This is a genomic window from Streptomyces sp. NPDC094147 (genome assembly GCF_044764265.1).
Lineage (GTDB): Bacteria > Actinomycetota > Actinomycetes > Streptomycetales > Streptomycetaceae > Streptomyces.
Window position 1 is genome coordinate 110,400 of sequence record NZ_JBIWHT010000002.1, and the last position, 113,207, is coordinate 223,606.

Genomic DNA, 113,207 nt, shown 5'->3' on the forward strand with positions numbered 1-113,207 from the left:
CCGAGATGCGCTTCGGCGCGGGCCGGGGCCGCAAGGGCTCCGTCGTCCTGCTCACCTTCGGTACGGGCATCGGCAGCGCCCTGTTCATCGACGGCCGCCTCGTCCCCAACACCGAGCTCGGCCACCTGGAACTGCACGGCCACGATGCGGAGAAGCACGCCTCGACCAAGGCCAAGGAGGACGAGGACCTGAGCTGGCCGCAATGGGCACACCGGGTCCAGAAGTACCTGGCCCATGTGGAGATGCTGTTCTCGCCCGAGCTGTTCATCATCGGCGGCGGAGTCAGCCGCAAGGCCGACAAGTTCCTGCCGCTGATCAAGGGCATCAAGGCCGAGATCGTCCCGGCGCAGCTCCAGAACAACGCCGGGATCGTGGGCGCGGCGATGGTGGCGGCGGGGGTCGACGGCGCTGCGCCGGTGGCCGCGGGGAGCTGAGCGGGTGGGAGCGGGGCGCTGCCCTGAAGGGGAGCGGGGCTGTGACATCGGCCCGCAGCCACGAAGGCCGCTTCCCGCGGAGCACTCAGCGCCGGCCGGGGCTGCGCCGGCGCCCGATCAGCCGTACTTTCCGTACGGTGGCGATGACCCCGGCGACGAGTGTTCCGGCGTACAGCCAGCCCGCGTGCAGGGCGAGCGCGGTGACGACGGCCATCGCCTGGCCGCCGAAGCCGCCGACGCCGCCCGAGATCGGGACGATGCCGATCGCGAAGGCGATGGGTACGCAGATCGGTGCCGTCACCAGGTCGGCGGGCCGCACCCACAGCGCTGTCACCGCGCTGACCGGCAGGAACAGCACCCCGTAGACCACGGGTGAGCTGTCGAGGAGCAGCGAGTCCAGGAAGGCGAGCGCGAACATCAGCGCGGCCGCGAAGAGCCCGCCGCCGAGCCCGGTGAGCCGGGGGGAGGGCAGCCTGCGCAGGGCGAGCACCACGGGCGGCACCCGCCGGCTGCGCCCGGCCACCCGGTAGACGGTGGCCCTGTCCCCACTCGCCGCGGCCCCGGCGGGTACGCCGAGTGGCGCCCGGGAAGGCCCCGGCGCCGATGTCCGTGCTCGCTGTCCGTGCTGCGGGGTGCGCGTCCTGTATTGCTCCACCGCACCAACGTAGGTCGCGACAGGGGAGGAACCGCCCATTGGACACGCGCTTTGGGCGAGCTTGGCGCAGCGTTCGACGGTCCGGGACCGGTTTACGGGCGGTACCGGGCCCGTCGACCGGGCCCGTCACGGTCGGTACCGCGCGCCCGTAAACTGGTGGACGGTCCACTCTCAGGACCGTCCACCGCCCTCGTACCGGGAAGTCGCCACGTGTCGCTCACGATCGGAATCGTCGGTCTGCCGAATGTCGGCAAGTCGACCCTGTTCAACGCCCTGACCAAGAACGACGTACTGGCGGCCAACTACCCGTTCGCCACCATCGAGCCGAACGTCGGCGTCGTCGGCGTCCCCGACGCCCGGCTCGCCAAGCTCGCCGAGGTCTTCGGCTCCCAGCGGATCCTCCCCGCCACGGTCGACTTCGTCGACATCGCCGGCATCGTGCGCGGCGCCAGCGAGGGCGAGGGCCTGGGCAACAAGTTCCTCGCGAACATCCGCGAGTCGGACGCGATCTGCCAGGTCATCCGTGCCTTCAAGGACGAGAACGTCGTGCACGTCGACGGCAAGGTGTCCCCGAAGGACGACATCGAGACGATCAACACCGAGCTGATCCTCGCCGACCTCCAGTCCGTCGAGAAGGCGGTCCCGCGCCTGACGAAGGAGTCCCGTCTCCAGAAGGACAAGATCGCGGTGCTGGCGGCGGTGGAGAAGGCCCAGAAGATCCTCGAAGCGGGCGAGACCCTCTTCTCGGCGGGCATCACCAAGGGCACGGAGCAGGGCGACCTCCTCCACGAGCTGCACCTGCTGACCACGAAGCCCTTCCTGTACGTCTTCAACGTCGACGAGGACGAGCTGGTCGACGAGGACTTCAAGAACGAGCAGCGCGCGCTGGTGGCCCCGGCCGAGGCGATCTTCCTCAACGCGAAGATCGAGTCCGAGCTCATCGAGCTGGACGACGAGGAGGCCCTGGAACTCCTCCAGTCCATGGGCCAGGACGAGCCCGGCCTCGCCACCCTGGGCCGCGTCGGCTTCGACACCCTGGGCCTGCAGACCTACCTGACGGCAGGCCCCAAGGAGACCCGCGCCTGGACCATCCCCAAGGGCGCGACGGCCCCCGAGGCGGCCGGAGTCATCCACACGGACTTCCAGAAGGGCTTCATCAAGGCCGAGGTCATCTCCTTCACCGACCTGACCGACGCGGGCTCCGTCGCGGAGGCCCGGTCCCGGGGGAAGGCGCGTATGGAGGGCAAGGACTATGTGATGCAGGACGGGGACGTGGTGGAATTCCGCTTCAACGTGTAGTCGCCGCCACAGCATTGGCGTAGCTGTCTGGCGAACATGCAGGTGAAATGGGGTCGGCCCGATCGGGGGCCGACCCCGTTCGCGTCCCCCCCCGTGCTGGATCGGCGCTGGACCGGGCTGACTGTTTGGCCGTGGGGTGGGGCTGCGCCTGGCTACGGATTCCGTTGTCTGCGGGCTGGTTGGGGGCGGCCCGGGGCCCTGGGCCGGGCGTTGCACCCGCCTGTCCCGGACTTCTGGAAAGTCCGGATCGGCGAAGGCAGCGATCTCTACCCTTGTCTCCTTGACAGGTGCGGGCCATCGCTGCCGATCCTTGCTTCCGCGCGGGCGTCGGACTGTGCTCGATTTCGTCGACACGAGCGCTGCCACTTCCGGCCATGACCCAACCGGACACCCCCCTAGGGCGTGTCCGGCGGATCATGTCTGGGGCGCGGGGGTCTGGCACGCCCATCTGCCGCGTTGTCGTCAGTTGCCGACTCCCCCAAGCTCTTGACGAGCAGGGGGGACCCCCATCGCGTCGCCGCCTTCCTCCGCCTTGCAGCTGCACGCACCAGACCCCCGCTCACCAGCACCCAAAGAGCACCGCCCGCTGTGGGCGACCAGATCCGCCGGACACGCCCTAGGGCTCTTGGCTTGTCTCCCGGGATTTCGGTTCGCCCGTGCCGCTCCCTTCGATTGCGTTCAGGACTTCACGCAGTACGCGCTGCTCGATGTCGCGCTCCTCCAAGAGCTGCCCGATACGCGCGGCGGCCGCCGCGGTGTCGGTCGGCAGTGCGGCGCGCACCAGCTGGCGCATCTCGCGGAGGCAATCCCCTTGCACAGAGTCCCTCGGCACGCGAGCAATCACTGTGGCGGGCGAGACATGAGTGACGGACCAGCATCCGGGCGTCTCTTCCGCCGCCCATACGACGGTGTGTTTGTCGGGCGCGAGGGTGAGCTGGGCATGGGGGCCGAGGACCTTGCTGATGGCCGGCATCGGGACGCCGTTCTTCCCGGCTTGTTCTGCCGCTTCCTCCGGGGTGGACACGATCATGCGGGAAGCGAGCGTCGCTGCCTCCCGCCGCCGGCGAGTGGCGGCGTCCTCGGCGACGCGATTCTGCGTGTGCCGCTGCGCTGTCTCCACATCATCCTGGTTTGCCGTTGTGGCGGCCCAGGCGTTCCGGATGCCTCCTAGCGCGTCGTGCTCCTCGTCTTCCCCTCCCTCGACCCAGGTGATCACGACGAACCGGCACTCCGGCATCGACGCCGGGTAGAGGACATGGCTGGCCACTTCAACCGTTTCCCAGTCGAGTGTTGGCACGTTCATGCGGAAGACGTGGCCGTCACGTGTCTCGCCCATGTCGTGCTCGGTCTCCCAGATGTGTCGGACATCGGGATTCCTCTTGACTTTGTCGATCAGCTCGCGCAGTTCGGCGTCATCCTGCTTGGTGGCCTGGGCGAACTTGAGCATCTTCACGTAGGCCGAGACGTGCTTGTCCCAGTCCTGGTACTGGAGGCGTGCCTCTGGAGCGGTCAGGGCCCACAGGATGAGGTTCGCGCCCGGCTCCACCACCCAGGGCCACCATTCGGCCATGGCGGTGTTGAAGGCGAGGATGTTCCAGTGCTGGTCGCACAGATAGGCGGGGCTGGGCGTCTGCCGGTCGATGAGCAGGCGCAGCGCCTGCTGGAGTTCCGGTTGCGCTACACCGTCTGGCGGGATCAGGCCGGAGCCGATGTTGCACAGCATGAGCGCATGCCGCTCGTCGCGGTCCAGACGGAGCAGGGCTGCCACGGACTCGCACTGCACGCGGGTTAGCCGCGGCGGTGTCGCGCCATGCTCGATCTTGCGATAGGTGCGCTCTCCCATGCCCAGAGCTTTGGCCGTCCTGGCCTGCGTGACGCGCGCGTTCCTGCGCCATCCGCGCAGCAGTGCGCCGAACCCTATGTACTGGCCGGCTGGTCGCTGTTCGCCGATATCCCTTCCGGAAGTGACCTCGTCCGCATCACCATTGCTGCCGAGGCTGCGTCCGTCTGAATTCACGAAAAACCCGCCTTACGCCTCCGAGGAGGCTCCCTTTTCCCGGGCACGCAAAGAGGTCCACCACCGATGCGCCGAACCTTCATCCGACCCTTCCCCTTAGGGCAGAGCATACGTAATTTTTGAGCAATCTTGACCATGGTGTGGGGTGGGCCATAAGGACACCTTGTCGCCCTCGCGCAATGTCGGCCGAAGTGCTTCCGAGGTAACGGTACATTCATGTCCGAACCGGACATTTGGCTGACCTTCGACTGGCGCAGCCTTGAAAACCGGCAAAACGTTGCCGGTTTTCGTTGCGATGCACTTCGGGCGATCCAGGCCTTCTTGTGCAGCTCGCCTTTGAGGCGCCCCTCAAGTGCCATTCCCCTTGCGTGGCAAGCGACTTGCAAGCCATGGGTTCGGAGAGAGTCGCATTTCGCCGGGATGCTCCATTCGGGCAAATGGGGCAAACGGGTCACGTTGACGCTCCCTGTGAGGCTTGGTTTAAATCACTCGACGAGAAGTCCGCCGCTGATCCTTGCCCACGGCTTCGTGGTCGGCAGGGTCATGACGGGATCTGTAGCGGACTTCGTCAGGGTCCGCTTGGATCGCCAAGCGCCGCCGGGAAGCCACCCGGGCGACGGCTTCTCGGCGCGGGCCCTCCGCTGCACCCAGCCCCCCCCCGCACAGAAAGACCGCTCGTGACCAAGTACACCTATCCGCTCCCGCTGCGCTGGGCCGATGCGGACGCATACGGGCACGTCAACAACGCGCTGTTCCTCCAGTACATGGAGGAGGCGCGGACGCGGATGGTTCAGGACATGCTGCCCGCTGACGAGGCCGGCCGCCGCCAGTGCGCCTTCGTGGTCAGCCAGTCCCTCGTCGACTACCGCGCTCCGCTGCAGTACCGCGAGGGGCCCGTAGACGTAGACGTCTGGGTAATCAGCTGCCGCGGGGCGAGGCTCGAACTCGGATACACCATCCGAGATGCCGAGCGCACCTATGCCGAGGCCACTACCAAGATGGCCGCGTACAACCTGGATACCGGCAGCCCGCGGCGTATCACTGACGCCGAGGTGGAATTCTTCGCTCGCTACACCGAATCCTGATGGCATCAACAGTAGGGGCGCCAAGGGGCTAGCCGAATCAGAAGTCAAGCTGCCGGCGACGTAGGCATGGGCCGAGTGCTGTCAAATTGTCGGCGTGGCTGGCGAGTTGAGGCGCGCGGAGGTGTGGTCGGGTCGGTGGCGGCTCTGGACGCACGCGCTGGTGGCTGTTCTCGGCCCGGTAGTTCAAGTACCTGGAGGAGTGGTGTTCCGCCGATGGCATGACCTCACGGTGAGCGGCACTGCAACTGTACTTGACAGCGCTCGTCACGCGACTGCGCCGGAGCCCTGCCTCGACCCCATTCGGTATTCGATCCAGAAAAAAGTAGGGATACTTCTTAAATTCAGGGAGGTCCTGAGTCCAGGCAGGTGAATGTCGGTCAAAGCGGCTGCCGGTGTGAGCATCCACGGCATGAGCAGCGTCGATGCGCTGACGTATCGAATGCCGCGTGCTGACCGTTCCCCGCGAGCGTGTTCCGTGACCGTGTTCCGCGAGATTGGTTCGTGAGGCACGGATCGCATAACGCTGACCTTCATCACGATTTAATATTCAAACTTGTTTATTTTGCGTGCGCTCCACTAAAGTCTGGTCGCATGTCAGAAGGACTATCCAAGATGAACCTCAAATCACGTGAGCTCGGGCAATTCCTCGCGGCGCGGCGATCTGAGATCACGCCCGAGCAGGTCGGTCTGCCCGCTGGAGCGCGCCGCCGTCCCGGCCTGCGTCGCGAAGAAGTGGCCCTGCTCGCCGGCGTGGGCGCCTCCTGGTACCAGTGGATCGAACAGGGGCGGGCCAAGAACGTCTCCCGCGAGATCCTTGAGGCGATTTCCGGCGTGCTCCGCCTGGATCCGGTTGAGCACCGCTACGTGATGAACCTGGCCGGGGTCGCCGATTTCGAGCGCGCCGAACCCGGGCACGACGAGCTGCTGATGTCCCAGGTGGTCGGGGCGTATCTACCGAACCCCGCATACGTGGTGGACCGGTACTGGAACGTCCTGTCCGCCAATGCTGCGATGGTGCGGCTCCTGGGCCTGAGTCCGGAGCGGAAGAACTATCTGCGCATGATGTGCGCCGAGCCGTCGTTCAAAGAACTGTTTGTCGACTGGGAGCAGGCGGCCGCTGATGCGATCGCCCGATTCAGGGCACACACGGGAAACTTCCTGGGAGACCCCGAGCTGTCCGATCTGATTGCCGACTTGCGTACCCGGAGCGAGGTGTTCGCACGGCTTTGGGAGGACCGCAGCGTCTCTGACGGATCCTGCACCGTACAGGAAATGCGGCACGCGGAACTGGGGTCGCTGAATTTCACCCGCGTCAGTCTCGACTTCACATGCCAGAGCGGATTTCGGCTGGTGCTGCTCACTTCGGACGAAGCCACTCGGTCGAAGATCGCGGTCTGGGGCCAGGCCGCCACGCCGCGGGAATACGGGCCCGCTGTGAAAGCCGCCGCGTAACAAGGGGATTGGGGACCATGACCACTTTGACCCGCTGGAACACTCCCGCCCACCGCATACGGTCGGTACGCATCGGTGAGCACACGCTCACGTATCTCCCGGACGGGGACGTCCAGTTGAGCCCGCGCGGCTGGTTGCCCGAGTCGGTCTCCGAGGACTGGACGGCGTCACGGTGCGGGGCGCTCCTTGATGGGGAAGGGTTTCTCGCGGCATCCATCGGCGGACTCCTCATCGAGCACGATGGAAGGTCGATGCTGATCGACGCGGGGTTCGGGCCGCGCAGATGGGGCGCCGCGCAAACCCATCCGGTACTCGGCGTACTCCAGGGAGGCAGCCTGGCCGACTCCCTCCGGCGGGTGGGGAAGGACCCCTCGGACCTGGAGCTGATTGCCTTCACGCACCTGCACGACGACCACTTCGGATGGGTGTTCAGCGCCCCGGGCAGCCCCTTCCAGGAGGCCAGGCTCGTTGCCTCGGAGCGGGAGTGGGCCTGGTGGCACGCCAGTTCGTCCGTACGCCGGCGGGGCGCGGCGAAGGATGGCGACGAGATCTTCCCCGGCGTCACCGCGTGGGTCACCCCCGGCCACACACCGGGGCACACCTCGTATGTGATCTCGTCCGGGAGCCGACGGCTGATCGCGTTCGGCGATGTCTTCCACAGCGCCGCCCAGCTGGACCGACCCGAGTGGCGAGTCTCGATGGACATGATCCCCGACGAGGCAGTCCACACCCGCAAGGCCGTGCTCGACGAATTGTCCCGGACCCACACCCTCGCATTCGGCAACCACTTCTCCGACGTACAGTTCGGCCGCGTACCGTCCAGGAGCGAGGGGCTTCTGTGGGAATCCATAGGCTCCGCCGAGGACGCGTGACCGCGGTGCGAACGCGTGGCAGCGGCGTGCACGCCTAGGGTGTCACGCGTACGAGCAACTGCTTTTTGCACAGGGCCTGTTCACTCCATATCCGGGGAGAGCAGGCCCTCTCTCTTGCCTTGTCCGTTCTTCCTTTCTCCCCTCTCCTTGTCCTGGACTCCCGCCTGGTGGTGGTGACGCCACCAGTGGTGTCACTGGTGGTTCCACTGAAGGCTGTCAACCTCCGTGTGCGAACACCATCATCGTGAGTGTGAGTTCGAGATTTGCAGTGGTCGGAGCGTATGGCTCCGGCAAGACCGTCCTGACCGAAGCCCTGGAATACCTGACCGGTTTGCCGCGGACCCAGGGCCCTCCCATGCGTGAGCCGATCGGCAGCGAGAACGCCTCCATCCACAACTGGACCGACGCGCAGGTGCTCCAGCTGACCGTCAACCGGTACGCGGAGCGCATCGCCGGCGAGGCCGCCCAGTCGAAGGGGTTCTTCTCCGATGGCTCCGTCCTGCACGAGTGGATCTACGCCAAGCTGCGCCTGGCGGTTGGCTCCTACCCGAGCACCGCATACCCGCTGGCCTCGCGCTATCGCGATCCGGTAACCCGGGCGTACGAACAAGTCGCCGACGAGATCGGCCTGTTGGCCAAGCGCCATGTGGTCCGAGGCGCGTACGAGGCGTTCTTCCACGTGCCGATCGAGTTCGATCTCGCCGAGAACAACCGGCCGATCAACGAGACGTTCCGCAAGCTTTCCGATGATCTGCTGCTGCCCGCGCTCCAGGAGTCCGGCATCCCTGTGCACAGGGTGACCGGACCGCTGGAGCAGCGCCTGGAGCAGGTCCTGAAGGTCACCGGTGTGAAGCCGGTGAGCACGGTGGCCGAGGCCGTCAAGAAGACCCAGAACGCCTGACCGGGCACCAGTGCAAGGACAACGACAACGCATGAGCAGCCACCTGAAGACCCCGAAGTTCAGCGAGAACCCAAACCTTCATCTCGCCATCTCCGGTACTTACTCCACCGGCAAGTCGACCACCACCGAGGCCCTGTCGATCGCCACCGGCATCCCCCGCACCCACGCCAAGACCTCGCGCGAACTGCTGGTCGACCTCGTCCCGGGCAAGACCGTCATGGAACTGAACGCGATGGAGCTGGTCAAGCTCGGTCTGCGCCGGTTCGAGGAGCGCGTCCACAACGAGGCCCGCGAGTCCGCGTTCATCTCGGACGGCGGCGTCTTCCACGAGTGGGTGTACTTCGAGGCCCGCATGCGCGTCGGCATCAACCCCGGCGCCACCTGGGGGTTCCGGGCCCTCAAGAAAGTCGCGGGGGTGCCGGTCAAGCACTTCTACCAGCGGTACACCGACACGCTCGGCGACATCACGCGTGCGCGCGCACAGCGCATCTACGACGCCTACGTGCACCTGCCCGTCGAGTTCGACATGGAACCCGACGGCCACCGGCCGGTGTCGGAGAAGTTCCGCCGCCTCTCCGACGACCTGCTCATCGAGTCCCTTGAGCGCATGGGCATCCCCTACCACGTCGTCGGCGGGCCGATCCCCGAGCGCATCGAGAAGATCGTGGAAATCTTCGACCTGCCGGTGGTCGTGCCCATCGAAGAGGCCATCGAGGAAGCCAAGCGCCGAGTGAAGGCCGACATCGAAGACCTCAAGGCTGACGCCCGCTTCCACGAACAGCAGCGCCAGAAGTCGCTGGCACGTCGCGTCGCCTGGGCCCTGCGCTACTGACGCTTCGCGCGCGCAGTAGGCCCCCCGCGGGCTCATCACGGCCGGTCGCGCCCACGCCGTGGAGCCTCACTCGACACGGTCCCGTGCCTCGCCCGGGGCGCGCCCCGGCGCCGTACCTCCCCAAATCCGCCGCATCGCGCCCTGAGTCCCCACAAATCCCACCACCGGAAGGAAGTTCCGACGTGACCGGCACCAAGCCGCGCCACCTCGGGGCGGTGCTAGCACTGCTGGCATTCGCCCAGATGATCATCGCGATCGACTACAACATCGTGTTCGTGTCCCTGCCGGAGATCGGCACGGCGCTCGGATTCAGCGCACAGAACCTCCAGTGGGTCGTCTCCGCCTACGCGGTCGCCTTCGGTGGATTCCTGCTCCTCGGCGGCCGCGCCACCGACCTCTTCGGCCGCAAGAACATGTTCGTCCTCGGCATGTTCCTGTACGCCGTGTCCTCCCTGGCCGGAGCTCTCGCCGCCGACCAGTGGCTGCTCATCGCCGCCCGCGCGGTACAGGGCCTCGGCGGCGCGTTCCTCGCCCCCGCGACCCTGTCCCTGGTCACCACGCTCTTCGCGGAGGGCGCGGAGCGCAACCGGGCCCTGTCGATCTGGGGCGGCGCCGGTGGTTCCGGCATGGTCCTCGGCTCCATCCTCGGCGGTCTGCTCACCGACGCCTTCGGCTGGTCCGCCGTGTTCTACGTGAACGTGCTGATGGCCGGTGCCGGCCTCGTCGCCGCTCTCGTGCTGCTGCCCAAGACCGAACGCAGCAGCACCAGCGGATTCGACCTGCCCGGCGCGGTCCTCGCCACCGTCGCCTCCACGCTGTTCGTCTTCGGCCTCGTCCAGGGGCCGGAGAAGGGCTGGAGCGCGCCCGTCGTCGTCTGGTCCCTGGTGGTCTCCGTCGTCCTCTTCGCGCTGTTCCTGATCGTGGAGTCGAAGACCGCCTCGCCGCTCGTGCCGCTGCGCCTGTTCCGCAACCGGAACCTGTCCACCGGCACCGTCATCACGTTCCTGTTCATGGCCACGTTCGGCGCGCTCGCGTACTTCCTGACCCAGCTGTGGCAGACCGTCCAGGGCTATAGCGCGTGGGCCACCGGCTTCGCTTTCGTCGTCCCGTCCGGCCTCGTGCTCATCGGAACCATCGTGGGCGGCAAGGCGGCGACCAAGCTCGGCGCCCGCAAGACCCTGCTGCTGTCCCTCGCCCTTGGCATCGTCGGCACCGCCGCGCTCGCTCTGGTCGTCGGCACCGACCGACCGTACGCGGCGCTCGTCGCCCCGCTCGCCGTGCTCTCGCTCGGCCAGGGCATGGTCTTCACCACCATGTTCGCCGCCGCCTCCACCGGCGTCGCGGCCGAGGACCAGGGCATCGGTGGCGGCATCGCCACCACGGGCCAGCAGATCGGCGGAGCCGTCGGCCTCGCCGTCCTGATCGCGCTCGCCGCCTCCTTCAACGGCCCGGACGCCGCGCACGACCCGGCGCAGCTCGTCGACGGCATCAAGGCCGCCACCTGGGCCATCGCTGCGGGCATCGGGCTGACCGTCCTCGCCGCGCTGAACCTGCGATCGGCCCCCGCCACCGCCGACACCACGGGCACCGCGGAGCGGGAGATGGCCGGTAGCCGCGCCTGACCGGCGCCCACCGCACGGGGTGGCGCCCGGCGGCATCCGCCACGAGCAGCCACGGCGCCACCCCGCCATCCCACACCCGCACTTCACGCCCCGAACGGGGGAGTAACCCATGACCACCCAGGCTTCCACCCTGGTCCATCCGTCCGTCGACGACGCGCTCGGAGATCGCACCGGCCGGTTCTTCGGCGAGGGTTTCAAGCGCGTCACCCATGCCCTGACCGCCATCGACGTCGCTCCGGCCACCGGCCGCATCGAGGCCACCGCCGGGCTGCACGTCCCCGGAACCTGGTCGCGGAAGGGAGAGATCCAGCAGCGTCCCCACCTGTCGACGATCGACGCGATGCTGTTCGCCGCGCAGCTCACCGGCCTGTACACCAGGCACACCTTCGAGCACGATCCCACCCGGTTCGCCGTCCGTGGCGTGCGGATCCGAGCCGGGGCCCGGCCCGACGAGGACGGTCTCGACCGGTTCGCCGCCTCCGCCGTCCACGTGTCCACCCACGACGGGCCCGGCGGCGAGCAGATCACCGTGACGGACTGCCGAGTCGGCTCCATGAACGTCACCGTCACTGCCGCCCACCCAGCCGGAACCCCGGTCGCCACGCCCGGCTGCTACGCCTCGGCCGACCAGCTGCCCGGCGTGTGGAACCAGACTCCCTACGGCGTCGACCACCACGCCCAGTCGCAACTGCTCACCGACGTACGCGTCGACATGGAGACCCTGCGCGCCGACGCCCTCCTGGAGCTGACCGGGCCCGGCGTGTTCACGCCGATCGACCTGTTCGTCTGCGCGCTCCAGCTCGGCCAGGTGCTGCTGTACGAGCTCGACGGCGTCGACCGGGGCACGTCCAACACGCTGTGGATGCGCAGGACCGACATCACGGTCGTCCCGGCGCCCGTACCCGCCGAGGACAGGTTCTCCGCCCGTGTGGAGCGGGCCCAGGAACTGCGCACGCGACAGGGCACCTGGCGCACCGGGCGGATCCGCGCCGAGCACGCCGGCCTCTCCCTGGCCTGCGACGTCACCCACCTCCTTCCCTGAAGCACCGCAAGGAGAACAGGCATGTCTTCTGCCCTGATTGGCCTCGGCACCTACCTTCCCCCGCGCCGTGTCACGAACGAAGAACTCGCCGACCGGTTCGACACCAGTGACGAGTGGATCACCACCCGCACCGGCATCCGCACCCGCCGATGGGCCGACACCGGCGTCTCGACCAGCGACCTCGCCGTCGCCGCGGGCGAGCGGGCGCTGAAGTCCGCCGGCATCGCTCCCGGCGACGTGGACGCTGTCGTGCTGGCCACCACCACCCCCGACCATCCATGCCCCGCGACGGCGCCCGACGTCGCCGCACGCCTGGGTGTCGGCAACGTCGCCGCGTACGACATAGCAGCCGTGTGCTCCGGCTTCCTGTACGCACTGGCGCTCGGGCACGGGCAGATCTCCTGCGGGCAGGCCCAGCGCGTCTTGGTGATCGGAGCGGAGACGTACTCGTCGATCCTCAACCCGGCAGACCGCACCACCAGTGTCATCTTCGGCGACGGGGCCGGCGCGGTCGTCCTCGCCGCCCGAGACGGCGCGGACGACGCCGCCACAGGCGGGCCCGGCGCGGTCCTCGGCGTGGACCTCGGCTCGGACGGCGCCCACAAGGAGCTCATCCGCATTCCCGCGGGCGGCTCCCGCCAGCGCACCACCCCCGGCGAAGTCCCGGAAGCCGACCACTACTTCACGATGGAGGGCAAGGCCGTCTTCCGCCAGGCCGTCACCCGCATGGGAGGCTCCGCCACGGCGCTGCTCGACCGTGTCGGGTGGAGCCACGACAGCGTGGACCACCTCGTCGGCCACCAGGCCAACGTGCGGATCCTCAAGGCGCTGGCCGACTACCTGGAAATCCCCGTCGAGCGGGCCGTCATCAACATCGACCGGGTCGGCAACACCTCTGCCGCCTCCATTCCGCTGGCCCTCGCCGACGCCGCGGCACAAGGCCGCCTCAAGCCCGGCGACCGCACCCTCCTCACCGCGTTCGGCGGCGGCCTCACCTGGGCCTCGGCGGCGATCACGTGGCCCGACATCACACCTGTGTGACAACTCCGCCTGCGGCGGCCGCCGTTCGGCGACCCCGCGCGACAACGATTAAGGACACCACCATGAGCACGGCCATCACCCCCACGATCTCCGGCCTCGAACGCCAGGTCCTGGACCTCCTCATCAGCGAGTACGAAGCTCCCGCCGAGACCACCGGACAGACGGACTTCGAACTCCTCGGCTTCGACTCTCTCGTCCTGGTCGAAGTCGGTGTCGCCCTGACGAAGAGGTACGGCGTCGAGGTCGGCGACGACGAGCTCAAGAGTGCGGGCAACGCGGCCCGGACTGCTCAACTCCTCGTCTCCAAAGGCGTCATCGCCTGATCCTGTTCACCAGCCCTCGGGGCGGTCCAGGTACCGCCCCCACCTCCCGCCCCGAGGGCTGTTCCTCGTACCCGAAGGAACTTGTCATGGGACGCACCCGGATCGCGTACTTCGACGTCGACGGCACCCTCACCACCGGCACCAGCCTCTTCCAATTCCTTGATTACTACTTGACGGCCACGGGGCAACCGCCGCAGACCTACCAACAGGCGCGGCAGAAGCTGAAGGCCATGACCGCTATGGGAGTCTCCCGAGAGGAGACGAACCGGTCCTACTTCGACAACCTCGCCGGCGCGCACGCAGCCGACGTCGCAGACCTGGCACGGGAATGGTTCCAGGCCGAGCTCTCCCAGAGCGGATACTTCAACCCGTACACCGTCAAAGCCCTGTTCGAGCACCAGGCAGCTGGGCACATGACGGTCCTCGTATCCGGCTCGTTCCCCGCGCTCCTCAAGCCGATCGCCACCCATCTGGGCATCGACGAGACCTGGTGCACGGCCCCAGAGATCAGTCAGGGCCGCTACACGGGGCGGCTCGCCGCACCGCCGATGATCGGTCGGCGCAAGGCTGATGCCGTCCGCACCTCCGCCTCCGTCCATCAGGCCGACCTCGGCGAGTGCACCGCATACGGCGACCACGTCTCCGATCTGCCCATGCTGGAGACGACCGGACACGCCGTGGTGGTTGGGGGAGACGACGACCTGCGCAAGACCGCCCAGGCCCGCGGTTGGCTGCTGCTGCCCTTCGCAACCCTTGAAACCGCGCCCCTCCAGAAGTGAGCCGTGATCGGTCCGGACCGCCCCCCCCGCATGTCCGGCCTGGACCCGTTCGCACGCCATGAAGAGCCGCCACGGATCCCGAACCCCGCCCCCCACACCTTTGCGCCACCACTACCGAGCAGAACGAAGGTCCCCGCATGCGTGCCGTTGCTATCCCCGCCTTCGGGGAACCCGGCGTCCTGACCGTCGCCGAACTCCCGGTCCCCGATCCGGGCCCCGGCCAGATCCGCGTGCGCACCGCCGCCGCTGCCGTCAACCCCACCGACCTGATGCTGCGCTCCGGCGCCGTCGCCGCCTACGTCGAGCACCTGACCGCTCCCTACGTCCCCGGCATGGATGTGTCAGGCGTCGTCGATGCCGTCGGAGTCGCCACCGATGCCGGTCAAGTCTTCCAAGTCGGCGAGCAAGTCATGGCGTTCGTCAATCCCTTCGCCGAAGGGCGCGGTGCGCAGGCCGAGTTCGTCATCGTCGACGCCGCCGACGCGATTGCGGTCCCACCCACCGTGGACCTGCACGCTGCCGCGACGCTTCCGATGAACGGCCTCACCGCACACGAGGCGGTCACCGTCCTCAGCCTGCCCAAGGGTTCCACGGTCGTTGTCACGGGCGCCACCGGTGCCGTCGGTGGCTACGCCGTCCAGCTCGCGAAGCACCACGGACACAAGGTCATAGCGGCCGCATACGAGCGGGACCGGGACCTGGTCACTGCACTGGGCGCCGACCACGTCGTCGACCGGTCCGCGGGGATCGCCGGCTACCGCGAGGTGCTCCCGCACGGTGCGGACGCGGTGATCGACGCTGCCGTCACCGGCACCACTGCCCTCGGGCTCGTGCGCGACGGCGGTCAACTCGTCAAGGTCCGCCCCTACGACCTCGACACCGAGCGGGACATCACCATCCACCGCGTCTATGTCGTCGACTACCAGCCCAAGCGACAGGCCCTCGCCGAGATGGCGGACCTCGCGGCGCGCGGGCTGCTCACTCCGAGGGTGGCCGGCCTGTTCGAGCCGGTGGACGCCCACCTTGCCCACCGGGCCTTGGAGAACGGCGGAGTACGAGGGCGCCAGCTCATCACCTTCTGACGCCGCGTCAGTCACTCCCAGCGCCTGGGAAGTTTGGCGCCAGGAGGTGTACCGCGACGGACGGTCGACGCAGGTCACAGCCGAGAGGTGTACCGCTTCAACGTCCAACTGTTCCCACACACGCCCCCTGGCCCGCACCAGTGCAGGTCAGGGGGCGTTTCCATGTCTTCTCGCGGTGTCGGCCGGCGGTGGGGCCGGGTCCGTGGTGCGAGCAGGGTGTGTCAGCCGTCGGAGTCAGGTGACGGGATGTAGGCGCCGGGTACGTCGTTCGGTGCGTAGATCGTGTTCTCGCCGGGGTACGGCTTCGACCAGTTGTGGGTCTGGTACCAGGTGAAGTGGTTCATCTGCGCGGGGTTCGCGAAGTCGGGCACGGCATGGGGGCCGGTCAGCCGCTGCTTCGACTTCCAGGTGTTCCACTCCGCCGCGAGCGACTGCTTGTCGGCAGGCACCTTGGTCGCCGGTACGGCAACCGCCTTGGGGTCCTGCGGCGCCGGGGTGTCCACACCGCAGGGGGGCGGGGTGCTCAGACCGTCGGTCAGCGAGGTCCGGTTGGGCAGCGCCTTGAACGGGGTGGAGTCCGGGTGACGGGTGAACGCCCCGCGCATCGGGCTGGCCGCGCTGTCCTTCTGGTTCATCGGGCGGATTCCGAGGATCTGCTCGATCGTCCGGATCATCGTGATCTGCGAGTAGTAGTGGCTGTCGACGGTGCCGTGCTGGGCCCAGGGGCTGATGATCTGGATCGGCGCACGGTGGCCGTCGACGTGGTCGAGGCCGGCCTGGGAGTCGTCCTCGACAACGAAGATCGCCGAGTCCTTCCAGTACTTGCTGTGGGAGATCTCGTCGACGATCCTGCCGGTCGCGAGGTCGTTGTCCGCGACCTGGGCGGCGGGGCCCGCCGGACCGCCGGTGTGGTCGCTGGAGAGCCAGAGCATGTTCAGGTTCGACGGACCGTTCTTCTCGAAGTCCTGCTTCCAGATCTGCTCCCGGTAGATGTCCGGGACGCTGGTGTCGAACTTCGGGAAACCGGGCACCGACACGCTGTTGAGTGACGGGATCGGCGAGGACGAGTTCAGGGCGTAGGCGGTGCCCTGCCCGGTCGTGCCCATGTTCTTGGCGTCGCAGTACAGGTTCTGCCAACTCGCGGCCGCCGGCTTGGTCAGGAACTGCTGGAACTCGCCGAAGTCCCGCACGGACTTCCCCGCCGCCTGCGCACCGGTCCACAGGAAGCCGGTCCGCTGGTGGCCCAGAGCGTCGTCCTCGGTGTCGTAACTGCGCGCGTACTCACCGGCCGAGGACTCGGTGTACTCCGGATTGTCGGCCTGCATGAGCCAGTTGTGGCCCTCGGCGGAGTTGGTGCCGATGTCGTACGTGTTGTCGTACAGCCCGAACTGCTCGGCAAGCGCGTGCTGGTTGGGCGTCACGTTCTCGCCGAACTGTGTCAGCGACGGGTTGCCGTTGCCCTTCGCGATGTCGCCGTAGACCTGGTCGTAGGTCCGGTTCTCCTTGACGATGAGGAAGACGTGCTTGATCGTCGAGGGGTCGCCGATCCGCGCCGGGACCGGCACCGGCTTCGCCCTGCTGCTCTTGTCGGCCAGCGCGACCGCGTCCTCGCTCCAGCCGTTCTGCCGGAAGACCTTGGCGGTCTCGGACCTGATGACACGGTCGCTGGGCAGCGTGAACTGCGTCAGGCTCGACGTCGTGTCGTGGGTGCCGTGGCCGGCGCTGTCGGGGCGGCGGGCGTCGATGCCACGGGTGTTGGAGACCACCACCTTGTTGCCGGCCGTGGCGATCTCCGCCGGGAAGTAGTCCGTCGGGAGCAGGCCGACGTAACTGACCGGCTCCTGCGGGGTCGCGTACCGGTAGACGGCGACGGCGTTGGCGCGGCCGAGCGTCACCAGCAGGTGACCGTCGTCGGTGAGTGTCACCGCGTTGGGCTCGTAGCCGACCGACGCCTGCGGCCACGGCTGGGTGGAGATGGTCTGCACGACCTTGTCGTTGGCGGTGTTGATGACCGACACGGTGTTGTCGGCGGTGTTGGTGACGAACACCGCCCCGCGCTTGGCGTACACGGCGGTCGGGTGCAGACCGACGCCGACGGTCCCGACGGCGGCGGACGGGTTCGCCAGGTTGATGACGCTGACCGTGCCGGTGGTGGTGGCACCGGTCACCGGGCTGGCCGGCACCTGGGTGCCGTAGGAGTTGAGCGTGGAGTCGCCGGGCTTCGCCGGTCGTCCGCCCTCGTTGCTGACGTAGATCTTGTTGCCGACCCGGACCATGTCGCGCGGGGCGTTGCCCACGGCCCAGCTGTGCTTGACGGTCCCGGTGGCCGTGTCGATGGCGACCGCGCGGTTCTGGCCGTTGACGGCGGCGTACACGGTGGAGCCGTCGGCCGAGAACACCGCCGCACCCACCAGGGCGTGCTGGGTGCCCTGGACCGGGATCGGGACGGCCGTCGGGTGGGAGAGGGTGCCGTCCGGGTTCACGGTGAACCTGGTGTAGCCGTCGGCCTGGCCCAGCCACAGCTGCGAGCCGTCGGGCGAGTATGTCGGGCCTTCCTGGCCGACGGCGCCGCTGGTGATGCGCAGGTCGTCCGCCGAGGAGCTGCCGACGCGCTGCTTCACCTGCCCGGTCTTGAGGTCCACGACGACCAGCGCCGCATCACCGTCGGTGACCGCGGCCGCGAGGTGGCGGCCGTCCGGGCTGACCGTCGACGACATGATCTTGCCGTCGTTGAGGACGGTGCGGCTGCCGTACGGGGCGATGTACTGGTCGCTGGAGATGACCTGGCCCTTGGCGGTGACCTGGCCGACCTGCTCGGTGCCGAACTGGCGCGTTTCGGCGACGGCGGTGCCGGCGGCCAGGGCGGCCGTGGTGATGCATGCCGTGACCAGCGTTGCCCGGCGGCCGACCCGTCTGCCGAGCAGGACGAAGTACTCGTTCTCGACTTGTCGACGGCGGCGCGTTATCTGCATGGCGTCATCCCTTCGGGGTGGTGGAGAGCAGTTCGACGTTGGCGTCGAACTGCCAGAGCGGGTTCGGTGCGTCCCCGGCCGGGGTCCGTACCAGGAAGAAGCCGTTCACCTCCTTCGGTCCGTCGCCATCGGCCACGAACCGCCCGTCTGCGGCGACATCGAGCTGGTAGATGGCCGTGCCCGTGGTCTCGACGCCGGGCAGATGCCAGGAGACGACGCAACGCCAGTCGTTGCCCGGCCCCTCGGCCGCGACCTGGCCGGCGCCCTTGTTGCACGCCGCCGTGGCCCGCAGCTGCGCCTCGGTGACGTCGGGGCGGTTGAGCTGCTTGGTCTGCATGCGGTAGAGGTGGGCGAATGCCGTGGCGACCGACCGCTGCACCTTGTCCTGCTCGATTCCGGAACCCGTCAACGGGGTCGGGGACGCCACGGCGACGGCCGTGACCGTGAGGGCGCCCAGTGCGACCAGCGGCAGCAGCGCGGTGGTGAGCGCGCGGCGCCCGGAGCCGTCGTAGGCCAGGTCGGTGAAGTCGCGCCGCAGGAACAGCAGATAGGCCAGCGCGGTCGCGAGCACGGCCCACACCAGGTCGACGGCGATGCCGATCAGCAGCGGGCCGACCTGCGCCGGATCGGCGAACAGACCGTTCCAGGCGATGAAGGCGTAGCTGGGCAGCGCGAGTCGTACGGCGACGGGCAGCGGCAGCATCTGGGCGAGCTGCATCGTGAGCGCGACGACCGCGGGCAGCAGCAGCCCCATCGGGGACCGTCCCAGCGCGACCGACCCGAGCAGTCCGATCGCGGCGAGGGCCAACGTCGGGGCGAGCGCGCACATCCAGGCGAGGAGGACCTTCCCGGCGGCGTCCGAAGGCGCCAGCAGGTGCCCGTCGAGGCCGACCAGCGGCTGGTTGCCGACCGCCAGGACCCCGCCGACCGCGCCGGAACAGGCCAGCCCGGCCACGAGCAGCAGGATGACGGTGAGGCTGGCCAGCGACTTCGCCACGAAGATCCGTCGGGGCGACCGGACCACCACGAGCAGGTGGCGCCAGGTGCCGAGCCGGTCCTCGGAGGCGAACACGTCGCCGGCGACCAGCGAGGTCAGCAGCGGGAGCGCCCAGGTGCCCGAGAAGCCGAGCAGCACCAGCGGTCCGGCCCACCCCGTGGCGTGCATCCAGCGACCGAACAGGGTGTCCGAGGGGAGCGTGCTCTGCTGGCCCACCGCCGCGACGAACAGCGCCGGTGCGATCCAGCAGGCCAGGACCAGCAGCCGGATCCGCCACTGCGAAACCAGTTTGACCAGCTCGAAGCGGTAGCAGCGCGGCACCGAGACGCGACTGGCAACGGCGGCAGGGGCGTTGACTGTGGCCGAGATCATCTGCCCTCCTCCTGCGGCTCGGTGAGGGCGAGGAACGCGGCTTCGAGCGGGGACACCACGGGGGTGAGCTCGCGCACCGCGATGCCCGCGTGCACGAGCCCCGCCACCAGTTCGTCGAGGGCGGGCACCAGCGCGCGCACGACGAGCCGCTCGGCGTCGTGCCGGGCCCCCGCGTCTTCGAGGACGTGCACCCCGGCGGTGCTGACAGCCACCCGGCGGGCGGCCTGCCGGTCGGAGGCGAGGAGCCGGTAGTCGAGTTCACGGTTCTCGGTGGCCAGCTTGCTCAGCGGGCCGGAGAAGACGACCCGTCCGGTGGCGAGGATGGTGACCTCGGAGCACAGCGCTTCGAGGTCGTCCATGCGGTGGCTCGAAAGCACCACGGTGGTTCCGTTCGCCGCGAGCCGGGTGAGGACACCGTGGACGTGTTTCTGGCCGGCCGGGTCGAGGCCGTTGGACGGCTCGTCCAGCACGAGCAGCCGGGGCTTGGTGAGCAGGGCGGCGGCGAGCCCGAGCCGCTGACGCATGCCGAGGGAGAAACCGCGGGTCCGGTCGTCGGCGACGTCGGTGAGCCCGACCTGGTCGAGCACGTCGTCGATTCCCGCTGTCCGCGCGTCGCTGCCGCGGAGCGCGGCCATCGCGGCGAGGTTCTGCCGGGCGGTGAGCGAGGGGTAGAGACCGGGCCCGTCCACGAAGCCGGCGACACCGTCAGGGGCGGCCGGCTTCCGCCCCACCGGCGTACCCAGGATCTCCAGACGGCCGCTGTCGGCGACGGCCAGACCCAGCAGGAGGCCGAGCAGCGTGGTCTTGCCGGCGCCGTTCGGCCCGACCAGACCGTGTATCTGCCCCTGTGCCACATCCAGATCGATGCCGTCGAGTGCGACGACGTCGCCGAAGCATTTGGTGATCCCGTGTGCCCGGATGGAAAGGAGTGCGTCCATGGGTCCCTTCTTTCGAAGCCTCCAGGGAACTTAGGGACGCCACAAAGCGCAAGCAGGAACAGCGAGTTGAACGTTCCGGGAACGCGAGACGGCCGACATTCGCCGCGCCGATGGACCGGGCGGCGCCTTCTCATCCGGCGCCTGGTGCGTCCGGTGTCCGCGTCGGCGGGGAGGCGGGCAGCCTCGGGGAACCGGCGGGCCTCGGGCCGGAAGTCATCGGGTACGCCTTGCAGATCCCGGAGATCCGGTACACCTCGCACGTCAGTGTGATCGTCTAGGATCGCCGGGACTCCTCGGCCCCGAGGGGTGACGAGCGCCGGACCCGTACGGCCAACATCGCGGCCCACTGGACCACTTGGCGCCGAAAGTCCCACACCGCTCGACGGTCCCCAGGCGGATCGCCCCTAGCAGAGGATCGGTCGTGCAGGGCCCCATACGTTCCTTCTGGGTGGTAACTCCCGGACACGGTGAGATCGTTACCTCTGCCTGCCTGCCTGCCTGCCTGCCTGCCTGCCTGCCTGCCTGCCCGCCCGCCCGCCCGCCCGCCTGCCTGCCTGCCCGCCCACGGCGAGGGCGCTGACGGCGAGGCCGTAGTCCGGACCTTGTACTCCGCCGTGAGCCGCGGCACGGAATCGCTGGTCTTCAACGGTCGCGTTCCCGCCAGCCAGTACGGGGCCATGCGGGCTCCCTTTCAGGAAGGCGACTTCCCCGGGCCCGTCAAGTACGGCTACCTCAACGTCGGCCACGTCGAGGCGGGGCCCGCCCGGCTGCTGGGCCGGACCGTCTTCTGCCTGTACCCCCACCAGAATCGTTTCACCGTCCCGGCCGAAGCCCTCGCGCCGGTTCCCGAAGCCGTGCCGCCGGAGCGCGCCGTGCTGGCCGGCATCGTCGAGACGGCACTCAACGCGTTGTGGGACGCGCCACCGCGTATCGGAGACCGCGTCGCGGTGGTGGGCGCGGGCCTGGTCGGCTCCTGCGTGGCGGCCCTGCTGGCCCGGTTCCCCGGCCTCCACGTGCAACTCGTGGACGTCGATCCGGCCCGCGCGGAGTTCGCCGCCGCGCTCGGAGTGGCCTTCGCCCACCCCGCGCAGGCGGCGGACGACTGCGATCTCGTCTTCCACGCCAGCGCCACCCAGGCCGGACTCGTACGTTCCCTGGAACTCCTCGCCCCCGAGGGCTCCGTGGTGGATCTCAGCTGGTACGGCGACCAGCCGATAGCCCTTCCGCTCGGCGAGTTCTTCCACTCCCGGCGCCTGGTGCTCCGCAGCAGTCAGGTGGGCGCCATCCCGCCGCAGCGGCGTGGGCGCCACACCCCCGCCGACCGCCTGGGCCTGGCGCTCGATCTCCTGACGGACCCGCTCTTCGACGTACTGATCACCGGCGAATCCGACTTCGACGAACTCCCGCAGGTGATGGCCGAGATCGCCACGGGCCGACTGCCCGGACTCTGCCACCGCATCCGCTACGACTCCCCCTGATCGATCCCGCTGACCGGTCCGTACCGACCGACCCACTCCCACTGACCGGAACCGCCGCCCCGCATCCGCCGACCCCACCCGACACCGATCTCCCGGAGAAGTCTTGTTCACCGTCACGGTTCGCGAGCACCTCATGATCGCTCACAGTCTTCACGGCGAGGTCTTCGGCCCCGCGCAGCGCCTGCACGGGGCGACCTATCTGGTCGACGCCACGTTTCAGCGTGCGGAGTTGGACGCCGACAACATAGTCGTGGACATGGGGCTTGCCGCCACCGAGCTGCGTGGGATCGTCGGTGCGCTCTCCTACCGGAATCTGGACGAAGACCCCGCCTTCGCCGGGACCAACACCACCACGGAGTTCCTGGCCAAGGTCATAGCGGACCGCCTCGCCGGCCGTGTCCATGAGGGTGCTCTGGGCGAGGGCGCCCGTGCGCTGGCCGGTATCACGGTGCAGCTCCACGAGTCGCACATCGCGTGGGCGAGCCACCACCGCGCGCTCTGATCGCCCCCGCCATGGCCATACGCCCGTACGTGCTGCTGTCGGCGGCCGTCTCCGTGGACTTCCGCCTGGACGACACCGCCCGCGAGCGGCTCGTACTCTCCAACGACCTGGACCTCGACCGTGTCGATCGTGAACGCGCCGCGGCCGACGCCGTCCTCATCGGCGCCACCACCCTGCGCAAGGACAACCCGCGCCTGCTGGTGAAGAGCGCCGAAGGGCGGGCACGGCGGATCGCCGCCGGCAGGCCGGAGCATCCGCTGAAGGTCACCGTCACCGCGTCCGGTGAACTCGACGCCGTTCTGCCGTTCTGGCACTGCGGAGGTGGGAAGCTGGTCTTCACGGTGGACGGCGCGGTGGACAAGGCCCGTCGCTCCCTGGGGGCGCTTGCCGAGGTCGTCAGCACCGGCCCCGTCCTCGACTGGCCCCTGGTCCTGGACGAGCTCGGCCGGCGGGGGGTGCGCAGGCTCCTCGTGGAGGGGGGTGGCACGATCCACACCCAGTTCCTGGCGGGGAATCTGGCCGACGAGCTCCACCTGGTCATCGCCCCACTGCTGGTGGGCGAGGCCGCCGCACCGAAATTCCTGGCCCCGGCCTCGTATCCCGGTGGCCCCACGGCCCGTATGAAACTCCTGGAGGCGCGCCCGATCGGCGACGTGGTGCTGCTGCGCTACGCCCCCAAGTCCCGGGAGTGACAACGCACTTCGGGTGGAAGCTGCCGAAGTCGGCCTATCTGGAGTGTAGTTGAACCGGCCTGGGTATGATCGGCGCGGCACTTGCCGGGCGGCGCGGGGTGGGACGGGGGATCCGCAGGTGGACGACGCGGTGGAACTGGCGGACATGATCGCCCAGTTGCGGAGCGAGCTGAGTCGGGCGATGGCGGCCGGGGACGGCGAGGGGCTGCGCTTCCGGGCGGAGCGGCTCGAACTCGAACTCACGGTAGGGGTGGAGCGGAGCCGCGAACCGGGGGCCAAGGTGCGGTTCTGGGTGTTCGACGTCGGCGCCAGCGCGCGCAGCGCGAACACCGCCTTGCAGCGGATCACGCTCACCCTCCAGCCGGTGAGCGGCGACGCGTCCGACAGACCCGCGCTGATCTCGGGCGCCGAACTGCCCGATGAGGACTGACCCGCCGGCTGACGGACCCGGGCTCGACCCGCACCGGATCGCCGAGATCATCGTCGGAACGCACGGCGGCAAGCGGCGCGGTTCCGGCTACCGGATCTCCGGCAGCGCCGTCCTCACCGCCGCCCATGTGGTCGCCGACGCCACCGACGTGCGCGTACGGTGCGACGCCGACCGGACCGGAGAGTGGTCGGCTCCCGCCGCCGTAGCCTGGGCGGACGAGGAGAACGACCTGGCGGTGCTGACCGTCGTGCCACCGGCGACGACCCCGGCGGCCGTTGAACCGGCACGGTTCGGGCGCATCGCCGACGACCGCCACGGCGTGATCGACGTGCACGCGGCGGGGTTCCCGCTGTGGAAACGGCGCCGCCGCCCCGACGGAGGGTCCTTCCGCGAACTGCACCAGGCGGACGGGACCGTGGCGGCGCTCTCCAACCTCCGCACCGGCACGCTGGAGATGACCGTGGCACCGGCCGGTGCCGACCCGGACCCGGACACCTCACCGTGGGCGGGGATGTCCGGCGCCGCGGTGTGGGCCGGCGGCCGCATCGTCGGCGTGGTCGCCGAACATCACCGTCCGGAGGGGGCGGGCCGGCTCACCGCCGTCCGTCTCGACCACGCCCTGCGCCGGCTCGGCGCCGAGCCCCGCGCCGAACTCGCGCGGCTGCTCGCGATCCCCGACCCGGCGGCCCTGCCGCTCGCCGAGCCGACGGCGTCGCACGAGGTGCGGGCCGGCGGGGTGCGGGTGGTCGGGGTCCCCGTCGCGTACGGCATCGAGCTGTTCAAGAACCGCACCGGCGAACGCGACGCGATCGCCCGGCACTTGAGCGATCCCGCCGTCCGCATGGTGACCGTGACCGGGCGCCGCGGCATCGGAAAGAGCGCGCTCGCCGCGAAGGTCATGGACCTGCTCGACCGCGGCGAGTGGCCCGGCCCGGACCGGGGGCCGGTCCCGTACGGCCTGGTCAACCTCTCCACCCGCACGTCGGGGATCTCCCTGGAGCGGCTCTACTTCGACTGCGCCCGCCTGCTCGACCCCGACCAGGAGGCGCGTCTGCGCGAGATGTGGACCGCCGACACCACGGTGCGCGACCGGCTGGCCGAACTGTTCGAGGCCATGGGCGACCGGCTCGTCGTCATCCTCCTGGACAACTTGGAGGACCTGCTCCACGACGACGGCAGCATCGCCGACCAGGGCCTCGCGATGTTCCTCGACTGCCTCTTCCGGGTCCGCGGCACCCCGCGTCTCCTCGTCACCAGTCAGGTCCCGGTGCGCCTCGCGCCCGAACTGCGGCGCTTCGCCGCCCACGTGGAGCTCTCCGAGGGACTGCGACCGGCCGAGGCGGCCGCGCTGCTGCGCGAACTCGACCGGGACGGCAGCCTCGGCATAGCGGACCTGTCCGACGAGGAACTGCTCGATGCGGCGGTCCGCGTCCACGGCGTTCCCCGTGCGCTGGAACTCCTCGTCGGCGCGGTCGCCGACGACTCGGTGCTCCTGCCCAGCCTCAGGGACGTACTGAAGGACTTCACCCGTCGCGGCGCGGTCGTCGCCGACCTCGCCGCGGGCCGCTACGAGCGGCTGGACCAGCCGGCACGTGACGTCCTCGGCGTCCTTGCCGCCCTGCGCACCCCCGTCGAGCAGCAGGTGGTCGAAGAGATCGTGGACGGGCTCGACCCGAGTCTGAGCGTGGCCCCCATCCTCATGTCCCTGGTCCGCATGCACCTGGTCTCGGTGGACCGGGCGCGCCGTACGCTGGCCCTGCATCCCTTGGACGCGGACATCGCCCGCGAACAGTTCCCCGAGGACGGCCCCTTCCGGAGGCAGGCAGTGGAGCGGCAGATCGCATCCTGGTACGCGCGCCGGACGCTGCCGAGCGGCAGTTGGCGGACGCCGACCGACCTGGAGCCGCAGCAGCGGCGCTTCGACCACCTGGTGCGCGCCGGCGACCACGACGGCGCCGCGCTGGTGCTGAACGAGATCAGCGAATGGCTCGTCTGGCACGGCTCGGTGCTCGCCGCGGTCTCGATGCACCTCGCCGTCGAGGGGCACATCGGTGACGAGCGGGTACGCCTCGCCCACACCGTCGCGTACGGGCACGCCCGGCTCAGCGCCGGCCCGATGGAGCAGGCCGTCGAGCTCTTCACCGAAGCGGCGGCCCTCGCCGAGCGCCTGGGTGACCGGCCCGCGCTGCGCAGCGCGCTGTTCGGCCTCGGCGACGCCCAGCGACAGCTGGGCCGACTGGACGACGCCGTCGGCCCGCTCGCCCGCGCCGCCGACCTCGCGCACGAGCTCGGCGACAACGAGCACGAGGTGCACGCGCTGCTCTCCCTCAGCCTCGCCCACAGCTACCGCCGCGACGGCGCGAGCGCACTGACCGGCGCCGACCGTCTCACCGAACTCGCCCGCGCCGGCGGCGACCCGCTCACCATCGCGCGCGCGGGCAACGCCCGCACCATCGCCCTGCTCACGCTCGAACGCTGGGAGGAAACCGTGGACGCGGGCGTCGAGACGGCCCGTGCCTACCGCGCCGCCGGCAGCCGGGAGGCGATCGCGTACGCACTGAACGCGCAGGGCGTCGCGCTCCTGGCGCTCGACGACCCGGCTCGGGCCGCTGCGATCCTGGAAGAAGCCCTCCGTGAGGCCTCGCTGATGGAGAACCCCCGCGCCGAGGGCGTCTGCCTGCTCAACCTGTCCTGGGCGTACTGGTGCGACGGCCGCCGCGAGCAGGCCGCCACCACCGCCGAACGCGCCTCGGCCGCCCTCCGGATCGCCGGAGCGTCCCAGGAGGCAGCGGCCCACTCCCTGGCCGAGGCGGCCCGCGCCCTCCCCGACGCCCCGCTGGCCGCCGCCGACGCGCTGACCCGGGCGGCCGTCGCACTCGACGGCAACGCCGAAGTCATCGCCCCCGCCTGGCTCACCGCCCACGCCCGGCAGCTGCGCGAGGGCTGAATCACCTGGCGCTTGGCGTGCCCCGAGGGGCAACGACTGGTGCGACCGGACACGCGAAAGCGGCGCACCCGGTGTCGCGGGTGCGCCACTTGGACTCGCCGGCTGGAGCGCGTCGCGTCAGACGTCGTAGTCCTGGTCGAAGCGGTCCTGCGCTTCCTGCTGGGCGCGCAGGGTCTCCTCCTGGTTCTTCTCCTTGGACTGGCGCGCCCGCTCCTGTGCCTCGTCCTTCTTCGAGCCCACCGCCTGCTTGGCGTTTTCCTTGAGGTTCTGCGCCTTGTCGTTGAACTGGTCCTTGATGCCCATCGAGGTTCACTCCTAGAGGGGGTGTGAGGGGGCGGAAGCCGGGGCTCTTCCCGCGGCTCCTCGGGCCTCGACCAGCGTGGCACGGCGGGACATTACCTGCATTTCCGACGGTTACGGACAGTTCTCGGGGCCCGGGACCCCGGTGGGGGCGGAAGGGTAGGGTCGAGGTCCGTGATCGAATTCGAGCTTCCCTCCCAGCCCCTCCGTATCGCCGCGGCTCAGGCGCAGGCCGTGTCGGGGGAGGTCGAGGTCAACGCGGCTGTTGTGGCGCGGATGGTTCGGGCGGCCGGAGACGGTGGGGCGCGGGTCGTCGTGTTTCCCGAGAAGTTCCTCAGCGGGTACGAGCCCGAGCTCATCCGGGCCGATCCCGAGCGGTGTGCCGTGCGGCCGGACGACCCCCGGCTCGCCCCCATGACCGAGGCCTGTCGGGCGAGCGGGGTCACCGCCGTGGTGGGGGCCGCCGTACAGGACGGTGGAGAGCTGCTCGTCTCGGCCCTCGTCATCGACGGCACCGGGGTCGTCGGGCGCTACGACAAGCAGGCCCTGTTCAAGGCCGAGCGCGCGTTCTACCGGCAGGGCCGCGCCGGGGCCACGCTCGAAGTGGGCGGCTGGCGGCTGGGGTTGGGGGTCTGCTACGACTCCGGATTCCCCGAGCACGCCCGCGCGGCGGCGCTCGACGGCTGCCACGCGTACGTCGTCGGCGCGCTCTTCAGCGAGGGCAACGGGTATCACGAGTCGCGGATCTGGTTCCCGGCGCGGGCTTTCGACAACACCGTGTACGCCGTCCTCTCCAACCACATCGGGATCACCGGGGGTTGGCGCACCTGCGGCAGCAGCGCGGTGTGGGGGCCGGACGGGCGCGTCGTCGCCGAGGCCGGTCTCACGGACGAGGAGCTCGTCTTCGCCGACCTGCTCCCGGAACGGCTGCGCGCGGCGCGGGAGGCGGAGCCCATGCTGCGGGACCTGCACGACACCGCGACCGCGCCGCGCTCGCTGGTACGGACGCGGGCCGTTCTGATGTGACCGGTTCCGGCCTCACGCGCATCCGGCTGCCCTCGCGCCGCCCGGCTCCCGGACTCCCGTACGCGCATCAAATGCGCCACAGTGGGCGCGGAAACCCGACCCAGAGGAGCCGCACATGTCGTACCCCGAGCCCAGGTACTTCGGTGAGAAGGGCGAGATCAACGCCGTGTTCCGCCCGGTGGACACCCCTGCCGAGCTGAGCGCGCCGAACGGCAGCCGTACGCACTACCTGGCCACCACCGAGTCCACCCAGGGCGAGTTCGGGCTCTACCGGCTCGACATGGCGCCGCGTGCCGGTGGCCCGAGCACCCACTTCCACCGCACGATCTCCGAGACCTTCTTCATCCTCGACGGCACGGTCCGCCTCTACAACGGCGAGCAGTGGATCGAGGCCGAGAAGGGCGACTTCCTGTACGTCCCGACCGGCGGCCTGCACGGCTTCCGCAACGACTCGGACGCCGCCGCCTCCATGCTGCTCCTGTTCGCGCCGGGCGCCCCGCGCGAGGAGTACTTCGAGAAGGTCGGGACGATCGCGCAGATGAGCGCGGAGGAACGCACCGAGTTCTTCATCCGGCACGACACGTACTGGACTGACTGACGGACGGACGGAAGGACGGGCTTGAGGGGCTGAACGCGCCCGGCCCGCCCGCCCCGTACCGCCCCCCGGTGCCCCCTCGTCGCCCGCGTACGATGCGCATTCGCGCAGCAGTTCGCCGTTCGACCGGCCCGATGAGGAGCACCGTACCCGTGGAGATACCGCCGCCGCCCGCGCCTGGGCAGCCCCCGCAGCCGCAGCCGGGGCCGGGGTACGGCTGGCCTCAGCAGAACCAGGTGCCGGGGGGTTATCCGGGCGCGTACCCGGGGCAGCCGATGAACGGCGGGCCCTGGTATCCGTATCCGGCGGCGCCGCAGCAGCCGCCCGTCAGCGGTCTGGCCATCGGCTCCCTCATCGCCGGCGTCCTGTGCTGCATACCCCCGCTCGGTCTGGTCCTGGGCGCGGTCGCCCTCGGGCAGATCAAGAAGAAGGGGCAGCGCGGCAAGGGCATGGCCATCGCCGGGGTCGTCCTGTCGGCGATCAGCACGCTTCTGCTGGTCGTCTCGATCGCGACCGGCGGACTCACCAGCGGCTGGCGGGACTTCAAGTCGGGCTGGAACGGCTCCGCTTCAGGCGTCGGCTCGAAGTCCCGCAGCACGCTCGACCTGCGCTCGGGCGACTGCTTCGACGTGCCGGGCGGCAAGCTGGAGCGCGAGGTCGTCTCCGTACGGATCGTGCCGTGCGGCGGCAGGCACGACGCCGAGGTGTCCGGCTCGTTCCGGCTCACCGCCACCGGCAGCTACCCGGGCGAGAGCGCGATCTCGGCCGAGGCCGACTCGAAGTGCTGGGACCTTGAGCAGACGTACGCCATGGACCGGTGGAAGATCCCCGCCACGGCCGGGCCGTACTACTACACGCCGAGCAAGCAGAGCTGGGGGCTCGGCGACCACAGCGTGACCTGCGCGTTCGCCGCGCACGGCGGCAAGCTCGAAGGGTCGGTGCGCAACGACTCCTCGACGCTCGACGGCGATCAGATCGCCTTCCTGAAGGCGGCCAACGCCTTCGACCGTGCGATGGCGAAGGCCCCCGACCAGGACCGGGTCGAGAACGACCTCCCCGGGTTCAAGGCCTGGGCCGGGCGGACGTCCGGCGTACTGGCCGAGCAGACGCGGCAGTTGGACGCGCACGGCTGGTCCCCGGGGCACCTCGACGGGGTGCGGCCGTACATCGACGGGCTGAAGGCCGCGCAGAAGGAGTGGGCGAAGGCGGCCGACGCCGCCGACGCGGACAGCTTCTACCAGCACTCCGCGGTGGCGGACAAGGCGATGAGGCAGTCCACCGAGATCGCCGCACGCGGCACGCTCGGCCTCGCGACGACCCCGCCGCCCGCCGACGACCACTCCGGCGGCGATTCGGGATCCGGCGGCGGTTCCGGAACCGGTGGTTCCAAAAGCGTCTGAGCAGGCCTCGAAGGGGGCAGAACGTATCCGCTATACCGCGGGTACGCCCTGGGTAACGGCGAATCATCACTTCGGGTGAATGTTTGGCCTTTGCTTGCGGTCCAGAACCCACGGTTGCCACGCTGTTGCAGATTGTCAACCTGATGGGAGTGGCCAGTGACATTCGGTGAGCAGCCGGCCTATCTGCGCGTAGCCAGCGATCTGAGGCAGAAGATCGTGAGTGGTTCGCTGCCGCCGCACACCCGTCTCCCCTCGCAGGCCAGGATCCGCGAGGAGTACGGGGTCTCGGACACCGTGGCCCTCGAAGCCCGCAAGGTGCTGATGGCCGAGGGTCTGGTCGAGGGCCGCTCCGGCTCGGGCACGTATGTGCGCGAGCGCCCGGTGCCGCGCCGGATCGCCCGCTCCGGCTACCGGCCGTCGAAGGGCGCGACCCCGTTCCGCCAGGAGCAGGCCGAGGAGGCCGCGCGGGGCACCTGGGAGTCCTCCAGCGAGCAGGAGGAGGCGACCGCCGGGATCGCCAAGCGGCTCGGCATCCGCCCCGGCGACCGCGTCATGCGCACGCGGTACGTGTTCCGGGACGCGGGCGAGCAGATGATGCTGTCCACCTCGTGGGAACCGCTGGCCGTCACCGGCCGCAGCCCCGTGATGCTGCCCGAGGAGGGGCCGCTCGGCGGCTGCGGGGTGGTCGAGCGGATGGCCGCGATCGACATCGTGGTGGACAACGTGGTCGAGGAGGTCGGCGCGCGCCCGGGGCTTGCGGAGGAGCTCCTGACGCTCGGCGGGGTCCCCGGGCACGCCGTCCTGGTCATCGAGCGGACGTACTACGCCTCGGGCCTCGCGGTCGAGACGGCCGATGTCGTGGTCCCGGCCGACCGCTACCGGATCTCGTACCACCTGCCCGTGAAATGAGCCGAGTTCGGCCCGAGGTGGCCGTCACCGTGAACTGAGTCAGGCTCAACTCCCGTAACCACAAGGCGAGTTACCGTGCGTCTCAGGTGATTCGTGCGGCGGGTGAAGGGGGCGCATCTCCTGGGTGCGCCCCCTCTTCGGCGTGCCGTCGATGACCGAATTCGTATCTCTTTGTGTAAACCCGTATCCGCTCAGTAAAGGTCAGGCGTACGCTCGGGCATATGCGGAATGCGGTTTCCTGGGGAAGCTCGCCGACCTGCACGCCGATGCCGGGAGAGGTGCGATGAACGACAGTGGCGCTGTGCTCGTCTGGCAGGTGATACGCCAGGACGACAACGGCAACCAATACCGCGTCGGCAAGTACGCCACGCAGGCCGAGGCCCAGCGCATCGCGGACAGCCTCGACCACCGCGGGCACAAGCAGCTCTACTGGGTCGAGCGGATAGCCGCTCCCGCCCAGCCGTAGCGCCCCCGGCAGGGGGGAATCAGGGGCGCGCGTTACGCTCCGGCGCATGAACCAGACCGTCGTGGTGGCCGGAGCCGTCTATGACCAGGGGCGTCTGCTCGCCGCCCGCCGCAGCGCCCCGCCCGAGCTGGCCGGCCGCTGGGAGCTGCCCGGCGGCAAGGTGGAACCGGGGGAGAGCCCGCAGCAGGCCCTCGTACGGGAACTGCGCGAGGAACTCGGCATCGAGACCGAGGCGCTGGAGCGGATCGCGGGGGAGTGGCCGCTCAGGCCGGGCCTCGTCCTGCACGCCTGGACCGCGCGGCTGCTCGACGGCGAGCCCCGGCCGCTCCAGGACCACGACGAACTGCGCTGGCTCGCGCCCGAGGACGCCGACGCCGTCGACTGGCTGCCCCAGGACCGTCCGGCGGTCGCGGAAGCCATGCGAATCCTCGGAACTTTGCGCCGTTAGTACCACGATGCGCCCCACTTGGGGATAGTCAGTCCCAAATACCGGGTATGTGGCTATTAATCGTTTCTAAACCCCCGAACCACCGGATGTCGGGTGATCGGCGTGATCGACACCTCGGGCGAGTGTGCCGAGTGGACCTTCCCTGCAGAACCGGGAGCCGTACGGACCGCCAGGCACGCCGTCCGGGACGCCCTGCGCGGCTGGGCCCTCGACGCGGCGGCCGTCGACGTGGCCGTGCTCCTGGTCAGCGAGCTGGTGACCAACTCGCTGCGGCACGCCTCGGGGCCCATCGGGGTCCGGCTGGACCGGCTCGACGGTGCCGTCCTCCTCGTGGAGGTCTCCGATCCGCTTCCGGATGCGCCCGTGGAACGCGTCGCGGACATCGACGACGAAGGGGGCCGGGGCATACAGCTCGTGGCCTGCTCGGCCCGCCGCTGGGGGACCCGGCGGGGCAGAACGGGCAAGACCGTGTGGTTCGAGCTGGCTCTGTCTGGTTAGAAGGAGGGAGGGACGGACGATCACAACCCCCGGACGGCACCCCGTCGACAACGGCTGGAAAAGAACGAGACCGGGATGTGATCGTGAACGCCGTGTCGGCTGGGGCCGTAGTGCTGAATACTGCGGTCAAGGCCGGTCCGGTGCGGTGAGCTGGAGGGGACGGTCGCGTGAGCGAGATACCTGAGACGGCTGGCGATGTCGTGTGGCAGAGCAGCCCGCCTGGCTCGATCTATGACTACATCCGCGTCGCCTCGTTCTCGATCGGGCCCGACGGACTGATCGAGCAGTGGAGCCTGCGGGCCGAGGAACAGTTCGGCCTGGCCGCGGCCGCCGTGATCGGGCGCGATCCCGTGGAGGCGTTCATGCCGTCCGAGCTGCGCCCGCGCGGTCATCTCCGGGTCGCCGAGATACTGGACGGCAAGGAGTGGACGGGCGTCGTCCCGTTCCGCCTGCCCTCACCCGCGTGCGGCGAACGCCCGCAGGGCCTCGCCGAGCTCTACGTCATGCCGAGCCGGACGGCCACCGACGAGCGTGCCGCGCTCTGTATCGTCGTGGACGTACGCGCCCTGCGCGGTATCGAGACCGACCTGGCCGCCTCGCAGGCAATTTTTGGTCAATCTCCCTATGGCTTCCTGCTGTTCGGTACGGATCTCACGGTGCTGCGCGCCAACCAGCGGTTCGCCACCGTCTTCGGCGGCGCCCCCGAGGAGCACCGGGGTCACACCGTTCACGACTACCTCTCCCGCCCCGAGGCCGAGCGGATGTCGGCCGCCCTGCGCCGGGTCCTGGACACCGGCGAGTCCGTCACCGACCTGCAGATCGTCGGCTCCGCCCCCGGGGGCACCGACCACAGGCACTGGTCGATCAACCTCTACCGGGTGCACAGCGGCACCGGCCGCCCCATCGGGGTCGCCGGGCTCGGCATCGATGTGACCCGCCGTCACAACGCGGCCCGCGAGGCCGCCGACGCCCGCCGCAACCTGGCCCTCCTCAACGAGGCGGGCGCCCGGATGGGCAACTCGCTCGACCTGGAGACCACCGCCCGCGAACTCCTCGACATCACCGTCCCCGGCTTCTGCGACCTCGCCTCGGTCGACCTCTACCAGAGCCTCCTGGCCGGCGGGGAACCCGCGCCGGGCCAGGCCGACGGGCGCGGCGAACTGCGCCGGGTCGCGGTCGCCAGCGCCGTCCCGGAGGGCCCGCTGGCGGGCGCTTCGAGTGCTTCCGGTGCCTCAAGTGGTGCAGGCGCCTCGGGCGGCGAAGGGAGCGCAGAAGGCGCAGAAGGCGGCGAAGGCGAGGTGGGCGTGGGGGACCTGCACCGCTACCCCTTCCACTCCCCGTACGCCCGCGCCCTGCGCACCGCCCGGGTGCACACCGTGCCCGGGGCGGACCGCAGCCTCGTGCACACCACCCTCGCCGTCCCGATGGTCGCCCACGACACCGTGGTGGGCCTGGTGCAGTTCGCCCGCGCGAAGGGGAGCGAGCCGTTCGGCGAGCGCGACCGGGCGCTGGCCACCGAGCTCGCCTCGCGTGCCGCCGTCTGCATCGACAACGCCCGCCTCTACCGAAGGGAGCACGAACGCGCGCTGATCCTCCAGCGCTCCCTGCTCCCGCCCGGCGACCCCGAGGCCGCCGGGCTCGACATCGCCTGCCGCTATCTGCCCGGCAGCGCGGAGTCCGAGGTCGGCGGCGACTGGTTCGACGTCATCGAGCTGCCGGGCCACCGCACCGCACTCGTCATCGGCGACGTCATGGGCCGCGGACTGCGGGCGGCCGTCGCCATGGGCGAACTGCGCACCGCCGTACGGACGTTGGCGCAGCTCGACCTCGAACCGGCCGAGGTGCTCTCGCACCTGGACGAGATCGCCCGCGGTCTCGGCGCCCCCGGAGGCACCCAGCAGGCACCCCGGGTCTCCCACAAGTCCCGCGACGCCGACCTCTCCGAGGTGTACCTCGCGACCTGTGTGTACGCCGTCTACGACCCGGTCACCCGCAGATGCACCTTCGCCAACGCCGGCCACCTGCCACCCGTCCTGGTCGAGCCGGGCGACGACCCGGGAGAGCCCGCCATGCTCCTGGACGTGCCGCCGGGGCTGCCGCTCGGCGTCGGCGGCGAGCCCTTCGAGGAGGTCGAGGTCGAACTGCCCGAGGGCGCGCTGCTCGCCCTCTACACCGACGGCCTGGTCGAGTCCCGCGACCATCCGCTCGACGAGGGGCTCAACGCCTTCCGCAAGACCCTCACCGACCCGGACCGGCCCCTGGAGGACGTCTGCGACCAGGTGCTCGGCTCCCTCGACACCCGGCACGGCGAGGACGACATCGCCCTGCTGCTCGCCCGCATCCAGGGCCTGCCCGCGGACGCGGTCGGCGACTGGCGGCTGCCGCGCGAACCCCGCTCGGTGGGCCGCGCCCGCGAACTGGCCCGCGCCCAGCTGCTCGCCTGGGACCTCGACGGCCTGGTGGAAACGACCGAACTGCTGGTCAGCGAGCTCGTCACCAACGCCCTGCGCTACGGCGACGGAGAGATCCGGCTCCGCCTGCTGCGCGACCGTACGCTCGTGTGCGAGGTGTGGGACGCGGGCCTGGTGCAGCCGAGGCGGCGCAGGGCCCGCGACACCGACGAGGGCGGCCGAGGCCTCCAGCTGGTCGGCCTGCTCAGCGCGGCCTGGGGCGCCCGCCGCACCCCGCGCGGCAAGACGGTCTGGTTCGAACTCGCCCTGCCGGACGGGGAGTCGGGGCCGGTGGAGCTCACGGAGGAGCAGATCCTGAGCATGTTCTGAGGGGGGCGGGGGCGGGCCCGGCTAAGGGGCGTCGGTGGGCTCGCCGTCGGGCTCCTCGGGCTCCTCGGCGGGCGGGGCGGCGGCCGGGCGCTGATGGCGTGAACTGCCGGGTGTGGTACGGGTGTTGATGCGCCGCTTGCGCTTGATGTACGTGTACCCCGCCGCTGCGGCTGCCGCGAGGACCACGGCGATCGGCAGCACCAGGTCGCCGCTGGAGCTGCCGCTTTCGTGGCTGCTCCGGGCGTACGCGGCCGTGGCGGACAGCACCGTCCAGCACAGCGCGGCGAGCGCGACCGTGAGGTTCTGGGCGGCTTTGCGGTGCCGGGCGTGGCGCGTCACATCAGCGAGCGTATGGCCGAAACGGTGCGGTCGCGAGTGCTGGGTGCCGGTTCCTCCCCGCGCCGGTGCCCCCCCCACCCTGCGTCCTCAATCGCCGGACGGGCTGGGTTCGCCGGTTCCTGGGCGGCCGTGCGGGGCGCCCGGCTCGGCCTCGCCCGCACCGACCGCCACCGCCAGACCGGGCGGACTACCGCAGGGGCTGGAGCCGGCGTCTCACTGCTCGCGGCGCCTGATCTTGTTTCCCAGCCACACCAGCGGGTCGTACTTGCGGTCCACCGCCCGCTCCTTCAGCGGGATCAGCGCATTGTCGGTGATCTTGATGTGCTCGGGGCACACCTCCGTACAGCACTTGGTGATGTTGCAGTAGCCGAGGCCGTGGTCGTCCTGCGCGGTCTTCTTGCGGTCCAGGCCCGACTCGGCGGCCGCGTCCAAGGGGTGCATGTCGAGCTCCGCGACCCGCATCAGGAAGCGCGGGCCCGCGAAGGCCGCCTTGTTCTCCTCGTGGTCGCGCACCACGTGGCAGGTGTCCTGGCACAGGAAGCACTCGATGCACTTGCGGAACTCCTGCGAGCGCTCCACGTCGATCTGCTGCATCCGGTAGTCGCCCGGCGCCACCCCCTTCGGCGGGACGAACGCCGGGACCTCGCGCGCCTTCGCGTAGTTGAAGGACACGTCGGTCACCAGGTCCCGGACAACCGGGAAGGCCCGCAGGGGAGTTACGGTGATGACGTCCGCCCGGTCGAACACCGACATCCGCGTCATGCACATCAGCCGCGGGCGCCCGTTGATCTCCGCGCTGCACGAACCGCACTTGCCCGCCTTGCAGTTCCAGCGGACCGCGAGGTCGGGCGCCTGGGTCGCCTGGAGGCGGTGGATGATGTCGAGGACCACCTCGCCGTCGTTCACCTCGACCGTGAAGTCGGTCAGCTCGCCGCCGCCGGTGTCGCCCCGCCAGACCCGGAAGCTCGCATCGTACGTACTCACTCGTACAGCTCCTCTTCGGCGAGGTACTTGACCAGCTCCTCCTTCTCGAAGAGGGAGAGCAGGTCGGCACGGATGGGGTCGGTCTCTTCCCGTACGAGCCTGATCTGGCCGCGCACCGCTTCGGTGGGCGCCAACCCCTCGGTGGGGTCGGCGAGTTGGCACAGCAGGTTCACCCGGCGCCAGGCGCGGTCCATGGCCGGCCAGTCCTCGCGGGTGTGGCCGCCGCGGCTCTCGGTGCGCTCCAGCGCGGCCCGCGCCACGCACTCGCTCACGAGCAGCATGTTGCGCAGGTCGAGCGCCAGGTGCCAGCCCGGGTTGAACTGGCGGTGCCCCTCGACCCCGGCGCGCCGGGCCCGCGCCCGCAGCGCGGCGAGCTTCTGCAGGGCCTCGTGCATCTCGCCCTCGCGGCGGATGATGCCGACCAGGTCGTTCATGGTCTGCTGGAGTTCCTGGTGGAGGGTGTACGGGTTCTCGACGGGGGAGCCGTCGTCGGGGGCCTCGGCGCTGAAGGGGCGCAGGGCCTCGGCGGCCGCCGTGTCGATCTGGATCTCGTCCACGGCGGGGCGCACGGCGAGGGAGGCCGCGTACTCGGCGGCGTGCAGCCCGGCCCGCCGGCCGAACACCAGCAGGTCGGAGAGCGAGTTGCCGCCGAGCCGGTTGGAGCCGTGCATGCCGCCCGCGACCTCACCGGCCGCGAACAGGCCGGGCACGCCCCGGGCCGCCGCGGTGTCGGATGCGACCGCGATGCCGCCCATCACGTAGTGGCAGGTGGGCCCGACCTCCATCGCCTCGGCCGTGATGTCCACGTCCGCCAGCTCCTTGAACTGGTGGTACATGGACGGCAGCCGGCGCCGGATCACCTCGGCCGGCATCCGGGTCGACACGTCGAGGAAGACCCCGCCGTGCGGGGAGCCGCGGCCCGCCTTCACCTCGGAGTTGATGGCGCGGGCGACCTCGTCGCGGGGCAGCAGCTCGGGCGGCCGGCGGTTGTGGTCCGGGTCCTCGTACCAGCGGTCGCCCTCCTCCTCGGACTCCGCGTACTTCTCCTTGAAGACGTCCGGCACGTAGTCGAACATGAAGCGCCTGCCGTCGGCGTTGCGCAGCACCCCGCCGTCGCCGCGCACCGACTCGGTGACCAGGATGCCCTTCACCGAGGGCGGCCAGACCATGCCCGTGGGGTGGAACTGCACGAACTCCATGTTGAGCAGCGGCGCCCCGGCGAGCAGCGCGAGCGCGTGGCCGTCGCCGGTGTACTCCCACGAGTTGGAGGTCACTTTGAAGGACTTGCCGATGCCACCGGTGGCGAGGACCACCGCGGGGGCTTCGAGCACGAAGAACCGGCCGCTCTCGCGCTCGTAGCAGAACGTCCCCGAGACGCGGCCGCCCTCGTCCTTCAACACCCGTGTGACGGTGCACTCCTGAAAGACCTTCAGGCGTGCTTCGTAGTCGCCGAACTCCTTCTTGTCCTCCTGCTGGAGCGAGACGATCTTCTGCTGGAGGGTGCGGATGAGTTCCAGGCCGGTGCGGTCGCCGACGTGCGCGAGGCGCGGGTACTCGTGGCCGCCGAAGTTGCGCTGCGAGATCCGGCCGTCCGCGGTGCGGTCGAACAGGGCGCCCCAGGTCTCCAGCTCCCAGACCCGGTCCGGTGCCTCCCTGGCGTGCAGCTCGGCCATCCGCCACTGGTTGAGGAACTTCCCGCCGCGCATGGTGTCGCGGAAGTGCACCTGCCAGTTGTCGCCGGAGTTGACGTTGCCCATGGAGGCCGCGATGCCGCCCTCCGCCATGACGGTGTGGGCCTTGCCGAAGAGGGACTTGCAGATCACCGCCGTACGCCGGCCCCGCTCCCGCGCCTCGATGGCGGCCCGCAGACCGGCGCCGCCCGCGCCCACCACGACGACGTCCCACTGCTGCCGTTCCAGCTGAGTCATTCAGGCTGCCTTCACTTAGAAGAACCTCGGATCGTCGAACGCCCCGGTGGCCAGGAGGTACACATAGAAGTCGGCGAGCGCGACGCTGATCAACGACGCCCAGGCCAGCAGCATGTGACGCTCATTCAGCTTGCCCACCCAGCCCCAGAGCCGGTAGCGCACCGGGTGCTTGGAGAAGTGCCGCAGCCGGCCGCCGATGATGTGCCGGCAGGAGTGGCAGGACAGCGTGTACGTCCAGATCAGCGCGATGTTGACCAGGAACACCAGGCTGCCGAGGCCCATGTGGCCCCACCGGTAGTGCTCGTCGCGGAACGAGAGCACCGTGTCGTACGTCAGGATCCCGGCGACCAGGACCGCGAAGTAGAAGAAGTACCGGTGGACGTTCTGCAGGATGAGCGGGAAGCGGGTCTCGCCGGAGTACTTGGTGTGCGGCTCGGCGACCGCGCAGGCGGGCGGTGAGGCCCAGAAGCCCCGGTAGTACGCCTTGCGGTAGTAGTAGCAGGTCAGCCGGAAGCCGAGCGGGAAGATCAGGATCAGGAGCGCGGGGGACAGGCCCCACCAGCCGCCGAAGACGTCCGCGTTCGGGCCGTGCCGCATCGGTGCGCAGTTGTCGGCGAGGCACGGGGAGTAGAACGGCGAGACGTACGGCGCGTGGTAGTAGTCCGCGTTCGCGAACGCCCGCCAGGTCGAGTACACGACGAAGGCGAGCAGTCCGGCGGCGGTCACGGCCGGGGCGAGCCACCAGCGGTCGGTGCGCAGATGGCGGGGTGCGATGGCGGCGCGCGAGGCGTCGTGGACGCCGGTGCCGCCCCCCGCCGGGGGAGAGGGTTCGGTGTCTGTGGCCAAGAGTGGCTCCAGTGGAAGTCAGGGGGCGCGCCGGCCGCGGGCCCGGGTGCTCCCGAGCCCTTCGTCGTCCGAGTCGGTCCAGAGGGAGGTGTCGTACGGGGCGTCGGGGATCGTGACCAGGTCGGGGCGGGCGGGGGTGCCGGCGGGCGGGGCCGCGTCGCGGAGCAGTGCGAGGCTCTCGCGCAGATGGTCGGCGTCGGTCCGTACCCGCCTGATGTCCAGGCCGTGCTCGACCTGCGCCTCAAGCCGTCCTACCGCGCGCACCAGGTCGTCCAGGCAGCGCTGGGCCGCCGTCAACTCGTCCTGCAGGGACATGACTTGCCTGCCTTTCGCCGGAGCGGGTGGCAATGTTCATGCGCCTGAGAGTGTCGCGCCTCACATACGCGGTTGTGAAGGTGCGTGCACGGGGTTGCGGGGTTGCGGATTGTGCTCGCGCGCCCTATGGGGTGCCCGGCGTGAGGAGTCCGGCCCCGGGCCGCGTTCGGCCGCACGGGTGGGCTTCGGGGTGCCCCGCGCCGTGTCGCCGCCCCGGCGGCGGGCCCGTCCTCTTCAGTGGCTGGGATACGTGTGATCATCGCGAAATGCCATCAAATCCCATAAGTCTGACGAAGAGGTACAAGCCATGTCCCACGTCGGTGACCCGAACGGGAGGGCGCCCCGGATCGTCGCGGCGATCCGGACCGCGGCCTCGGTCCGGTCGCGCTCCGTCGCGCTCCTGACCAGCGGTGTGCTCGCGCTCCCCGTGCTGACCGGCTGCGGCTCCGCCGACCACGGGACCGCGGGCGCCGCGCCCCAGGACATCGGGGTCGCGGCGCGGGCGCAGGTCGCCGACGGGGGCACCTTGAAGTGGGCCGTCGACGCGATGCCCGAGACCCTCAACACCTTCCAGGCCGACGCCGACACCGCGACCCAGCGGGTCGCCCAGGCGGTGCTGCCCGCGCTGTTCACCCTGGACGAGCGGGGCCGGCCGCAGCGCAACGCCGACTACCTGGAATCCGCCGAGATCGTCCAGCGCGAACCCAAACAGGTCGTGCTCTACAAGCTGAACCAGAAGGCGGTGTGGAGCGACGGCCGCGAGATCGGCGCCCCCGACTTCGTCGCCCAGTGGCGCGCGCTCAGCGGCAAGGAGTCGGCGTACTGGACCGCCCGCAACGCCGGATACGAGCGCATCGAGAAGATCGAGAAAGGCGCCAACGACCTGGAGGTCAAGGTCACCTTCGCCAAGCCGTACGCGGACTGGCGCTCCCTGTTCAGCCCGCTCTACCCGAAGGACGTCACCGGCACCCCGGACGCCTTCAACGACGGCGCCCGGCAGAAGCTGAAGGCCACCGCGGGACCGTTCCGCCTCAAGGACGCCGATCGCGCCAAGGGCACCATCACCCTGGACCGCAACCCGCGCTGGTGGGGGCACCTCGCCAAGCTGGACACCCTGGTCCTGCAGGCCGTGCCGCGCGACAAGCGGGCGGCCGCCCTCGCCGACGGCAGCGTCGACCTCGCCGAGATCGACCGCGCGGACGCCGACCGCATCAAGCTCGCCGAACGCGACCAGGGCGGCCAGGTACTCACCCACGGACCCGGCGCCGCCATCACCCCCGCCTCCGCGCTGCACTCCTGGGCCATCGCGCACAGCGGCGACGACGACAAGGCCGAGGCGGAGGTCACGGCCCGCAAGGAGCAGACGGCGGCCGTCGAGAAGTACGCCACCGAGCAGAGCGCGCTGCGCGGCTTCGCCATCCGCAAGACGCTGGAGCCCGCCTACACCCAGCTCGCCCTGAACGGCGCCTCCGGTCCGCTCTCCGACGAGCGGGTCCGGCGCGCGGTGGCCCGCGCCCTCAACCGCCAGGAGCTCGCCGAGGCCGTGCTCAGGCCGCTCGGGCTGCCCGCGCAGCCGCCCGGCAGCCATCTCGCACTGGTCGGGCAGGACGCGTACACGGACAGCAGCGACGCGCTGGGCAGCCACGACGGCCAGGAGGCGCGGGCGCTGCTCGCCGACGCCGGGTGGACGGTCAGTGGCGCCCGCCAGAAGCCCAAGGACGGCGCAGCCAAGGCCGGCGGCAATGCCGAGGACGCCGAGAACGAGACCGACGACGGCAAGCGCCGGGCGAGCGGGAACCACCCCAACGACGAGGGCACCTACATCGTCGGCGACGACAAGCCCGGCAGCTCCGGATCCGGCGCCGGATCGGGTACGCATGTGCTCGCCCCGGCCCGCACCGCCGCCCTCCAGAAGATCGCGCTGCTGCGCCAGGCCCGGCTCTTCGACGGCGAGCCCGCCGAGCAGGCGAACAAGGCCGCCACCGACAAGCGCACCAAGACCGAGGCCCGGCTGAAGGGCGGCGCCCCCGGCGCGTACGCCCCCAAGGGCACCGCGGCGCCGGCCGCCGGCGGCCCGCTCGGCAAGGACGGCAAGCCCCTCACCCTGCGCTTCGTCCTGCCGTCGGGCCCCGGTTCCGAGGCGCTGCGCGGCGTGGGCGACAAGATCGTGGCGATGCTGAAGGCGGTCGGCGTCAACACCGAGATCGTCAAGGTCGCCGACGACAGCTACTTCAAGGACCACATCGCCTCGGGCGACTTCGACCTGGCGCTCTACTCGTGGCCCGGCACCGCCTATCCGGCCACCGACGACCGGCCGATCTTCGCCAAGCCGGAGCCCGCGGCGGACGGCTCGCTGCTTGTCGAGCAGAACTACAGCCGGGTCGGCACCGACCACATCGACCAGCTCTTCGAGCAGGCGGCCGGCGCGTTGGACGAGGACGAGGCCCGTGACCTGGTGAAGAAGGCCGACGCCAGGATCTGGGCGGCGGCCGGCTCGATCCCGCTCTACCAGCGTCCCCAGCTGGTCGCCGTGAAGCCGAACGTCGCCAATGCCGGCGCCTTCGGCTTTGCCGCCCCGCACTTCCAGGACATCGGGTTCAAGAAGCCGGAAACGGCGCGCGACAGCTCCGCGAACACTAAGAAGTAGTCGCGTAAGGAGAAGAAGAACCAGCAGGTCAGGCGCGGGACGGAAACCCGGCCCGAAGCTCAGAACCAGCTCAAGTCACTTGCCCGCCGACCCGGTCGGCGGGCAAGGTCGTGCATGCCCCTGACCCAGGCTCAATCACGACGCCAACCCCTGCTCGAAGATCGCCGGAATCGGCCCGGGAGGCCGTCGGCGCGGCGGCCCCGTACCATGGAGGCAGCCGTGGCCTGTCTGCCCGGCGGGCGGACGAGGACTCGACCGCGTCAGACGCCTGATCCCACGATCGAGAGAAGCGCTAGCCAGCATGCCCACGCGCCACGACATCCGTAACGTCGCCATCGTCGCCCACGTCGACCACGGCAAGACCACCCTGGTCGACGCCATGCTCAAGCAGGCCGGTGCCTTCGCCGCGCACGCCGCCGAGTCGCTCGACGACCGCATGATGGACAGCAACGACCTGGAGCGTGAGAAGGGCATCACGATCCTGGCCAAGAACACGGCCGTCAAGTACCACCCCAAGGATGGCGGCGACGTCATCACCATCAACATCATCGACACCCCGGGCCACGCCGACTTCGGTGGCGAGGTCGAGCGCGGTCTGTCGATGGTGGACGCGGTGGTCCTCCTCGTCGACGCCTCCGAGGGCCCGCTGCCGCAGACCCGCTTCGTGCTCCGCAAGGCGCTCCAGCAGCGCCTGCCCGTCATCCTCTGCATCAACAAGACGGACCGCCCGGACTCCCGGATCGACGAGGTCGTCAACGAGACCTACGACCTGTTCCTGGACCTGGACGCGGACGAGGACCAGATCGAGTTCCCGATCGTCTACGCCTGCGCCCGTGACGGCGTCGCGTCGCTGACCAAGCCGGAGGACGGCACCGTCCCGGCCGACAGCGACAACCTGGAGCCGTTCTTCTCGACGATCCTCTCCCACGTCCCGGCCCCCGAGTACGACGAGACCGCCCCGCTGCAGGCCCACGTCACCAACCTCGACGCCGACAACTTCCTCGGCCGCATCGCGCTGCTCCGCGTCGAGCAGGGCGAGCTGCGCAAGGGCCAGACGGTCGCGTGGATCAAGCGGGACGGCACCATCTCCAACGTCCGCATCACCGAGCTGATGATGACCGAGGCGCTCACCCGCAAGCCCGCCGAGGTGGCCGGCCCCGGTGACATCTGCGCGGTCGCGGGCATCCCCGAGATCATGATCGGCGAGACCCTGGCCGACCCGGAGAACCCGATCGCGCTGCCGCTGATCACGGTCGACCAGCCGGCCATCTCGATGACCATCGGCACCAACACCTCGCCGCTCGTCGGCCGCGGCGGCTCCGGCAAGGGCGCCGACGCCAAGGCGACCGTCAAGGACCGCAAGGTGACGGCCCGTCAGGTCAAGGACCGCCTGGACCGCGAGCTGATCGGCAACGTCTCGCTCCGCGTGCTCGACACCGAGCGCCCGGACGCCTGGGAGGTCCAGGGCCGCGGTGAGCTCGCGCTGGCGATCCTGGTCGAGCAGATGCGCCGCGAGGGCTTCGAGCTCACCATCGGCAAGCCGCAGGTCGTCACCAAGCAGGTCGACGGCAAGACGCACGAGCCGGTCGAGCGCCTGACCGTCGACGTCCCCGAGGAGCACATGGGCGCGGTCACGCAGCTCATGGGTGTCCGCAAGGGCCGCATGGACAACATGTCCAACCACGGTTCCGGCTGGGTCCGCATGGAGTTCGTCGTCCCGTCCCGCGGCCTCATCGGCTTCCGTACGGAGTTCCTGACCAACACCCGCGGCACCGGCATCGCCCACTCGATCCACGAGGGCCACGAGCCGTGGTTCGGCACGCTGACGACCCGTAACAACGGCTCCCTCGTCGCCGACCGCGCCGGTTCGGTCACCCCCTTCGCCATGATCAACCTGCAGGAGCGCGGTGTGCTGTTCACCGAGCCCGGCACCGAGGTCTACGAGGGCATGATCGTCGGCGAGAACTCGCGCGCCGACGACATGGACGTGAACATCACCAAGGAGAAGAAGCTCACCAACATGCGTGCGGCCTCCGCGGACAACACGGAGAACGTGGTCCCGGCCCGCAAGCTCTCCCTGGAGCAGTCCCTGGAGTTCTGCCGCGACGACGAGTGCGTCGAGGTGACCCCGGAGGCCGTGCGCATCCGCAAGGTCGTCCTGGACGCCAAGGAGCGCGGCCGCACCGCCTCCCGCGCCAAGCGCGGCTGACACTCCGTACGCCCCGAAGGCCCGGCTCCGCGACTCGTCGCGGGGCCGGGCCTTCGGCGTTGGTGTTCGTGTTTGGACGGCCGGGTGCACACCTGCGGGGGACCGCGTTCAAAGGACTGTCAAAGAGCCTCGCGGACTGTGGCCGGGACGTCCTACGGTCAAGTCGTTTTAACGGCCATCCTGTTCGGATATCGAGCAGCGGTCACCGGAAGATGTGTTAACGGTCCGTTTCGGGTGTGTCTGTCTGTGCTCATTTTGTCCGGATTTCGGGCCGTTGACCGTTACTGATGTTGTCAAAACGAGACCCTTTAAGTGTGGTTTACAGCCCGGCCGTACTTAATAGTTGGCTCCATTGAGCTCGGGTCAATGGGTCACGCACTGTGGGGAGTGCCGACTCACGAGCACACTCGGGGCACTTGACGTAAAAGCGCTGTCAGGGGTGTCAGCGCGCGTAGAAGTGCCTCTCTTGTAGTGACAAGTGGACTCATGAGGAGGAAACCCATGCGTGGTGCTACGAGCGCCAAGTGGGTCGCGGGAGCGGCAATCATCGCCCTGGCTGCGACCGCCTGTGGCGGTGGCGGCGGGGACAAGAGCACCAGCGGGGCCGGGAAGGCGGGCGGCACGTTCCGCCTGGGCATCACGGAGCCCGTGGCCATCGACCCGTACAACGTCCAGGAGTCTGAGGGCAGCCTCGTCGCGCACAACCTGTTCACCGGGCTGTACAACGCGACGCCGGACGGGAAGCTCATCCCGCAGCTCGCCGAGTCCGTGACGACCAGCGACGACGGCAAGACCTGGACCTTCAAGATCAAGTCCGGCACCAAGTTCACCAACGGCGAAGTGGTGGACGCCGAGGCGTTCATCCGCGGTTGGACCCGTGTCGCGGCCAAGGCCTCCGCCTCCGACGTCGCCTACCCGATGGAAGGCATCGAGGGCTACAAGGAGCTCAACGGCGGCACGAGCGACAAGTTCAGCGGTCTGACCGCGCCGGACGCCAACACCCTCAAGGTGCAGCTGTCCGCTCCGGACTTCGAGTTCGACAAGAAGACCGTGCACACCGTCTTCAGCCCGGTCCCGAAGGTCGCCGGCGCCGCGACCAACAAGGCGTACAACGACGCCCCGATCGGCAACGGCCCGTTCAAGATGGACGGTTCGTGGCAGCACAACAAGTCGATCACGCTGCTCCGCAACGACGACTACGGTCTGACCAAGGCCAAGCTCGACAAGGTTGAGATCTCCATCCTCAACTCGGCCAACGGCGTCACCCTGGAATACCAGGGCTTCCAGTCCGGCCAGTTCGACTGGGCGCGCATGCCCACGCCGCAGATGCCGGTCGCGAAGGCCAAGTTCGAGCCGAAGAAGGAATGGATCGAGGCCGACACCAGCGGTATCAACTACCTGGTCGCCTTCAACCAGAACGCTCCGCTCAACAACCCCGACGCGCGCAAGGCGATCTCGTACGCGATCGACCGCGAGGCCATCGCCAAGGGCGTCTTCCAGGGCATGCAGAAGCCCGCCACCTCCGTGCTGCCGCCGTCCTTCGCGGACACCTACCAGGACGGTGTCTGCACCTCCTGCGTGAAGCAGGACCCGGCGAAGGCCAAGGAGTACGCGGCCAAGGGCGGTCTGAAGCCGGGCACCGAGCTCGACTTCGGCTACAACACGGGCGCCGGTCACGAGGAGTGGGTCCAGGCTGTCGCACAGCAGCTGAAGGACGTCCTCGGCCTCAACGTCAAGCTGAACGGCAAGCCGTTCAAGGAGGCGCTGTCCCAGCAGCAGGACCAGGCGACGAGCGGCCTGTGGCGCTCGGCGTGGGGCGCGGACTACCCGACCCCGGACAACTTCCTGTACCCGCTGCTCGACTCGGGCTCGATCAACGCGGACCCGAAGACCGGCAAGGCGCTCGGTGACAACCGCGGTCGCTACACCAACCCGGAGTTCGACAAGCTGATCACGCAGGCCCGCGGCACCAAGGACCCGGCCGCCCGCGCCAAGGTCTACCAGCAGGCCGAGAAGCTCGCCGTCGACACGGACCAGGGCCTCATCCCGCTGTGGAAGCGCACCCAGTTCCGTCTGGCCGACACCACGAAGTTCACCAACGTGAAGCTGGACTTCTTCGAGAACCCGAATCTCGCCGAGATCGCGTCGAAGTAGCACACCTCCTCATAGCAGGTAGGCGAAGGTCGTGGGGGTCGGAGCACTTCTTCGCTCCCCCACGGCCTTCGCTCAGTCACGGGCGCACCCCCTCGGACCGGCGCCCGCCGCGGCCGCTCTCCCGATCGGATGAAGCCGCCAACCCCCACGCTCAGTAAGTGAAGGAGGCATCGTGGGCAGATACGTGATTCGGCGACTCGGGCAGATGGTGGTCGTCCTCTTCGGTGCGACGATTGTTCTTTTCTGCTGTCTCTTCGTCCTCCCCGGCGACCCGGTGGGTTCGCTCGGCGGTGACAAGGCCCGCGACCCCGCCGTCGTGGAACAGCTCCGGGAGAGGTACGGGCTGAACGACCCGCTCCCCGTGCAGTACGGCCATTTCGTTCAGAACCTGGCCAAGGGCGACCTGGGTGAGGACTTCACCCAACGGCGCCCGGTGACCGAGGTGTTGAAGCCCAAGCTGGTCAACACCGCGGAGCTGGCGGTGGCGGCCATCCTCATCGACATCGTCATCGGCCTGCTGGCCGGACTGATCGCCGCCCTGTTCCGGTACTCCTTCTGGGACGTGCTGATCACGCTGCTCACCACGATGGCGGTCGGCTTCCCGTCCTTCGTCATCGGCATGGTGCTGCAGAAGGTCTTCGTGGTCCAGCTCGAATGGGTCCCGCTGATCTCCGACGGCACGATGAAGTCGCTGATCCTGCCGGCCTTCACGCTCGCCATCCTCGACGCCGCACTCGTCGCCAGACTCATGCGCGGCACCATGCTGGAGGTGCTGCGGGCCGACTACGTCAAGACGGCCATCGCGAAGGGTCTGCCGCAGCGGACCGTGCTCTTCAAGCACGTCATGCGCAACTCGATCATCCCGGTGGTCACCTACCTGGGTATCTCCTTCGGCACGCTGCTCGGTGGCGCTCTCATCACCGAGGCGATCTTCAACTGGGACGGCATCGGGCTCGCCCTGGTCACCGCGGTACAGCAGCAGAACAACCCGATCATCATCGGCGTGGTGACCTTCGGCGTCGCCGTGTTCGTGCTGCTCAACCTGATCGTCGACCTGTTGTACGCGGTCCTCGACCCGCGCATCCGTCTCGCCTGATCCCAGGCAGCCCGTTCTAGGAGTCACACCCATGACCGAGCTCACCAAGAGCACAGCGTCGGCGGGGGGCGCGAACGCTCCGGCGAACGACGCGAAGGCAGAGGCGGAACCCGCCGTCGCCCGCGTCACCCAGTGGGGCGAGATCCGCCACCGCTTCCTCGCCAACAAGCTTGCCGTCGTCGGCCTCGCGCTGGTCGGCCTGCTGTTCCTCGTCGCGATCTTCGCTCCGCTGATCGCGCCCGCGGACCCGTACCACCAGGACCTCACCAACACCCTTCAGGCGCCGGGCGGTTCACACTGGCTCGGCACCGACGCGCTGGGCCGCGACCAGTTCTCGCGCATCATCTACGGCAGCCGCATCGCCGTCATCGTCGGCCTGGCATCGATCTTCCTGGCCTGCCTCATCGGCGTCATCGTGGGTTCGCTGGCCGGCTACTTCGGCCGCGCCACCGACTCCGTCCTGATGCGCATCGCCGACGTCTTCTTCGCCTTCCCGCTGCTCATCGGCGCCATCGTGATCATCATCGTGATGGGCCGCGGCGTGATGCCTGTGATCATCTCGCTGGCCGTCTTCTCCTGGCCGACGGTCTCCCGACTGCTGCGCAGCTCGATCCTCTCCGTCCGAGAGGCCGACTACGTGCACGCCGCTCGGGCCCTGGGCGCGAGTACCTCGCGGATCATCGTGCGGCACATCATCCCCAACTCCATCGCCGCCGTGATGGCGTACGCCGCCTTCAACGTCGGTGGCGCCATCGTGGCCGAGGCGTCGCTGTCCTTCCTGGGCGTCGGCGTCAGCCCGGAGACCCCGGAGTGGGGCAACATGCTGGCCGCCGCCAAGGACTTCATGGGCGTCAAGGACTACCTGTGGACCTACCCCAGCATCGCGATCGTGCTGACGGTCCTTGGCTTCGTTTTCGTTGGTGACGGGCTCCGCGACGCCCTTGACCCGAAGCTGCGCTAGAAGGGCGGCACCACCACATGACTACTGCACACGTGACCGCGGAAGTGCCCGGCCAGCGGGCCGGCGACAGCGACGGCCCGGTGCTCGACGTGCGCGACCTGCACGTCGAGTTCAAGACCCGCGAGGGCATCGTCAAGGCCGTCAACGGCGTCAACTACAGCGTCAAGTCCGGCGAGACGCTCGCCGTGCTCGGCGAGTCGGGCTCCGGCAAGTCCGTGACGGCCCAGGCCATCATGGGCATCCTCGACTCGCCTCCCGGGCGGGTCGCCAAGGGCGAGATCCTCTTCCAGGGCCAGGACATCCTGAAGCTCCCGGAGAGCGAGCGGCGCAAGCTGCGCGGCCCGAAGATGGCGATGATCTTCCAGGACGCGCTGTCCGCGCTCAACCCGGTGTTCTCCGTCGGCAACCAGCTGGGCGAGATGTTCCGCGTCCACCAGGGCATGTCCAAGAAGGACGCCAAGGTCAAGTCCATCGAGCTGATGGAGCGGGTGAAGATCCCCGCTGCCCGCAGCCGGGTCAACGACTACCCGCACCAGTTCTCCGGCGGCATGCGCCAGCGCATCATGATCGCCATGGCGATGGCCCTGGAGCCCGACCTGATCATCGCGGACGAGCCCACCACGGCGCTCGACGTGACGGTCCAGGCCCAGGTCATGGACCTGCTCCAGGACCTCCAGCGCGAGTACAACATGGGGCTCATCCTGATCACCCACGACCTGGGTGTGGTCGCCGACGTCGCCGACAAGATCGCGGTGATGTACGCGGGCCGGATCGTCGAGGAGGCCCCGGTCCACGAGATCTACAAGCGCCCCGCGCACCCGTACACGCGGGGTCTGCTCGACTCGATCCCGCGCCTGGACCAGAAGGGCCAGGAGCTGTACGCGATCAAGGGCCTGCCGCCCAACCTGCTGAAGGCGCCGTCCGGTTGCGCCTTCAACCCGCGCTGCCCCAAGGCGCAGGACATCTGCCGTACCGACGTTCCGGCACTCCTGCCGGTGACCGAGCGGGACGGCACCGAGCTGGTCGGTCGCGGCAGTGCCTGCCACTTCTGGAAGGAGCAGATCCATGGCTGACACGAACAAGAGGGACGACGCCGTGGACGACGCCACCCCCAACGTCACCGAGGTCGAAACGGTCGACGCGGCCACCGAGGCGGAGGCCGTGGCCGCCATCGAGGCCCCGGTCGACCGCGGTGAGCCGATCCTTCAGGTGCGCAACCTGGTCAAGCACTTCCCGCTGACCCAGGGCATCCTGTTCAAGAAGCAGATCGGCGCGGTCAAGGCCGTCGACGGCATCTCCTTCGACCTCTTCCAGGGCGAGACGCTCGGCATCGTCGGCGAGTCCGGCTGCGGCAAGTCCACCGTCGCCAAGGTGCTCATGCTCCTGGAGGCGGCGACCGCCGGCGAGGTCTTCTACAAGGGCCAGGACATCACCAAGCTGTCCGGGCGCGCCCTGAAGGCCGTCCGCCGCAACATCCAGATGGTGTTCCAGGACCCGTACACCTCGCTCAACCCGCGCATGACGGTGGGCGACATCATCGGGGAGCCGTTCGAGATCCACCCCGAGGTGGCTCCGAAGGGCGACCGGCGGCGCAAGGTCCAGGAGCTCCTGGACGTCGTGGGTCTCAACCCGGAGTACATCAACCGGTACCCGCACCAGTTCTCCGGCGGTCAGCGCCAGCGCATCGGCATCGCCCGCGGCCTGGCCCTGAACCCCGAGATCATCATCTGCGACGAGCCGGTCTCCGCCCTGGACGTGTCCGTCCAGGCGCAGGTCATCAACCTGATGGCGAAGCTGCAGGACGAGTTCAACCTGTCCTACATCTTCATCGCGCACGACCTGTCGATCGTCCGGCACATCTCCGACCGGGTCGGCGTGATGTACCTCGGCAAGATGGCCGAGATCGGCACCGACCAGCAGATCTACGAGCACCCCACGCACCCGTACACCCAGGCACTGCTCTCGGCCGTCCCGGTCCCGGACCCGGAGGCCCGCGAGCACCGCGAGCGGATCATCCTCACCGGTGACGTGCCCTCGCCGGCCAACCCGCCGTCGGGCTGCCGCTTCCGCACCCGCTGCTGGAAGGCCGAGGACCGCTGCGCCACCGAGGTGCCGGTGCTCGCCGTCCCGGAGCGGTTCGCGGGACAGGACACTCCGGCCGCGCACGAGTCGGCCTGTCACTTCGCCGAGGAGAAGGACGTCGTCGGCGCGGCGTGATCCGGCGGCCGGGCCCGTGGTTCTCCTCCGATCCGGAAGAGAAGCACGGGCCCGGCTGTGTTGTGTCAACCACCGTCGCCGGTAAGGGAGTTGTCGGCCGATGCTGCACCATGTCGAGCTGTGGGTTCCCGACCTCGGGCCGGCCAAGCAGTCGTGGGGCTGGCTCCTGGAGAGCCTCGGCTACCGCCCGTACCAGGACTGGCGGGCCGGCCGCAGCTGGCTCGGCGGCGAGACGTACGTCGTGGTGGAGCAGTCCCCGGCGCAGACCTCGGCGTCGCACGAGCGCACCCGGCCCGGCCTCAACCACCTCGCCTTCCACGTCACCGACCGGGCCGCCCTCGACGCACTGGTCGAGGCGGCGCCCGAGCACGGCTGGACCCTCCTCTTCCCCGACCGGCACCCCTTCGCGGGCGGCCCCGCGCACTGTGCCGGGTATCTGGAGAACGCGGCCGGGTTCGAGGTCGAGCTGGTCGTGCGGCCCCCTTCCCCGGGGCAGGCGCCCGACCCCCGGCCGGCGGCGGAAGGCGAAGCCCCGCTGCGCTTCCAGGAGCTGACCGGGTACGGGCTGCGGCTGCGGGCCTGGCGGGACGACGACGCGGATGTGGACGCGGTGATCCGGGGCCTCAACGATCCCGAGGCGCTGCGCTGGGGCCCGCCCGTCGCGCTCGTGGATCCGGCCGGCGCCCGGGAATTCGTCAGCAGATGCGCCGACCGCTGGGCCGGCGGCAGGTTCGCCCCCTACTGTGTCGCCGACGCGGACACCGACGCCCCGCTCGGCAGCGTCGCCCTGCACAACATCTTCCTCCCGATGGGCCACGCGGGCGTCGGCTACTGGCTGCTGCCCGAGGCCCGCGGGCGCGGTGCGACGACCAACGCCGTGAATCTGCTGACCGGTTGGGCGTTCGCCACCCTCGGGCTGCACCGCATCGAGCTGGGCCACGCGATCGGCAACGACTCCTCGTGCCGGGTGGCCGAGCGCTGCGGCTTCGCGTACGAGGGCATCGCGCGCGGCTACCTGCCGGGCACCCCGGCCGGCACCTTCCACGACATGCACCAGCACGCCCGCCTCTCCACGGACCCGGCGCCGGGAGGCCCCGGCGGGTGAACCCGCCGGGAGCACCGTTCCGTCCGGCGGACTTAAAGGTGCGCCCTCTGCACTCCCAGGGTGATATTTGGGCCTAAGCGGGACTTAGGACTCAAGCCGGACTCTAGGAGGACGCCATGCGCGGAGCCACGCACGCCAAGTGGGCCGCAGGTGCGGCGGTCGTCGCCCTGGCGGCGGCGGCCTGCGGTGGCGGGGGGAGTGGCGGTGGTGGCGGCGGCGCCAACGGAATCGTCAGTTCGTCCTGGGGCGACCCGCAGAACCCGCTCGAACCCGCCAACACCAACGAGGTCCAGGGCGGCAAGGTCCTCGACATGCTCATGCGCGGTCTCAAGCGGTACGACCCGAAGACCGGCGAGGCCAAGAACATGCTCGCCAGCGCGATCGAGACGACCGACTCGCAGAACTTCAAGGTCACGCTGAAGGACGGCTGGACGTTCTCCAACGGCGAGAAGATCACCGCCAAGTCCTTCGTGGACGCCTGGAACTACGGCGCGAACCTGAAGAACAACCAGAAGAACGCGTCGATGTTCGCCTACATCGACGGCTACGCCGACGTCCACCCCAAGAGCGGCAGCCCGACAGCCCAGACCATGTCCGGCCTCAAGGTAGTGGACGACAAGAACTTCACCGTCAAGCTCCACCAGAAGTTCTCCACCTGGCCCGACACCCTCGGCTACCCGGCGTTCGCGCCGCTGCCCACGGCGTTCTTCGACAACCACGCGGCCTGGCTGTCCAAGCCCGTCGGCAACGGGCCGTACACGGTGGACTCGTACACCAAGGGCTCCAAGCTGTCGATGCGCAAGTGGGCCGGGTACATGGGCGACGACAAGGCGCAGAACGGCGGCATCGACCTCAAGGTCTACACCGACAACAACACCGCCTACACCGACCTGACGGCCGGCAACCTCGACCTCGTGGACGACGTGCCCGCCTCCCAGCTCAAGAACGTCAAGGCCGACCTCGGCGACCGGTACATCAACACCCCGGCCGGCATCATCCAGACCCTCGCCTTCCCGTACTACGACGCCGCCTGGAACACTCCGAACGCGGTCAAGGTCCGCACGGGCCTGTCGATGGCGATCAACCGCCGGCAGATCACCGACACCATCTTCCAGAAGACCCGCACCCCCGCCACCGACTGGACCTCGCCGGTGCTCGGCGAGAGCGGCGGCTACAAGGCCGGGCTCTGCGGCGCCGCCTGCGCCTACAACCCCACCGAGGCGAAGAAGCTCATCACCGAGGGCGGCGGCATCCCCGGCGGGCAGCTGAAGATCTCGTACAACGCGGACACCGGCTCGCACAAGGAATGGGTCGACGCCATCTGCAACAGCGTCAACAACGCGCTGGGCAACGACAGGGCGTGCGTGGGCAACCCGGTCGGCACCTTCGCCGACTTCCGCAGCCAGATCACCCAGTCCAAGATGAGCGGCCCCTTCCGGGCGGGCTGGCAGATGGACTACCCGCTGATCCAGAACTTCCTCCAGCCGCTGTACTACACCGGCGCCTCCTCCAACGACGGCAAGTGGACCAACGCCGAGTTCGACAAGCTGGTCGACCAGGCCAACGCCGAGACCGACAAGGCGAAGGCGGTCGCCGCCTTCCAGCAGGCCGAAGGGGTGCTGCGGGACCAGATGGGCGCCATCCCGCTCTGGTACCAGAACGGCAGCGCCGGCTACTCCTCCCGCGTCTCCAACGTCTCGCTGAACCCCTTCAGCGTCCCGGTCTACGACCAGATCAAGGTCAGCTGACGCCGCGAGGCGGACGGCCCGGCGCTCTTGGCGGCGCCGGGCCGCGCCCCTTGCGAGTTCCGACGACCCCCGGAGGGCCCCATGGGACGGTATGTGATCCGGCGTCTGCTCCAGATGATCCCGGTCTTCTTCGGCGCCACGCTGCTGATCTTCCTGATGGTCAACGTGATGGGGGATCCGATCGCCGGGCTCTGCGGAGACAAGGCCTGTGATCCGGCCACCGCCGCCCAGCTCAAGAGGGAGTTCGGCCTCGACAAGCCGGTGTGGCAGCAGTACCTGACGTACATGGGGAACGTGTTCACCGGCGACTTCGGGACCGCGTTCAACGGGCAGCGGGTCACCGAGCTGATGTCCGCCGCCTTCCCCGTCACCATCCGGCTGACCATCGTGGCGATCATCTTCGAGATCGTCATCGGCATCAGCCTCGGAGTGGTCACCGGGCTGCGGCGCGGCCGGCCCGTCGACACCGTCGTCCTGATGCTGACGCTCGTCGTCATCGCCATCCCCGTCTTCGTCACCGGACTGCTGTTGCAACTGCTGCTCGGTGTCGAGTGGGGCGTCATCAAACCCACCGTGTCCCCGGAGGCGCCGTTCAACGAACTCCTGCTCCCCGGGCTCGTGTTGGCGTCCGTGTCGCTCGCGTATGTCACCCGGCTCACCAGGACCTCGATCGCCGAGAACGCCCGCGCGGACTACGTGCGCACCGCCGTCGCCAAGGGCCTGCCGCGACGGCGGGTGATCACCAGGCACCTGCTGCGCAACTCGCTGATCCCCGTCGTCACCTTCATCGGCACCGACGTCGGCGCGCTGATGGGCGGTGCGATCGTCACCGAGCGGATCTTCAACATCCACGGCGTCGGCTACCAGCTCTACCAGGGCATCCTGCGCCAGAGCACCCAGACCGTGGTCGGCTTCGTGACCGTGCTCGTGCTGGTCTTCCTGATCGCCAACCTCATCGTCGACCTCCTGTACGCCGTACTCGACCCGAGGATCCGCTATGCCTGAGCCTTTCGACGACGGAGCGATCGCCGCGACGGGGGCCGGCGGCGCGATGGACCTCGCGGCGAGCGAGGCGGCGACGCTGGAGCAGCCGCCATCAGCCGCCTCCGGCGGACGGGCCCCAGGCGGGCCGCTCGGCACGGGACCCTCCGAGAAGCCGCGCTCGCTGTGGTCGGACGCCTGGCGCGATCTGCGCCGCAACCCCGTCTTCATCATCGCCGGCCTCGTCATCCTCTTCCTGGTGGTCATCGCGATCTGGCCGTCGCTGATCGCGAGCGGCAACCCGCTCAAGTGCGACCTCGCCAAGGCCCAGCTGGGCTCCGCGCCCGGCCACCCCTTCGGCTACGACGGGCAGGGCTGCGACGTCTACACGCGTACGGTCCACGGCGCCCGCGCCTCGGTCACCGTCGGCGTGTGCACCACCGTCGGCGTCGCCCTGTTCGGCTCGGTCGTCGGCGGGCTCGCCGGGTTCTTCGGCGGCGGCTGGGACGCGCTGCTCTCCCGCGTCACCGACATCTTCTTCGGCATCCCCGTGGTCCTCGGCGGCCTCGTCTTCCTGTCGGTGGTCACCTCCACCACCGTCTGGCCGGTCATCGGCTTCATGATCCTGCTCGGCTGGCCGCAGATCGCCCGCATCGCGCGCGGCTCGGTCATCACCGCCAAGCAGAACGACTACGTCCAGGCGGCCCGCGCGCTCGGCGCCTCCAACTCCCGGATGCTGCTGCGCCACATCGCGCCCAACGCGGTCGCCCCCGTCATCGTCGTGGCGACCATCGCGCTCGGTACGTTCATCGCGCTCGAAGCGACGCTCTCCTACCTCGGCGTCGGCCTGAAGCCGCCCACCGTCTCCTGGGGCATCGACATCTCGGCCGCCTCCCAGTACATCCGCAACGCCCCGCACATGCTGCTCTGGCCGGCGGGCGCGCTGGCGATCACGGTGCTCGCGTTCATCATGCTCGGCGACGCGGTGCGCGACGCCCTCGACCCCAAGCTGCGTTGAGGAGCCAGACCATGCTGCTCGAAGTGCGCGATCTGCAGGTGGAGTTCACGACGCGGGACGGGGTGGCCAAGGCCGTCAACGGGGTCGACTACTCGGTGGCGGCGGGCGAGACGCTGGCCGTGCTCGGCGAGTCCGGCTCCGGGAAGTCCGTCACCGCGCAGGCCGTGATGGGGATCCTGGACATGCCGCCGGGACGGATCACCGGCGGCGAGATCATCTTCCAGGGCAAGGACCTCCTCAAGCTCAAGGAGGAAGAGCGGCGCAGGATCCGCGGCTCCCAGATGGCCATGATCTTCCAGGACGCGCTGTCCTCGCTGAACCCCGTGCTCAGCGTGGGCGACCAGCTCTCGGAGATGTTCACCGTCCACCGCGGCATGTCGCGCAAGGACGCCAGGGCCAAGGCCGTCGAGCTGATGGACCGGGTGCGCATCCCCGCCGCCAAGGAGCGCGTCGGCCAGTACCCGCACCAGTTCTCCGGCGGCATGCGCCAGCGCATCATGATCGCGATGGCGATGGCCCTGGAACCGTCCCTGATCATCGCGGACGAGCCGACCACCGCCCTCGACGTCACCGTGCAGGCCCAAGTCATGGATCTGCTGGCCGAGTTGCGGCGCGAGCTGAACATGGGGCTCATCCTGATCACCCACGACCTGGGCGTGGTCGCCGACGTCGCCGACAAGATCGCGGTGATGTACGCGGGCCGCATCGTCGAGCAGGCCCCGGTGCACCAGATCTACCGGGCGCCGGCGCATCCGTACACCAAGGGCCTCCTGGAGTCGATCCCGCGCCTGGACCAGAAGGGCCAGGAGCTGTATGCGATCAAGGGGCTGCCGCCGAACCTGCTGCACATTCCGCCGGGCTGCGCCTTCAACCCGCGCTGCCCGATGGCCCAGGACATCTGCCGCACCGATGTGCCGCCGCTGTTCGAGGTGGCCGAGGACCGGCAGAGCGCGTGCTTCTTCTGGAAGGAGACCCTCGATGGCTGAGGCCATTCTGGAGGTCCGGGACCTGGTCAAGCACTACCCGCTGACCCAGGGCATCCTCTTCAAGAAGCAGATCGGCGCGGTCAAGGCCGTCGACGGCGTCTCCTTCGACCTGGTGGCCGGCGAGACGCTCGGCATCGTGGGCGAGTCCGGCTGCGGCAAGTCGACCGTCGCGAAGATGCTGGTCAACCTGGAACGGCCGACCGCCGGGCAGATCAAGTACAAGGGCGAGGACATCACCGAGATGTCGGGCCGGGCCCTCAAGGCCGTGCGCCGCAACATCCAGATGGTGTTCCAGGACCCGTACACCTCGCTCAACCCGCGCATGACGGTCGGCGACATCATCGGGGAGCCGTACGAGATCCACCCGGAGGTCGCGCCGAAGGGGAACCGCCGCAAGAAGGTCCAGGACCTGCTCGACGTGGTGGGACTCAACCCCGAGTACATCAACCGCTACCCCCACCAGTTCAGCGGCGGCCAGCGCCAACGCATCGGCATCGCACGGGGGTTGGCGCTCCAGCCGGAGATCATCGTCGCGGACGAACCGGTCTCCGCGCTCGACGTGTCGGTCCAGGCGCAGGTCGTGAACCTCCTCGACCGGCTGCAGAACGAGTTCTCGCTGTCGTACGTGTTCATCGCCCACGACCTGTCCATCGTGCGGCACATCTCCGACCGGGTCGGGGTGATGTACCTGGGCCGGATCGTCGAGATCGGCCGCGACGAGGAGATCTACGAGCACCCCACGCACCCCTACACCCAGGCGCTGCTCTCGGCGGTGCCGGTGCCGGACCCCTCGGCCCGCGCGCACCGCGAACGGATCATCCTGACCGGTGACGTGCCGTCCCCCGCGAACCCGCCGTCCGGCTGCCCCTTCCGCACTCGGTGCTGGAAGGCGCAGGAGCGGTGCGCGCAGGAGGTGCCGCTGCTCGCCGTGCCGGCCGAGTTCCGGCTGCTGGAGGGGCCCGCGCACCACCCCTCGTCGTGCCACTTCGCCAAGGAGAAGCGGGTGGTGCCGATGGAGGAGCCGGGGCCGGACGCGGGTTAGGGGGTGTCCGGCGCCTCCTCGATCGCGAGCAGCGCCGGGTCGAGGACCACGTCCTCGTCCCGGGCCGCGACCGTCGGATCCTCCGGGAAGTGACACGCCGTCAGATGGCCCTCCCGGTTGCCTTCGACGCGTACCAGCGGGGGAGTCTCCCGGGCGCACCTGTCCTGCGCCTTCCAGCACCGGGTGCGGAAGCGGCAGCCCGACGGCGGGTTCACCGGCGAGGGCACGTCGCCGGCCAGCCGGATGCGCTCGCGGCCCTCGCCCGCCTCGTCCACCACGGCCTCCGGCACCGCCGAGAGCAGCGCGTGGGTGTACGGGTGGCGCGGTCGCTGGTAGATCGACTCGCGGTCGCCGACCTCGACGATCCGGCCCAGGTACATCACGGCGACCCGCTGCGAGAAGTGCCGCACGATCGCCAGGTCGTGGGCGATGAAGAGGAAGGCGATGTCCAGCTCCCGCTGGAGCTCCTGGAGCAGGTTGACCACCTGGGCCTGGATCGACACGTCGAGCGCCGAGACCGGCTCGTCGGCCACGATCAGCTTCGGCTCCATGCCCAACGCCCGTGCCACGCCGATGCGTTGGCGCTGACCGCCGGAGAACTCGTGCGGGAAGCGGTTGTAGTGCTCCGGGTTCAGGCCGACGGTCTCCAGGAGCTCGCGGACCCGGTGCTCGACGCCGCCCGGCGGCTTGATGCCGTTGACCACCATCGGGTTGGCGATGATGTCGCCGACCGTCTGGCGCGGGTTGAGCGAGGCGTACGGGTCCTGGAAGATCATCTGGATCTCGGACCTGATCGGGGCGAGGGTCCGCCGGGAGGCGTGGGTGATGTCCTGGCCGGCGTAGACGATCCTTCCCGCGCTGGGTTCGAGGAGGCGGGTGATCAGGCGGCCGGTGGTCGACTTTCCACAGCCGGACTCGCCGACCAGGCCGAGGGTCTCGCCCCGCCCGATGCTGAGGTCGATCCCGTCCACCGCGCGCACGTCGCCGACGTGCCGCTTGAGGAGGAACCCCATGGTGATCGGGAAGTACTTGGCGAGGCCGGTCACTTCGAGCAGCGGGCCGGTGGCGCCGGGCCGGGGCGCGGGCGCCCTGCCCGGCGGCTTGGCGAGGCTGGTGGCTTTCTCACTCATGGCGATGTCCCGCATCCTTCTCAGCGCAGCCGGGGGCGGATCTGCTCGGTGAAGACGGCTTCCGTCCGTTCGGCCGTCAAGTGACAGGCGGCGCCGCGTCGTTGGTCCTCCGGCAGGTCGGGGCGGACGGTGCGGCAGGCCCCGCTCGCCACCTCGCCGGTGAAGCCGCACCGGGGGTGGAAGGGGCAGCCGGGCGGCGGCGAGAGCAGGCTCGGCGGGGTGCCGGGGATCGGCACCAGCGGGCTGTCCACGGCGGAGTCCAGGCGCGGGATGGAGCTGAGCAGCCCCCAGCTGTAGGGGTGCCGGGGCCGCTGCATGACCTCCTTGACGGTGCCGCGTTCCACGCAGCGGCCCGCGTACATCACCATCACGTGGTCGGCGGTCTTGGCGATCACCCCCAGGTCGTGGGTGATGATGACGATCGCCGCACCGGTCTCCTGCTGGAGGTCCTTCAGCAGGTCGAGGATCTGCGCCTGGACCGTCACGTCGAGTGCGGTGGTGGGCTCGTCGGCGATCACCAGGTCCGGGTCGCAGACCAGCGCCATCGCGATCATCGCGCGCTGGCGCATGCCGCCGGAGAACTGGTGCGGGTAGTCGTCGACGCGCAGTTCGGGCTGCGGGATGCCGACCTTGCGCAGCATGTCCACGGCGCGCGCCCGCGCCTCGCGGCGGGAGGCGCCGGTGTGCTTCATGAGGGGCTCGGCGATCTGCCGTCCCACCGTGTAGAACGGCGAGAGCGCGGCCAGCGAGTCCTGGAAGATCATCGCCATCTTCTTGCCGCGCAGCCGGTTCAGCTGCCGCTCGGTGGCGCCGGTCAACTCCTGCCCGTCGAGCAGGATCTCGCCCCGGATCGTGGTGTTGCGCGGGTTGTGCAGCCCCAGGATCGCGAGGTTGGTCACCGACTTGCCGGAGCCCGACTCGCCGACGATGCCCAGCGTGGAGCCGCGTTCCAGATCGAAGGAGAGGCCGTCGACGGCCTTGACGGTGCCGTCCTCGGTGGCGAAGTGGACGTACAGGTCCCGGACCGAGAGGAAGGCGGAGGCCGGTTCGGCGGCCGGTTCGGCGGCGGTCTGGCTCAAGGTGGACACGGGGCACCTTTCCGGTGGGTCTGCGGCCTCAAGTGAGCCTGATCCGGGGGTCGATGAAGGCGTACGCCAGGTCGACGACGATGTTGCAGACGACGATCAGGGTGGCGCCGATGAGCATGACGGCCATCTCCAGCGGCAGATCGCTGCGCAGGACGGCCTCCACCGAGAGCAGCCCCAGGCCGTGCAGGCCGAAGGTCACCTCGGTGATGATCGCGCCGCCGAGCACCGCGCTCAGGTCCACGCCGAAGATGGTGATGATGGTGGCCATGGCGCCGCGCAGCGCGTACCGCAGGAAGACGTAGCGGGACGACATGCCCTTGGCGCGGGCCGCCCTGATGTGGTCCTCCGACAGCTGCTCGACCATCAACGAGCGGGTCTGGCGGCTGTAGTTGGACCAGAAGATCACCGACAGGACCAGGCACGGCAGGATCATCCCGGTGACCGAGCCCCAGGCGTCGTGCTTCCAGTCCACGTCGTGGCCCCGGTCGAGCCAGCCGAGCTTGGTGGAGAAGAACAGGATCGCGAGCGGGCCGATGAAGTAGATCTGCACCGACTGCCCGAGCAGCGAGGCGGAGCTGGCGATCCGGTCGAAGACGGTGCCCTGGCGCCAGGCCGAGACGAGGCCGAGCGAGACCCCGATGGTGAGGAAGACGGCCGAGCCGCCGACGGCCAGCGTCAGCGTCGTCGGGTAGCTGTCGGCGATCGTGCCCCAGACCGGCTGCTGATTGGCGAAGGAATAGCCGAAGCAGGGTGCGGGGCAGTCACCGATGGGCATGTGGCGGCCGGCGAATATGCCCACCATGTAATGCCAGTACTGCGTCCAGATCGGCAGGTTGAGTCCGAGGTTCTTCCGGATCAGCGCGACATTCTGCGGATCGCACTGTTTTCCACAGGAGAGCAGAGCCGGGTCGGAGGGCAGGAAGAAGAAGAGGAAATAGGTGATCATGCTGATCAACAGCAGGATGACCACGGCACCGAGCACGCGGCGCACGAGGAAACGGAACATCGGCTGACTCTTCCGTCGCTATGCGGTTTTCCCCGGCCCGACGCCGGGCCGGGGAAAACCGAGCCGCACGTGCTACTGCTTCACGAAGATCGTGTTCGGGTTGATCGTCCCGTAGATCTCGTTGTAGGTGACGCCACCGAGACCGGAACCGTGCAGGTTGAAGTACTTGTCGAAGAGGAACGGAATCTGCGACGTGTCGTTCTGGAGCACGTACTCGGAGAGCGTCCGCCACTCGTCGGCCTGCTTGGGCAGATCCGTGATCTGGTTGATCCGGTCGATCTCGGAGTTGACTTTCGGGTCGTTCATGAACGAGTAGTTGTTGGTGCCGTCCATCAGGTTGCGCCCGTCCATGGTCGGCGGGACGACCGTCGAGCCGTTGGGCCAGTCCGCGCCCCAGCCGGTGCGGTACATGTCGTACGGGGTGTCCAGCTTGCCGACCACCGTGTAGTACGAGGTCGGGTCGATGGCCTTGCGCTCGACCTTGAAGCCGGCCTTCTCCAGCGCCTTCTGGATGGTGAGGGTGACGTTGTCCCAGCGCGGCGTGTTCGCGTAGGCCAGCGAGATCTTGTACGGGGTGGTGACGCCGGCCTCCTTCAGGAGCGCCAGCGACTTCTCGGGGTCACCCATGGGCTTGGTGAGCTTGCCGAACGGGTCGAACTTCTGCCAGCCGGCCACGGTCGGGCTGAGCAGCGTGGTGCCGAGGTCGCCCTGCGCGCCGCCGCCGAAGGCCTGCTGGACCTGCTGCATCGGGAAGGCGTACGCCAGCGCCTGGCGGACCTTCGGGTCCTTGATCCGCTTGCTGTTGAGGTTGAACACCTCGACGTAGGGCTGGTACTCGTTGACCGTCCGGTCCTTGTACTGCGGGTCCGAGGTCAGCGTCTGCATCTTCGACGGGTCCGCCGAGTTCGCCATGTCGATGGCGTACTTGTCGGTGCTGGTGTCGGCGGCGAGCCGGTTGGTCAGACCCGGCTCCTGGATGCCGAGCTGGAACTCCCACTTGTCCGGGTAGGCGTTGCGGATCGGGTCGGTCTTCGGGTCCCAGCCGGGGTTGCGCACGAACGACAGCGACTTGCCCGGCTTGTAGTCCGCGATCTTGTACGGGCCGGTGGCGACCGGGTGGTTGTTGTACTTCTGCTTGTCGTCCTTGGCCTTGGGGACCGGCGAGATGTTGGGCATCGCCATCGCGTACGGGGTGTCCGCGTGCGGCTGGAGGAAGTGGAAGACGATCGTCTTGTCGTCGGGGGTCGCTATCTGCGCGTCCGGGATCTCCTTGCCGTCGTACGGACCGGCGTACTTCTTGCGGTAGTCGGGTCCGTAGATCCACTTCTGGACGTACTGCGGTCCCTGCGTCTGGTAGTCGGCGAAGAGCCGCTCGATGCCGTACTTGATGTCCTTCGTGGTGACCGGCGTGCCGTCCTCGAACTTCACCCCGTCCTTCAGGGTGTACGTCCAGGTCTTCGAGCCGTCGGAAGGGGTGCCGGTGTCGGTGGCGAGGTCGCCGACGACGACCGTCTTGCCGGTCTTCGGGTCGATCTTGTAGCCGGTGAGCGAGCGGTTGTAGAGCAGCTGCACCGAGAGCTGGTCGCTCACGTACTGCTGGCCCGGGTCGAGGTAGTCGAAGCCGGTCTGGTCGAGGCTGTACGCGGTGCCGCCGGACTTGGCGCCGTCGACCGCCACCGCCGGGCCGGTGGAGTCGGCCTTGGTGCCCACCCCGAAGTTCTGCACCTCGGCCTTCTTGCCCCCGCCGGGAGCCTTGCCGTTGTCGGCTCCGCCGCTGCTGCAGGCGGCCGTCAGCGCCAGTGCCCCCACCGCGAGAACCGCGGAAACCTGGCGCGCCCTGTTTTTTCTCATGGATTCCTGCCTGTCAGGATGATCGGACTTCAGCGCACGGTCTTGGGGTCGAGAGCGTCCCGGACCGAATCCCCGAGCAGGTTGAACGCCACGACGAAGACGACCATCGCGATGCCGGGGAAGAACATGAAGGTGAGATCGGAGTCGTAGTACGTGGCTCCGGACTGGAAGAGCAGGCCCCAGTCCGGAGTGGGGCTGTGGACCCCGACGCCGAGGTAGGAGAGCCCCGCCTCGGCGGTGACGTTGACCGGCAGCAGCAACGTCGCCTGCACCAGCACGGTCGACCAGATGTTGGGCAGCAGCTCCTTGCGGATGATCCGCCAGCCGGAGGCGCCGCTGAGCCGGGCCGCCTCGATGAACTCGCGCTCGCGCAGCGAGAGCACCTGGGCCCGGATGAGCCGGCCGATCGTCATCCAGCCGAGGATCAGCTGCACCAGGATCAGCGCCACCACCCGGACGTAGGCCGGCTCCTCCTCGGTGGGGGAGACGAACAGGGCCACGATCACCGGGGTGAAGGCGATGAAGAACAGCTGCTGCGGGAAGGACAGCATCAGATCCGAGAACCGGCCGAGGAAGTAGTCGGTCCGGCCGCCCAGATATCCCTGGACCAGCCCCACGAGCACCCCGATGACCACCGCGACCACGGTGACCGCCAGCGCGATGAGCAGCGAGGTGCGGATGCCGTAGATCAAAAGCGTGAACACGTCGCGGCCCAGCTTCGGTTCGAGACCGAACCAGAAGTCGCCGTCGATACCGCCGTTGGGCTTGAGCGGAATGCCGTAGCTGTTCAGCAGCCCGCGGTCCTGTCCGTACAGCTGGTACGGATCCTTGCCGTACAGCTTGGAGATCAGTGGAGCGGCCAGTGCGATCACGATGAATCCGAGCACCGTAAAGGCGCACAGGATTCCGACCTTGTCGCGTCTGAACCGGATCCACGCAAGACGCCCGGGTGAGCGTCCGACAAGTTCACTGGTCTTTGCGTCGGTACCGCCGGCCGCTTCGGAGTCGTCGCCCTCTCCGGGGAGTGGATCAGTCGGCTCCATGGCAGCTCTGGTGGAACTCGTCATTTCGCATTGCCCCCCGCACCGGAAGGATTCAGCAGCGCCGCGTGGCGTCATTTGTTGACGGGAACATTCATGCGTACGGCGGTGTGCGTCAAGGGGTTTGGGCGGGCCGAGGCGAACTCGTCGGATAACTTGGCGGAAGATTTCATTCTTTGGTGCGGACGCGTGCTTGACAGGCTTCCGGCATATCCGGAATCTGGTGCTAAATATCCATCAATTTCCGTAACACGCAAGCAACTTGACGGTCGCATCGCCGATATACGAACACGCCACCATGGGCACCGTACGGCCGTGCGGGTGCCGTTGGCCGGCCGGGGCGCACCACGCGGCCCGGCCGGCCGTCTGTCGGCTATCCCCGGGGCAGCCCCAACGCCCTGCGCAGGAAGTCGACTTGGAGCAGCAGCAGGTTTTCGGCCACCTGCTCCTGCGGGGTCATATGGGTCACGCCCGTCAGGGGGAGCACCTCGTGGGGGTGGCCCGCGGCCAGGAGCGCCGAGGACAGCCGCAGGGTGTGTGCGACCACCACATTGTCGTCCGCCATGCCGTGGATGACCATCAGGGGGCGGGCCGGATCCGCCGGCCGGGTCAACTCCCCCGCTGAGACAAGGGAGTTGGTGCGGTAGACCTCCGGGGATGCGGACGGCAGTCCCAGATAGCGCTCCGTGTAGTGCGTGTCGTACAGCTCCCAGTCCACCACCGGCGCCCCCGCGATGCCCGCGTGGAAGACGTCCGGCCGCCGCAGCACGGCCAGCGCGGACAGATAGCCGCCGAAGGACCAGCCCCGCATCGCCACCCGCCCGAGGTCCAGCGGGTACGCGCCCGCCAGTCCGTGCAGCGCCTCGATCTGGTCGTCGAGCGCGAGGGTGAAGTCGTCCCTGATCGACTTCTCCCAGGCCGGGGAGCGGCCCGGGGTGCCGCGGCCGTCGGCGACGACCACCGCGAAGCCCTGGTCGGCGAACCACTGGGAGGCGAGGTGCGCGTTGTGCGCGGCCAGCACCCGCTGTCCGTGCGGCCCGCCGTACGGATCCATGAGTACCGGCAGCGGCCCGTCCGTCTCCCGGTAGTGGGCCGGGAGCAGCACGGCGCACGGGATCCGCCGTGCGCCCCCTGAGGTGAGCCGAAGCCGCACCGCGAGGCCCGGTTCGGCCGCGTACGAGGCGATCTTGGCCAGTTCCTTGCCGTCCCGCAGCACCCGGACGGCCGTCCCCGGCCGGTCGGGCCGCGCCGATGTGAGCACGGTGACCGCGCCGGAGCGTACGGCCGAGTGGACTCCGGCGCCGTCCGAGACGCGTTCCGTACCCAGCTCATTGACCCGGTACACATGGATTTCGCCGATCTCGGGGGCACCGGCGGCAGCCGCGGGCGCCTGCTCGCCCGCCGACGCGGAGATCAGCACATCGCTGTCGCCGATGTCGAGCACCGCCCTGACCTGCAACTGCGGCCCGGTCAGGTTCCGGTCGCCCACCGCGAGGACGCGCGCCCCGCCCTCGTCGGCGATCCGCACGAGCCGGCCGTCGGGCGCCCAGGCCGGCCCGCCCGGAAGGAGTTCGAGCCAGTCGGGGTCCTCGTCGACGTGCACGGTGCGGGTCGCGCCCGACTCCGTGTCCACGGCGAGGTGGAGCTGGGTGCGCTGGTCCCTGGACTGGACGAGCAGCAGCGGCGCCCCGTCCGACGACCAGTGCACCCGGGCGAGATAGGGGTTGCGGGCCCGGTCCCAGACGATCTCGGTACGGGTGCCGTCGAGCGCGTACAGGAAGAGCCGCACCTCGGCGTTGGGCGTCCCGGCCGCCGGATAGGCGACCCGCGCGGGCTCCTGGCCGGGGTTGGCCGGGTCGGCGATCCACCAGCGGCGCACGCTCGTCTCGTCCGCGCGGGCGACGAGCAGGCGGTCCGACTCGGGGCTCCACCAGTGGCCGCGCGAGCGTGCCATCTCCTCCGCGGCGATGAACTCCGCGAGCCCGTACGTCACTTCGGGCGACTCCGGCTCGGCGAGCGCCCGGTCGCCTTCGCCCTCGGCCCCCACGACCCGCAGCGCACCCTGCGCCACATAGGCCACGTGGCGGCCGTCGGGGGAGGGGCGGGGGTCGAGCACCGGGCCCCGGGCCGGCAGCTCGCGGGCGGTCCCGGCGCGCAGCTCGGCGGTGAACAGGCGCCCGGAGAGGGCGAACGCGGCGAGTTCCACGGCCGCGTCGGTGGCGTAAGCGATGATTCCGGCCGATCCCTCCCGGCTGCGTTCGCGCCGGGCGCGCTCCTGCGCGGAGAGCCGTTCGCCGTGCCCGCCGAGCAGGGCGCCGGGGTCGGCCGCGATCCGCTCCGCGGCGCCGCCTGCCAGGTCGAGCACCCAGAGCAGGTTGCTGCGTTCGGTGCCGCCGGCCGAGCGCAGGAAGACGACCCGCTCGCCGTCCGGCGCGACGGTGAAGGCGCGGGGCGCGCCGAGCGTGAAGCGCTGAGTGCGTGCCGAGTGCCGGGGGAACGAGAGCTGCCCGGGGTCCTCTGGGTGCCTGGATGCAGTGGTCGTCATGAGGGGAACCTAGCCGCCCCGGGCGGGGCCCGCCGGGCGTGCCGGGTGTGCGCCCCTTGTGCGCCCGTGCCCCGATCAATGCGTTCCCACGGATAGTTATGATCCGTAGCGCTGAGTGGGTATGAACCTGCTGCTGTATGCGCGCTGCTGGGTCCGGTCCGTCCGATCCACTGGAACAGATGGAGGTGAACCGCCGTGGCACTCTCGATTTCGGCGGTGGTGCTGCTGGCGATCGTCGTCTTCCTGCTGGTCCGGAAATCCGGGCTGAAGGCCGGACACGCGGTGGTCTGCATGCTGCTCGGCTTCTACCTGGCGAGTTCCTCCATCGCCCCCACCATCAGCCAGGTCACCAGCAACGTCGCCGGGATGATCGGCGGGATCAAGTTCTGAAACGGACGGTACCGGCCGATCCCCGCGGCCCCGGGGCGACGCCTGGCGCGGTGGCGGCCCCGGCCTCGTAGGCTGGGCCCATGTCGGAATTCCCCGCCCGCCGTCTCCTCCTGGTGCACGCGCACCCGGACGACGAGTCGATCAACAACGGCGCCACCATGGCCAAGTACGCCGCCGAGGGCGCCCAGGTCACCCTCGTGACCTGCACCCTCGGTGAAGAGGGCGAGGTCATCCCGCCGGACCTGGCCCATCTCGCGCCCGACCGGGAGGGCGGCCTCGGCGCCCACCGGATCGGTGAACTCGCCGCCGCGATGAAGGAACTCGGCGTCGGCGACCACCGGTTCCTCGGCGGCCCCGGCCGGTTCCGCGACTCCGGGATGATGGGCGTCGAGCAGAACCACCGCGCGGGCGCCTTCTGGAACACGGAGGTGGACGACGCGGCCGCGTACCTCGTGGAGGTGATTCGCTCGGTGCGCCCGCAGGTCCTCGTCACCTACGACCCGAACGGCGGCTACGGGCACCCCGACCACATCCAGGCGCACCGCGTCGCGATGCGCGCGGCCGAACTCGCCGCGGAGTCCGGCTACCGCCGCGACCTGGGCGAACCGCACGGCATCGCGAAGATCTACTGGAACCGGGTGCCCCGCCCGGCCGCCGAGCGCGCCTTCGCCGAACTCCGCGCCGCGAACCCGGACTTCCCCGGCATCGCCGCCATCGGTGACGTACCGGGTGTGGTGGACGAGTCGGACATCACGGCCGAGATCGACGGCAGTGCGTACGCGGCCGCCAAGAGCGCCGCGATGCGCGCGCACGAGACCCAGATCACCGTACGGGGGCCCTACTTCGCGCTCTCCAACGACCTGGGCCAGCCGATCTTCACCACCGAGTACTACCAGTTGGCGGCGGGCGCGAGCGGAGCCGGGGCCGGCCGCCGCGAGGACGACCTGTTCGAAGGCGTGGGCGCATGAGCACGGACACGAAGACGCGGACGAACGCCGGGGCGGGCCGCGGCGCGGTGCGGATCGCCGTGTTCCTGCTCCTCGTTGTTCTCGGGGCGGTCGTCGGAGCGGCCGGGGCGCTGGTCCAGGCCGCCTGGTTCCCCGGCGGCCTCCTGCTGTCCCTCGCCGGGGCCGCCGGGCTCTTCTACGCCGGTACGCAACTGACCGGCGGCCGGGGCGGAGCGGGGGCGCCCGCGGCCGGCTGGCTGGTCGCCGTCGTCCTGCTGACCACCTCGCGTCCGGAGGGCGACTTCATCTTCAGTGCCGGAATCGGGTCGTATGTCTTCCTCCTGGGCGGCATGGTCGCGGCTGTGATCTGTGCCACGATCGGCCAATTCGCACAACCGGGCGGGCCGGTAGCCCGACTTGGCGAGTGACGTGCGCAGGCGCGCCGACGCAGTAGAAGAGGACGGGGCGCGCCTTCTCCGGGCCGCCCCGTACGCGAACGCGGCGGCCAGTATGGTGGTGCGCGCCGCCGAGCCGCCCGTACAGAGGGACCACGTGAACGAGACCGGGTGGCGGAGCCAAACGGGAGTGAACCAGCCTTGAGTCGTGAAACTGACAGTTCGTCCTCCGGCCCGCAGGGGCGGGGCGCAGCCGCGTACCCGTCGGGTACCCCGCCGTACGGGACCCCGTCGTCCGCGGGCCAGGACGCTCCTGAAGTCGCCGCCGAGCCGGACGAGCCCAAGACCGAGACCACGCTGACGACGCGGATCCGGATCAACATCCCGGGCTCGCGCCCCATTCCGCCGGTCGTGATGCGTACGCCGGTGAGCGATGCCGCGAAGGTGGCGGACGCGGAAGGCGTGAGCGAGCGCACCGGTTCGGTGGCCAGACCCGAGGCGCCCGAGGCCGAGCCGGAGGAGCCGGCCGCCGAGGAGCGGCCCACCAGCGACTGGTTCGCCCCGCGCAAGTCCTCGGCGGCCCCGGGTTCTTCGGCGACCCCGCCGTCCGGCACCCCGCGGCCCGACCTCCCGTACTTCTCGGACGGTGCGAACGGCACCGGCGGATCCGGGCGGACCGACGGCCTCAACGGCTCGGACGGGGTGCGCCCCGGGCCGCCGTCCGGGCCCACCACGGGACCCGTCACCGGAAACGCCACGCTGCCGACCCGGCCGCTCGGCAACCGTGCGGGCATGGGTCAGGGCGCGGCCCTTTCCCAGGGCGCGGGCCGCGATGCCAACTCCGGTCAACTCCAGCGCCAGGGGCCCGACTTGGGGCGCGGGGCGGGCGAAGGTCTGCGCCAGGGGCCGGACATGGGGCGCGGTGACGGTCTGCGTCCCGGTTCCGACGGTCTGCGTCCCGGTTCCGACGGTCTGCGTCCCGGCCAGGACCCGGCTCGCGGTCAGGGCATGGGCCAGGGCCTGGGCATGGGTCAGAGCGTGGGTCTGGGCATGGGTCCCGGTCCGGGCACGAACCAGGGCATGGGCCAGGGGCGCGGGCAGGACCTGCGTCCCGGGCCGGACCCGGTCCGTGGTGACGGTCTGCGTCCCGGTCGGGACGCGGGCCAGGGCGGCGGAGTCCACCCCTTCGCGCCCGGCGGGCAGGGTGCCGTCCCCGTCATGTCCGACGACACGGCGATCCTCACTCCGCAGGCCCCGGCGCCCAGCCCGCTCACGCAGTCCGTGGGCAACCCGCTGGCCAGCCCGGCCGTCAACCCCGCCGCGCCCGGCGGTCACGTCTCCGGTGACACGCTCACCAGCGGCATCCCGGTCGTCCCGCCGGAGCACCGCGGCGCGTCCTACCCGCCCGGCAGGTCCGGCCCCGGCGGCCCGAACCTCACACCGCCCGCGGACCCCGACTCCGCCGAGTCCGAGCCCCCCGCCCCGCCGGCCCGGACCGCCGCGTCCGCCGCCCCCGCCAAGAAGGGCCGCTCCAAGCTGGCCCTGATCGGCGGCGGCCTGGTCGTCCTGGCCGGTGTCGCGTACGGCGCGGGTCTGGTGCTCAACCACTCCGAGGTGCCCAAGGGCACCACCGTCCTCGGCGTCGACATCGGCGGCGGCACCAAGGAGGCGGCCGTCTCCAAGCTGGACCAGACGCTCGGCAAGCGCGCCGCCCAGCCGCTGCACCTCACCGTCGACGGCAAGCAGGAGCAGCTGAAGCCGGAGATCGCGGGCCTCTCGCTGGACAGCCAGGCCACCGTGCGGGCCGCGGCGGGCAGCGACTACAACCCGGTCTCCGTCATCGGCTCGCTGTTCGGCGCCAAGCGGGTGGCCCAGCCGGTGATCCCGGTGGACGAGGAGAAGCTCGGCGTCGCGCTGACCGACCTCGCGGGGGCCTCCGGTTCGGCGACGGACGGCACCATCAAGTTCGTTCCGGGCAAGGCGGTCGCCGTACCGGGCAAGGCGGGCAAGTCCCTCGATGTGAACCGCTCGATGATCTCGGTGAAGGACGCGTACCGGACCCAGGTCCAGACCGGGAACGCGGACGCGGTCCCGCTGCCCGTCTCGGAGCACCAGCCCACCGTCAGCCAGGCCGAGCTCGACCGGGCGATGAAGGAGTTCGCGCAGCCCGCGATGTCCGGGCTCGTCACGATCAAGGCGGGTGGGAAGCACATCGACTTCGGTCCCGCGAAGTCGCTCCCCAAGATCCTTTCGATGAAGCCGATCGACGGGAAGCTGATCGAGGTCTACGACAAGAAGGCGATCGCCGATCTGCTCGGCAGCACGTTCAAGGGCGTCATGATCCTCAAGGGTGACGGCCAGAAGCACGAGGTGTCGGCGGACGACGTGGCCCATGCCATGCAGACCGCCGTGCGCGGCAAGACCACCGCCGAGCGCACCGTGACGATCGACCTCAACCCCAGCTGAGCGGGGTCCTAGGGGGTGTCCGGTGGGTCATGGCCGGGGTCGCGACGGCTGGCACGGCACCTCGCCGCGTTGCCGAAACGTCCCCATAGCTCCTCCCCCAAGGCCTCAAGGGCCAGGGGGGACCCCCATTGAAGACGCTCCGGCGCCTTGCGATGCACCGCACCAGCCGCCGCGCCCTGTCCGACCCTGACCCACCGGACACCCCCTAGTACCGCCCCCGCACCTGATGGTGCGGGGGGCGGTGTCATGTCCGTACCCATGACATCCGTCATGTTCAAGCCACGACGCGCGCCACTGCCGCCGCGAGGGGCCGTGGGCGAATCTGGATCCATGACGCAGACAGCCCCTCCCGCTGAGCGCACCGCGCAGTCCGTGGTGAGCTTCGAGAACGTGAACAAGAGCTACGGCGATGTCAAAGCCGTGGCCGACCTGACGCTGGCGCTCCACCCCGGCGAGACGGTCGCCCTGCTCGGCCCCAACGGCGCCGGCAAGTCCTCCACGCTCGACCTGCTGCTCGGCCTGCGCAACGCCGACTCCGGTTCGGTCCGCCTCTTCGGCATGACGCCCGCGCAGGCCATCAACGCCGGCAAGGTCGGCGCGATGCTCCAGAGCGGCGGCCTCATGGAGGACGTGACCGTGCGCGAGCTGGTCAAGCTCGGCTGCGACCTGCACCCGAAGCCGCACCCGGTGGCCGAGGTCATGGACCGCGCGGGGATCGCGCAGATCGCCGACCGCAGGGTCAACAAGCTCTCCGGCGGCCAGGAGCAGCGGGTCCGCTTCGCGCTCGCGACCGCGGGGGCCAACGACCTGATCGTCCTGGACGAGCCGACGACCGGCATGGACGTCACCGCCCGCCAGGCGTTCTGGGCGACCATGCGCGAGCAGGCGGCGCAGGGGCGTACGGTCCTGTTCGCCACGCACTACCTCGAAGAGGCCGACGCGATCGCCGACCGGGTGCTCGTCCTGCACAAGGGCCGGCTCCTCGCGGACGGCACCGCGGTCGAGATCAAGGCGAAGGCGGGCGCCCGGCGGGTCAGCTTCGACCTGGAGGGCGCCATCGACGAGGCCGCCCTGCGCGGGCTGCCGTTCCTGTCCACGATCGACGTCTCGGGCCGCACCGTCCGCATCCAGTCGCACGACGCCGACGCGACGATGCACGCGGTGTACGGGCTCGGCCTCTACCCGCGCAACCTCGAAGTCGCGGGCCTCGGCCTGGAGCAGGCCTTCGTCGCCATCACCTCGGCCGAGGAGGCCAACGCAGCATGAACACGCTCATCAAGCTCGAAATCACCCGCACCCTGCGGAACAAGAAGTTCATGTTCTTCTCGGTGGTCTACCCCTCGGCGCTCTACCTGCTCTTCGCGGCCTCGCAGAACAGCACCACCAAGGTCAAGGGCACCGACCTCACCTTCCCAGCGCTGTACATGGTCTCGATGGCCTCCTTCGGCGCGATCACCGCCGTCCTCATGGGCAACAGCGAGAAGATCGCCAAGGAGCGCGAGAAGGGCTGGGTGCGCCAGCTGCGCCTGACCACCCTGCCCGGCCGCGGCTACGTCCTCGCGAAGATAGCCAGCGCCGCCGTCGTCACCCTGCCCTGCATCGTCGTGGTGTTCATCGTCGCGGCCCTGTCCAAGGGCGTCCGGTTCGAGGCCTGGCAGTGGGGCGCGCTGACCGTCGCCATCTGGGCGGGTTCGCTCTGCTTCGCCGCGCTCGGCGTGGCGATCGGCTACATCGCCAGCGGCGACGCGGTCCGCCCGATCACGATGATCATCTACTTCGGCATGTCGATCCTGGGCGGCCTGTGGATGCCGAGCACCGTCTTCCCGCAGTGGCTGCAGAACATCGCGGAGTGGCTGCCCACGCACGCGTACGCTGCCCTGGGACAGGCCATTGAGCTGGGCAACGCCCCGCACGGCAAGGATCTCGCCATCCTCGTCTTCTACTTCCTGCTCTTCGCGGGCGGCGCGGCATGGCTGTACCGGAAGGACACCTTGAAGGCGTGAGTGCCGTGAACCAGGGCCACAGGACGGACGCGGTGGCGCCGATCGGGCAGCGCCCCGAGACGCGCCGCCAGATGTGGCAGAAGCTGATGTGGGTCGGCATCTGGCTGGCCTTCATGGGTGCCCCGATCGGGGATCTGCTCGACGGGAACCACACCACCGTGCCCACCGTGCTCGGCTGGCTCGGTCTCGCCTCCTTCGTCACGGTCTACCTGGCCCTGGTCCTGCGCCACACCGCCCGCCCGCCGGCCCACGCGACGGTCTACGGACTCCTCGGCGTCCAGGCGGCCCTCGCGATCTCGCTCTCCCTCGCCCTCGGCGCGCCGTGGCTGGTGCTCTTCGTGTACGTGTCCGTCTCGTGCGGCGCGGCCCTGCCGATGGCGATGGCGAGCTGGGCGATCGTCGTGTCGACCGGCACGATGACCCTGATCGGGGTGCGCGCCACCCACGTCGGCGACGTCGTGCCCGGCCTCGTCATCCCCGCCTTCCTCGGCGGCTTCGCGATGACGGGCGTACGCCATCTGATCCGCACCTCGGTGGAACTGCGCGAGGCGCGCGCCACGGTGGCCCAACTGGCCGCGAACGAGGAGCGGTTGAGGATGGCGCGCGATCTGCACGACCTGCTCGGCCACTCGCTCTCGCTCATCACGCTGAAGAGCGAGCTGGCCGGGCGGATGCTCCCGGGCCACCCCGAGCAGGCGGCCCAGCAGGTGGCGGACATCGAGCAGGTGAGCCGCCAGGCCCTGGTCGACGTACGGGCCGCCGTGAGCGGCTACCGCAGGGCCACGCTGCCCGCCGAACTCGCGGGCGCCCGCACCGCGTTGAGTGCCGCCGGCATCGATGTGGACCTGCCGACCGCGGCCCCCGAAGGGCTGCCCGCCGCCGAGGAGGAGGTGCTCGCCTGGGTGCTGCGCGAGGCGGCCACCAATGTCGTACGCCACAGCGGCGCCCGGCACTGCAAGGTCACCATCGGCGAACGCCAGACCCTCGACGGCCGCTTCCTCGAACTCCGCGTCCAGGACGACGGCAAGGGCCCGGCCGGCTCCCCGGTGCCGGTCGCGGGCAACGGCCTGACCGGCCTGGCGGAGCGCCTGGAGAAGGTGTCCGGCGTCCTGGAGACCGACTCAGGCCGCAAGGGCTTCACGCTGATCGCACGGATTCCGCTGATTCCGGATCCGTCCGAAATCCCTCTAGTATCCGGGACATGATCCGACTCCTCCTGGCCGAAGACCAGTCCATGGTCCGTGAGGCCCTCGCCGCGCTCCTCGGCCTGGAGCCGGACATGGAAGTGGTGGCACAGGCCGCCCGGGGCGACGAGGTGCTCGCGGCGGCCCGCGCCCACGCGGTGGACGTCGCCCTGCTCGACATCGAGATGCCGGGCATGACGGGCATAGCGGCGGCGGCCCTGCTGCACCGCGAACTCCCGGCCGTGAAGATCGTGATCCTGACCACCTTCGGCCGCCCCGGATACCTCCGCAGCGCCATGGAGTCGGGCGCTTCCGCGTTCCTGGTCAAGGACGCCCCGGCGGCCCAACTGGCCACGGCGGTACGGAAGGTGCTGGCGGGCGAACGGGTCATCGACCCGACCCTTGCGGCGGCCGCGCTGGCCGAGGGCGCGAACCCCCTGACGGACCGCGAACGCGACGTACTGCGCGCGGCGGCGGACGGCGCGACCAACGCCGAACTGGCCACGGCCCTCTGCCTCTCCCAGGGCACGGTCCGCAACTACCTCTCGACGGCCATCCAGAAACTGGCCGTCCGCAACCGCGCGGAGGCGGTCCGCATCGCCCGCGAAAAGGGCTGGCTGTAGCCGGAACCGCGGGCGGCGGGAGCGGGCCCGACCTGCTTGTCTGTGAAAAGGCTGTGAAAGACTCCCGGGGACATGTGCGGCATCCGTGAACGGAGTTGCCGCTGTTCCACGCGTGATACGGGGAGCATTACGTGACATTGACGCACTTCAAGAGCCGCCGCGTGCTGAACGGGCTCGCGGCCGCCGCCCTCAGCCTCGCCATAGCCGGTACGGCCGCGGGCTCCGCCTCGGCCGACACGGCCCCGGGCGGTGCGGACGCCAAGCGCGCCCAGGCCCAGCGCAAGGCCGCCGCCGCGCCGCCGGCGTTCGCCGCGCCGCGCGCCGCAGCGGCCCCGGGCGAGGTCAGCACGCCGGCGTTCAACATGACGGCGGTCGACCGCCGGGGCAGCATCTACAGCTACTGGCAGGACGGCAAGGGCGGCTTGAAGGCCGGTATCAAGCTGATCGACGCCGATGACATCAACTACACGGGTGAGGTGCAGCAGCAGGCCGTCGACAACAACAAGGACGGCAAGGAGGACGGCAACTACACCTGGTGGGACAGCGGTCAGCTGAACTACTCCGACACCTCCCACGGCGTGAACGTCATCACCGTCGGCTTCGGCTGGGAGATCTACGACAAGGTCCTCTCGCCCGGCGACCTCGGCGGCGCCGAGCAGGCCGACATCATCGCCATCGACAAGGCCGGTGTGCTCTGGACGTACCTCGCCTACCCGGACGGCCGGGTCACCCCGCGCATCAGGATCGGCTCCGGCTGGGACGCGTACACGCAGATCGCGGGCCAGGGCGACCTGACCGGCGACGGGCGTGCCGACATCGTCGCGCGCGACAAGTCCGGCGTGCTGTGGCTGTACAAGGGAACCGGCGACTACAAGGCGCCGTTCGAGCCGCGCACCAGGATCGGCGCGGGCTGGAACGTGTACGACAAGCTGCTGTCGCTCGGCGACATGGACGGCGACGGCAAGGCCGACCTGCTGGCCCGTACCGCCGGCGGCGACCTGTACTTCTACCGGGGCACCGGCGACGCGGGCTCCCCGTACGCCCCGCCGGTCAAGATCGGCTTCGGCTACGACATGTTCCGCATGATGGGTTCCTGACCCCGGCTCGGGCCGTCCTCCTCAGAGGGCGGCCCCAGCACCACGCCGCGCCCCGCGTAGAAGCGGGCGAGCTCGTGCCACGGGACGCGGGCGAACTCCTGCGAGCCGCCGGGGAAGCCGGACGGGTTGTGCAGGACGACGGCCTCCTCGGTGGTCCCCACCGCGAGGACCAGATGGCCGCCGCGCCGCCCCGGATCCGGCCCCAGCTCGCGCACCCCCGGGTCCACCGAGAGCATCAACAGCCGCCCGGACGCGACGAGTCCGGGAATCTCGGCGAGCGGCAGGTCCGGCCGCGACTCCGCCTCCAGGCCCCACCGGGTCCGTACGTACGAGGCGAACGGCGCGTAGATCAAACCGTCGAGGCGGTCGCCGTGGCGGACGTAGGCCCCGGCCTCGACGCACTCGGCCGCGAGCGCCATCGCGCTGGGCGCCGAGCCCTGCCAGTGTTCCAGCGCCATCCGCAGACAGGCCACCCCGCACAGCCGCCACGACCACCACGCGTACTCCGCCGCGTCGGCCGCACCGTACTCGGGCCACCGCGGGTCCTCGGCCGCCGGCAGCGTGCCGCTGACGATCGCCGGTACGAGCTCGGGGGAGGCCCACTGGGCGTGGTACGGGACCGGATGGACGATCTCTGCGTGCTGGTGGGTCATGGGCACAGGAGCCTAGGCGAGCTGGTCAGTTCAGCATGGCGCGGGCCGCGCGGGCCCTTCGGCGGATCGACTCCGCCGCGTCCGGATCGACCGGCTCCACCACGTCCGCGTACTGGTCCAGCTCGGCGGCGCCCGCCAGGAAGTCGCCTCGCTGGACCAGGAGTTGGGCGCGTTCGTAGCGCAGCCGGGCCGGGTGGGACGGCAGGAGCAGCGACAGCTCCACGGCCCACAGGGCCACGTCGCTGTGTTCCGGGCGGGCCGCCGCCCAGGCGCGGATGTTGTTCAGGATGCGCAGCACGATGTCCAGCGGGTCGGCCGGGGTCAGCATCGACTCGTCGAGCGGGGCGCCCGTCGCGCCCGCCACCAGGAGTTCCGCGTCGGCGGCGGTCAGCAGCCGGCCCCCGTCGAACGGGTCGGCCAGAACCTGGTCCCGCCGGGGGCCGAAGCCCACCACGAAGTGGCCGGGGAGCGCCACCCCGTACACCGGCGCCCCGGCCCGCCGCGCCACCTCGATCCAGATCACCGAGAGCAGGATCGGCAGACCGCGTCTGCGGCGCAGCACCTCGGGCAGCAGGGACGACTCCAGGCGCTGGTAGTCGGCCTGGGTGCCTCGGAAGCCGCAGGCGCCGCCGAGGAGTTCGGCGAGCGCGAGGGCCCAGGCGCGGGAGCCCGTGAGGCCGAAGGGGAGCAGGCCGGCCAGCCGGTCCAGCTCGATGTGGGCGGCGTCGATGCCCCGCCGTCCGAGCGAGGGGTCGGCGACCGCGCCGAGGAGCAGGCAGAGCGTCACCACGTCGGGCCGCTCCGAGCGGGCCTCCTCGGCGAACTCCCGCCGCCAGTCGGGGACTTCCGGTTCCATGTCGGCCTCGTATCCGGTCACCGGGGGCGGAAGTGGTGGTAGCTGTGGTGCGTCGCGAACCCCTGGCCCTCGTACAGCGCGCGGGCGCCGTCGTTGTCCGCCTCCACCTGAAGCCAGGCCGCCGAGGCGCCCTCGTCCAGGGCCCGGCGGGCCAGCGCGGTCATCACGGCCGTCGCGAGACCCCGGCGGCGGTGCGCCGGGTCCACCTCGACCGCCATGAAGCCCGCCCAGCGGCCGTCCACCACGCACCGCCCGATCGCGGCGGGAGCCTCCCCCTCGCCCGGCACGGCGGCGAACCACACCGAGGGGCCGCTGTTCAGCACCTTCAGCACGTGCTCACCCGGGGTCACCGACCGCTGGTAGCGGGCCAGCCACGCCGCGTCGACGGTACGGGCGAGGCGGACCCGGGACACGTCCGCGTCGAGGTCGCCGATGGGCGCCAGCGCCGCGATCCGCACCTCGGCGCTCACCTCGCGCTCCCAGCCCGCCTGTTCAAGATCCGCGCAGAGCCGCTCCTGGGTGCCCGCGGCGCCCGTCGAGGCCTGGACGTACGCGGGGAGCCCGCGGGCCGCGTACCAGCCGCGTACGTACGCGAGGGCGTCGGCGAGCGGGATGCCGGGGTCGCCCAGCGGCAGGACGGAGTTCGCCCGGCGGGTGAATCCGGACGCCGCCCGCAGTGTCCACTCGCCGAGACGCTCGCTCTCCACCGGCTGCCAGGCGCGGGCGAGGACCGGTGCGAGCTCCTCGAAGGAGGCGGCCGGGCCGCGGCGGCGGGCCGGGGCCGCGGGGACGACCTTGCCCGCGACCAGCGAGGACTCCTCGATGCGTACCGTCTCGCCGCTCTTTCGTGTGATCGACAGCACACCGTTGTCCCACGATGTGAGAACGCCGACCGTGTCGGTGAACAGGGAGCCTGGAGTTCCGCTGGAGCTCAGGCGCCGGACTGATACGCGTTTGCCCGTATCGGCAGCCGTAATTCGGACCTCAAGCCGTCCGCCGGTGGTGAATTCCACAGGTCTCTCCGCCCCTCCTGTTCGGATCGCGCCCCGAACCGGAGATACTAGGTGTGGGCATCGACGACGCCGCGCTCCCGCGCGCCACGTGGACGGAGCCGCAGATCGGCCCGCCGCGCCCTATCGAGGAGGAACGACAGCGTGACCTACGTCATCGCGCAGCCTTGTGTCGACGTCAAGGACAAGGCGTGTATCGAAGAGTGCCCGGTCGACTGCATCTACGAGGGCTCCCGGTCCTTGTACATCCACCCGGATGAATGCGTCGACTGCGGCGCCTGCGAGCCGGTGTGCCCGGTCGAGGCGATCTTCTACGAGGACGACACCCCGGAGGAGTGGAAGGACTACTACAAGGCGAACGTCGAGTTCTTCGACGAGCTCGGTTCGCCCGGTGGCGCCTCCAAGCTCGGCCTGATCGAGCGGGACCACCCCTTCATCGCAGCGCTGCCGCCGCAGAACGGCTGACCGCGCTCTCCCCGGTCCCCGTACGGCTGAGCTGCCGTACGGGGCCGCGGTGTTTCCCGGCCCCGCCGCCCCGCCCCGTACGTACGAGAAAGTGAGCCCCTTCCGTGAGCGCAGTCTCCTCGCGCCTGCCCGTCTTCCCCTGGGACAAGCTGGAGCCGTACAAGGCGACGGCAGCGGCCCACCCGGACGGCATCGTGGACCTCTCCGTCGGCACGCCCGTCGACCCGGTCCCGGCGATCGTCCAGCAGGCCCTGATCGGGGCGGCGGACTCGCCCGGCTACCCGACCGTGTGGGGCACCCCCGCGCTGCGGGACGCGATCAAGGGATGGCTGGAGGGGCGGCTCGGCGCGCGCTCCGTCGAGCACACCAACATCCTTCCGGTCATGGGCTCCAAGGAGCTGGTGGCCTGGCTGCCGACCCAGCTCGGCCTCGGCGCGGGCGACCAGGTGGCCTACCCCCGGCTCGCGTACCCGACGTACGAGGTCGGCGCGCGGCTGTGCGGCGCCGAGCCGGTCGTCTACGACACCGAGACATTTGCGGCTGACCCCGCGGGCACCGAGCTCGACCCCACGCATCTGAAGCTGCTCTGGCTCAACTCGCCGTCCAACCCGACCGGCCGGGTCCTGGCCAAGGACGAGCTCGTACGCATCGTGGCCTGGGCGCGCGAGCACGGCGTGCTCGTCTTCTCCGACGAGTGCTACTTCGAGCTGGGCTGGGAGGCCGAGCCGGTCTCGGTGCTGCACCCGGACGTGTGCGGCGGCAGCTTCGAGGGCATCGTGTCCGTCCACTCGCTGTCCAAGCGCTCCAACCTGGCGGGCTACCGGGCCGCCTTCGTCGCCGGTGACGCGGACGTGCTCGGCGAGCTGCTCCAGATCCGCAAGCACGGCGGCATGATGACCGCCGCGCCCGTGCAGGCGGCCACCGTCGCCGCGCTGGGCGACGACTCGCACGTACAGGAGCAGCGGGTGCGGTACGCGGCCCGGCGGGCGGCGCTGCGCGAGGCCCTGGAGAAGCACGGCTTCCGCATCGAGCACAGCGAGGCCAGCCTCTACCTGTGGGCGACCCGCGACGAGGGCTGCTGGGAGACCGTGGCGCACCTCGCCGAACTCGGCATCCTGGTGGCGCCCGGCGACTTCTACGGCACGGCGGGCGAGCATTTCGTGCGGGTCGCGTTCACGGCGACCGACGAGCGGGTCGAGGCGGCCGTGAAGCGGCTCGGCCAGTAGTCCGCGGGCGTACGCGGAAGGGGCCCGGGGAGTGTGCACTCCCCGGGCCCCTTCGCATCACCCGATTCCCGGTCAGCCGATCGGCAGCCCCTTCACGGGGAGCTGGTCGGTGCTCGGCAGGCCCTGGGGGGCCAGACCGCCGGTCGAGCCGAGGATTTCGCCTGCGCTGCCCGCCGCGTCACCCGCCGCCTTCTGCGCGACGGGGGTGGCCGCCCTGCCCGCTTGGCCGAGGGTCTTGCCCGCGGCCGGCACGGCCCTCTTGACCGTGGCGGCGCCGGCGTCACCGGCCAGGCCGGTGGCCTTCTGGGTCGCCCCGTCCAGGGTGTTGCTGACCGAGCTGGGGTCCATCTGGGTCAGGCCGCCCAGGTTGGGAGCGGCCTGGGGCAGATCAACGGCGCTTGCGGAGCCGGCCGCACCGACCACGGGCGCTGCACCTGCCGCGATGAGCAGCGCGGCGCGGGCGATCCGACGGGTCAGGGGGAGGGACATGGTGCTCCTTCAGACGGGTTGGAGATTTCTGCTGTCCGGTCTCGGACGCAGTGACAACCGCCGTTGGGGGAGGAGAAGTTGCGGCGACCCCGAGCAAAGAGTTCGTAATGCGTCGCATTATCTACTGTGGATAAAAACGGGCAAATGAATCCGTTCAGGAATCGCTGACGATGCGTCAGATCCCTTTGTTCTCAAGGGAATTGACGATTCACCACGGCGCTGTCCGGACGGGGGTGCGAAACACCGTGCGGGGAATGGCGCGGTGCCCCTATCGAGTGAGCCCCGGAACGGGTGCCCGAAAGGGGTTGCGGGGTGGCAGCGGTCAAGGGGTGAGGGCGATCCGTACCTCGTCCACGGAGCCGCCCGCGGGGCCCGCGGCCGGATCCGGCGAGGACGCGGAGGCGGCCGTGGCCGGGGCGGGGGCCGTGGTCCAGCCCTTGGCCGCGTCGTCCGCGCGCCAGGCGCGGCCCGCGTAGGAGACCTGCTCGATGTGCAGCGCCTCGGCCTGGGCCACCGCCCAGTGCGCGAGCGCCCAGCCGCGCTGCTCCCGGCCGGATCCGGAGGCGGCCGCGCCGTCGGTGACGGAGACCGGCACCGTGACCTCCTGGCCCGCGCCGGGCGGCTGCTTCGCGGGCACCACGCCCTCGCCGAACGCCCGCGTCAGATCGGCGCGCACCTTCACCGGATCGCCCGGCTGCACGTTCTTGGCCACCGTGCAGGTCAGCGACGCCGATTCGCGCCCGGTCAGTGCCGACATCAGCACCGTCGCGTCCGGCTCGTGCTTGGCGTACGCCTGCGGGAAGCCGCTGCGCTGCACCTTCTGCGCCGCCACCGTCAGCGGAAGCCGCGAGTAGCCCGGGACCTCGGCGAGGTGCTTGTAGAACTTCCCGGCCGAGTACACCGGGTCCATGATCTGCTCGGCGGTGCCCCAGCCCTGCGAGGGCCGCTGCTGGAACAGGCCCAGCGAGTCCCGGTCGCCGTGGTCCAGATTGCGCAGGCCCGACTCCTGGAGCGCGGTGGCGAGCGCGATCGTCACGGCCCGCTCCGGCATCCCGCGCGAGATGCCGACGGCCGTGATCGTCGCCGCGTTCTGCGCCTGCTCGGGGCTCATCCCGAACGTGGCGCCCTCCCCCTTGCCCGTGCCCGCCACACATCTGGGCGCGCCGGGACCGCCGCTCATGTACTGAACCACCAGATATCCGGCGATCGCGAGCAGGACGACGAGGGCCGCCGTGATGCGCAGGAGGCGGCCGCGTCGGGAGGGGCGCGGGAGGTCGATGGGCTCGGACACGGTGCCCACCGTACTGGAGCGTCCTGTGACGCCCCGAGGTGGAGTTAGGGTCGGGCGCATGGCTGACACCACCCTGGATCTCACCGCGGACGCCCCCACGCTCACCGCCCGGCTCGTCGACTTCCCCTCCGAGAGCGGCCAGGAGAAGCCCCTCGCGGACGCCATCGAGCGCGAGCTGCGCAAGCTGGCGCACCTCACCGTCGACCGGTACGGCAACAACATCGTGGCGCGCACGAACCTGGGCCGCGCCGAGCGGGTCATCCTGGCCGGCCACATCGACACCGTGCCGATCGCCGACAACGTGCCCTCCCGCCTGGACGGCGACGGCCTGCTGTGGGGCTGCGGGACCAGCGACATGAAGTCGGGCGTGGCGGTGCAGCTGCGGATCGCGCAGACGGTGACCGAGCCCAACCGCGACCTCACGTTCGTGTTCTACGACAACGAGGAGGTCGCGGCCCACCTCAACGGCCTCGGCAAGGTCGCCGAAGCCCGCCCCGACTGGCTGGAGGGCGACTTCGCGGTGCTGCTCGAAGGTTCCAACGCCGAGGTCGAGGGCGGCTGTCAGGGGACCCTGCGGATGCTTCTGAGGACCAGCGGCGAGCGCGCCCACTCCGCCCGCAGCTGGATGGGCTCCAACGCCATCCACACGGTCGCCCCGATCCTGGCGAAGCTGGCGGCCTACGAGCCGCGCCGCCCGGTGATCGAGGGCCTGGAGTACCACGAGGGCCTCAACGCGGTACGCATCGAGGGCGGCGTCGCCAACAACGTGATCCCGGACGAGTGCACGGTCACCGTCAACTACCGGTACGCGCCCGACCTCACCCGCGACCAGGCCATCGCCCACGTCCGCAAGGTGTTCGCCGACTGCGACATCGCCGAGTTCATCGTCGACGACCACTCGGGGGGCGCGCTGCCCGGCCTCTCGCACCCGGCCGCGGCCGCGTTCATGGCGGCGGTCGGCGGCACCGCGCACCCCAAGTTCGGCTGGACCGACGTCGCGCGCTTCGGCGACCTGGGCATCCCCGCCGTCAACTACGGGCCGGGCGACCCGGTGCTGGCCCACAAGCGCGACGAGCACGTCGCCGTCGAGCGGATCACGCACTGCGAGCTGCGGCTGCGGGCCTGGCTGACCGACTGAGCGGGCCCGCTCCCGGCCGCGAGCCGCGGCCGCGGGTCCGGCCGACCGGTCCGGAGCTGTTGTTCAAGGCCCCGAAAGCGGTGTGGCCTGCCTGAATTCCGCCTCTCGTAACGTTCGCCGACCTACCCTGGCTGAGCAAGCGCAACATCGTCAGCGGAGGGAGCACGGCATGGCCAACCCCGAGGGAGCACCGTTTCCGGCGGAGCAGCGGCTTGAGCAGCGGCTAGGGCCGGTGCTGCGCCGCCGCGACCAGGTGCAGGCCGGCACCACCGATCAGCGCCTGCTCGACTCCGAAGGCGACTCCGAGTGGGTGCACACCGACCCCTGGCGGGTCATGCGCATCCAGTCCGAATTCGTCGAGGGCTTCGGCGCGCTGGCCGAACTGCCCAGTGCCATCAGCGTGTTCGGCTCCGCCCGGACGGAGCCCGGCACGCCCGAGTACGACGCGGGCGTGCGGATCGGCCGGGCGCTGGTCGACGCGGGCTTCGCCGTGATCACCGGCGGCGGGCCCGGCGCCATGGAGGCAGCGAACCGGGGCGCCAGGGAGGCCAACGGCATCTCCGTGGGCCTCGGCATCGAGCTCCCCTTCGAGCAGGGGCTCAACCCGCACGTCGACATCGGGGTCAACTTCCGCTACTTCTTCGTCCGCAAGACCATGTTCGTCAAGTACGCCCAGGGCTTCGTCGTGCTGCCGGGCGGACTCGGCACGCTGGACGAGCTGTTCGAGGCCCTGACCCTGGTCCAGACCCGCAAGGTCACCCGCTTCCCGATCGTGCTGTTCGGCACGGAGTACTGGGGCGGTCTCGTGGCCTGGCTGCGCGACACCGTGGTGGGCCAGGGCAAGGCCTCCGCGGGCGACCTCCTGCTGTTCCACGTCACGGACGACGTGGACGAGGCGGTGGCGCTGGTGACGAAGGAAGTCGGGCGGTAGCCGCGCCCTGGTGGCGTGTCCCTAGGGGGTGTCCGGTGGGTCATGGCCGGGGTCGCGCCCTGTCCGACCCTGACCCACCGGACACCCCCTAGGCCAGCCCCCGCCGGGCGACGGCCGGGGGGCGGTGGCCCGCGATGGACGCCACCATGTCGAGCACCTGCCGCGTCTCGGCGACCTCGTGCACCCGGTAGACCCGGGCACCCAGCCACGCGGACACCGCCGTCGTCGCCAGCGTGCCGACCAGCCGTTCCTTCACCGGCCGGTCCAGCGTCTCGCCCACGAAGTCCTTGTTGGACAGCGAGACCAGGACCGGCCACCCGGTGTCCGCCATCTCCTCCAGGCGCCGCGTCGCCTCCAGGCTGTGCCGGGTGTTCTTCCCGAAGTCGTGACCGGGGTCGATCATGATCCCGTCGGGCCGCACGCCCAGCTCCAGGGCCCGCTCGGCGAGGCCCACGGTCACCCGCAGGATGTCCGCCATGACATCGTCGTACGCGATCCGGTGCGGCCGGGTGCGCGGCTCGACGCCGCCCGCGTGCGTGCACACCAGACCGGCGCCGTAGCGCGCCGCGACTTCGGCCAGCTTCGGGTCGACACCGCCCCACGCGTCGTTCAGGACATCCGCTCCGGCCTCGCACACTGCCGCGCCCACGTCGTGCCGCCAGGTGTCGACGCTGATCACGACCTCGGGGAACCGCTTGCGCACCTCGGCGACGAAACCGACCGTGCGTCGCGCCTCCTCCTCGGCCGTCACCTCGTCGCCGGGGCCCGCCTTCACCCCGCCGATGTCGATGATGGCGGCGCCCTCGGCCACCGCCTGCTCCACCCGGGCCAGGGCGGGCTCGTCGCGGAACGTCGCGCCCTGGTCGTAGAAGGAGTCGGGGGTCCGGTTCACGATGGCCATGATCACCGGCTCGTGTGCGGCGAATTCCCGTCGGCCAAGCCGCAGCGTGCCGCGGTCCGTTCCGCTGTGCATCCCCTGTGTCCTCCGCTGTGCTCCTGGGCCGGTGTCCGCCTGCGACCCTAGCTGTCAGTGCCGCATGGCACGATCGGACCCGAACAGTTTCCGGCGTCGGGAAGAGGCTCGCTCGTGTTCTGGTTCTTGCTGATCGCGATGGTCGTCGTGGTCGCCGCGGTGACCCTCGCCGTGGTGGGCGGCGGCGGTGACGACGGCGGGGTGCTGCCGGACGCCGAGCCCGAGCACCTGGTGGATCCGCTGCCCGAGCACCGCCCCGTCGCCCGGGGCGACCTGGAGGCACTGCGCATCCCGGTGGTGCTGCGGGGCTACCGGATGGCGGACGTGGACGACGTGCTGAGCAGGCTCGGCGCGGAGCTCGCCGAGCGGGACGCGCGGATCACCGAGCTCCAGTCGGCCCTGAGCGGCGCCCGCCCGACGCATCCGTCGGGCCCCACCTCGTCCTCGCGGCCCGACGCTCGCCCCGCGCCCGACGACCGCCCCGCGCCCGACGACCGCCCCGCGCACGACGAGCGTCAGGACCGGCCGGGGCCCGCGGCCGGAGGCCGTAGCCCGGTGACGCACTGGCCCGGGACCGGCGAGCCGTCCGACGAGGAGCCCCAGCGGTGACCGCCGCGATCCCCGGCCCCGACGGCCGGCTGCGCTGCCCCTGGGGGCTGTCCACCGAGGACTACGTGGCGTACCACGACACCGAGTGGGGCCGCCCGGTGCACGGCGACGACGCGCTGTACGAGCGGCTCTGCCTGGAGGCCTTCCAGTCGGGTCTCTCGTGGATCACGATCCTGCGCCGCCGCGAGGGCTTCCGGCGCGCCTTCGCGGACTTCAAGATCGCGGCGGTGGCGGAGTTCACCGACGCCGACAAGGAGCGGCTGCTCGGCGACGAGGGCATCATCCGCAACCGCGCCAAGATCGACGCGACGGTCGCCAACGCGCGGGTCCTCGCCGCGTGGTCACCCGGCGAGCTCGACGCCCTGATCTGGTCGTACGCTCCGGACCCGGCCGCCCGCCCGGCCCCCCGGACACTGGCGGACATCCCGGCCGTCACCGACGAGTCGACGGCGCTGTCCAAGGCCCTGAAGAAGCGGGGCCTGCGCTTCATCGGCCCGACGACGGCGTACGCCCTGATGCAGGCCTGCGGTCTGGTGGACGACCACCTGGCGGACTGTGTGGCGCGGGGCGGCGCCTGAGAGCCCGCGGGCCCCGCCCCGCGCCGCCCGCTCAGCGGTCAGCGGCCCACGTACTTCGGCTTCTCCTTCGCGAGGAACGCCGTGACCGCGATGGTGTGGTCCTCGGAGGCGCCCGCCGCCGTCTGGAGCTCGTCCTCCTTCTCCAGCGTCTCGGCGAGCGTGTGCGCCGCGCCGTACGCCAGGGACTCCTTCAGCGCGCTGTACGCCAGCGTCGGGCCGGCCGCCAGCGTGCGGGCCACCGCGAGGGCCTCGGCGGCCAGCTCGGCGGCGGGGACGACCTTGTTGACCAGACCCACCTCGTACGCCTCCTGCGCGGAGATCGAGCGCGGGAAGAGCAGCAGGTCGGCGGCGCGCGACTGGCCGATCAGCCGCGGCAGGGTCCACGAGACGCCCGAGTCGGCGGTCAGGGCCACCCCGGCGAACGACGTGTTGAACGACGCCGTGTCTGCGGCCACCCGGTAGTCCGCGGCCAGCGCGAAACCGAGCCCGGCGCCCGCCGCGACCCCGTTGACGCCGGCCACCACGGGTTTGGGCATTTCCGTGAGCGCCCTCAGGATCGGGTTGTAGTGCTCCTGCACGGTGCTCATCGTCTGCCCGGTGCCGCTCTCGCGGTCCGCCGTCAGCGAAGCCACGTGCTCCTTGAGGTCCTGGCCGACGCAGAACGCCCGGCCGCTCGCGGTGAGCAGCACGGCCCGTACCGCCGGGTCCGAGGCGGCGGCCCGCACCGCCTCGCGCAGGGCGACCTTCGCCTCCGTGTTCATGGCGTTCATGGCCTCGGGCCGGTTGATCGTGATCGTCGCGAGCCCGTCGCTCACCTCGTACAGCACGGTGTCGGCCATGGTCGGATCCCCTCCGTCGCGGATACTGCGAAGTCGTCGTGTCCGCCCAGCATGGCGGAGATCACCAGCACTGGGCATGTGACCTGCGTCAAACAATCGGCGCTCCGGGGGGAACCCGCGGCGGCGAAGTATCGCAGGCGGATCGCCGAATTGAGTGGTTTTGATAGAGCGCGTTGCGCAAGCGATGCGGACCGATGTTGGTCATCGGGTCCTGCGATGCGGGATAATGACCTGGAAGCAATGTGTTCGATGCCGTGACGCGTGCCCAATCCCGGGGGCCGTCGGCTGACGATGAGCTGGTTTCAGGAAGGGGAACGAGCATGGCGGCCATGAAGCCGCGGACGGGCGACGGCCCGCTCGAGGTGACCAAGGAGGGGCGGGGCATTGTCATGCGCGTTCCGCTCGAAGGCGGCGGTCGGCTTGTCGTCGAGCTGACTCCGGACGAGGCCGATGCCCTCGGCGACGCCCTGAAGAAGGTCGTCGGCTGAGTCAGCGGTCCGACCCAGACTCTCTGCACCGCCCCGGTTCGGTATGTACGACTGTGCATGCCGTGCCGGGGCGGTGTTGTTTCCGGGGGCCGGTGGTGGGCTGTGTTTCCGGGTGCCCAGCCGGGCCGGGTTCAATGGGTGGGGTCAGGCAGCCGGGTCAGCCGCGGCGTACCGCGCAGAGCAGCCCGTCGCCGACCGGCAGCAGCGACTCGACCAGCTCCGTGCTCTCGCGCACCGCGCGCAGCAGTTCGCGCAGCCGCAGCACCTCGGCCGGCTGCACCCCCGAATCGACCGTGCGGCCGTCCGCGAAGACGCCCTCGAAGCAGACGATTCCGCCGGGGCGCAAGAGGCGCAACGATTCAGCGAGGCAGTCGAGGGACTCGGTCCGGTCGCCGTCGCAGAACACCAGGTCGTACCCGCCGTCCGCGAGCCGCGGCAGTACGTCCAGCGCGCGCCCGGGAATGAAGCGCGCCCGGTTGGCGGCGAAGCCCGCCGCGCGGAACGCCTGCTTGGCGAACTGCTGGCGGTCCGGCTCCGGGTCGACGGTGGTCAGCACGCCGTCCGGCCGCAGCCCCTGCAGGAGGTAGATCCCGGAGACGCCGGTGCCGGTGCCGATCTCCGCGACCGCCTTGGCGTCCGCCGTGGCAGCGAGCAGCCGCAGCGCGGCGCCGGTCCCCGGGGACACCGAACGCAGACCTGCCTCACGGGCCCGGTCACGGGCCCAGCGCAGCGCGTCGTCCTCGGCGACAAAGGCGTCGGCGAACGCCCAGCTCGTCTGCCGGTTGGCGGTAATGGCCCTCTCCTGTCCCCTTGGTTGGCGCAACGGTGACTGTATCCGCTGGAGTCGGGAACCCGCAGATGGGACCGCGCGTTAGGGAGGACAGGGGGAACGGCGGGGGGAGCGCATGGACAAGTTCGGAGCAGAGGGCCGGAAGCCGGTCCCAAATGCACGTAAAGATTCTTATCCGGAGCTAACGGGCGAGGTGGCTATGGTAGGGGCTCCACTGGACACCACCAGAGCCGACAGGGGAGGTGCGGCTGCGCCTGTGGATCGGGGAGGAGTGCTGCGGCGCTTTCTCAGGTCGGCGGGTGAGCCGAAATCCGTGACCTACATTGCTGACCGTTCCCGCGCTACCAGTTCCGCAACTACCGCGACCTTCGCCGACGCGGATTCCCAGGCGTGGACTCCCCCTACGTGGGAGGAGATCGTCAGCACGCACAGCGGCCGCGTCTACCGCCTCGCCTACCGCCTGACGGGCAATCAGCACGATGCGGAGGACCTCACCCAGGAGGTCTTCGTCCGCGTCTTCCGCTCCCTGTCGACGTACACGCCGGGCACCTTCGAGGGCTGGCTGCACCGCATCACCACCAACCTCTTCCTCGACATGGTCCGCCGTCGTCAGCGGATCCGCTTCGACGCGCTCGGCGACGACGCGGCGGAGCGCCTGCCGAGCCGCGAGCCCTCGCCCCAACAGGTCTTCAACGACGCCCACTTCGACGCCGACGTACAGCAGGCGCTCGACACGCTGGCGCCCGAGTTCCGTGCGGCCGTCGTCCTCTGCGACATCGAGGGCCTGTCCTACGAGGAGATCGCGGCCACCCTCGGAGTGAAGCTCGGCACCGTCCGCAGCCGGATCCACCGCGGCCGCTCCCACCTGCGCAAGGCCCTGCAGCACCGCTCGCCCGAGGCCCGCGCGGAGCAGCAGCGCGCGCTCGCGGGGGTGGCGCCCGGAGCTCTCGGGGTGGTCGGAGAGGGGACGGCGTGAGTGGTACAAGTCCCACCCCGGCGGAACATCACCTCGGGGACCGGCTCGCCGCCCTGGTCGACGGCGAGTTGAACCACGATGCCCGCGAGCGGGTCCTGTCCCATCTGGCGACCTGCGCCAAGTGCAAGGCGGAGGCCGACGCGCAGCGCCGGCTGAAGAACGTGTTCGCCCAGGCGGCCCCGCCGCCCCCTTCGGAAGGCTTCCTCGCCCGGCTCCAGGGACTGTCCGACGGGCCCGCCGGACCCGGGGGTGACGACGACGGCTCGGGGGGACCGCTCGGCGGGGGGCGCCAGAGCGACGGGTTCTTCGGAGGACTCGGGGCGCTGAGTCCCACCGCGGGCGGTCCCCGGGATCCGCGCGTTCCCCGCTCGGGCGGCTTCGGCTACGTCCCGGTCGGCTCCCATGCGGCGGTGCTGCCCGACGTGCTGGCGGGCGACGGCTTCCGCATCCACGAGGTGGGCAGGTCCGAGCAGGACCGGTCCGGTTCGGTGTGGCGCGGCCGCCGGTTCGCGTTCGCCGCCGCAAGTGCCGTGTCCTTGGCGGCGATTGCGCTCGGCGGCACCCTGCCGCTCGGCTCGGCGAACGGTGCGCGTGCCGCGGGCGGCAGCAATGTCACCCCGCTGCGGTCCGGGGCCTCGGCGCCGAGCAGCAGTTCCGCCGAGGACCGCAGACGCGGTGGCGGCGGAGTGCTCGCGGCCGCGCCCGAGCAGCCCACGGCCCCGGTGGGCTTCGCCAACCTCAGCGGCATGCCCGCACCGAGCGGCCCCGTCCAGCCGCTGGGCGGCGCGTTCCCGGCGGGTCGGCTGAACGGTTCGTCCCTGCCTCCGCTGATACGGCCGGCGGTGGCGACCCTGCCGCTCACCACGACGGACCTCCCGGCAGGCGTGCTTCCCGCGATTCCCTCCGCCACCCCGTCGGCGCAGGCGCAGCCGACGGCCCTGTTCGCCGCCGGGCTGCCGCTCACCGCCCGGCGCTGACCGCGCCCTGCCGCCGCCCCCGGCAACCTGGTTGAATCCGGGGGAGGGTGTCCGTCAGGGCACGCAGGTCAGCGAGTTGCGGGGAGAGCATGAACGAGGGGAAGCCCACCGGGCCGAAGCCGAAGTGGTGGAGCCGCCCCCTGGCGGGCCGCCCCCGCACCGCCCCCGAGACGCCGGCCACCCCCGCCGAACCCCCGGCCGACACCTACGAGTTGGCCCCACCGACCCGGGCCGCCGAGCCGACCCCGGGAGGCACGTCCGCCGAGGCGACTGCCTCCAAAGAGGCGGCTCCGGGAACCCCGGCCGCCGAGGCGACCCCGGCCGCCGAGGCGACCCCGGCCGCCGAGGCGACCCCGGCCGCCGAGGCGGGTCCGGAAAGCCCGGCCGCCGAGCCGACCCCGGCCGTCGAGGCAGCTCCGGAAAGCCCGGCCGCTGAGCCGACGCCCGCAGCGCGGGGCGCCGTCCCCTCGGCTTCGGACGACAGCCCGGTTCCGGCGGCTGCCCCGGCACAGGCGAGCCCCGCCGACGCGCACGACGTAACCGCCGAGCAGACGCCCTCCGCGCACGACACCCCGATGCCGCCCGCGGCCCCTAGCCCCGCGCACCCAACCGATGGGCACGACCAGCACGACGTACGCCCGGAACCGCGTCCCGAACCACCCGCGCCCCGCCGGCCCCTGCACGCGCCCGATCCCTACGGGACGCCCCCCTACGGCGGGCCGGGGCCGTGGGCGCCCGCGCCGCCCGTGCAGCGCCCGCTGCCGACGCCGCCGGGCGGCACCGAGCTGCCCGCGCAGGCCACCTACGCCGCACCGCAGGCCCCCGCACCCGCACCGCACCCCCCGTACACCGCACCCCAGGCATCGGCGCCGCCGAGTTCCCAATGGCGCCAGTACGACCCCTGGGGCGCGCCCGCGGAGCCGCTCAGCCTGGCCGGGCAGCCCGCGCCCCCGAAGCGGCGGCGCGGGGCGCTGCTCGCCGGGGCCGTGCTGCTCGCCCTGGTCGCCGGAGGCATCGGCGGCGGTGTCGGGGCGTATGTCGAGCGCAACGGCGGTCTCACCAGCGTTCAGCTGCCGCAGGCCGGCAAGCAGCCGCAGGGCCGGGCGCCGGACAGCGTCGCCGGGATCGCCGCGAGCGCGCTGCCGAGCGTGGTCACCCTCCATGTCACGGGCGCCACCGAGTCCGGCACCGGCACCGGCTTCGTCCTCGACGACGCCGGGCACATCCTCACCAACAACCACGTCGTCCAGCCCGCCGGTTCCTCGGGCAAGATCTCGGTCACCTTCAGCGGGGGCGAGAGCGCAGCCGCCGAGGTGGTCGGCCGCGACACCGGGTACGACCTCGCCGTCGTCAAGGTCACCGGCGTATCCGGGCTGAAGCCGCTGCCGCTCGGCAACTCCGACAACGTGCTGGTCGGCGACCCGGTGGTGGCCATCGGCGCGCCCTTCGACCTCTCCAACACCGTCACCTCCGGGATCATCAGCGCCAAGGACCGCCCCATCACGGCGGGGGGCGAGAAGGGCGACGGCACCGACGTCAGCTATGTCGACGCGCTCCAGACCGACGCTCCGATAAACCCGGGGAACTCCGGCGGCCCGCTGGTCGATTCCAGGGCCCGCGTCATCGGCATCAACAGTGCGATCAGGTCGGCGAGCAGCGGCAGCGCGGACGGGAGCGGCGGCCAGGCCGGTTCGATCGGGCTCGGCTTCGCCATACCGATCAACCAGGGCAAGCGGGTCGCCGAGGAGCTGATCAACACGGGCCGGGCGACGCACCCGGTGATCGGCGTCACGCTCGACATGAAGTTCACCGGCGACGGCGCCCGCGTCGGCGACAAGGCGAACGGCGGCGGACCCGGAGTGGCGGCCGGCGGACCCGGCGCAAAGGCGGGCATCAAGTCGCAGGACGTGATCACCAAGGTGGACGGACAGCGGGTGCACAGCGGCGAGGAGTTGATAGTGAAGATCCGCGCGCACCGCCCCGGTGACCAGCTCAGGCTGACGCTCCGGCGCGACGGCAAGGAGCAGGAGCTCACCCTGACCCTGGGCTCCGCGTCCTGAGGCGTCCCCGGGCAGCTCCGACGATGCCCAAAGGCCACCCCGGATGTACCGTGCCGACAGTTTCGGCGGGTACCGTGGAGCGGTCCATGACTGGACGCGGAGCTGAGCAGCAAGCGCCGAGATCGCGAGCACTGAGAACACGAGGAGCAGCGGGTGTTCACTGACATAGGGCCCATGGAAGTGGTCACACTCGTGGTCCTCGCCGTGCTCATCTTCGGCCCGGACAAGCTGCCCAAGCTCATCCAGGACGTCTCGAACGTCATCCGCAAGGTGCGCAGCTTCTCGGAGAGCGCCAAGCAGGACATCCGGTCCGAGCTGGGTCCGGAGTTCAAGGACTTCGAGTTCGAGGACCTTCACCCCAAGACGTTCGTCCGCAAGCAGCTGATGGGCAACGACGACCTGGGGCTCAAGGAGATCCGCAACAGCTTCGACCTGCGCAAGGACATCGAAGAGGTCGCGGACGCGGTGAACGGCCGGGAGGCGGCCACCGCCGCGACGGCCGTCGGCGGTTCGGTGAACGGCTCGGCCGGCACCCCGGACATGTTCAAGAAGCGCGAGAAGCTCGAACCGGGCGAGCGCCCCCCGTTCGACGCCGACGCGACCTGATACACGCCAATCCGACATGGGCTTTCCCGATGAGTCGGGTCGGGGGTGGCTATCCTCCATCTGTCCGGCAGCCAGGACGCCCGCAGGGGCGGGCCGCTCCGGACGCTACTGATCGAGGAGGCGGCCGGGCAGATGGAGACGACAAGCCAGGTGGCGGGTCAGCCCGCTCAAGGGGCGCCCCGGGGCGCCCGGTCCACACCGGAGGGAGTGTCGGCGGCCTGGCGTACGCTCGACGGCTATCTGCGCGCACCCTTCCCCTGGTACGGACTCGACGCGGCGTTCACCGGGCCCCGCTGGCTGATGCAGGTGGCGCTCGACGCCGACGGCACGGTCGAGCACGGCTCGGTCGGACACGGCGACGAGCCGTCGATACGGCCCGACGCCCCGGACCGGTCCGGGGCGGACCGGGACCGGTTCGCGGTGGTCGTGACCATTCCCGCGAACCCGGTGCGCCGCAGCGGTGACGGCACGGGCGTCCTGGAGGCCACCTCGGTCTCCTCGGCCGCCTGGCTGGCCGGTTCGGGGCTGCTCTCGTTCACCTGGCCCGCGCAGATGGACCACGTACGGCGCGGCAACTGGCTGGACCAGCAGACCGAGGCGGCCTGGGAGCTCGCCGACGATCTGGAGAGCGCCGACTGGTCGTCGCTCTCGCTCCCCGTCGACGGCGTACCGACCGACTTCCGCTACCGCGAGTCCGAGTTCGGCTGGGTGCTCGCCGGTTCGGCGGAGAGCGGGGTGCACCTCGGGGCGTACGGGCGCGGGCTGAGCGCGTACGGGCTCGCGTTCTCGGTCGTCATGGACATCGCCTCGTACGCGTAAGGACGCGGACGGCAAGGAGAAGCAGGCAGAGCACGCGTAAGGGGCGCCCGCAATTGGCGGGCGCCCCTTACGTATGCCTGGCGGCTAGAACTTGTTGCGCGGGGTGATCCCCAGCGACATGCCCGACAGGCCGCGGGCGCGGCCGCCCAGCTTGCCGGCGATGGCGCGCAGCGCGGCGCCCGCCGGGGAGTCCGGGTTGGACAGCACGACGGGGCGGCCGTCGTCGCCGCCCTCGCGCAGGCGGACGTCGATCGGGATGGAGCCGAGCACCGGGACGGTGGTGCCGGTCGTCCTGGTCAGGCCGTCCGCGACCTGCTGGCCGCCGCCGGTGCCGAACACGTCGACCATCTCGTCGCAGTGCGGACAGGGCAGCCCCGCCATGTTCTCGACCACGCCGACGATCTTCTGGTGGGTCTGGACGGCGATGGAACCGGCCCGCTCGGCGACCTCGGCGGCGGCCTGCTGCGGGGTGGTGACGACGAGGATCTCGGCGTTCGGGACCAGCTGCGCCACCGAGATGGCGATGTCGCCGGTGCCCGGCGGCAGGTCGAGCAGCAGGACGTCCAGGTCGCCCCAGTACACGTCCGCGAGGAACTGCTGGAGGGCGCGGTGCAGCATCGGGCCGCGCCACACGACGGGTGCGTTGCCCGGCGTGAACATGCCGATGGAGATGACCTTCACGCCATTCGCGGACGGCGGCATGATCATGTTCTCGACCTGGGTGGGCTTGCCGTCGGCGCCCAGCATGCGGGGCACGGAGTGGCCGTAGATGTCGGCGTCCACGACACCGACCTTCAGCCCGTCCGCCGCCATCGCGGCCGCCAGGTTGACCGTCACCGAGGACTTGCCGACGCCGCCCTTGCCGGAGGCGACCGCGTAGACGCGGGTCAGCGAGCCGGGCTTGGCGAACGGCACCTCGCGCTCGGCGGTGCCGCCGCGCAGCGAGCTCGCGAGCTCCTTGCGCTGCTCGTCGCTCATCACGTCGAGCGTCACATCGACGCGGCTGACGCCCTCGACCCGCTCGACCGCCTCCGTCACGTTCTTCGTGATGGTCTCGCGCATCGGGCAGCCGGAGACGGTCAGGTACACCGTGACGGCAACCGCCCCGTCCGTACCGATCTCAACCGATTTGACCATGCCGAGTTCAGTGATCGGTCGGTGGATCTCGGGGTCGTTCACCGTCGCCAGTGCCTCAAGCACCGCGTCTTCCGTAGCCATACCGTCGATGGTACGGCGCCTACCGCGCAGTACGGAAAGCCCTGTCAGCGGTCGCCTTCGTCACGTCCGTACGCCTGCTCCGGCGGGAATAGACGGCGCCGCTCCTCCATCTCCTTGACCAGGTCCTGGAGTTCGGAGCGGATCCAGTCGCGGGTCGCCACCTCGCCGAGGCCCATCCGCAGCGCCGCGATTTCCCGGGTGAGGTACTCGGTATCGGCGATGGACCGCTCGTTCTGCTTGCGGTCCTGCTCGTGGGTGACCCGGTCCCGGTCGTCCTGCCGGTTCTGCGCGAGCAGGATCAGCGGGGCCGCGTACGAGGCCTGGAGCGACAGCGCGAGGGTGAGGAAGATGAACGGGTAGGTGTCGAAGCGCAGACCGCTCGGCGCGAAGATGTTCCAGACGACCCAGATGATGATGACCAGGGTCATCCAGACGATGAACCGCCCGGTGCCCAGGAAGCGGGCGATCCGCTCACTGAACCGGCCGAACGCCTCGGGGTCGTACTCCGGAAGCAGCCGCATCCGCGGGGTGCGCGGCTGGTCGAGACGGGTGCGGCCGCGCGGCACCGGGCTCGCGCCGCCGGCGCGGGTGCGCTCCTCCGTCCGGTCAGTGCCGCCCATGCGGTACCCCCTCAGGCCCGTGGAACTCCGTCTCGCGCCAGTCCTCCGGCAGCAGGTGGTCGAGTACGTCGTCCACGGTCACCGCGCCGAGCAGCGAGCCGCTCTCGTCCACCACGGGCGCCGCGACCATGTTGTACGCGGCCAGGAAACTGGTCACCGACGGCAGCGAGGCGTTCGGCGGCAGCGGTTTGAGATCGCTGTCCACCACCGAGCTGACCAGCGCGAACGGCGGCTCGCGCAGCAGCCGCTGGAAGTGCACGGTGCCCAGGTACTTGCCGGTCGGCGTCTCGTCCGGCGGCCGGCAGACGTACACCTGCGCGGCCAGCGCGGGGGAGAGGTCCTGCTGGCGGACGCGGGCCAGGGCGTCGGCGACCGTGGCGTCCGGGCGCAGCACGATCGGCTCGGTCGTCATCAGACCGCCCGCCGTGCGCTCCTCGTACGACAGCAGCCGTCGCACGTCCGCCGCGTCGTCCGGCTGCATCAGCGTCAGGAGGCGCTCCTTGTCCTCCTCGGGCAGCTCGGACAGGAGGTCGGCGGCGTCGTCCGGGTCCATCGCCTCCAGGACGTCGGCGGCCCGCTCGTCCTTCAGCTTGCCGAGGATCTCCACCTGGTCGTCGTCCGGCAGCTCTTCCAGTACGTCCGCGAGCCGGTCGTCGTCCAGCGCCGCTGCCACCTCGGCACGCCGCTTGGGCGACAGGTGGTGCATGACGTTGGCGAGGTCGGCCGGGCGCAGCTGCTCGAAGGTGGCGACCAGGTTCTCGGCGCCCTGCCCGTGCTCCTCCAGGGAGAACCCGGTGACGGCGGACCACTCGACGGTCAGGGTCTCGCCCTTGCGGCGCAGCGCGCCGGACTTCCCCCGCCGTACGAAGACCTTGTCGATCTCCCAGTCGCGGCGGGCCGGCAGCTGCTGGATCGCCACGTCGAGAACGGTGACCTGCTCGTCGCTCTCCACCAGGGTGACCCGGCGGTCCAGGAGTTCACCGAGGACCAGTCGCTCGGTCGGGCGCTGTTCGAAGCGGCGCAGGTTGACGACGCCGGTGGTGATGACCTGGCCCGATTCCACACCGGTGACCCGGGTCATGGGCAGGAAGATGAGCCTGCGGCCCGCCACTTCGACGACGATGCCGAGCAGCCTGGGAGGCTTGCGGCCGACCCGCAGCATCGCCACCAGGTCGCGCACCCGGCCGACCTGATCACCGTGGGGGTCGAAGACGGCGACGCCGGCGAGGTGCGAAACGAAGATCCGGGGGGCGCCTGCCGCCATATGAGCGCCTCCTTCTGTTCAGGGCAGCCCTGAATACTGCAACTGCTGCGAGACAAGGGTTTCAGGCTATCGGGTGGTGGCCCCGCACGCCCTTGTGGGGCGTCCGTCCGGCGCTCTGCCAGGCAGCGTAGACGGTCCGGGTAGGGTGCCGTCTGCCGACCCCTACATTCATGTGAGAGGCAGTGCGCAGGTGACCTCTACCCTCTTGTCCGTACGGGGGCGGGCCCGCCGGGCCGCCCTGCCCGTCGTGCTGTGTGCGGGGCTCGCCGCGGCGCTCACCGCCTGCGGGTCGGACCCGGACGAGGGGACCAACGGCGTCGGCAAGCTGTCCGCCTCCGACATCGAGAACAAGGCGCGTACGGCGGCCGACGGCGCGGACGCGGTGCGGCTCTCGGGGACGCTGGTCAGCAAGGGCGGCTCGTACAAGATCGACATGAAGCTGAAGGGGACCGGCGGGACGGGCACGGTCACCTCGCAGAAGAGCAACTTCGGGCTGCTGCGGGTCGGGAACGACCTGTTCCTGAAGGCGGACGCGGGGTTCTGGTCGCACCAGGCGCCGGGCGGTTCGGGCGGTGCGGCGTCGGCGGCGGGCAAGCTGGACGCCAAGTACGTCAAGGTGCCGTCCGACGACCCCTCCTACCAGCAGCTGCGCGGCTTCACCGAGAAGGCGGCGCTCCTCAAGGACATGCTCGGGCTCCAGGGCGCGCTGTCCAAGGGGGACCATTCGCAGGTCGGCAAGGTCCCTACGGTACGGATCGCGGCGGGCAAGGACGGCGAGGGCGGCACGCTGGACGTCTCCCTCCAGGGCACGCCCTACCCCCTGCGCTTCGAGCGCGCGGGCGGCGCGGGGGTCCTCGAACTGGCCGACTGGAACACGGACTTCCCGCTCGCGCCTCCGGCGAAGGGGGACACGGTGGACTACGGCCAGCAACTCCCGAAGACCTGACCCGGGTCGCTGGGGGCGCCGCCCCCGGACCCTATGCGCCGGGGTTGGTCTTTGCCTTCCGGCGCTTGAAGAGCAGCTTCGGCAGGCCCGCCGGCACGGGGTGCCTCGTCGTGGCCGGGGTCGGTACCGGGGGAGTGGCCAGCGAACCGTCGGAGAATGCGCCGAGCGGGCCCGTCGGGGTCAGCCGGAGGAGGCGGCACTGCGCCGCCCAGCGGGCCGTCATCGCCTCGCCGTCCGGGGCGTTCAGCCGCTTGCCCTTCAGCTCCGCCACCGCCGTGTCCCAGGGCTCCGTACCCGCCGCGACCTCCGACACCGCCGCCGTCCAGGCGACGAGCCGACCGCCCTTGTCCTTGCTGCGGACGATCACCTCGGCCGTCCCGCCGTCCACGAGGCCGTCGAGCGGCTGCTCGCCCGGACCGCCGCCGACGACGTACGCCGCGCCGTCGAGCCACCCGTGCCACAGCGCCCGCTCCGCCGCCACCCCGGCGCCGCGCACCCAGATGAGCCCGGACTTCTTGGTGGCCTCCTCGACAAGGGCCTGGTCGAGCAACGTCTGCGTCATGCCCCCACAGTAAGGGCCCCCGGGAATAGTCAGTTCCGTAAACCGGAAACGCCCCTTACGCTTCGGCAGTGACCACTGCCACCACCACAACGCCGCAGGTCGCGGCCGTCCCCCGGGTCGACTTCGTACTGCTCGGCGTCGCACTCGCCAGCGTCTCGCTGTCCGCGCCGCTGATCGGCGCCACCGCCGCGCCCGCGCTCGCCATCGCCTTCTGGCGCAACGCGCTCGCGGTCGGGGCGCTGACCCCGGTGGCCTGGTTCAAGTACCGCGCACGGCTGCGCGCCCTGACCCGGCGCGAGGTGGCGCTCACCGTCGGCGCGGGCGGCATGCTGGCGCTGCACTTCGGGCTGTGGCTGCCGAGCCTGAGCATGACCTCCGTCGCCTCCTCGACCGCGCTGTGCACCACCACCCCGATATGGGCGACCATCTGGCTGCGCCTGCGCGGCCACCGCCCCCCGGCCATGGTGTGGACCGGCACCCTGGTCGCCTGCGCCGGAGTCGTGCTGCTCACCGGCGTCGACCTCAGCCTGTCGCCGCGCGCGCTGGCCGGTGACGCGCTCGCCCTCGGCGGCGGCATCGCGGCCGCCGGGTACGTGCTGCTCGGCGCCGAGGTCCGCAAGAGCGTGGACACCGTGCCCTACACCTGCCTCTGCTACGCGACGGCCGCCGCCGGGCTCCTCGTGGCCGCGCTCCTCAGCGGGGCCGAGCTCACCTCGTACGACGGCACGACCTGGGTGAAGCTCGCGGTGCTCACCCTCGCCGCCCAACTCCTGGGGCACTCGCTGCTCAACCGGGTGGTGCGCACCCTCGGGCCGTCCGTGACCTCGACGTCGATCCTCCTGGAGACGCCGGGCGCCGCCCTCATCGCCGCGCTCTGGCTCGGCCAGCAGCCCCCGGCCCTCGCCTACCCGGCGCTGCTCGTGATCCTGGCCGGGCTCGCCTTCGTCGTCCGGGCCAACCGCGCCAACTGAGGCCTCAGAGCCAGCCGTTGCGCTTGAGGATGCGGTGGATGCCGAAGCAGACGACGGCGGTCATGCCCATCGCGATCGGGTAGCCGTACGTCCAGTGCAGCTCCGGCATGTTGTCGAAGTTCATGCCGTACACACCGCACACCATCGTCGGTACGGCGATGATCGCCGCCCAGGACGTGATCTTGCGCATGTCCTCGTTCTGGGCGACCGAGGCCTGCGCGAGGTTGGCCTGGAGGATCGAGTTGAGCAGCTCGTCGAAGCCGATGACCTGCTCCTGCACCCGCGCCAGGTGGTCGGCGACGTCGCGGAAGTACTTCTGGATGTCGGGGTCCACCAGCCGCATCGGGCGCTCGCTGAGCAGTTGCATGGGGCGCAGCAGCGGCGACACCGCGCGCTTGAACTCCATTACCTCGCGCTTGAGCTGGTAGATCCGGCCGGCGTCCACACCGCGCGGGCTGCCCTTGGCCGGGGCCGAGAACACCTCGATCTCGACCTCGTCGATGTCGTCCTGGACCGCGTCCACGACCGCCAGATAGCCGTCGACGACCTGGTCGGCGATGGCGTGCAGCACGGCGGAGGGGCCCTTGGCGAGGAGCTCCGGGTCGTCCTGGAGGCGCTTGCGCAGCGCGCGCAGCGAGCCCTGGCCGCCGTGCCGGACGGTGATGACGAAGTCCCGCCCGGTGAAGCACATCACCTCACCGGTCTCCACGACCTCACTGGTGGCGGTGAGTTCGGCGTGCTCCACGTAGTGGATCGTCTTGAAGACGGTGAACAGGGTGTCGTCGTAGCGCTCCAGCTTGGGCCGCTGGTGCGCGTGCACCGCGTCCTCCACGGCGAGCGGGTGCAGCCCGAACTCGGCCGCGATACCGGCGAATTCGGCCTCGGTCGGCTCGTGCAGACCGATCCACGCGAAGCCGCCGTCCTCGCGCACCCGCCGCATCGCCTCACGAGGCGTCAGACAGCTCGCGTTCTGGACGGGCCGGACGCGGCGCCCGTCGCGGTAGACCGCGCAGTCGACCACGGCGCTGCTCGCCGAGGGGTCGCGGGTGGTGTCGTAGCCGCTGTAGGGGGCGCTGGTCTTGCGCAGCCCGGGGCGGACCACGGCGCGCAGGTCACGGATCATCGACATGGCAGGACTCCTTCACGGAGGGCCGTCAAAAGGCGTGACACTTTGGAACTGCCCGCAATGGGGACGTGCGGCGGCAAGGGAAACCAAGGTGCCGAATCGGCCGGAAAAGGTATCGATTGCATACGTTCGCAAAGCGGGCGGCACCACAGGGGCACGCGGAGACGGCGTTCGCTACTGAAACGGACAAGGCGGGGCGATGTGCTCTTCCGTCGTGCGAAATGCCATGAGACTTCGGGTTTCCGGACCGGGAGGCCGGCTAAAGAGGGTCTCGGATCACCGGGAACAATGAAGGCGCACGGAAGAGCGATTGGTACTGCCTGGCCGACTTCGATCCATCGCAGCCCCACCTCCTCCAGCCGGTCCCCCGTAGGGGACTTCCTGCTGCCCGAACAGCGGCCAAGACTATCAGCCCACTTGTTGCGTCAAGGCCTCTCTTGGCCCGTTCGATACGCCTTCTATGCTCACCTCATGGTTGATGTTCTAGCTCTGGTCGAGGCCCGGCTGCGTACCGCGCTGGGCGAGCCGGACGCGCGCGCCGCGGTGACCTTTCTCGGTACGGACCGCATCGAGGTGCTGCGCTTCACCGAGGGGGACATCGTCCGGTACGCCACCCTCGGCATGTCCGCCCAGCCGATGGCCGACCCCACCGCCGCGCTCGCCGACCCGGTGAAGGGGCCGCGCGCGGAGCTGGTCCTGTCGGTGCGCGCCGGGCTCGCCGACACCGACAAGGTGCTCCGTCCGCTCGCCGTGCTCGCCGCCTCCCCGCAGGTGGAGGGCGTGGTGGTGGCCCCGGGCGCCTCGCTCGACCTCGGCGAACCGCTGTGGCCGGGCGCCCGGTTCAGCTCGGTCCTGGTCGCCGAGCCGGGCGGCCTGGTCGAGGACCTGGAGCTTGACGCCCCGCTGGACCCGGTGCGCTTCCTGCCGCTGCTGCCGATGACCGTGAACGAGGCCGCGTGGAAGCGGGTCCGCGGCGCGCAGGAGATGGAGGAGCGCTGGCTGACCAACGGCACGGACCTGCGCGACCCGCTGCGCACATCCGTGCCGCTGGACTGAGCCCGGCCCGCCGCGCAAGCGCGGACGCACGGCGCCCCCAGTGCCGGCGGCGGGCTGAACTGGGGGCGTACACACGCTAGTTGGCGAAGACCGACACCCCGTCCTCGGTGGCGTGGGCCGGCTGGAGTTCGGCCGCCTCGTGGGTGAGCGACGTACGGCGGACCCAGACGATCACCGCGCCGAGCACCGCCGCGACGGCCGCGACCACGAACGGGACGTGGATGTCGCTCCACTCCTCGATCTTCGGCGCGAAGTAGGGAGCCGCGGCCGCCGCGAACCAGCGGACGAAGTTGTAGCCCGCGCTCGCCACCGGCCGCGGCGCGTCGGAGACGCCCAGCGCCAGCTCGGTGTACACGGTGTTGTTGAGGCCGATGAACGCGCCGGAGGCGACGGTCGCGGCGACCGCGGTGGTGTGGTTGCCGTAGCCCAGCACGATCAGGTCGGCGGCGAGCAGCACCAGCGATCCGCCGAGCACCTTCAGCGAGCCGAACCGTTCCTGGAGCCGGGGCGCGACGAGCACCGAGAACACCGCGAGCAGCACGCCCCAGGCGAAGAAGACACCGCCCGACTTGTACGGCGACATGTTCAGGACGAACGGGGTGAAGGCGAGGACGGTGAAGAACGCGTAATTGTAGAAGAAGGCGGAGGCGGCGGCCGAGGCGAGCCCGCCGTGGCCGAGCGCCTTCACCGGATCCAGCAGCGAGGTCCTGCGCGCGGGCTTGGGCTGTTCCTTCAGGAAGACCGTGATCGCGATGAAGCCGATCGCCATGAGGGCCGCGGTGCCGAAGAAGGGGTAGCGCCACTTCATGTCGCCGAGGATCGCGCCGAGCAGCGGGCCGCACGCCATGCCGAGGCCGAGCGCGGACTCGTACAGCAGGATCGCCGCGGCGCTGCCGCCGGCCGCCGCGCCCACGATGACGGCGAGCGCGGTCGAGACGAACAGCGCGTTGCCGAGTCCCCAGCCGGCCCGGAAGCCGACGAGTTCGCCGACCGAGTTCGAGGTGCCGGCCAGCGCGGCGAAGACGACCACGAGGGCAAGGCCCGCGAGCAGCGTCTTCTTGCCGCCGATCCGGCTGGACACGAAGCCGGTGACCAGCATCGCGACGGCGGTGATCAGGAAGTACGAGGTGAAGAGCAGGGACACCTGGCTGGGGGTGGCCGCCAGGCCCTTGGCGATGGACGGCAGGATCGGGTCGACCAGGCCGATACCCATGAAGGCGACGACGGACGCGCCCGCGGTCGCCCAGACCGCCTTCGGCTGGCGCAGCAGGCCGCCGGTTCCCGCACCTTCGTCGAGGGGGTCCTCTCCTCGCTGCATGTCTGCTCCCGCTTCCCTGGGGTCGTTGCCACGGGTTCGACCGTGGCCTAGATAGTTGCGCAATACACGCGATAACTTAGGCGGCCTAATGAGTGCAACATGAAACTAGTTTCTTCGCGGCCGGTGGCGACAGGCGGGGCGCACTCCGGACGGGTGATCGTCCTTGACGGGGCGACGGCCGGGGAGGACCGTGGGGCCCTATGAGGGGCGAACCCAGTTGCCCGAAGTGCGGAGGCCGGGTCAGGGCGCCCGGTCTCTTTGCCGACACCTGGCAGTGCGACGTACACGGCCCGGTGTATCCGCTGCAGCCGGTGATCCCGCCCAGCGTCGAGGCCCTGGAGGTCGTCGTGCACCGGGCGCAGGTGCCGGTGTGGATGCCCTGGCCGCTGCCGGTCGGCTGGCTGTTCACGGGTGTCGCGTACGCCGGTGACGACCGCAGCGGCGGCCGCGCGACCGCCGTCGCCTGCTCGGGTCCGGGACCGCTGGGCGGCATCGGGGAGCTGATCCTGGTCGCCGAGGAACTGGGCGTGGGGCTCGGCGCGCGGTACGCGGGCATCGACGCACCCGACCCCGGCCCGTTCATGAGCGTCGACCAGCCCCCGCACACCAAGGTCCTCGCGGCCGGCCGGCCCACCCCGCTGTGGCACGTCACGCAGACCCCCAGCGATCGCGCGGTCTTCGCGGGCGAGGCGCGCGGCCTGTGGCTGTGGGCGATCGTGTGGCCGGAGCAGTCCGGACTCCTCATGTACGACGAGCTCGTCCTGACCGATCTGCGCGAGGCGGGCGCCGAAGTGGAGCTCGTGCCGTGCGGGGCCCTCACCCCGCGCATCCTGTCCTGAGCGCGGGCCCGATCGCGGGGGGACGGTGCGGAGCGGGCGGGCGGTTATCCTTGACTGTCCCTTGATCCGCCCCTTATGCCCTGGAGTACGCGTCGTGCGCATCGATCTGCACACCCACTCCACGGCCTCGGACGGTACGGACACCCCCGCCGAGCTGGTCCGCAACGCGGCCGCCGCCGGACTCGACGTCATCGCGCTGACCGACCACGACACCACGCGCGGCTACGCGCAGGCGATCGCCGCGCTCCCCGCGGGCCTCACCCTGGTGACCGGCGCCGAACTCTCCTGCCGCATCGACGGCGTGGGCCTGCACATGCTCGCCTACCTCTTCGACCCCGAGGAGCCCGAGCTCGCCCGTGAGCGCGAGCTCGTACGGGACGACCGGGTGCCGCGCGCCCGCGGCATGGTCGCCAAGCTCCAGGAACTCGGCGTGCCCATCACCTGGGAACAGGTCGCGCGGATCGCGGGCGACGGCTCGGTCGGCCGCCCCCATGTCGCCGAAGCCCTCGTCGAACTCGGCGTCGTCGCCTCCGTCTCCGACGCCTTCGTGCCCGACTGGATCGCGGACGGCGGACGGGCCTACGTCGGCAAGCACGAGCTCGACCCGTTCGACGCGATCCGGCTGGTCAAGGCCGCCGGCGGCGTCACCGTCTTCGCCCACCCGCTCGCTGTCAAGCGCGGCGAGGTCGTGCCCGAGTCCGCGATAGCCGAACTGGCCGCCGCGGGGCTCGACGGCATCGAGGTCGACCACACCGACCACGACGAGCCCACCCGGGCCCGGCTGCGCGGACTCGCCCGCGAGCTGTCGCTGCTGCCCACGGGCTCCAGCGACTACCACGGCAGCCGCAAGCCCGTCCGGCTCGGACAGTGCACGACCGACCCCGAGATCTACGGCGAGATCACGCGCCGCGCCACGGGTGCCTTTCCCGTGCCGGGGGCGGGCGGAAGCGGTCGTTCCTAGCGGCGCGCTGCCCCACACCGACCCGGGGCGCGGCTCCGCGCTGCACCCCGATCCTCGAATTCCCCCAAGGACTCCGTCCGGGGGCCCTCAAGGGGGCGGACTCTCGCCCCGGGCCCTTTTCTGTACGTACACCCTCATCCCGCAAGGCTCACCGTGTTCGACGCTGCCGTTTTCGGCTCCCTCTTCCTCACCCTGTTCGTCATCATGGATCCCCCCGGGATCACGCCCATCTTCCTCGCGCTGACCGCCGGCCGGGCCGCGAAGGTCCAGCGCAGGATGGCCTGGCAGGCCGCGGCCGTCGCGCTCGGGGTGATCACGCTCTTCGGCCTCGTCGGCCACCAGATCCTCACGTATCTGCACATCGACGTCCCCGCGCTGATGATCGCGGGCGGTCTGCTGCTGCTCCTGATCGCGCTCGACCTGCTCACCGGCAAGACCGACGAGCCCAAGCAGACCAAGGACGTCAATGTCGCGCTCGTACCGCTCGGCATGCCGCTGCTGGCCGGGCCCGGCGCGATCGTCCAGGTGATCCTGGCCGTCCAGAACCACGACTCGGTGTCCGGGCAGGTCTCCGTCTGGGCGGCGATCATCGCGATCCACGTCGTGCTCTACGTGACGATGCGGTACTCACTGCTGATCATCCGCGTCATCAAGGACGGCGGCGTCGTCCTGGTGACCCGGCTCGCGGGCATGATGCTCTCGGCGCTGGCCGTGCAGCAGATCATCAACGGCATCACCCAGGTGATCCACGGCAGTTGAGGCCCGGACACCCCCTGGGCCCGCGAGCACGCGAAGCGCCCCCGTACACATGCTGTACGGGGGCGCATCATGCGTACGGCACCCGCGCGCGCCGACCGCGCTCGCGGGGCACTGGCTCTCACCCGTTACGAGGCCGCGGATTCGGCCGGGCGGATGTAGATGCGCTGACCCATGGCGGCGGCCTGCTGCACAATCCGGTTGACGGAGGCGGCGTCCACGACGGTGCTGTCAACGGCGGTGCCGTCGATGTCGTCCAGGCGCATGATTTCGAAGCGCATGGCTTCTCCCTTCGTCTGATCCTCCTGCTAGGAGAACTACTGGTGCGGGGGGCTGCGGTACAGCCTGCTCCCGCGAGGCGTCAGGGCGGTTGCCCGCCCGTTAAGAGTGGATTGCGCGGCTTCACTGCGACGCGTTCCGATGGGTACAACGGGTTGCCTCCAGCAAACATTCCCTACGCTAAGGAAATTTTTCGAGTAGCTAACTACTAAGGCGTAGGGCGACCACATGTGCCCGGTTGTGCCCCGTCCGTCACGGCGCCGACAATGGGGGGCGTATGGACGACTCCCAGGAACCCCAGCCAGCCCAGGCGCCCCGCGGCATGGCCGCCCAGCTGGACCGCAAGCTGGAGCGCACCAACGAGCTGCTCCAGCGCATGCTCGCCGAAGTCGCGAAGACGCCCTCCACCCACGCGATCTTCGTGGACGCGGGCTATGTCTACGCGGCCGCCGGCCTCCTCGTCACCGGCACCGAGGACCGCCGCTCCTTCGACCTCGACGCCGAAGGGCTGATCGAGGCCTTCATCGACAAGGCGCGCACCATCTTCGCGGACAGCCGGCTGCTCCGCGTGTACTGGTACGACGGGGCCCGCCGCCGCATCCACACCGCCGAACAGCAGTCGATCGCCGAGCTCCCCGACGTCAAGGTCCGGCTCGGCAACCTCAACGCCAACAACCAGCAGAAGGGCGTCGACTCCCTGATCCGCTCCGACCTGGAGTCACTGGCCAGGCACCGCGCGATCAGCGACGCGGCACTGGTCGGCGGCGACGAGGACCTCGTCTCCGCCGTCGAGGCCGCGCAGGGCTACGGAGCCCGCGTCCACCTCTGGGGCATCGAGGCCGCCGAGGGCCGCAACCAGGCGGAGCCGCTGCTCTGGGAGGTCGACAGCCAGCGCACCTTCGACCTCGACTTCTGCAAGCCGTACGTCACCCGGCGGCCGGTCACGATGTACGAGCAGGACGGCCCGGCACCCAGCCGCGAGGACGTGCGGTTCGTCGGCGCCCGGATCGCCGCGACCTGGCTCTCCGAGCGCGGCCGGGCGGCCCTCGCCGACCTGTTGCCCGGCCACCCCTATCTGCCCGGCTCGGTCGACCAGGACCTGCTCATCGAGGCGGAACGACTGCTCCAGTGCTCCCTGCGCGGCCACGCCGACCTGCGCCGCGCGTTGCGCGACGGCTTCTGGCAGCACCTTCAGTCGCAGTACTAGACGGTCCCCGACGCGGCGGCGCGGGCCGTGACACCGGCCCAGAACTCGGCCATGACGGCGGCCAGTTCCTCGGGGTGGGAGACGTTGGGGGAGTGCTCGGCGCCCCGGATCACGGTGTGCCGGGCGTCGATGCTGCGCGCCATGTGCGCCAACTCGCCGACGGTCCACACCGATTCGCCGTCCCCGTACGCGACGTGAATCGGCAGCGGCAGAGCGGCCAGTCCCTCGGTCCGGTCCGGCTCGATCCTCAACTGCCGTCCGGTGGCGACGAGTTGGGCGGGCTGCGTACTGAACCAGCGCCGCCCGAGGAACTCGGCGATCTCGGGCGGGTCGGCGACGTACGCCGGGTCCCTGCTGTCCAGCCACTGCGTGACCGCCCACACCCAGGACGGCGGCAGCACGGGCAGCGCCGCCCGCAGCATCCGGATCTTGGCACGCTGGTCGGGCCCGACCCGGCCCGGCCCGGACGCCAGCAGGGTCAGCGACAGGAACGCGGACGGATCGAGCCGCGCCGCGGACCTGGCCACGAACCCGCCGAAGGAGTGCCCGACGAGGTGTACGGGTCCGTCGCCGAGCGCCGCGACCTGCGCGAGCACGTCGCCGCCGAGGGCGCGCGGCGTATACCCGGCCGTACGCCCCGGCCCTGGACTCTCGAACTGCCCCCGCCCGTCGACGGCCACGGCCCGGTACCCGGCGTCGCCGAGCGGTTCGAGCAGCCCGAGGAAGTCCTCCTTGCTCCCGGTATACCCGGGCACGAGCAGCACGGTCCCCCGCGAGCTCCTGGCGGGTGCCGCATCGAGCACGGCGAACTCCTGCCGGGCCGTGCGGAGTCGGTACGCCCGCGTACGGGGAGGGAGGCCGAGGAAACGGGGCTTGCTCATACGGAGAGAGTAACTTCGCCCGGAGCCCGCGCACCGGGGACTCCGCCCCGCCCGCTCCGTTGCAGCGGACCTCAGCCGAAAATCAAGCCTCTCATGGGGGTCCCCCCTGGCCCTTTGGGCCTTGGGGGAGGTTGAGGAGCGGGGTCTGGGGCGGAGCCCCCCACGTGGCGGAGCCGCACAATGTCACAGCGGGAAGGGGCGGGGCGGGGAAAACGCGAGCGGCCCGGCACCCCCTCGCAGGGGGAACCGGGCCGCAGCGTGGTGCGGGTTACGCCTCGGGCGCGGCCGCCGCCTTCTTGGCACGGGTGCGGCGCGGCTTCACCGGGGCCTCGGCCTCGGCGGCCTCAACCGTCTCGACCACGACCTCGGCGGCCTTCTTGCGCGTACGACGCGGCTTCACCGGAGCGTCCGCGACCTCGGCGACCGCCTCCGGGGCGACCTCCGCGGTCTTCTTCGCCCGGGTCCGACGCGGCGCGGCCGGCGCCTCGGCCTCCTCGGTCACGACCTCGGCGACCTTCTTGGCACGGGTGCGGCGCGGCTTCACCGGGGCCTCGGCCTCGGCGGCCTCAACCGTCTCGACCACGGCCTCGGCGGCCTTCTTGCGCGTACGACGCGGCTTCACCGGAGCTTCCTCGGCAGCGGCAGCGGCAGCGGCCTCGGTGATCTCGGCGACCGGCGCCTCGGCGACCTTCTTCGCGCGGGTGCGGCGCGGCTTGACCGGCGCCTCGGCCTCGACGGCCTCGACGGACGCAACCGCCTCAGCCGCCTCAACCGCCTCTACGACAGCCGCCGCCTTCTTGGCGCGGGTGCGGCGCGGCTTGACCGGCGCCTCCTCCGCAGCCGCCTCGGCGACCACGGCGATCGCCTGGGCGGTCGCGGCCTTGGCAGCCTTCGCCAGTTCCAGCGCCGCCGACTCCGGCGTCACGAATCCGACCTCGGCCGTCTCGGCGACCTTGCGCACGCGGCGACGCGGGCGCTTGGGCTCGACCGGCTCGGAGACAGCGACGGCGACGGGCTCGGCGACCTGCGCGGGACGCCGACGCGGCTTGGGCGCGACGGCCTCGGCAACGGGCCCGGCTTCGATCACCGGCGCGGCGGCGACCTGCGGTACGGCCGACGGCGCGGCCACGCGGGTACGACGGCGACGGCGAGGCGTCCGCGGCTCGGCCACGGTCTCGGCAGCCTCCGCGACCGAGGGGACCGAAGCGGCGGCCGGCGCCGGGGCGCTCTCGACGCCGTCGAGCTGCGACCCGCCCCGGGTGCGGCGGCGCTGACGCGGCGTACGCGTACGGGCCGGACGCTCCTCCGTGACGACGGGAGCCGCGGCGGCGGACTTGCGCCCGCGCCCACCGGTCTCGCCGAGGTCCTCGACCTCTTCGGCGGCGAGGCCGGCCCGCGTGCGCTCGGCACGCGGCAGCACACCCTTCGTACCCGCCGGGATCCTCAGGTCCGCGAACAGGTGCTCAGACGTCGAGTACGTCTCGGCCGGGTCGGGGAACTTCAGGTCAAGCGCCTTGTTGATCAGCTGCCAGCGCGGGATGTCGTCCCAGTCGACCAGCGTGATCGCGATGCCCTTCTTGCCCGCGCGGCCGGTGCGGCCGATGCGGTGGAGGTAGGTCTTCTCCTCCTCGGGCGACTGGTAGTTGATGACGTGCGTGACGCCCTCGACGTCGATGCCGCGCGCGGCGACGTCGGTGCAGACCAGCACGTCGACCTTGCCGTTGCGGAAGGCGCGCAGCGCCTGCTCGCGGGCGCCCTGGCCGAGGTCGCCGTGGACCGCGCCGGAGGCGAAGCCGCGCTTGGCGAGCTGGTCGGCGATGTCGGCGGCCGTCCGCTTCGTACGGCAGAAGATCATCGCGAGCCCGCGGCCCTCGGCCTGCAGGATGCGCGCGACCATCTCCGGCTTGTCCATGGAGTGGGCGCGGTAGACGAACTGCTCGGTGTTGGCGACGGTCGTGCCCTCGTCGTCCGGCGAGGTGGCGCGGATGTGCGTCGGCTGCGACATGTAGCGGCGGGCGAGGCCGATGACGGCGCCCGGCATGGTCGCGGAGAACAGCATGGTCTGCCGCTTGGGCGGCAGGTGCTGGATGATCTTCTCGACGTCGGGCAGGAAGCCGAGGTCGAGCATCTCGTCGGCCTCGTCCAGGACGAGCGCCTTGACGTGGGAGAGGTCGAGCTTGCGCTGCCCGGCGAGGTCGAGCAGGCGGCCCGGGGTGCCGACGATCACGTCGACGCCCTTCTTGAGCGCCTCGACCTGAGGCTCGTAGGCCCGGCCGCCGTAGATCGCGAGAACGCGGACGTTACGGACCTTGCCGGCGGTGAGGAGGTCGTTGGTGACCTGCTGGCACAGCTCGCGCGTCGGTACGACGACGAGGGCCTGCGGGGTGTTGGTGAGCTGCTCGGGCTTGGCCCGGCCCGCCTCGACGTCGGCGGGGACGGTGACGCGCTCCAGGAGCGGAAGGCCGAAGCCGAGCGTCTTGCCGGTGCCGGTCTTGGCCTGGCCGATGATGTCGGCGCCGGAGAGCGCGACGGGGAGCGTGAGCTCCTGGATGGGGAACGGGGACACGATGCCGACGGCTTCAAGGGCTTCGGCGGTCTCGGGAAGGATCCCGAGCTCTCGGAACGTAGTCAGGGTGCTGCCTCTTCTGTGAGACGCGGTACGGAGGCGAACGCGGCGGGTCGTACCGTGCCCATTTCGTCCGGCGGGATCAGATTCGATCGTGTTGCCGGGGGGCGCGGGACCACTGCCGTCGCTCAAGCGCTCGTGCCGCTGAGGGATCCCTCGTCGGTGACACGTACTGATACGTGCCCTGCGGAGGGCTGTCAGGTCGGAGCCGACCGGGGCAACCGACCGGGCATCCTCATTCGTGCGGCCCGTCGAAATACTCGCCGGGCGCATTACCACTGTACCCCGGATTCGCGCATGTGTGTTGGGAGAATTCGCGGGAGCGGTGCGACGGGTGTGACCCAGGCGCCCCTTACAAGGCGCCCCGGGCGGGCTATTGTGCGGCTTATGGAGACGTCTGACAACGCCACTGCAGCCGAAGAAACCGCCGCGGAGCCCGAGCGCACCGGGATCGCCGCCCAGGACTGGACGACGGCGTCCGCGGTTCCCCAGTACCGCGCCGCGGTCGTGGACCTCCTCGGCGCCCTCGCCTACGGCGAGCTCGCGGCCTTCGAGCGGCTCGCCGACGACGCGAAGCTGGCGCCGTCCCTGGAGGACAAGGCGGAGCTGGCGAAGATGGCCTCCGCCGAATTCCACCACTTCGAGCGGCTCAGGGACCGGCTCGCCGAGATCGACGCCGAGCCGACGGCCGCGATGGAGCCGTTCGCGAAGGCCCTCGACGACTTCCACCACCAGACCGCCCCGTCGGACTGGCTGGAGGGCCTGGTCAAGGCGTACGTCGGCGACTCGATCGCGAGTGACTTCTACCGCGAGGTCGCCAACCACCTGGACTCCGACACCCGCTCCCAGGTGCTCTCGGTCCTCGACGACACCGGGCACGGCAACTTCGCCGTGGGCAAGGTGCGGGCGGCGATCGAGGCGGACCCGCGGGTCGGCGGCCGGCTCGCGCTGTGGGCGCGGCGTCTGATGGGCGAGGCGCTGTCACAGGCCCAGCGGGTGGTCGCCGAGCGCGACGCGCTCTCGACCATGCTGGTCGGCGGGGTCGACGGTGTGGCTGCGGGCTTCGACCTGGCGGCGGTCGGCGAGATGTTCACCCGGATCACCAAGGCCCACACCAAGCGCATGGCGGCCCTGGGCCTCGCGGCCTAGCGGCAACCGGGGCCGGGAGCGCCGCCTACGCCGCTGACCGGCGCAGGCGGCGCGCCGGCCGCAGCAGCAGCGACAGCAGGACGGACGCGACGAAGGTGGCGCCGAGCAGTGTGGTCACCGGGTGGCCCGGACCGACCGCCGAGTGGGTCAGGAAGGCGCCGAAGAGCCCGGCGAGCGGGCCGACGGACAGCACCGTGCGGCGGTCGGGCAGCCGGTGGGGGAGCCGGGCCGCGCCGGCCCACGCGAGGGCGAGTCCCAGCAGTACGGAGCCGAGGGCTTCCAGGAGCATGTGCGTCGCCTCCCACGGTGTGGCCAGGGCGTAACCGGTCAACACGCGTCCTACCCGGCGCTCGCGGAACGCAACCCTCCCCTCACCGGGAGGAAGCAACGCAGGGTGTGTCCCGCGAGCGGGGCGCGCCCCTTTCTGTGTGCGTATGGTCACACCTGGTGAAATCCGATACGGGGGCTTCACCGTGACCCGGCGTCAGCGGGCGCCCGGCTCGCGGCGTTCGGGATTCGGCCGATCGGGGGGCACGGAGAAGGGGTGCCACCAGTCATCACTGGTGGCACCCCTTCTTCGGTGTCCGGTGTACTACAGCGCGCCGAAGCCCACGCGGCGGACCGCCGGCTCGCCGATTTCCACGTATGCGATCTTGTCGGCCGGTACCAGGACCTTGCGGCCCTTGTCGTCCGTGAGGCTGAGCAGCTGCGCCTTGCCGGCGAGGGCGTCGGCTACCGCGCTCTCGACCTCTTCGGCGGACTGCCCGCTCTCCAGAACGATCTCCCGGGGTGCGTGCTGCACGCCGATCTTGACCTCCACGGCTATGTCCCTCCGACCTCGTGCGGTGCGCGGTCAGCCGCGCCGTACGCTGCACACATTAGCCCGGGGAGGCGACGGCCAAGGCCCGTCCCTGAACGCCAGGAGCGAACAGAATTCAGGAATGGCCGCCGATCGGCCGACCCATGGCCGCTCAGTGGCCCTCGGTGCCGTGCAGCGGGAAGCCCGCGATGCCGCGCCAGGCGAGCGAGGTGAGCAGCTGGACCGACTTGTCGCGGGGGATGGTCGACTCGCTGGAGAGCCAGTAGCGGGCCACCACCTGGGAGACCCCGCCGAGGCCGACGGCGAGCAGCATCGACTCGTCCTTGGACAGGCCGGTGTCCTCGGCGATGACGTCCGAGATGGCCTCCGCGCACTGGAGGCTGACCCGGTCCACCCGCTCGCGCACGGCGGGCTCGTTGGTCAGGTCCGACTCGAAGACCAGACGGAAGGCGCCGCCCTCGTCCTCGACGTACGCGAAATAGGCGTCCATCGTCGCGGCGACGCGGAGCTTGTTGTCCGTCGTAGAGGCGAGGGCCGTGCGCACCGCGTGCAGCAGCGACTCGCAGTGCTGGTCCAGCAGGGCCAGGTACAGGTCCAGCTTGCCGGGGAAGTGCTGGTAGAGCACCGGCTTGGAGACACCGGCGCGTTCCGCGATGTCGTCCATCGCGGCCGCGTGGTAACCCTGCGCGACGAAGACTTCCTGGGCGGCGCCCAGGAGCTGATTGCGGCGGGCCCGGCGCGGCAGGCGCGTGCCTCGCGGGCGCGCTGCCTCGGTCTGCTCGATGGCTGTCACGCCGCCTCCCAAAGTTGTTCCGGTGCGCGATGTACGCGCGCCGCCATCGTACTTTTGGGTAACCCGGCTGTGCGCGGTGCGAACGCAGAATTTCACGGACCGGACGCGCAGGGTAGCTGGATATATCCAGGGAAACCGAACAAATCAGCGATAGTCGTCCTCGTCCAGTGCCACCACACGTCCCTGTTCGACGGCATCCGCCACATTGGCGGTGTCCGGGTGTACGTGGGTCAGCGGGTCGTCGTGGTCCTGGCGTACGTCGGTGTGCTGTTCGGCCGCGTCCGCCTCGGGGGTCTCCTGGGACAGTTCCGCGGCGTCGTCGTCTTCCTGGAAGGTTTCCGGATCGCTCGGGTCGACGGGCATGACTGCTCCCTCTTGCCGCGTTTCGGGTGATGCAGGGGCCACTTATGAGCCTAGGAGTTCCCCGGGAAAGCCGCTATACGGCCTGTGACGGCGAACACATGAACCACGGTGTGATCGTCTCGTAACATTGCCGCATGTCCTCGACCGAGCT

Annotated in this window: 107 protein-coding genes (2 of these 107 cut by a window edge); 69 read left to right on the top strand and 38 right to left on the bottom strand. The window is 70.4% G+C overall.

Annotation, left to right across the window (positions count from 1 at the left end; genetic code table 11):
* Window positions 1-434 carry the 3' portion of a polyphosphate--glucose phosphotransferase gene (gene ppgK, locus ACIQ8J_RS05920; RefSeq protein WP_403267780.1) on the top strand. 340 nt of this gene lie to the left of the window's left edge, so 434 of the gene's 774 nt are visible here — the last part of the coding sequence; the start codon falls outside the window, past its left edge; it ends in the stop codon at window positions 432-434.
* A gap of 85 nt (window positions 435-519) precedes the next feature.
* On the opposite strand, the gene ACIQ8J_RS05925 is transcribed toward ppgK, so the two are convergent.
* A complete protein-coding gene (locus tag ACIQ8J_RS05925; protein ID WP_403267318.1) occupies window positions 520-1,089 on the bottom strand; it encodes a DUF6542 domain-containing protein in 570 nt (189 codons plus the stop codon).
* Between the two features lie 210 nt (window positions 1,090-1,299).
* Here ACIQ8J_RS05925 and ychF point away from each other — a divergent pair, with 210 nt between their 5' ends.
* A complete protein-coding gene (gene ychF, locus ACIQ8J_RS05930; protein ID WP_403267315.1) occupies window positions 1,300-2,388 on the top strand; it encodes a redox-regulated ATPase YchF in 1,089 nt (362 codons plus the stop codon).
* Between the two features lie 616 nt (window positions 2,389-3,004).
* Here the strand turns inward: ychF and ACIQ8J_RS05935 are convergent.
* A complete protein-coding gene (locus tag ACIQ8J_RS05935; RefSeq protein WP_403267313.1) occupies window positions 3,005-4,405 on the bottom strand; it encodes a helix-turn-helix transcriptional regulator in 1,401 nt (466 codons plus the stop codon).
* Between the two features lie 677 nt (window positions 4,406-5,082).
* Between ACIQ8J_RS05935 and ACIQ8J_RS05940 the strand changes: the two genes are divergently transcribed.
* The 11 genes from ACIQ8J_RS05940 to ACIQ8J_RS05990 all read left to right on the top strand — a co-directional run bounded on the left by ACIQ8J_RS05940 (window position 5,083) and on the right by ACIQ8J_RS05990 (window position 15,436).
* Window positions 5,083-5,490 carry an acyl-CoA thioesterase gene (locus ACIQ8J_RS05940; RefSeq protein ID WP_403267310.1) on the top strand — a complete coding sequence of 136 codons (408 nt, stop codon included), beginning with the start codon at window positions 5,083-5,085 and terminating at the stop codon, window positions 5,488-5,490.
* 612 nt (window positions 5,491-6,102) lie between these two features.
* Entirely contained in the window at window positions 6,103-6,942 is an 840-nt protein-coding gene (locus ACIQ8J_RS05945; protein WP_403267308.1) for a helix-turn-helix transcriptional regulator, read from the top strand.
* 17 nt (window positions 6,943-6,959) lie between these two features.
* Complete coding sequence (locus ACIQ8J_RS05950; RefSeq protein WP_403267305.1) at window positions 6,960-7,814, top strand: MBL fold metallo-hydrolase; 855 nt, start codon at window positions 6,960-6,962, stop codon at window positions 7,812-7,814.
* Window positions 7,815-8,082: 268 nt separating this feature from the next.
* Entirely contained in the window at window positions 8,083-8,715 is a 633-nt protein-coding gene (locus ACIQ8J_RS05955; RefSeq protein ID WP_403607763.1) for an AAA family ATPase, read from the top strand.
* Between the two features lie 31 nt (window positions 8,716-8,746).
* Window positions 8,747-9,547, top strand: a complete 801-nt coding sequence (locus ACIQ8J_RS05960; RefSeq protein ID WP_403267300.1) for an ATP-binding protein — start codon at window positions 8,747-8,749, stop codon at window positions 9,545-9,547.
* Between the two features lie 182 nt (window positions 9,548-9,729).
* Window positions 9,730-11,169: an MFS transporter gene (locus tag ACIQ8J_RS05965; protein ID WP_403267297.1), complete on the top strand. Its 1,440-nt coding sequence runs from the start codon at window positions 9,730-9,732 to the stop codon at window positions 11,167-11,169.
* A gap of 109 nt (window positions 11,170-11,278) precedes the next feature.
* Window positions 11,279-12,211: an AvrD family protein gene (locus ACIQ8J_RS05970; protein ID WP_403267294.1), complete on the top strand. Its 933-nt coding sequence runs from the start codon at window positions 11,279-11,281 to the stop codon at window positions 12,209-12,211.
* Between the two features lie 21 nt (window positions 12,212-12,232).
* The gene (locus ACIQ8J_RS05975; RefSeq protein WP_403267292.1) at window positions 12,233-13,252 is read left to right on the top strand and encodes a beta-ketoacyl-ACP synthase III; all 1,020 of its coding nucleotides are present in this window, start codon (window positions 12,233-12,235) and stop codon (window positions 13,250-13,252) included.
* A gap of 62 nt (window positions 13,253-13,314) precedes the next feature.
* Entirely contained in the window at window positions 13,315-13,575 is a 261-nt protein-coding gene (locus ACIQ8J_RS05980; protein ID WP_403267290.1) for an acyl carrier protein, read from the top strand.
* 86 nt (window positions 13,576-13,661) lie between these two features.
* Window positions 13,662-14,354 (top strand): HAD family hydrolase, encoded by a 693-nt coding sequence (locus ACIQ8J_RS05985; protein WP_403267286.1) that lies wholly within the window; start codon window positions 13,662-13,664, stop codon window positions 14,352-14,354.
* Window positions 14,355-14,491: 137 nt separating this feature from the next.
* A complete protein-coding gene (locus tag ACIQ8J_RS05990) occupies window positions 14,492-15,436 on the top strand; it encodes an NADP-dependent oxidoreductase (protein WP_403267283.1) in 945 nt (314 codons plus the stop codon).
* 221 nt (window positions 15,437-15,657) lie between these two features.
* On the opposite strand, the gene ACIQ8J_RS05995 is transcribed toward ACIQ8J_RS05990, so the two are convergent.
* The 3 genes from ACIQ8J_RS05995 to ACIQ8J_RS06005 are packed head-to-tail and all read right to left on the bottom strand — an operon-like array spanning window position 15,658 to window position 20,715.
* Window positions 15,658-18,408 carry an alkaline phosphatase family protein gene (locus ACIQ8J_RS05995; RefSeq protein ID WP_403267280.1) on the bottom strand — a complete coding sequence of 917 codons (2,751 nt, stop codon included), beginning with the start codon at window positions 18,406-18,408 and terminating at the stop codon, window positions 15,658-15,660.
* Window positions 18,409-18,412: 4 nt separating this feature from the next.
* Window positions 18,413-19,777, bottom strand: coding sequence for an ABC transporter permease (locus ACIQ8J_RS06000; RefSeq protein ID WP_403267277.1), 1,365 nt, complete (start codon window positions 19,775-19,777; stop codon window positions 18,413-18,415).
* Window positions 19,774-20,715: an ABC transporter ATP-binding protein gene (locus ACIQ8J_RS06005; protein WP_403267274.1), complete on the bottom strand. Its 942-nt coding sequence runs from the start codon at window positions 20,713-20,715 to the stop codon at window positions 19,774-19,776. Before ACIQ8J_RS06005 ends, ACIQ8J_RS06000 begins: the two co-directional genes overlap by 4 nt.
* Before the next feature lie 554 nt (window positions 20,716-21,269).
* On the opposite strand from ACIQ8J_RS06005, the gene ACIQ8J_RS06010 reads away from it, so the two are divergent.
* The 5 genes from ACIQ8J_RS06010 to ACIQ8J_RS06030 all read left to right on the top strand — a co-directional run bounded on the left by ACIQ8J_RS06010 (window position 21,270) and on the right by ACIQ8J_RS06030 (window position 26,764).
* Entirely contained in the window at window positions 21,270-22,193 is a 924-nt protein-coding gene (locus tag ACIQ8J_RS06010) for a zinc-binding alcohol dehydrogenase (RefSeq protein ID WP_403267777.1), read from the top strand.
* Window positions 22,194-22,296: 103 nt separating this feature from the next.
* Window positions 22,297-22,695: a 6-pyruvoyl trahydropterin synthase family protein gene (locus tag ACIQ8J_RS06015; protein ID WP_403267271.1), complete on the top strand. Its 399-nt coding sequence runs from the start codon at window positions 22,297-22,299 to the stop codon at window positions 22,693-22,695.
* 11 nt (window positions 22,696-22,706) lie between these two features.
* Window positions 22,707-23,387 (top strand): RibD family protein, encoded by a 681-nt coding sequence (locus ACIQ8J_RS06020; RefSeq protein ID WP_403267268.1) that lies wholly within the window; start codon window positions 22,707-22,709, stop codon window positions 23,385-23,387.
* A 118-nt stretch (window positions 23,388-23,505) separates the two neighbouring features.
* Window positions 23,506-23,817, top strand: a complete 312-nt coding sequence (locus ACIQ8J_RS06025; protein WP_403267265.1) for a trypco2 family protein — start codon at window positions 23,506-23,508, stop codon at window positions 23,815-23,817.
* Entirely contained in the window at window positions 23,807-26,764 is a 2,958-nt protein-coding gene (locus ACIQ8J_RS06030; protein ID WP_403267262.1) for a trypsin-like peptidase domain-containing protein, read from the top strand. The genes ACIQ8J_RS06025 and ACIQ8J_RS06030 overlap by 11 nt, the downstream gene beginning before the upstream one ends.
* 117 nt (window positions 26,765-26,881) lie before the next feature.
* Here the strand turns inward: ACIQ8J_RS06030 and ACIQ8J_RS06035 are convergent, their stop codons facing one another.
* Complete coding sequence (locus ACIQ8J_RS06035; RefSeq protein ID WP_403267260.1) at window positions 26,882-27,067, bottom strand: hypothetical protein; 186 nt, start codon at window positions 27,065-27,067, stop codon at window positions 26,882-26,884.
* A gap of 171 nt (window positions 27,068-27,238) precedes the next feature.
* Between ACIQ8J_RS06035 and ACIQ8J_RS06040 the strand changes: the two genes are divergently transcribed.
* The 8 genes from ACIQ8J_RS06040 (at window position 27,239) to ACIQ8J_RS06075 (ending at window position 35,186) form a co-directional block, all read left to right on the top strand.
* Window positions 27,239-28,090 (top strand): carbon-nitrogen hydrolase family protein, encoded by an 852-nt coding sequence (locus ACIQ8J_RS06040; RefSeq protein WP_403267257.1) that lies wholly within the window; start codon window positions 27,239-27,241, stop codon window positions 28,088-28,090.
* Window positions 28,091-28,205: 115 nt separating this feature from the next.
* Window positions 28,206-28,688 (top strand): cupin domain-containing protein, encoded by a 483-nt coding sequence (locus ACIQ8J_RS06045; protein WP_403267254.1) that lies wholly within the window; start codon window positions 28,206-28,208, stop codon window positions 28,686-28,688.
* A 149-nt stretch (window positions 28,689-28,837) separates the two neighbouring features.
* On the top strand, window positions 28,838-30,085 hold the full coding sequence (locus ACIQ8J_RS06050) for a DUF4190 domain-containing protein (RefSeq protein ID WP_403267251.1): 1,248 nt from the start codon (window positions 28,838-28,840) through the stop codon (window positions 30,083-30,085).
* 156 nt (window positions 30,086-30,241) lie between these two features.
* The gene (locus ACIQ8J_RS06055) at window positions 30,242-30,994 is read left to right on the top strand and encodes a GntR family transcriptional regulator (RefSeq protein ID WP_403267249.1); all 753 of its coding nucleotides are present in this window, start codon (window positions 30,242-30,244) and stop codon (window positions 30,992-30,994) included.
* 283 nt (window positions 30,995-31,277) lie between these two features.
* Window positions 31,278-31,460, top strand: coding sequence for an SPOR domain-containing protein (locus tag ACIQ8J_RS06060; RefSeq protein WP_403267246.1), 183 nt, complete (start codon window positions 31,278-31,280; stop codon window positions 31,458-31,460).
* A gap of 46 nt (window positions 31,461-31,506) precedes the next feature.
* Entirely contained in the window at window positions 31,507-31,908 is a 402-nt protein-coding gene (locus ACIQ8J_RS06065) for a (deoxy)nucleoside triphosphate pyrophosphohydrolase (RefSeq protein ID WP_403267243.1), read from the top strand.
* Between the two features lie 93 nt (window positions 31,909-32,001).
* Complete coding sequence (locus ACIQ8J_RS06070; protein WP_403267240.1) at window positions 32,002-32,406, top strand: ATP-binding protein; 405 nt, start codon at window positions 32,002-32,004, stop codon at window positions 32,404-32,406.
* A 167-nt stretch (window positions 32,407-32,573) separates the two neighbouring features.
* Window positions 32,574-35,186: a SpoIIE family protein phosphatase gene (locus ACIQ8J_RS06075; protein WP_403267237.1), complete on the top strand. Its 2,613-nt coding sequence runs from the start codon at window positions 32,574-32,576 to the stop codon at window positions 35,184-35,186.
* Between the two features lie 21 nt (window positions 35,187-35,207).
* On the opposite strand, the gene ACIQ8J_RS06080 is transcribed toward ACIQ8J_RS06075, so the two are convergent.
* The 5 genes from ACIQ8J_RS06080 to ACIQ8J_RS06100 form a co-directional block, all read right to left on the bottom strand.
* Window positions 35,208-35,525, bottom strand: coding sequence for a hypothetical protein (locus tag ACIQ8J_RS06080; protein ID WP_403267235.1), 318 nt, complete (start codon window positions 35,523-35,525; stop codon window positions 35,208-35,210).
* Window positions 35,526-35,738: 213 nt separating this feature from the next.
* Window positions 35,739-36,509 (bottom strand): succinate dehydrogenase/fumarate reductase iron-sulfur subunit, encoded by a 771-nt coding sequence (locus ACIQ8J_RS06085; protein ID WP_403267232.1) that lies wholly within the window; start codon window positions 36,507-36,509, stop codon window positions 35,739-35,741.
* Window positions 36,506-38,437: a fumarate reductase/succinate dehydrogenase flavoprotein subunit gene (locus ACIQ8J_RS06090; RefSeq protein WP_403267229.1), complete on the bottom strand. Its 1,932-nt coding sequence runs from the start codon at window positions 38,435-38,437 to the stop codon at window positions 36,506-36,508. Before ACIQ8J_RS06090 ends, ACIQ8J_RS06085 begins: the two co-directional genes overlap by 4 nt.
* Before the next feature lie 15 nt (window positions 38,438-38,452).
* A complete protein-coding gene (locus ACIQ8J_RS06095; protein WP_403267226.1) occupies window positions 38,453-39,283 on the bottom strand; it encodes a hypothetical protein in 831 nt (276 codons plus the stop codon).
* 18 nt (window positions 39,284-39,301) lie between these two features.
* On the bottom strand, window positions 39,302-39,598 hold the full coding sequence (locus ACIQ8J_RS06100; protein ID WP_403267223.1) for a hypothetical protein: 297 nt from the start codon (window positions 39,596-39,598) through the stop codon (window positions 39,302-39,304).
* 307 nt (window positions 39,599-39,905) lie between these two features.
* On the opposite strand from ACIQ8J_RS06100, the gene ACIQ8J_RS06105 reads away from it, so the two are divergent.
* From ACIQ8J_RS06105 to ACIQ8J_RS06165, 13 genes are all read left to right on the top strand, one after another.
* Window positions 39,906-42,245: an ABC transporter family substrate-binding protein gene (locus tag ACIQ8J_RS06105; protein ID WP_403267220.1), complete on the top strand. Its 2,340-nt coding sequence runs from the start codon at window positions 39,906-39,908 to the stop codon at window positions 42,243-42,245.
* Between the two features lie 301 nt (window positions 42,246-42,546).
* Entirely contained in the window at window positions 42,547-44,454 is a 1,908-nt protein-coding gene (typA, locus tag ACIQ8J_RS06110; protein ID WP_403267217.1) for a translational GTPase TypA, read from the top strand.
* Window positions 44,455-44,955: 501 nt separating this feature from the next.
* Window positions 44,956-46,608 carry an ABC transporter substrate-binding protein gene (locus tag ACIQ8J_RS06115; RefSeq protein WP_403267215.1) on the top strand — a complete coding sequence of 551 codons (1,653 nt, stop codon included), beginning with the start codon at window positions 44,956-44,958 and terminating at the stop codon, window positions 46,606-46,608.
* A 172-nt stretch (window positions 46,609-46,780) separates the two neighbouring features.
* Window positions 46,781-47,704, top strand: coding sequence for an ABC transporter permease (locus ACIQ8J_RS06120; protein ID WP_399054413.1), 924 nt, complete (start codon window positions 46,781-46,783; stop codon window positions 47,702-47,704).
* Window positions 47,705-47,735: 31 nt separating this feature from the next.
* Window positions 47,736-48,665: an ABC transporter permease gene (locus tag ACIQ8J_RS06125; protein WP_403267212.1), complete on the top strand. Its 930-nt coding sequence runs from the start codon at window positions 47,736-47,738 to the stop codon at window positions 48,663-48,665.
* 17 nt (window positions 48,666-48,682) lie between these two features.
* Window positions 48,683-49,738 carry an ABC transporter ATP-binding protein gene (locus tag ACIQ8J_RS06130; RefSeq protein WP_403267210.1) on the top strand — a complete coding sequence of 352 codons (1,056 nt, stop codon included), beginning with the start codon at window positions 48,683-48,685 and terminating at the stop codon, window positions 49,736-49,738.
* Window positions 49,731-50,882, top strand: a complete 1,152-nt coding sequence (locus ACIQ8J_RS06135) for an ABC transporter ATP-binding protein (RefSeq protein WP_403267207.1) — start codon at window positions 49,731-49,733, stop codon at window positions 50,880-50,882. Before ACIQ8J_RS06130 ends, ACIQ8J_RS06135 begins: the two co-directional genes overlap by 8 nt.
* 100 nt (window positions 50,883-50,982) lie before the next feature.
* Window positions 50,983-51,987 (top strand): GNAT family N-acetyltransferase, encoded by a 1,005-nt coding sequence (locus ACIQ8J_RS06140; protein ID WP_403267204.1) that lies wholly within the window; start codon window positions 50,983-50,985, stop codon window positions 51,985-51,987.
* A 116-nt stretch (window positions 51,988-52,103) separates the two neighbouring features.
* Entirely contained in the window at window positions 52,104-53,735 is a 1,632-nt protein-coding gene (locus ACIQ8J_RS06145) for an ABC transporter substrate-binding protein (protein ID WP_403267202.1), read from the top strand.
* A gap of 81 nt (window positions 53,736-53,816) precedes the next feature.
* Window positions 53,817-54,740, top strand: coding sequence for an ABC transporter permease (locus ACIQ8J_RS06150; protein WP_403267199.1), 924 nt, complete (start codon window positions 53,817-53,819; stop codon window positions 54,738-54,740).
* Window positions 54,733-55,734: an ABC transporter permease gene (locus ACIQ8J_RS06155; protein WP_403267197.1), complete on the top strand. Its 1,002-nt coding sequence runs from the start codon at window positions 54,733-54,735 to the stop codon at window positions 55,732-55,734. Before ACIQ8J_RS06150 ends, ACIQ8J_RS06155 begins: the two co-directional genes overlap by 8 nt.
* Before the next feature lie 11 nt (window positions 55,735-55,745).
* The gene (locus ACIQ8J_RS06160) at window positions 55,746-56,720 is read left to right on the top strand and encodes an ABC transporter ATP-binding protein (protein ID WP_403267194.1); all 975 of its coding nucleotides are present in this window, start codon (window positions 55,746-55,748) and stop codon (window positions 56,718-56,720) included.
* On the top strand, window positions 56,713-57,762 hold the full coding sequence (locus tag ACIQ8J_RS06165; RefSeq protein ID WP_403267191.1) for an ABC transporter ATP-binding protein: 1,050 nt from the start codon (window positions 56,713-56,715) through the stop codon (window positions 57,760-57,762). Before ACIQ8J_RS06160 ends, ACIQ8J_RS06165 begins: the two co-directional genes overlap by 8 nt.
* Here the strand turns inward: ACIQ8J_RS06165 and ACIQ8J_RS06170 are convergent.
* From ACIQ8J_RS06170 to ACIQ8J_RS06195, 6 genes are all read right to left on the bottom strand, one after another.
* The gene (locus tag ACIQ8J_RS06170) at window positions 57,759-58,892 is read right to left on the bottom strand and encodes an ABC transporter ATP-binding protein (protein WP_403267188.1); all 1,134 of its coding nucleotides are present in this window, start codon (window positions 58,890-58,892) and stop codon (window positions 57,759-57,761) included. The genes ACIQ8J_RS06165 and ACIQ8J_RS06170 overlap by 4 nt on opposite strands.
* Window positions 58,893-58,912: 20 nt before the next feature.
* Complete coding sequence (locus ACIQ8J_RS06175) at window positions 58,913-59,980, bottom strand: ABC transporter ATP-binding protein (RefSeq protein ID WP_403267186.1); 1,068 nt, start codon at window positions 59,978-59,980, stop codon at window positions 58,913-58,915.
* A gap of 28 nt (window positions 59,981-60,008) precedes the next feature.
* Window positions 60,009-60,986, bottom strand: a complete 978-nt coding sequence (locus ACIQ8J_RS06180) for an ABC transporter permease (RefSeq protein WP_403267184.1) — start codon at window positions 60,984-60,986, stop codon at window positions 60,009-60,011.
* Window positions 60,987-61,058: 72 nt separating this feature from the next.
* A complete protein-coding gene (locus ACIQ8J_RS06185) occupies window positions 61,059-62,837 on the bottom strand; it encodes an ABC transporter substrate-binding protein (RefSeq protein ID WP_403267181.1) in 1,779 nt (592 codons plus the stop codon).
* Between the two features lie 29 nt (window positions 62,838-62,866).
* A complete protein-coding gene (locus ACIQ8J_RS06190) occupies window positions 62,867-63,904 on the bottom strand; it encodes an ABC transporter permease (protein WP_403267178.1) in 1,038 nt (345 codons plus the stop codon).
* A 346-nt stretch (window positions 63,905-64,250) separates the two neighbouring features.
* On the bottom strand, window positions 64,251-66,422 hold the full coding sequence (locus tag ACIQ8J_RS06195; protein ID WP_403267175.1) for a prolyl oligopeptidase family serine peptidase: 2,172 nt from the start codon (window positions 66,420-66,422) through the stop codon (window positions 64,251-64,253).
* A gap of 195 nt (window positions 66,423-66,617) precedes the next feature.
* On the opposite strand from ACIQ8J_RS06195, the gene ACIQ8J_RS06200 reads away from it, so the two are divergent.
* From ACIQ8J_RS06200 to ACIQ8J_RS06240, 9 genes are all read left to right on the top strand, one after another.
* Window positions 66,618-66,812, top strand: a complete 195-nt coding sequence (locus ACIQ8J_RS06200; protein ID WP_329463234.1) for a DUF2304 family protein — start codon at window positions 66,618-66,620, stop codon at window positions 66,810-66,812.
* An 80-nt stretch (window positions 66,813-66,892) separates the two neighbouring features.
* A complete protein-coding gene (gene mshB, locus ACIQ8J_RS06205; RefSeq protein ID WP_403267172.1) occupies window positions 66,893-67,780 on the top strand; it encodes an N-acetyl-1-D-myo-inositol-2-amino-2-deoxy-alpha-D-glucopyranoside deacetylase in 888 nt (295 codons plus the stop codon).
* The gene (locus ACIQ8J_RS06210; RefSeq protein WP_403267169.1) at window positions 67,777-68,187 is read left to right on the top strand and encodes a DUF6113 family protein; all 411 of its coding nucleotides are present in this window, start codon (window positions 67,777-67,779) and stop codon (window positions 68,185-68,187) included. Before mshB ends, ACIQ8J_RS06210 begins: the two co-directional genes overlap by 4 nt.
* Before the next feature lie 168 nt (window positions 68,188-68,355).
* Complete coding sequence (locus ACIQ8J_RS06215) at window positions 68,356-70,620, top strand: hypothetical protein (protein WP_403267166.1); 2,265 nt, start codon at window positions 68,356-68,358, stop codon at window positions 70,618-70,620.
* 330 nt (window positions 70,621-70,950) lie between these two features.
* The gene (locus tag ACIQ8J_RS06220) at window positions 70,951-71,886 is read left to right on the top strand and encodes an ABC transporter ATP-binding protein (RefSeq protein ID WP_403267163.1); all 936 of its coding nucleotides are present in this window, start codon (window positions 70,951-70,953) and stop codon (window positions 71,884-71,886) included.
* On the top strand, window positions 71,883-72,623 hold the full coding sequence (locus tag ACIQ8J_RS06225) for an ABC transporter permease (RefSeq protein WP_403267160.1): 741 nt from the start codon (window positions 71,883-71,885) through the stop codon (window positions 72,621-72,623). Before ACIQ8J_RS06220 ends, ACIQ8J_RS06225 begins: the two co-directional genes overlap by 4 nt.
* Window positions 72,624-72,694: 71 nt before the next feature.
* Window positions 72,695-73,828 carry a sensor histidine kinase gene (locus tag ACIQ8J_RS06230; protein ID WP_403267774.1) on the top strand — a complete coding sequence of 378 codons (1,134 nt, stop codon included), beginning with the start codon at window positions 72,695-72,697 and terminating at the stop codon, window positions 73,826-73,828.
* On the top strand, window positions 73,825-74,430 hold the full coding sequence (locus ACIQ8J_RS06235) for a response regulator (RefSeq protein WP_403267158.1): 606 nt from the start codon (window positions 73,825-73,827) through the stop codon (window positions 74,428-74,430). The genes ACIQ8J_RS06230 and ACIQ8J_RS06235 overlap by 4 nt, the downstream gene beginning before the upstream one ends.
* A gap of 131 nt (window positions 74,431-74,561) precedes the next feature.
* The gene (locus ACIQ8J_RS06240) at window positions 74,562-75,527 is read left to right on the top strand and encodes an FG-GAP repeat domain-containing protein (RefSeq protein WP_403267156.1); all 966 of its coding nucleotides are present in this window, start codon (window positions 74,562-74,564) and stop codon (window positions 75,525-75,527) included.
* Here the strand turns inward: ACIQ8J_RS06240 and ACIQ8J_RS06245 are convergent.
* From ACIQ8J_RS06245 to ACIQ8J_RS06255, 3 genes are read right to left on the bottom strand one after another with little or no spacing between them, the layout of a single operon-like run.
* Entirely contained in the window at window positions 75,497-76,180 is a 684-nt protein-coding gene (locus tag ACIQ8J_RS06245) for a C39 family peptidase (protein WP_403267153.1), read from the bottom strand. The genes ACIQ8J_RS06240 and ACIQ8J_RS06245 overlap by 31 nt on opposite strands.
* Before the next feature lie 25 nt (window positions 76,181-76,205).
* Window positions 76,206-77,036 (bottom strand): transglutaminase-like domain-containing protein, encoded by an 831-nt coding sequence (locus ACIQ8J_RS06250; RefSeq protein ID WP_403267150.1) that lies wholly within the window; start codon window positions 77,034-77,036, stop codon window positions 76,206-76,208.
* Window positions 77,037-77,053: 17 nt separating this feature from the next.
* A complete protein-coding gene (locus tag ACIQ8J_RS06255) occupies window positions 77,054-78,049 on the bottom strand; it encodes a GNAT family N-acetyltransferase (protein WP_403267147.1) in 996 nt (331 codons plus the stop codon).
* 141 nt (window positions 78,050-78,190) lie between these two features.
* On the opposite strand from ACIQ8J_RS06255, the gene fdxA reads away from it, so the two are divergent.
* Window positions 78,191-78,511: a ferredoxin gene (gene fdxA, locus ACIQ8J_RS06260; RefSeq protein ID WP_003985062.1), complete on the top strand. Its 321-nt coding sequence runs from the start codon at window positions 78,191-78,193 to the stop codon at window positions 78,509-78,511.
* Between the two features lie 104 nt (window positions 78,512-78,615).
* The gene (gene dapC / locus ACIQ8J_RS06265; protein ID WP_403267144.1) at window positions 78,616-79,737 is read left to right on the top strand and encodes a succinyldiaminopimelate transaminase; all 1,122 of its coding nucleotides are present in this window, start codon (window positions 78,616-78,618) and stop codon (window positions 79,735-79,737) included.
* A 72-nt stretch (window positions 79,738-79,809) separates the two neighbouring features.
* On the opposite strand, the gene ACIQ8J_RS06270 is transcribed toward dapC, so the two are convergent.
* Window positions 79,810-80,226, bottom strand: a complete 417-nt coding sequence (locus ACIQ8J_RS06270; protein WP_403267142.1) for an ATP-binding protein — start codon at window positions 80,224-80,226, stop codon at window positions 79,810-79,812.
* Between the two features lie 322 nt (window positions 80,227-80,548).
* The gene (locus ACIQ8J_RS06275; protein ID WP_403267140.1) at window positions 80,549-81,526 is read right to left on the bottom strand and encodes a hypothetical protein; all 978 of its coding nucleotides are present in this window, start codon (window positions 81,524-81,526) and stop codon (window positions 80,549-80,551) included.
* 49 nt (window positions 81,527-81,575) lie between these two features.
* Between ACIQ8J_RS06275 and dapE the strand changes: the two genes are divergently transcribed.
* Complete coding sequence (gene dapE / locus ACIQ8J_RS06280) at window positions 81,576-82,655, top strand: succinyl-diaminopimelate desuccinylase (protein ID WP_403267138.1); 1,080 nt, start codon at window positions 81,576-81,578, stop codon at window positions 82,653-82,655.
* A 169-nt stretch (window positions 82,656-82,824) separates the two neighbouring features.
* On the top strand, window positions 82,825-83,586 hold the full coding sequence (locus ACIQ8J_RS06285) for a TIGR00730 family Rossman fold protein (protein WP_403267135.1): 762 nt from the start codon (window positions 82,825-82,827) through the stop codon (window positions 83,584-83,586).
* A gap of 88 nt (window positions 83,587-83,674) precedes the next feature.
* On the opposite strand, the gene folP is transcribed toward ACIQ8J_RS06285, so the two are convergent.
* Entirely contained in the window at window positions 83,675-84,559 is an 885-nt protein-coding gene (folP, locus tag ACIQ8J_RS06290; protein ID WP_403267133.1) for a dihydropteroate synthase, read from the bottom strand.
* Window positions 84,560-84,673: 114 nt separating this feature from the next.
* On the opposite strand from folP, the gene ACIQ8J_RS06295 reads away from it, so the two are divergent.
* Window positions 84,674-85,168, top strand: a complete 495-nt coding sequence (locus tag ACIQ8J_RS06295) for a cell division protein DivIVA (protein WP_403267131.1) — start codon at window positions 84,674-84,676, stop codon at window positions 85,166-85,168.
* On the top strand, window positions 85,165-85,746 hold the full coding sequence (locus tag ACIQ8J_RS06300; protein ID WP_403267129.1) for a DNA-3-methyladenine glycosylase I: 582 nt from the start codon (window positions 85,165-85,167) through the stop codon (window positions 85,744-85,746). Before ACIQ8J_RS06295 ends, ACIQ8J_RS06300 begins: the two co-directional genes overlap by 4 nt.
* A 38-nt stretch (window positions 85,747-85,784) precedes the next feature.
* On the opposite strand, the gene ACIQ8J_RS06305 is transcribed toward ACIQ8J_RS06300, so the two are convergent.
* Window positions 85,785-86,585, bottom strand: coding sequence for an enoyl-CoA hydratase/isomerase family protein (locus tag ACIQ8J_RS06305; protein ID WP_403267128.1), 801 nt, complete (start codon window positions 86,583-86,585; stop codon window positions 85,785-85,787).
* Window positions 86,586-86,905: 320 nt separating this feature from the next.
* Here ACIQ8J_RS06305 and ACIQ8J_RS06310 point away from each other — a divergent pair, with 320 nt between their 5' ends.
* A complete protein-coding gene (locus ACIQ8J_RS06310; RefSeq protein WP_003966491.1) occupies window positions 86,906-87,073 on the top strand; it encodes a DUF3117 domain-containing protein in 168 nt (55 codons plus the stop codon).
* 157 nt (window positions 87,074-87,230) lie between these two features.
* Here ACIQ8J_RS06310 and ACIQ8J_RS06315 read toward each other — a convergent pair whose 3' ends face one another.
* The gene (locus ACIQ8J_RS06315; RefSeq protein WP_329463215.1) at window positions 87,231-87,896 is read right to left on the bottom strand and encodes an O-methyltransferase; all 666 of its coding nucleotides are present in this window, start codon (window positions 87,894-87,896) and stop codon (window positions 87,231-87,233) included.
* A gap of 166 nt (window positions 87,897-88,062) precedes the next feature.
* On the opposite strand from ACIQ8J_RS06315, the gene sigE reads away from it, so the two are divergent.
* From sigE to ACIQ8J_RS06340, 5 genes are all read left to right on the top strand, one after another.
* Complete coding sequence (gene sigE, locus ACIQ8J_RS06320) at window positions 88,063-88,839, top strand: RNA polymerase sigma factor SigE (RefSeq protein ID WP_403267125.1); 777 nt, start codon at window positions 88,063-88,065, stop codon at window positions 88,837-88,839.
* Window positions 88,836-89,816 (top strand): zf-HC2 domain-containing protein, encoded by a 981-nt coding sequence (locus tag ACIQ8J_RS06325; RefSeq protein ID WP_403267123.1) that lies wholly within the window; start codon window positions 88,836-88,838, stop codon window positions 89,814-89,816. Before sigE ends, ACIQ8J_RS06325 begins: the two co-directional genes overlap by 4 nt.
* A gap of 89 nt (window positions 89,817-89,905) precedes the next feature.
* Window positions 89,906-91,876, top strand: coding sequence for a trypsin-like peptidase domain-containing protein (locus tag ACIQ8J_RS06330; protein ID WP_403267120.1), 1,971 nt, complete (start codon window positions 89,906-89,908; stop codon window positions 91,874-91,876).
* Between the two features lie 153 nt (window positions 91,877-92,029).
* The gene (locus ACIQ8J_RS06335; RefSeq protein ID WP_403267117.1) at window positions 92,030-92,482 is read left to right on the top strand and encodes a sec-independent translocase; all 453 of its coding nucleotides are present in this window, start codon (window positions 92,030-92,032) and stop codon (window positions 92,480-92,482) included.
* A 132-nt stretch (window positions 92,483-92,614) separates the two neighbouring features.
* On the top strand, window positions 92,615-93,301 hold the full coding sequence (locus tag ACIQ8J_RS06340) for a hypothetical protein (protein ID WP_403267771.1): 687 nt from the start codon (window positions 92,615-92,617) through the stop codon (window positions 93,299-93,301).
* 84 nt (window positions 93,302-93,385) lie between these two features.
* Here the strand turns inward: ACIQ8J_RS06340 and ACIQ8J_RS06345 are convergent, their stop codons facing one another.
* Genes ACIQ8J_RS06345 through ACIQ8J_RS06355 form a run of 3 tightly spaced genes read right to left on the bottom strand, consistent with a single transcriptional unit; the run spans window position 93,386 to window position 96,403 of the window.
* A complete protein-coding gene (locus tag ACIQ8J_RS06345) occupies window positions 93,386-94,519 on the bottom strand; it encodes an Mrp/NBP35 family ATP-binding protein (RefSeq protein ID WP_403267114.1) in 1,134 nt (377 codons plus the stop codon).
* A 44-nt stretch (window positions 94,520-94,563) separates the two neighbouring features.
* Window positions 94,564-95,139, bottom strand: coding sequence for a DUF1003 domain-containing protein (locus ACIQ8J_RS06350; RefSeq protein WP_403267111.1), 576 nt, complete (start codon window positions 95,137-95,139; stop codon window positions 94,564-94,566).
* Window positions 95,126-96,403, bottom strand: coding sequence for a magnesium transporter MgtE N-terminal domain-containing protein (locus ACIQ8J_RS06355; protein ID WP_403267109.1), 1,278 nt, complete (start codon window positions 96,401-96,403; stop codon window positions 95,126-95,128). The genes ACIQ8J_RS06350 and ACIQ8J_RS06355 overlap by 14 nt, the downstream gene beginning before the upstream one ends.
* A 190-nt stretch (window positions 96,404-96,593) precedes the next feature.
* Between ACIQ8J_RS06355 and ACIQ8J_RS06360 the strand changes: the two genes are divergently transcribed.
* Window positions 96,594-97,349: a hypothetical protein gene (locus ACIQ8J_RS06360; protein ID WP_403267106.1), complete on the top strand. Its 756-nt coding sequence runs from the start codon at window positions 96,594-96,596 to the stop codon at window positions 97,347-97,349.
* Between the two features lie 31 nt (window positions 97,350-97,380).
* On the opposite strand, the gene ACIQ8J_RS06365 is transcribed toward ACIQ8J_RS06360, so the two are convergent.
* Window positions 97,381-97,911, bottom strand: coding sequence for a hypothetical protein (locus ACIQ8J_RS06365; protein WP_403267103.1), 531 nt, complete (start codon window positions 97,909-97,911; stop codon window positions 97,381-97,383).
* A 68-nt stretch (window positions 97,912-97,979) separates the two neighbouring features.
* On the opposite strand from ACIQ8J_RS06365, the gene ACIQ8J_RS06370 reads away from it, so the two are divergent.
* Window positions 97,980-98,882, top strand: coding sequence for a DMT family transporter (locus ACIQ8J_RS06370; protein ID WP_403267101.1), 903 nt, complete (start codon window positions 97,980-97,982; stop codon window positions 98,880-98,882).
* Window positions 98,883-98,886: 4 nt separating this feature from the next.
* On the opposite strand, the gene ACIQ8J_RS06375 is transcribed toward ACIQ8J_RS06370, so the two are convergent.
* Window positions 98,887-100,011 carry a magnesium and cobalt transport protein CorA gene (locus ACIQ8J_RS06375; RefSeq protein WP_403267098.1) on the bottom strand — a complete coding sequence of 375 codons (1,125 nt, stop codon included), beginning with the start codon at window positions 100,009-100,011 and terminating at the stop codon, window positions 98,887-98,889.
* A 468-nt stretch (window positions 100,012-100,479) separates the two neighbouring features.
* On the opposite strand from ACIQ8J_RS06375, the gene ACIQ8J_RS06380 reads away from it, so the two are divergent.
* Window positions 100,480-101,064 carry a suppressor of fused domain protein gene (locus ACIQ8J_RS06380; protein WP_403267096.1) on the top strand — a complete coding sequence of 195 codons (585 nt, stop codon included), beginning with the start codon at window positions 100,480-100,482 and terminating at the stop codon, window positions 101,062-101,064.
* Window positions 101,065-101,140: 76 nt separating this feature from the next.
* Here the strand turns inward: ACIQ8J_RS06380 and ACIQ8J_RS06385 are convergent, their stop codons facing one another.
* Window positions 101,141-102,382, bottom strand: a complete 1,242-nt coding sequence (locus ACIQ8J_RS06385) for an MFS transporter (protein ID WP_403267093.1) — start codon at window positions 102,380-102,382, stop codon at window positions 101,141-101,143.
* Between the two features lie 200 nt (window positions 102,383-102,582).
* On the opposite strand from ACIQ8J_RS06385, the gene ACIQ8J_RS06390 reads away from it, so the two are divergent.
* The 3 genes from ACIQ8J_RS06390 (at window position 102,583) to ACIQ8J_RS06400 (ending at window position 104,941) form a co-directional block, all read left to right on the top strand.
* The gene (locus ACIQ8J_RS06390) at window positions 102,583-103,221 is read left to right on the top strand and encodes a DUF6758 family protein (protein ID WP_403267090.1); all 639 of its coding nucleotides are present in this window, start codon (window positions 102,583-102,585) and stop codon (window positions 103,219-103,221) included.
* A 94-nt stretch (window positions 103,222-103,315) separates the two neighbouring features.
* Window positions 103,316-104,182, top strand: coding sequence for a PHP domain-containing protein (locus ACIQ8J_RS06395; RefSeq protein ID WP_403267087.1), 867 nt, complete (start codon window positions 103,316-103,318; stop codon window positions 104,180-104,182).
* Between the two features lie 153 nt (window positions 104,183-104,335).
* Window positions 104,336-104,941, top strand: coding sequence for a MarC family protein (locus ACIQ8J_RS06400; protein ID WP_053729930.1), 606 nt, complete (start codon window positions 104,336-104,338; stop codon window positions 104,939-104,941).
* A 125-nt stretch (window positions 104,942-105,066) separates the two neighbouring features.
* Here the strand turns inward: ACIQ8J_RS06400 and ACIQ8J_RS06405 are convergent, their stop codons facing one another.
* Window positions 105,067-105,219, bottom strand: a complete 153-nt coding sequence (locus ACIQ8J_RS06405) for a hypothetical protein (protein ID WP_403267084.1) — start codon at window positions 105,217-105,219, stop codon at window positions 105,067-105,069.
* A gap of 320 nt (window positions 105,220-105,539) precedes the next feature.
* On the opposite strand from ACIQ8J_RS06405, the gene ACIQ8J_RS06410 reads away from it, so the two are divergent.
* Window positions 105,540-106,424 carry an NYN domain-containing protein gene (locus tag ACIQ8J_RS06410; RefSeq protein ID WP_403267768.1) on the top strand — a complete coding sequence of 295 codons (885 nt, stop codon included), beginning with the start codon at window positions 105,540-105,542 and terminating at the stop codon, window positions 106,422-106,424.
* Here ACIQ8J_RS06410 and ACIQ8J_RS06415 read toward each other — a convergent pair.
* Both ACIQ8J_RS06415 and ACIQ8J_RS06420 read right to left on the bottom strand, forming a co-directional pair.
* Window positions 106,421-107,305 (bottom strand): alpha/beta fold hydrolase, encoded by an 885-nt coding sequence (locus ACIQ8J_RS06415; RefSeq protein ID WP_403267082.1) that lies wholly within the window; start codon window positions 107,303-107,305, stop codon window positions 106,421-106,423. The two genes, ACIQ8J_RS06410 and ACIQ8J_RS06415, sit on opposite strands and share 4 nt — an antisense overlap.
* 268 nt (window positions 107,306-107,573) lie before the next feature.
* On the bottom strand, window positions 107,574-110,063 hold the full coding sequence (locus tag ACIQ8J_RS06420) for a DEAD/DEAH box helicase (protein WP_403267079.1): 2,490 nt from the start codon (window positions 110,061-110,063) through the stop codon (window positions 107,574-107,576).
* 255 nt (window positions 110,064-110,318) lie between these two features.
* Here ACIQ8J_RS06420 and ACIQ8J_RS06425 point away from each other — a divergent pair, with 255 nt between their 5' ends.
* The gene (locus ACIQ8J_RS06425) at window positions 110,319-111,080 is read left to right on the top strand and encodes a ferritin-like fold-containing protein (RefSeq protein ID WP_403267077.1); all 762 of its coding nucleotides are present in this window, start codon (window positions 110,319-110,321) and stop codon (window positions 111,078-111,080) included.
* Window positions 111,081-111,105: 25 nt separating this feature from the next.
* Here the strand turns inward: ACIQ8J_RS06425 and ACIQ8J_RS06430 are convergent, their stop codons facing one another.
* The 4 genes from ACIQ8J_RS06430 to ACIQ8J_RS06445 all read right to left on the bottom strand — a co-directional run bounded on the left by ACIQ8J_RS06430 (window position 111,106) and on the right by ACIQ8J_RS06445 (window position 113,056).
* The gene (locus ACIQ8J_RS06430) at window positions 111,106-111,369 is read right to left on the bottom strand and encodes a hypothetical protein (RefSeq protein WP_403267765.1); all 264 of its coding nucleotides are present in this window, start codon (window positions 111,367-111,369) and stop codon (window positions 111,106-111,108) included.
* Window positions 111,370-111,672: 303 nt separating this feature from the next.
* Window positions 111,673-111,900, bottom strand: coding sequence for a DUF3107 domain-containing protein (locus tag ACIQ8J_RS06435; protein WP_120721528.1), 228 nt, complete (start codon window positions 111,898-111,900; stop codon window positions 111,673-111,675).
* Between the two features lie 151 nt (window positions 111,901-112,051).
* The gene (locus ACIQ8J_RS06440; protein ID WP_403267074.1) at window positions 112,052-112,693 is read right to left on the bottom strand and encodes a TetR/AcrR family transcriptional regulator; all 642 of its coding nucleotides are present in this window, start codon (window positions 112,691-112,693) and stop codon (window positions 112,052-112,054) included.
* 144 nt (window positions 112,694-112,837) lie between these two features.
* The gene (locus ACIQ8J_RS06445) at window positions 112,838-113,056 is read right to left on the bottom strand and encodes a hypothetical protein (protein ID WP_403267072.1); all 219 of its coding nucleotides are present in this window, start codon (window positions 113,054-113,056) and stop codon (window positions 112,838-112,840) included.
* 134 nt (window positions 113,057-113,190) lie between these two features.
* Between ACIQ8J_RS06445 and ACIQ8J_RS06450 the strand changes: the two genes are divergently transcribed.
* Window positions 113,191-113,207, top strand: partial view of an alpha/beta fold hydrolase gene (locus ACIQ8J_RS06450; RefSeq protein WP_403267069.1) — the start only. 976 nt of this gene lie beyond the right edge of the window; the window shows 17 of its 993 coding nt (coding positions 1-17); its start codon is at window positions 113,191-113,193; the stop codon falls past the right edge of the window.

What these genes read in the sequence shown, in the direction of transcription:
- ACIQ8J_RS06415 (WP_403267082.1), bottom strand. Translation starts at nt 107,305, where the DNA reads ATGAGCAAGCCCCGTTTCCTCGGCCTCCCTCCCCGTACGCGGGCGTAC.
- ACIQ8J_RS05945 (WP_403267308.1), top strand. Translation starts at nt 6,103, where the DNA reads ATGAACCTCAAATCACGTGAGCTCGGGCAATTCCTCGCGGCGCGGCGA.
- ACIQ8J_RS06160 (WP_403267194.1), top strand. Translation starts at nt 55,746, where the DNA reads ATGCTGCTCGAAGTGCGCGATCTGCAGGTGGAGTTCACGACGCGGGAC.
- ACIQ8J_RS06385 (WP_403267093.1), bottom strand. Translation starts at nt 102,382, where the DNA reads ATGCAGCGAGGAGAGGACCCCCTCGACGAAGGTGCGGGAACCGGCGGC.
- ACIQ8J_RS06105 (WP_403267220.1), top strand. Translation starts at nt 39,906, where the DNA reads ATGTCCCACGTCGGTGACCCGAACGGGAGGGCGCCCCGGATCGTCGCG.
- mshB (WP_403267172.1), top strand. Translation starts at nt 66,893, where the DNA reads ATGTCGGAATTCCCCGCCCGCCGTCTCCTCCTGGTGCACGCGCACCCG.
- ACIQ8J_RS06130 (WP_403267210.1), top strand. Translation starts at nt 48,683, where the DNA reads ATGACTACTGCACACGTGACCGCGGAAGTGCCCGGCCAGCGGGCCGGC.
- ACIQ8J_RS06170 (WP_403267188.1), bottom strand. Translation starts at nt 58,892, where the DNA reads ATGAGTGAGAAAGCCACCAGCCTCGCCAAGCCGCCGGGCAGGGCGCCC.
- ACIQ8J_RS06180 (WP_403267184.1), bottom strand. Translation starts at nt 60,986, where the DNA reads ATGTTCCGTTTCCTCGTGCGCCGCGTGCTCGGTGCCGTGGTCATCCTG.
- ACIQ8J_RS06150 (WP_403267199.1), top strand. Translation starts at nt 53,817, where the DNA reads ATGGGACGGTATGTGATCCGGCGTCTGCTCCAGATGATCCCGGTCTTC.
- ACIQ8J_RS06100 (WP_403267223.1), bottom strand. Translation starts at nt 39,598, where the DNA reads ATGTCCCTGCAGGACGAGTTGACGGCGGCCCAGCGCTGCCTGGACGAC.
- ACIQ8J_RS06305 (WP_403267128.1), bottom strand. Translation starts at nt 86,585, where the DNA reads ATGGCCGACACCGTGCTGTACGAGGTGAGCGACGGGCTCGCGACGATC.
- ACIQ8J_RS05950 (WP_403267305.1), top strand. Translation starts at nt 6,960, where the DNA reads ATGACCACTTTGACCCGCTGGAACACTCCCGCCCACCGCATACGGTCG.
- ACIQ8J_RS06140 (WP_403267204.1), top strand. Translation starts at nt 50,983, where the DNA reads ATGCTGCACCATGTCGAGCTGTGGGTTCCCGACCTCGGGCCGGCCAAG.
- ACIQ8J_RS06285 (WP_403267135.1), top strand. Translation starts at nt 82,825, where the DNA reads ATGGCCAACCCCGAGGGAGCACCGTTTCCGGCGGAGCAGCGGCTTGAG.
- ACIQ8J_RS05970 (WP_403267294.1), top strand. Translation starts at nt 11,279, where the DNA reads ATGACCACCCAGGCTTCCACCCTGGTCCATCCGTCCGTCGACGACGCG.
- ACIQ8J_RS06345 (WP_403267114.1), bottom strand. Translation starts at nt 94,519, where the DNA reads ATGGCTACGGAAGACGCGGTGCTTGAGGCACTGGCGACGGTGAACGAC.
- ACIQ8J_RS06235 (WP_403267158.1), top strand. Translation starts at nt 73,825, where the DNA reads ATGATCCGACTCCTCCTGGCCGAAGACCAGTCCATGGTCCGTGAGGCC.
- ACIQ8J_RS06035 (WP_403267260.1), bottom strand. Translation starts at nt 27,067, where the DNA reads ATGGGCATCAAGGACCAGTTCAACGACAAGGCGCAGAACCTCAAGGAA.
- ACIQ8J_RS06245 (WP_403267153.1), bottom strand. Translation starts at nt 76,180, where the DNA reads ATGACCCACCAGCACGCAGAGATCGTCCATCCGGTCCCGTACCACGCC.
- ACIQ8J_RS06165 (WP_403267191.1), top strand. Translation starts at nt 56,713, where the DNA reads ATGGCTGAGGCCATTCTGGAGGTCCGGGACCTGGTCAAGCACTACCCG.
- typA (WP_403267217.1), top strand. Translation starts at nt 42,547, where the DNA reads ATGCCCACGCGCCACGACATCCGTAACGTCGCCATCGTCGCCCACGTC.
- folP (WP_403267133.1), bottom strand. Translation starts at nt 84,559, where the DNA reads ATGCACAGCGGAACGGACCGCGGCACGCTGCGGCTTGGCCGACGGGAA.
- ACIQ8J_RS06270 (WP_403267142.1), bottom strand. Translation starts at nt 80,226, where the DNA reads ATGTCCCTCCCCCTGACCCGTCGGATCGCCCGCGCCGCGCTGCTCATC.
- ACIQ8J_RS06445 (WP_403267072.1), bottom strand. Translation starts at nt 113,056, where the DNA reads ATGCCCGTCGACCCGAGCGATCCGGAAACCTTCCAGGAAGACGACGAC.
- ACIQ8J_RS06365 (WP_403267103.1), bottom strand. Translation starts at nt 97,911, where the DNA reads ATGACGCAGACGTTGCTCGACCAGGCCCTTGTCGAGGAGGCCACCAAG.
- ACIQ8J_RS05985 (WP_403267286.1), top strand. Translation starts at nt 13,662, where the DNA reads ATGGGACGCACCCGGATCGCGTACTTCGACGTCGACGGCACCCTCACC.
- ACIQ8J_RS06230 (WP_403267774.1), top strand. Translation starts at nt 72,695, where the DNA reads ATGTGGCAGAAGCTGATGTGGGTCGGCATCTGGCTGGCCTTCATGGGT.
- ACIQ8J_RS06310 (WP_003966491.1), top strand. Translation starts at nt 86,906, where the DNA reads ATGGCGGCCATGAAGCCGCGGACGGGCGACGGCCCGCTCGAGGTGACC.
- ACIQ8J_RS06220 (WP_403267163.1), top strand. Translation starts at nt 70,951, where the DNA reads ATGACGCAGACAGCCCCTCCCGCTGAGCGCACCGCGCAGTCCGTGGTG.
- ACIQ8J_RS06060 (WP_403267246.1), top strand. Translation starts at nt 31,278, where the DNA reads ATGAACGACAGTGGCGCTGTGCTCGTCTGGCAGGTGATACGCCAGGAC.
- ACIQ8J_RS06355 (WP_403267109.1), bottom strand. Translation starts at nt 96,403, where the DNA reads ATGGCGGCAGGCGCCCCCCGGATCTTCGTTTCGCACCTCGCCGGCGTC.
- ACIQ8J_RS06030 (WP_403267262.1), top strand. Translation starts at nt 23,807, where the DNA reads ATGAGGACTGACCCGCCGGCTGACGGACCCGGGCTCGACCCGCACCGG.
- ACIQ8J_RS06135 (WP_403267207.1), top strand. Translation starts at nt 49,731, where the DNA reads ATGGCTGACACGAACAAGAGGGACGACGCCGTGGACGACGCCACCCCC.
- ACIQ8J_RS06125 (WP_403267212.1), top strand. Translation starts at nt 47,736, where the DNA reads ATGACCGAGCTCACCAAGAGCACAGCGTCGGCGGGGGGCGCGAACGCT.
- dapE (WP_403267138.1), top strand. Translation starts at nt 81,576, where the DNA reads ATGGCTGACACCACCCTGGATCTCACCGCGGACGCCCCCACGCTCACC.
- ACIQ8J_RS06375 (WP_403267098.1), bottom strand. Translation starts at nt 100,011, where the DNA reads ATGTCGATGATCCGTGACCTGCGCGCCGTGGTCCGCCCCGGGCTGCGC.
- ACIQ8J_RS06340 (WP_403267771.1), top strand. Translation starts at nt 92,615, where the DNA reads ATGGAGACGACAAGCCAGGTGGCGGGTCAGCCCGCTCAAGGGGCGCCC.
- ACIQ8J_RS06350 (WP_403267111.1), bottom strand. Translation starts at nt 95,139, where the DNA reads ATGGGCGGCACTGACCGGACGGAGGAGCGCACCCGCGCCGGCGGCGCG.
- sigE (WP_403267125.1), top strand. Translation starts at nt 88,063, where the DNA reads ATGGTAGGGGCTCCACTGGACACCACCAGAGCCGACAGGGGAGGTGCG.
- ACIQ8J_RS06380 (WP_403267096.1), top strand. Translation starts at nt 100,480, where the DNA reads ATGGTTGATGTTCTAGCTCTGGTCGAGGCCCGGCTGCGTACCGCGCTG.
- ACIQ8J_RS06210 (WP_403267169.1), top strand. Translation starts at nt 67,777, where the DNA reads ATGAGCACGGACACGAAGACGCGGACGAACGCCGGGGCGGGCCGCGGC.
- ACIQ8J_RS06430 (WP_403267765.1), bottom strand. Translation starts at nt 111,369, where the DNA reads ATGCTCCTGGAAGCCCTCGGCTCCGTACTGCTGGGACTCGCCCTCGCG.
- ACIQ8J_RS06195 (WP_403267175.1), bottom strand. Translation starts at nt 66,422, where the DNA reads ATGACGACCACTGCATCCAGGCACCCAGAGGACCCCGGGCAGCTCTCG.
- ACIQ8J_RS06185 (WP_403267181.1), bottom strand. Translation starts at nt 62,837, where the DNA reads ATGAGAAAAAACAGGGCGCGCCAGGTTTCCGCGGTTCTCGCGGTGGGG.
- ACIQ8J_RS06390 (WP_403267090.1), top strand. Translation starts at nt 102,583, where the DNA reads ATGAGGGGCGAACCCAGTTGCCCGAAGTGCGGAGGCCGGGTCAGGGCG.
- ACIQ8J_RS05975 (WP_403267292.1), top strand. Translation starts at nt 12,233, where the DNA reads ATGTCTTCTGCCCTGATTGGCCTCGGCACCTACCTTCCCCCGCGCCGT.
- ACIQ8J_RS06330 (WP_403267120.1), top strand. Translation starts at nt 89,906, where the DNA reads ATGAACGAGGGGAAGCCCACCGGGCCGAAGCCGAAGTGGTGGAGCCGC.
- ACIQ8J_RS06405 (WP_403267084.1), bottom strand. Translation starts at nt 105,219, where the DNA reads ATGCGCTTCGAAATCATGCGCCTGGACGACATCGACGGCACCGCCGTT.
- ACIQ8J_RS06190 (WP_403267178.1), bottom strand. Translation starts at nt 63,904, where the DNA reads ATGACGAGTTCCACCAGAGCTGCCATGGAGCCGACTGATCCACTCCCC.
- ACIQ8J_RS06145 (WP_403267202.1), top strand. Translation starts at nt 52,104, where the DNA reads ATGCGCGGAGCCACGCACGCCAAGTGGGCCGCAGGTGCGGCGGTCGTC.
- ACIQ8J_RS06225 (WP_403267160.1), top strand. Translation starts at nt 71,883, where the DNA reads ATGAACACGCTCATCAAGCTCGAAATCACCCGCACCCTGCGGAACAAG.
- ACIQ8J_RS06155 (WP_403267197.1), top strand. Translation starts at nt 54,733, where the DNA reads ATGCCTGAGCCTTTCGACGACGGAGCGATCGCCGCGACGGGGGCCGGC.
- ACIQ8J_RS05990 (WP_403267283.1), top strand. Translation starts at nt 14,492, where the DNA reads ATGCGTGCCGTTGCTATCCCCGCCTTCGGGGAACCCGGCGTCCTGACC.
- ACIQ8J_RS06065 (WP_403267243.1), top strand. Translation starts at nt 31,507, where the DNA reads ATGAACCAGACCGTCGTGGTGGCCGGAGCCGTCTATGACCAGGGGCGT.
- ACIQ8J_RS06410 (WP_403267768.1), top strand. Translation starts at nt 105,540, where the DNA reads ATGGCCGCCCAGCTGGACCGCAAGCTGGAGCGCACCAACGAGCTGCTC.
- ACIQ8J_RS05980 (WP_403267290.1), top strand. Translation starts at nt 13,315, where the DNA reads ATGAGCACGGCCATCACCCCCACGATCTCCGGCCTCGAACGCCAGGTC.
- ACIQ8J_RS06090 (WP_403267229.1), bottom strand. Translation starts at nt 38,437, where the DNA reads ATGACTCAGCTGGAACGGCAGCAGTGGGACGTCGTCGTGGTGGGCGCG.
- ACIQ8J_RS06425 (WP_403267077.1), top strand. Translation starts at nt 110,319, where the DNA reads ATGGAGACGTCTGACAACGCCACTGCAGCCGAAGAAACCGCCGCGGAG.
- ACIQ8J_RS05960 (WP_403267300.1), top strand. Translation starts at nt 8,747, where the DNA reads ATGAGCAGCCACCTGAAGACCCCGAAGTTCAGCGAGAACCCAAACCTT.
- ACIQ8J_RS06005 (WP_403267274.1), bottom strand. Translation starts at nt 20,715, where the DNA reads ATGGACGCACTCCTTTCCATCCGGGCACACGGGATCACCAAATGCTTC.
- ACIQ8J_RS06045 (WP_403267254.1), top strand. Translation starts at nt 28,206, where the DNA reads ATGTCGTACCCCGAGCCCAGGTACTTCGGTGAGAAGGGCGAGATCAAC.
- ACIQ8J_RS06020 (WP_403267268.1), top strand. Translation starts at nt 22,707, where the DNA reads ATGGCCATACGCCCGTACGTGCTGCTGTCGGCGGCCGTCTCCGTGGAC.
- ACIQ8J_RS05995 (WP_403267280.1), bottom strand. Translation starts at nt 18,408, where the DNA reads ATGCAGATAACGCGCCGCCGTCGACAAGTCGAGAACGAGTACTTCGTC.
- ACIQ8J_RS06115 (WP_403267215.1), top strand. Translation starts at nt 44,956, where the DNA reads ATGCGTGGTGCTACGAGCGCCAAGTGGGTCGCGGGAGCGGCAATCATC.
- ACIQ8J_RS06250 (WP_403267150.1), bottom strand. Translation starts at nt 77,036, where the DNA reads ATGGAACCGGAAGTCCCCGACTGGCGGCGGGAGTTCGCCGAGGAGGCC.
- ACIQ8J_RS06000 (WP_403267277.1), bottom strand. Translation starts at nt 19,777, where the DNA reads ATGATCTCGGCCACAGTCAACGCCCCTGCCGCCGTTGCCAGTCGCGTC.